This is a genomic window from Microbispora sp. CSR-4 (assembly GCF_008033685.1).
Lineage (GTDB): Bacteria > Actinomycetota > Actinomycetes > Streptosporangiales > Streptosporangiaceae > Microbispora.
Window position 1 is genome coordinate 1 of the sequence record NZ_VJVX01000021.1, and the last position, 115,343, is coordinate 115,343.

92 protein-coding genes, 1 tRNA gene and 2 pseudogenes (1 of these 95 running past the window's edge) are annotated in these 115,343 nt (G+C 72.7%); 51 read left to right on the top strand and 44 right to left on the bottom strand.

The window, feature by feature from the left end; genetic code table 11:
- From FLV34_RS40500 to FLV34_RS17145, 4 genes are all read left to right on the top strand, one after another.
- On the top strand, positions 1-199 hold a 199-nt coding region (locus FLV34_RS40500), incomplete at its 5' end, for a hypothetical protein (protein WP_222709539.1).
- Between the two features lie 138 nt (positions 200-337).
- The gene (locus FLV34_RS17135; protein ID WP_142648592.1) at positions 338-682 is read left to right on the top strand and encodes an SPW repeat protein; all 345 of its coding nucleotides are present in this window, start codon (positions 338-340) and stop codon (positions 680-682) included.
- 305 nt (positions 683-987) lie between these two features.
- Positions 988-1,335, top strand: a complete 348-nt coding sequence (locus tag FLV34_RS17140; RefSeq protein ID WP_142648591.1) for a bifunctional 3-phenylpropionate/cinnamic acid dioxygenase ferredoxin subunit — start codon at positions 988-990, stop codon at positions 1,333-1,335.
- Between the two features lie 37 nt (positions 1,336-1,372).
- On the top strand, positions 1,373-2,539 hold the full coding sequence (locus FLV34_RS17145; protein WP_147943556.1) for an NAD(P)/FAD-dependent oxidoreductase: 1,167 nt from the start codon (positions 1,373-1,375) through the stop codon (positions 2,537-2,539).
- A gap of 6 nt (positions 2,540-2,545) precedes the next feature.
- On the opposite strand, the gene FLV34_RS17150 is transcribed toward FLV34_RS17145, so the two are convergent.
- On the bottom strand, positions 2,546-3,400 hold the full coding sequence (locus FLV34_RS17150) for an IclR family transcriptional regulator (protein ID WP_147943557.1): 855 nt from the start codon (positions 3,398-3,400) through the stop codon (positions 2,546-2,548).
- Between the two features lie 29 nt (positions 3,401-3,429).
- Between FLV34_RS17150 and betA the strand changes: the two genes are divergently transcribed.
- Both betA and FLV34_RS17160 read left to right on the top strand, forming a co-directional pair.
- A complete protein-coding gene (betA, locus tag FLV34_RS17155) occupies positions 3,430-5,064 on the top strand; it encodes a choline dehydrogenase (RefSeq protein ID WP_142648588.1) in 1,635 nt (544 codons plus the stop codon).
- 1 nt (position 5,065) lies between these two features.
- Positions 5,066-6,523, top strand: coding sequence for an aldehyde dehydrogenase family protein (locus tag FLV34_RS17160; RefSeq protein ID WP_147943558.1), 1,458 nt, complete (start codon positions 5,066-5,068; stop codon positions 6,521-6,523).
- A gap of 1 nt (position 6,524) precedes the next feature.
- Here the strand turns inward: FLV34_RS17160 and FLV34_RS17165 are convergent, their stop codons facing one another.
- Positions 6,525-7,394 carry an alpha/beta fold hydrolase gene (locus FLV34_RS17165; RefSeq protein ID WP_147943559.1) on the bottom strand — a complete coding sequence of 290 codons (870 nt, stop codon included), beginning with the start codon at positions 7,392-7,394 and terminating at the stop codon, positions 6,525-6,527.
- A gap of 63 nt (positions 7,395-7,457) precedes the next feature.
- Here FLV34_RS17165 and FLV34_RS17170 point away from each other — a divergent pair, with 63 nt between their 5' ends.
- The 4 genes from FLV34_RS17170 (at position 7,458) to FLV34_RS17185 (ending at position 10,800) form a co-directional block, all read left to right on the top strand.
- Positions 7,458-7,907 (top strand): MarR family winged helix-turn-helix transcriptional regulator, encoded by a 450-nt coding sequence (locus tag FLV34_RS17170; protein WP_142648585.1) that lies wholly within the window; start codon positions 7,458-7,460, stop codon positions 7,905-7,907.
- Positions 7,908-7,924: 17 nt separating this feature from the next.
- The gene (locus tag FLV34_RS17175; protein WP_147943560.1) at positions 7,925-8,644 is read left to right on the top strand and encodes a Mut7-C RNAse domain-containing protein; all 720 of its coding nucleotides are present in this window, start codon (positions 7,925-7,927) and stop codon (positions 8,642-8,644) included.
- A gap of 38 nt (positions 8,645-8,682) precedes the next feature.
- Positions 8,683-9,600, top strand: a complete 918-nt coding sequence (locus FLV34_RS17180) for a MerR family transcriptional regulator (protein ID WP_147943561.1) — start codon at positions 8,683-8,685, stop codon at positions 9,598-9,600.
- 66 nt (positions 9,601-9,666) lie between these two features.
- Positions 9,667-10,800 carry a DUF6461 domain-containing protein gene (locus FLV34_RS17185; RefSeq protein WP_147943562.1) on the top strand — a complete coding sequence of 378 codons (1,134 nt, stop codon included), beginning with the start codon at positions 9,667-9,669 and terminating at the stop codon, positions 10,798-10,800.
- Positions 10,801-11,096: 296 nt separating this feature from the next.
- On the opposite strand, the gene FLV34_RS17190 is transcribed toward FLV34_RS17185, so the two are convergent.
- From FLV34_RS17190 to FLV34_RS17240, 11 genes are all read right to left on the bottom strand, one after another.
- On the bottom strand, positions 11,097-12,227 hold the full coding sequence (locus FLV34_RS17190; protein WP_147943563.1) for a methyltransferase domain-containing protein: 1,131 nt from the start codon (positions 12,225-12,227) through the stop codon (positions 11,097-11,099).
- Between the two features lie 129 nt (positions 12,228-12,356).
- On the bottom strand, positions 12,357-13,526 hold the full coding sequence (locus FLV34_RS17195; protein ID WP_142648581.1) for an alpha-hydroxy-acid oxidizing protein: 1,170 nt from the start codon (positions 13,524-13,526) through the stop codon (positions 12,357-12,359).
- Between the two features lie 106 nt (positions 13,527-13,632).
- A complete protein-coding gene (locus FLV34_RS17200; RefSeq protein WP_142648580.1) occupies positions 13,633-14,592 on the bottom strand; it encodes a UDP-glucuronic acid decarboxylase family protein in 960 nt (319 codons plus the stop codon).
- The gene (locus tag FLV34_RS17205) at positions 14,589-15,536 is read right to left on the bottom strand and encodes a glycosyltransferase family 9 protein (RefSeq protein ID WP_147943564.1); all 948 of its coding nucleotides are present in this window, start codon (positions 15,534-15,536) and stop codon (positions 14,589-14,591) included. Before FLV34_RS17205 ends, FLV34_RS17200 begins: the two co-directional genes overlap by 4 nt.
- Positions 15,527-16,207 carry an SDR family oxidoreductase gene (locus FLV34_RS17210; RefSeq protein WP_142648578.1) on the bottom strand — a complete coding sequence of 227 codons (681 nt, stop codon included), beginning with the start codon at positions 16,205-16,207 and terminating at the stop codon, positions 15,527-15,529. Before FLV34_RS17210 ends, FLV34_RS17205 begins: the two co-directional genes overlap by 10 nt.
- A gap of 22 nt (positions 16,208-16,229) precedes the next feature.
- Positions 16,230-17,762: a PfkB family carbohydrate kinase gene (locus FLV34_RS42500; protein ID WP_147943565.1), complete on the bottom strand. Its 1,533-nt coding sequence runs from the start codon at positions 17,760-17,762 to the stop codon at positions 16,230-16,232.
- A complete protein-coding gene (locus tag FLV34_RS17220) occupies positions 17,759-18,310 on the bottom strand; it encodes an SIS domain-containing protein (RefSeq protein ID WP_142648576.1) in 552 nt (183 codons plus the stop codon). The genes FLV34_RS42500 and FLV34_RS17220 overlap by 4 nt, the downstream gene beginning before the upstream one ends.
- A 3-nt stretch (positions 18,311-18,313) precedes the next feature.
- Positions 18,314-19,507, bottom strand: a complete 1,194-nt coding sequence (locus FLV34_RS17225; protein WP_147943566.1) for a glycosyltransferase — start codon at positions 19,505-19,507, stop codon at positions 18,314-18,316.
- Complete coding sequence (locus FLV34_RS17230; protein WP_147943567.1) at positions 19,504-20,598, bottom strand: glycosyltransferase family 9 protein; 1,095 nt, start codon at positions 20,596-20,598, stop codon at positions 19,504-19,506. Before FLV34_RS17230 ends, FLV34_RS17225 begins: the two co-directional genes overlap by 4 nt.
- Positions 20,595-21,602: a glycosyltransferase family 2 protein gene (locus tag FLV34_RS17235; protein WP_147943568.1), complete on the bottom strand. Its 1,008-nt coding sequence runs from the start codon at positions 21,600-21,602 to the stop codon at positions 20,595-20,597. The genes FLV34_RS17230 and FLV34_RS17235 overlap by 4 nt, the downstream gene beginning before the upstream one ends.
- Entirely contained in the window at positions 21,599-23,239 is a 1,641-nt protein-coding gene (locus FLV34_RS17240) for a carbamoyltransferase C-terminal domain-containing protein (protein WP_147943569.1), read from the bottom strand. The genes FLV34_RS17235 and FLV34_RS17240 overlap by 4 nt, the downstream gene beginning before the upstream one ends.
- 186 nt (positions 23,240-23,425) lie before the next feature.
- On the opposite strand from FLV34_RS17240, the gene FLV34_RS17245 reads away from it, so the two are divergent.
- The 3 genes from FLV34_RS17245 to FLV34_RS17255 all read left to right on the top strand — a co-directional run bounded on the left by FLV34_RS17245 (position 23,426) and on the right by FLV34_RS17255 (position 26,771).
- On the top strand, positions 23,426-24,004 hold the full coding sequence (locus tag FLV34_RS17245) for an HAD family hydrolase (RefSeq protein WP_260617322.1): 579 nt from the start codon (positions 23,426-23,428) through the stop codon (positions 24,002-24,004).
- Between the two features lie 58 nt (positions 24,005-24,062).
- The gene (locus FLV34_RS17250) at positions 24,063-25,016 is read left to right on the top strand and encodes a glycosyltransferase (protein WP_147943570.1); all 954 of its coding nucleotides are present in this window, start codon (positions 24,063-24,065) and stop codon (positions 25,014-25,016) included.
- Between the two features lie 273 nt (positions 25,017-25,289).
- Positions 25,290-26,771: a helix-turn-helix domain-containing protein gene (locus tag FLV34_RS17255; RefSeq protein ID WP_142648570.1), complete on the top strand. Its 1,482-nt coding sequence runs from the start codon at positions 25,290-25,292 to the stop codon at positions 26,769-26,771.
- Positions 26,772-26,818: 47 nt separating this feature from the next.
- Here FLV34_RS17255 and FLV34_RS17260 read toward each other — a convergent pair whose 3' ends face one another.
- From FLV34_RS17260 to FLV34_RS17305, 10 genes are read right to left on the bottom strand one after another with little or no spacing between them, the layout of a single operon-like run.
- Positions 26,819-27,586 (bottom strand): ABC transporter permease, encoded by a 768-nt coding sequence (locus FLV34_RS17260; RefSeq protein ID WP_142648569.1) that lies wholly within the window; start codon positions 27,584-27,586, stop codon positions 26,819-26,821.
- Between the two features lie 40 nt (positions 27,587-27,626).
- Positions 27,627-28,583, bottom strand: a complete 957-nt coding sequence (locus FLV34_RS17265) for an ATP-binding cassette domain-containing protein (RefSeq protein WP_312845749.1) — start codon at positions 28,581-28,583, stop codon at positions 27,627-27,629.
- A 17-nt stretch (positions 28,584-28,600) separates the two neighbouring features.
- A complete protein-coding gene (locus FLV34_RS17270; protein ID WP_142648568.1) occupies positions 28,601-28,972 on the bottom strand; it encodes a holo-ACP synthase in 372 nt (123 codons plus the stop codon).
- Entirely contained in the window at positions 28,972-30,213 is a 1,242-nt protein-coding gene (locus FLV34_RS17275; RefSeq protein WP_142648567.1) for an acyl-CoA dehydrogenase family protein, read from the bottom strand. Before FLV34_RS17275 ends, FLV34_RS17270 begins: the two co-directional genes overlap by 1 nt.
- On the bottom strand, positions 30,206-30,787 hold the full coding sequence (locus FLV34_RS17280) for a hypothetical protein (RefSeq protein ID WP_147943571.1): 582 nt from the start codon (positions 30,785-30,787) through the stop codon (positions 30,206-30,208). Before FLV34_RS17280 ends, FLV34_RS17275 begins: the two co-directional genes overlap by 8 nt.
- The gene (locus FLV34_RS17285) at positions 30,784-31,644 is read right to left on the bottom strand and encodes a hypothetical protein (protein WP_147943572.1); all 861 of its coding nucleotides are present in this window, start codon (positions 31,642-31,644) and stop codon (positions 30,784-30,786) included. Before FLV34_RS17285 ends, FLV34_RS17280 begins: the two co-directional genes overlap by 4 nt.
- A 9-nt stretch (positions 31,645-31,653) precedes the next feature.
- Positions 31,654-31,926 carry an acyl carrier protein gene (locus FLV34_RS17290; protein ID WP_142648564.1) on the bottom strand — a complete coding sequence of 91 codons (273 nt, stop codon included), beginning with the start codon at positions 31,924-31,926 and terminating at the stop codon, positions 31,654-31,656.
- Positions 31,923-33,251, bottom strand: a complete 1,329-nt coding sequence (locus tag FLV34_RS17295; RefSeq protein ID WP_142648563.1) for a type III PLP-dependent enzyme — start codon at positions 33,249-33,251, stop codon at positions 31,923-31,925. The genes FLV34_RS17290 and FLV34_RS17295 overlap by 4 nt, the downstream gene beginning before the upstream one ends.
- Positions 33,248-34,633, bottom strand: coding sequence for an ATP-grasp domain-containing protein (locus FLV34_RS17300; protein ID WP_147943573.1), 1,386 nt, complete (start codon positions 34,631-34,633; stop codon positions 33,248-33,250). Before FLV34_RS17300 ends, FLV34_RS17295 begins: the two co-directional genes overlap by 4 nt.
- Before the next feature lie 12 nt (positions 34,634-34,645).
- Positions 34,646-35,593, bottom strand: a complete 948-nt coding sequence (locus FLV34_RS17305) for a ketoacyl-ACP synthase III family protein (RefSeq protein WP_142648561.1) — start codon at positions 35,591-35,593, stop codon at positions 34,646-34,648.
- Positions 35,594-35,806: 213 nt separating this feature from the next.
- Between FLV34_RS17305 and FLV34_RS17310 the strand changes: the two genes are divergently transcribed.
- Complete coding sequence (locus FLV34_RS17310) at positions 35,807-37,594, top strand: condensation domain-containing protein (protein WP_187280654.1); 1,788 nt, start codon at positions 35,807-35,809, stop codon at positions 37,592-37,594.
- On the top strand, positions 37,591-49,788 hold the full coding sequence (locus FLV34_RS42505) for a type I polyketide synthase (protein ID WP_187280655.1): 12,198 nt from the start codon (positions 37,591-37,593) through the stop codon (positions 49,786-49,788). Before FLV34_RS17310 ends, FLV34_RS42505 begins: the two co-directional genes overlap by 4 nt.
- A gap of 2 nt (positions 49,789-49,790) precedes the next feature.
- On the opposite strand, the gene FLV34_RS17320 is transcribed toward FLV34_RS42505, so the two are convergent.
- Complete coding sequence (locus FLV34_RS17320) at positions 49,791-50,939, bottom strand: LuxR family transcriptional regulator (RefSeq protein WP_205830423.1); 1,149 nt, start codon at positions 50,937-50,939, stop codon at positions 49,791-49,793.
- Between the two features lie 352 nt (positions 50,940-51,291).
- Here FLV34_RS17320 and FLV34_RS17325 point away from each other — a divergent pair, with 352 nt between their 5' ends.
- From FLV34_RS17325 to FLV34_RS17335, 3 genes are all read left to right on the top strand, one after another.
- Positions 51,292-54,264: a LuxR family transcriptional regulator gene (locus FLV34_RS17325; RefSeq protein WP_147943576.1), complete on the top strand. Its 2,973-nt coding sequence runs from the start codon at positions 51,292-51,294 to the stop codon at positions 54,262-54,264.
- 83 nt (positions 54,265-54,347) lie between these two features.
- Positions 54,348-54,872: a DUF6789 family protein gene (locus tag FLV34_RS17330; RefSeq protein WP_187280656.1), complete on the top strand. Its 525-nt coding sequence runs from the start codon at positions 54,348-54,350 to the stop codon at positions 54,870-54,872.
- A gap of 268 nt (positions 54,873-55,140) precedes the next feature.
- The gene (locus FLV34_RS17335; protein ID WP_147943577.1) at positions 55,141-55,770 is read left to right on the top strand and encodes a DedA family protein; all 630 of its coding nucleotides are present in this window, start codon (positions 55,141-55,143) and stop codon (positions 55,768-55,770) included.
- Here FLV34_RS17335 and FLV34_RS17340 read toward each other — a convergent pair.
- Positions 55,749-56,072 carry a hypothetical protein gene (locus FLV34_RS17340; RefSeq protein WP_147943578.1) on the bottom strand — a complete coding sequence of 108 codons (324 nt, stop codon included), beginning with the start codon at positions 56,070-56,072 and terminating at the stop codon, positions 55,749-55,751. The two genes, FLV34_RS17335 and FLV34_RS17340, sit on opposite strands and share 22 nt — an antisense overlap.
- A gap of 217 nt (positions 56,073-56,289) precedes the next feature.
- Here FLV34_RS17340 and FLV34_RS17345 point away from each other — a divergent pair, with 217 nt between their 5' ends.
- Positions 56,290-57,675, top strand: coding sequence for a HAMP domain-containing sensor histidine kinase (locus FLV34_RS17345; RefSeq protein ID WP_222709541.1), 1,386 nt, complete (start codon positions 56,290-56,292; stop codon positions 57,673-57,675).
- 3 nt (positions 57,676-57,678) lie between these two features.
- On the opposite strand, the gene egtD is transcribed toward FLV34_RS17345, so the two are convergent.
- From egtD to FLV34_RS17375, 6 genes are all read right to left on the bottom strand, one after another.
- Positions 57,679-58,656, bottom strand: a complete 978-nt coding sequence (egtD, locus tag FLV34_RS17350) for an L-histidine N(alpha)-methyltransferase (protein ID WP_142652626.1) — start codon at positions 58,654-58,656, stop codon at positions 57,679-57,681.
- Between the two features lie 9 nt (positions 58,657-58,665).
- Entirely contained in the window at positions 58,666-59,367 is a 702-nt protein-coding gene (egtC, locus tag FLV34_RS17355; RefSeq protein WP_142652627.1) for an ergothioneine biosynthesis protein EgtC, read from the bottom strand.
- A gap of 3 nt (positions 59,368-59,370) precedes the next feature.
- Positions 59,371-60,681, bottom strand: coding sequence for an ergothioneine biosynthesis protein EgtB (egtB, locus tag FLV34_RS17360; RefSeq protein WP_261985812.1), 1,311 nt, complete (start codon positions 60,679-60,681; stop codon positions 59,371-59,373).
- Entirely contained in the window at positions 60,678-61,814 is a 1,137-nt protein-coding gene (gene egtA / locus FLV34_RS17365; RefSeq protein ID WP_142652628.1) for an ergothioneine biosynthesis glutamate--cysteine ligase EgtA, read from the bottom strand. The genes egtB and egtA overlap by 4 nt, the downstream gene beginning before the upstream one ends.
- A gap of 374 nt (positions 61,815-62,188) precedes the next feature.
- Complete coding sequence (locus FLV34_RS17370; protein ID WP_142651049.1) at positions 62,189-62,464, bottom strand: hypothetical protein; 276 nt, start codon at positions 62,462-62,464, stop codon at positions 62,189-62,191.
- Positions 62,465-62,592: 128 nt separating this feature from the next.
- Entirely contained in the window at positions 62,593-62,811 is a 219-nt protein-coding gene (locus FLV34_RS17375; protein ID WP_142651050.1) for a hypothetical protein, read from the bottom strand.
- 229 nt (positions 62,812-63,040) lie between these two features.
- Here FLV34_RS17375 and FLV34_RS17380 point away from each other — a divergent pair, with 229 nt between their 5' ends.
- The 4 genes from FLV34_RS17380 to FLV34_RS40505 all read left to right on the top strand — a co-directional run bounded on the left by FLV34_RS17380 (position 63,041) and on the right by FLV34_RS40505 (position 65,486).
- A complete protein-coding gene (locus tag FLV34_RS17380) occupies positions 63,041-63,883 on the top strand; it encodes a helix-turn-helix transcriptional regulator (protein ID WP_205830954.1) in 843 nt (280 codons plus the stop codon).
- On the top strand, positions 63,870-64,076 hold the full coding sequence (locus FLV34_RS17385; RefSeq protein WP_147943580.1) for a DUF397 domain-containing protein: 207 nt from the start codon (positions 63,870-63,872) through the stop codon (positions 64,074-64,076). Before FLV34_RS17380 ends, FLV34_RS17385 begins: the two co-directional genes overlap by 14 nt.
- A gap of 159 nt (positions 64,077-64,235) precedes the next feature.
- Positions 64,236-65,204 (top strand): 2,3,4,5-tetrahydropyridine-2,6-dicarboxylate N-succinyltransferase, encoded by a 969-nt coding sequence (gene dapD / locus FLV34_RS17390; protein ID WP_147943581.1) that lies wholly within the window; start codon positions 64,236-64,238, stop codon positions 65,202-65,204.
- 105 nt (positions 65,205-65,309) lie between these two features.
- Complete coding sequence (locus FLV34_RS40505) at positions 65,310-65,486, top strand: hypothetical protein (protein ID WP_167530540.1); 177 nt, start codon at positions 65,310-65,312, stop codon at positions 65,484-65,486.
- 124 nt (positions 65,487-65,610) lie between these two features.
- Here the strand turns inward: FLV34_RS40505 and FLV34_RS17395 are convergent, their stop codons facing one another.
- On the bottom strand, positions 65,611-67,488 hold the full coding sequence (locus tag FLV34_RS17395; RefSeq protein WP_147943582.1) for a glycoside hydrolase family 6 protein: 1,878 nt from the start codon (positions 67,486-67,488) through the stop codon (positions 65,611-65,613).
- A 368-nt stretch (positions 67,489-67,856) separates the two neighbouring features.
- Between FLV34_RS17395 and FLV34_RS17400 the strand changes: the two genes are divergently transcribed.
- The gene (locus FLV34_RS17400) at positions 67,857-68,834 is read left to right on the top strand and encodes a malate dehydrogenase (RefSeq protein WP_142651054.1); all 978 of its coding nucleotides are present in this window, start codon (positions 67,857-67,859) and stop codon (positions 68,832-68,834) included.
- Between the two features lie 172 nt (positions 68,835-69,006).
- Positions 69,007-70,017, top strand: a complete 1,011-nt coding sequence (locus FLV34_RS42510; RefSeq protein WP_240971999.1) for a hypothetical protein — start codon at positions 69,007-69,009, stop codon at positions 70,015-70,017.
- Positions 70,018-70,101: 84 nt separating this feature from the next.
- Here FLV34_RS42510 and FLV34_RS43395 read toward each other — a convergent pair.
- The 5 genes and pseudogenes from FLV34_RS43395 to FLV34_RS17425 all read right to left on the bottom strand — a co-directional run.
- Positions 70,102-70,596 (bottom strand): annotated as a pseudogene (locus FLV34_RS43395) (DUF998 domain-containing protein); the annotation flags it as partial.
- Between the two features lie 72 nt (positions 70,597-70,668).
- On the bottom strand, positions 70,669-72,339 hold the full coding sequence (locus FLV34_RS17410; RefSeq protein ID WP_261985813.1) for an alpha-amylase family protein: 1,671 nt from the start codon (positions 72,337-72,339) through the stop codon (positions 70,669-70,671).
- Positions 72,340-72,476: 137 nt separating this feature from the next.
- Entirely contained in the window at positions 72,477-72,680 is a 204-nt protein-coding gene (locus FLV34_RS17415; RefSeq protein ID WP_079315906.1) for a cold-shock protein, read from the bottom strand.
- Between the two features lie 213 nt (positions 72,681-72,893).
- Positions 72,894-73,808, bottom strand: a complete 915-nt coding sequence (locus FLV34_RS17420) for a phosphotransferase enzyme family protein (protein WP_205830962.1) — start codon at positions 73,806-73,808, stop codon at positions 72,894-72,896.
- 16 nt (positions 73,809-73,824) lie between these two features.
- A complete protein-coding gene (locus FLV34_RS17425) occupies positions 73,825-75,288 on the bottom strand; it encodes an XRE family transcriptional regulator (RefSeq protein ID WP_142651059.1) in 1,464 nt (487 codons plus the stop codon).
- Positions 75,289-75,528: 240 nt separating this feature from the next.
- Here FLV34_RS17425 and FLV34_RS17430 point away from each other — a divergent pair, with 240 nt between their 5' ends.
- Positions 75,529-75,816: a hypothetical protein gene (locus tag FLV34_RS17430; protein WP_079315904.1), complete on the top strand. Its 288-nt coding sequence runs from the start codon at positions 75,529-75,531 to the stop codon at positions 75,814-75,816.
- 164 nt (positions 75,817-75,980) lie between these two features.
- Positions 75,981-76,103: a hypothetical protein gene (locus tag FLV34_RS42525; protein WP_261985814.1), complete on the top strand. Its 123-nt coding sequence runs from the start codon at positions 75,981-75,983 to the stop codon at positions 76,101-76,103.
- A gap of 15 nt (positions 76,104-76,118) precedes the next feature.
- Here the strand turns inward: FLV34_RS42525 and FLV34_RS17435 are convergent, their stop codons facing one another.
- Positions 76,119-76,862 (bottom strand): DUF427 domain-containing protein, encoded by a 744-nt coding sequence (locus FLV34_RS17435; RefSeq protein WP_142651060.1) that lies wholly within the window; start codon positions 76,860-76,862, stop codon positions 76,119-76,121.
- A 126-nt stretch (positions 76,863-76,988) separates the two neighbouring features.
- On the opposite strand from FLV34_RS17435, the gene cysS reads away from it, so the two are divergent.
- Entirely contained in the window at positions 76,989-78,344 is a 1,356-nt protein-coding gene (gene cysS / locus FLV34_RS17440) for a cysteine--tRNA ligase (protein WP_147943584.1), read from the top strand.
- Between the two features lie 453 nt (positions 78,345-78,797).
- Here the strand turns inward: cysS and FLV34_RS42530 are convergent, their stop codons facing one another.
- Positions 78,798-80,012 (bottom strand): glycosyltransferase family 4 protein, encoded by a 1,215-nt coding sequence (locus FLV34_RS42530; protein ID WP_147943585.1) that lies wholly within the window; start codon positions 80,010-80,012, stop codon positions 78,798-78,800.
- 161 nt (positions 80,013-80,173) lie between these two features.
- Here FLV34_RS42530 and FLV34_RS17450 point away from each other — a divergent pair, with 161 nt between their 5' ends.
- From FLV34_RS17450 to FLV34_RS17470, 5 genes are all read left to right on the top strand, one after another.
- Entirely contained in the window at positions 80,174-80,983 is an 810-nt protein-coding gene (locus FLV34_RS17450; protein WP_147943586.1) for a PIG-L deacetylase family protein, read from the top strand.
- Positions 80,984-81,072: 89 nt separating this feature from the next.
- Positions 81,073-82,158: a lysylphosphatidylglycerol synthase domain-containing protein gene (locus FLV34_RS17455; protein WP_142651064.1), complete on the top strand. Its 1,086-nt coding sequence runs from the start codon at positions 81,073-81,075 to the stop codon at positions 82,156-82,158.
- Between the two features lie 170 nt (positions 82,159-82,328).
- Positions 82,329-85,676 carry an AfsR/SARP family transcriptional regulator gene (locus tag FLV34_RS17460; protein WP_142651065.1) on the top strand — a complete coding sequence of 1,116 codons (3,348 nt, stop codon included), beginning with the start codon at positions 82,329-82,331 and terminating at the stop codon, positions 85,674-85,676.
- Positions 85,677-85,881: 205 nt separating this feature from the next.
- Positions 85,882-86,418: a DedA family protein gene (locus FLV34_RS17465; RefSeq protein ID WP_142651066.1), complete on the top strand. Its 537-nt coding sequence runs from the start codon at positions 85,882-85,884 to the stop codon at positions 86,416-86,418.
- Positions 86,411-87,400 carry a D-alanyl-D-alanine carboxypeptidase family protein gene (locus FLV34_RS17470; protein WP_147943587.1) on the top strand — a complete coding sequence of 330 codons (990 nt, stop codon included), beginning with the start codon at positions 86,411-86,413 and terminating at the stop codon, positions 87,398-87,400. Before FLV34_RS17465 ends, FLV34_RS17470 begins: the two co-directional genes overlap by 8 nt.
- Here the strand turns inward: FLV34_RS17470 and FLV34_RS17475 are convergent.
- Positions 87,387-88,196 (bottom strand): RNA methyltransferase, encoded by an 810-nt coding sequence (locus FLV34_RS17475; RefSeq protein WP_142651068.1) that lies wholly within the window; start codon positions 88,194-88,196, stop codon positions 87,387-87,389. The genes FLV34_RS17470 and FLV34_RS17475 overlap by 14 nt on opposite strands.
- A 141-nt stretch (positions 88,197-88,337) precedes the next feature.
- Between FLV34_RS17475 and FLV34_RS17480 the strand changes: the two genes are divergently transcribed.
- The 3 genes from FLV34_RS17480 (at position 88,338) to FLV34_RS17490 (ending at position 92,763) form a co-directional block, all read left to right on the top strand.
- A complete protein-coding gene (locus tag FLV34_RS17480) occupies positions 88,338-90,095 on the top strand; it encodes a substrate-binding and VWA domain-containing protein (RefSeq protein ID WP_147943588.1) in 1,758 nt (585 codons plus the stop codon).
- A 134-nt stretch (positions 90,096-90,229) separates the two neighbouring features.
- Positions 90,230-92,026 carry a sigma-70 family RNA polymerase sigma factor gene (locus FLV34_RS17485; protein ID WP_147943589.1) on the top strand — a complete coding sequence of 599 codons (1,797 nt, stop codon included), beginning with the start codon at positions 90,230-90,232 and terminating at the stop codon, positions 92,024-92,026.
- A gap of 197 nt (positions 92,027-92,223) precedes the next feature.
- Positions 92,224-92,763 carry a hypothetical protein gene (locus FLV34_RS17490; protein ID WP_185949075.1) on the top strand — a complete coding sequence of 180 codons (540 nt, stop codon included), beginning with the start codon at positions 92,224-92,226 and terminating at the stop codon, positions 92,761-92,763.
- Here FLV34_RS17490 and FLV34_RS17495 read toward each other — a convergent pair.
- On the bottom strand, positions 92,741-94,138 hold the full coding sequence (locus tag FLV34_RS17495; protein WP_147943590.1) for a PLP-dependent aminotransferase family protein: 1,398 nt from the start codon (positions 94,136-94,138) through the stop codon (positions 92,741-92,743). The genes FLV34_RS17490 and FLV34_RS17495 overlap by 23 nt on opposite strands.
- Positions 94,139-94,206: 68 nt before the next feature.
- On the opposite strand from FLV34_RS17495, the gene FLV34_RS17500 reads away from it, so the two are divergent.
- The 12 genes and pseudogenes from FLV34_RS17500 to FLV34_RS42535 all read left to right on the top strand — a co-directional run.
- The gene (locus FLV34_RS17500) at positions 94,207-94,854 is read left to right on the top strand and encodes a pyridoxamine 5'-phosphate oxidase family protein (RefSeq protein WP_142651073.1); all 648 of its coding nucleotides are present in this window, start codon (positions 94,207-94,209) and stop codon (positions 94,852-94,854) included.
- Positions 94,855-94,914: 60 nt separating this feature from the next.
- Entirely contained in the window at positions 94,915-97,329 is a 2,415-nt protein-coding gene (locus FLV34_RS17505; RefSeq protein ID WP_147943591.1) for a serine/threonine-protein kinase, read from the top strand.
- Between the two features lie 135 nt (positions 97,330-97,464).
- Positions 97,465-99,150 carry a serine/threonine-protein kinase gene (locus FLV34_RS17510; RefSeq protein WP_147943592.1) on the top strand — a complete coding sequence of 562 codons (1,686 nt, stop codon included), beginning with the start codon at positions 97,465-97,467 and terminating at the stop codon, positions 99,148-99,150.
- Positions 99,151-100,503, top strand: a complete 1,353-nt coding sequence (locus FLV34_RS17515) for a hypothetical protein (RefSeq protein ID WP_147943593.1) — start codon at positions 99,151-99,153, stop codon at positions 100,501-100,503.
- Between the two features lie 19 nt (positions 100,504-100,522).
- Positions 100,523-101,563, top strand: coding sequence for a DUF2510 domain-containing protein (locus FLV34_RS41650; RefSeq protein ID WP_222709542.1), 1,041 nt, complete (start codon positions 100,523-100,525; stop codon positions 101,561-101,563).
- A 35-nt stretch (positions 101,564-101,598) separates the two neighbouring features.
- Entirely contained in the window at positions 101,599-102,195 is a 597-nt protein-coding gene (gene orn / locus FLV34_RS17525; protein WP_147943594.1) for an oligoribonuclease, read from the top strand.
- Positions 102,196-102,277: 82 nt separating this feature from the next.
- A tRNA-His gene (locus FLV34_RS17530) sits at positions 102,278-102,353 on the top strand.
- Positions 102,354-102,459: 106 nt separating this feature from the next.
- Positions 102,460-102,984, top strand: coding sequence for a PadR family transcriptional regulator (locus FLV34_RS17535; RefSeq protein WP_142651077.1), 525 nt, complete (start codon positions 102,460-102,462; stop codon positions 102,982-102,984).
- The gene (locus FLV34_RS17540; RefSeq protein ID WP_147943595.1) at positions 102,981-103,661 is read left to right on the top strand and encodes an ABC transporter ATP-binding protein; all 681 of its coding nucleotides are present in this window, start codon (positions 102,981-102,983) and stop codon (positions 103,659-103,661) included. The genes FLV34_RS17535 and FLV34_RS17540 overlap by 4 nt, the downstream gene beginning before the upstream one ends.
- Positions 103,658-105,889, top strand: coding sequence for an FtsX-like permease family protein (locus FLV34_RS17545; protein ID WP_147943596.1), 2,232 nt, complete (start codon positions 103,658-103,660; stop codon positions 105,887-105,889). Before FLV34_RS17540 ends, FLV34_RS17545 begins: the two co-directional genes overlap by 4 nt.
- A 7-nt stretch (positions 105,890-105,896) precedes the next feature.
- Complete coding sequence (locus tag FLV34_RS17550; protein WP_147943597.1) at positions 105,897-108,170, top strand: penicillin acylase family protein; 2,274 nt, start codon at positions 105,897-105,899, stop codon at positions 108,168-108,170.
- 123 nt (positions 108,171-108,293) lie between these two features.
- Positions 108,294-108,461 (top strand): annotated as a pseudogene (locus tag FLV34_RS42535) (LuxR C-terminal-related transcriptional regulator); the annotation flags it as partial.
- Between the two features lie 42 nt (positions 108,462-108,503).
- On the opposite strand, the gene lat reads toward FLV34_RS42535, so the two are convergent.
- Positions 108,504-109,790 (bottom strand): L-lysine 6-transaminase, encoded by a 1,287-nt coding sequence (lat, locus tag FLV34_RS17560; RefSeq protein ID WP_142651082.1) that lies wholly within the window; start codon positions 109,788-109,790, stop codon positions 108,504-108,506.
- Positions 109,791-110,023: 233 nt separating this feature from the next.
- Between lat and FLV34_RS17565 the strand changes: the two genes are divergently transcribed.
- Together FLV34_RS17565 and FLV34_RS17570 are read left to right on the top strand one after the other, a co-directional pair.
- On the top strand, positions 110,024-111,379 hold the full coding sequence (locus FLV34_RS17565; RefSeq protein ID WP_222709543.1) for a transaminase: 1,356 nt from the start codon (positions 110,024-110,026) through the stop codon (positions 111,377-111,379).
- On the top strand, positions 111,376-111,822 hold the full coding sequence (locus FLV34_RS17570) for an Lrp/AsnC family transcriptional regulator (protein WP_142651084.1): 447 nt from the start codon (positions 111,376-111,378) through the stop codon (positions 111,820-111,822). The genes FLV34_RS17565 and FLV34_RS17570 overlap by 4 nt, the downstream gene beginning before the upstream one ends.
- 9 nt (positions 111,823-111,831) lie before the next feature.
- On the opposite strand, the gene FLV34_RS17575 is transcribed toward FLV34_RS17570, so the two are convergent.
- Complete coding sequence (locus FLV34_RS17575) at positions 111,832-113,499, bottom strand: penicillin-binding transpeptidase domain-containing protein (RefSeq protein WP_147943599.1); 1,668 nt, start codon at positions 113,497-113,499, stop codon at positions 111,832-111,834.
- Between the two features lie 32 nt (positions 113,500-113,531).
- On the opposite strand from FLV34_RS17575, the gene FLV34_RS17580 reads away from it, so the two are divergent.
- On the top strand, positions 113,532-114,374 hold the full coding sequence (locus FLV34_RS17580) for a spermidine synthase (RefSeq protein WP_260617486.1): 843 nt from the start codon (positions 113,532-113,534) through the stop codon (positions 114,372-114,374).
- 577 nt (positions 114,375-114,951) lie between these two features.
- Here FLV34_RS17580 and FLV34_RS17585 read toward each other — a convergent pair.
- Positions 114,952-115,343 carry part of the coding region annotated (locus FLV34_RS17585) for a DUF222 domain-containing protein (RefSeq protein ID WP_147943600.1) on the bottom strand (this coding region is incomplete at its 5' end). 1,643 nt of the annotated region lie beyond the right edge of the window, so 392 of the 2,035 annotated nt are shown.

A 115,343-nucleotide genomic window follows, 5' to 3' on the forward strand; every position in this document is an offset into this window, starting at 1 on the left:
CTCCAGCGCCATCTCCGACGGCACCGGCGCTCCCACGGTCGGTCTGCAGGGGCAGGAGCTGCTGGTCTCCACCGCCAACTCCGCCGACGAGATCGGCACTTCGGAGGTCAACGCCGATCTGGCCCTGCGCACCCCGGTCGACGTCGCCGCCGGCGAATACCACTCCACCATCACGCTGTCGCTGTTCAACCAGTCCTGACCGGGCGGGTCCGCACCAGTCCCGTCCAGGACGATGTGACGCAGGGTTAGGAAATCCTGACGTAGCGGATTGTTGACCGGGCGGTCAATCAGGCAGACCGTCAGATAACAGGTCACCTCTCCCCGTACGGAGGCACGGATGGATCTCACGAGATCGTTGTCCGACGTCGTCGCCCTCGTCGCCGGGCTGGTCGCGGTGCTCGCACCGTTCTTCTGGGCCGACGCCCAGGCGGCCACGCAACCACTGCTCATCCTCGGCGCCCTGCTCGTCGTCTCCGCCCTGTGGTCCATCCTGGGCGCGGGCGGCGCCAGCTCCTGGGTGACCGCGGCGTTCGGCGCTCTGCTGCTCGTCTCTCCCTGGGCGTTCGGCTTCGACGGCGACTCCGCCTCTGCGTGGACCGCCTGGATCACCGGCGGCGTCACCGTCATCGTCGGTCTGCTGACCGTCCTGCAGGTGCGCGGCCGCACGACCGTCGCCGCCTGACTCCCCTACCACCCCACCCACGCGTACGGCCCCGCCGCCCGTCGTCCCCCCGGCGACAGGCGGCGGGGCCGTACGTCTTTGCGTCCCTCCGGCTCGCACGGCCGGCACGGGGACGGCGTGCGACAGGGCGGTGGCGGTGCGACGACAGGGGATGGCGGAGACAGGGGGCCTCACCTGCGCGGGGACCAGAGTCGCGCTTATCACTCCACAGGCGGCATGTCGCCCCTTGACTTTGGCGCGATCTCCACTCAGTCTGTTGCGCATAGCGCTTCCTGTTCCACCTTACGAAACTGGGAAACCCTCGCATGATTCCTGCGTGCCCCCTCGCCGCCCTGCCCAGGGGTGAGGCCCTCCGAATCGAGACAGATCCCCCGATCGCCGTCTTCCACACAGAGGACGGTGAACTGTACGCGGTGGACGACACCTGTACGCACCAGGACGCGTCGCTCGCGGACGGGTGGCTGGAAGGGTGCGAGGTGGAGTGCCCCCTGCACGCGTCGCGCTTCGACCTGCGCACGGGCCAGGTGGACGCTCCTCCCGCGAAGCTGCCGGTGCGCACCCACCAGGTGGTGGTCCAGGACGAGACCGTCTACGTCGTGCCGTCGGACCTGCCGCCGAACCTGCCGCCCGGCGTCCGCACCGGTTCGGCCTGAGACGCCGTGAGGGTGTCGTGAAAGCCGTGAGGATGTCGTGAAATCGGTCGCTGTCGTCGGCGCGTCGCTCGCCGGGCTGTCGGCGGCCCGCGCGCTGCGCGCCCAGGGCTTCGAAGGGCGCCTGACGATCGTCGGGGCCGAGCCGCACCGCCCCTACGACCGTCCCCCGCTGTCCAAGGAGTTCCTCACCGGGCAGATGACGACGGCCGATCTCGCCCTGGAGGGCGACGACGAGGACCTCGGCGCCGAGTGGCGGCTGGGCGTCGCCGCCACCGGCCTCGACCGGGGGCGGTCGCTGCGCGTCGCGCTCGCCGACGGCTCCGCGGTCGAGGCCGACGGCGTGGTCATCGCCACCGGCGCGGTCGCCCGCACCCTCGGGGGTGGTCTCGCCGGCGTGCACACGCTGCGCACGATCGACGACGCGGCGGCCCTGCGGGCCGACCTCGGCGCCGCCCGGCGGCTCGTGGTGATCGGGGCCGGGTTCATCGGCGCGGAGGTCGCCTGCGTCGCCCGCACGCTCGGCCTCGACGTGACGATCGTCGAGGCCGCGCCCGCGCCGTTCGCCCGCGCGCTCGGGCCCGAGATGGGCACCGCGCTCGCCGGGCTGCACGAGGACAACGGCGTGCGCCTCATCTGCGGCGCCGCCGTACGCGGCCTGACGGGCGAGGGCCGCGTCGACGGCGTGCTGCTCGACGACGGACGCCGCCTGGACGCCGACGTGGTGCTCGTCGGCATCGGCGCGCGGCCGGTCGTGGAGTGGCTCGACGGCAGCGGGGTGCTGCTCGGCGACGGCGTCGTCTGCGACGCGGGCGGCGCGACGAACGTGCCGGGAGTCGTCGCGGTCGGCGACTGCGCCGCCTGGTTCGACCCCGCTCTCGGCGTCCACCTGCGCGTGGAGCACTGGACCGGCGCCGCCCGGCGTCCCGCGACGGCCGCGCGGACGCTGCTGTCCGGCGGCGCGTCCGTGCCGGACACGCTCGCGCCGCCCTACCTGTGGTCCGACCAGTACGGCATGCGGGTGCAGTTCGCCGGGCACACGCTGCCGGGAGACGAGGTGAGCGTCGAGGAGGGCGACCTCGCGTCCCGGCGTTTCCTGGCCGTCTACCGGCGGGAGGGCCGCACGGTCGCGGTGCTCGGCGTCGACCAGCCGCGCTCGTTCCCCCGGTGGCGGCGCCGCGTGAACGAGCCCGCCGGGGCGCGATGAGCGCCGTCACCCACCGTGGCCGAGACGGTGGCTGATGTCGGCGGCGCCCGCGACGAGCACGGGCGCGAGCTCGTGCATGCGCTCCTCGCTGAACCGGTAGGCCGGGCCGGAGGCGCTGACGGCGGCCACCACCTCGCCCTCGTGGGAGCGGATGGGCGCGGCGATGGCGTTCAGCCCGATCTCGTACTCCTCCACGGTGACCGCGTAGCCCTGCCGCAGCGCCTCGGCGAGCTGCCGGCGCAGCTCGCCCGCGTCGGTCACCGTGGCCGGGGTGAAGCGCTCCAGCCCGGCGGCGGCGATGAGCCGTTCGCGGCGCCGCTCGTCGAGGTGGGCGAGCAGGACCTTGCCGCTCGACGTGGCGTGCAGGGGGGTGGGCTGGCCCACCCAGTTGTGGGCGGTGACGGCCGCCTGGCCGCGCACCTGGTCGAGGTTGATGGCGTAGTGGGACCGCGCGACGGCGATGTTGACGGTCTCGCCGATCTCCTCGGCGAGACGCCGGCACACCGGGCGGCTCTGCTGGACGAGGTCGAGCCGCGCGGCCACCCCGGCGGCGAGCCGGACGATGCCGAAGCCGAGGCGATATTTGCCGCGGTCTTCGGCCTGCTCGGCCAGGCCGCGCGACTCAAGGGCGCCGAGAAGCCGGAACGCGGTGGACTTGTGGACGCCGATCTCCGCCGCGACCTCGCTCACGCCGGCCTCGCCGCGCTGGGAGAGGATCTCCAGGATCGTGACGGCCCGGTCCACCGACTGGACGCCGCCGCTCCCCTCGGACCTCGCGTCGGACCTCGCGGCGGTCTCGTCGCCCCCCGTGAGATCGGGGTCCGGCGCGTGACGTTGCGAATGCTGCACTCTATTGCGCATATCAATATCATCCTGCCCGGGAGGCGGACATGTATGACTTTGTCATCGTCGGTGGTGGATCAGCGGGGAGCGCGCTCGCGAACCGGCTGTCGGCCGACCCCTCGAACCGCGTGCTCGTGCTGGAGGCGGGCCGTCCCGACTACCTGTGGGACGTGTTCATCCACATGCCCGCGGCGCTGATGTTCCCCATCGGCAGCCGGTTCTACGACTGGAAGTACGAGTCCGAGCCCGAGCCCTACATGCACGGCCGGCGGATCTACCACGCCCGCGGGAAGGTCCTCGGCGGGTCGAGCAGCATCAACGGCATGATCTTCCAGCGCGGCAACCCGATGGACTACGAGCGCTGGGGCGCCGATCCGGGCATGGAGACCTGGGACTTCGCGCACTGCCTGCCGTACTTCAAGCGGATGGAGAACTGCCTGGCCGCCGACCCGTCCGACCCGATGCGCGGGCACGACGGGCCGCTGGTGCTGGAGCGCGGCCCGGCGAAGAACCCGCTGTTCAAGGCGTTCTTCGAGGCCGTGCAGCAGGCGGGCTACCCGCTGACCGACGACGTGAACGGCTACCGCCAGGAGGGCTTCGCGCCGTTCGACCGCAACCTGCGCCGCGGGCGCCGCCTGTCGGCCGCCCGGGCCTACCTCCACCCCGTGATGGACCGCCCGAACCTCACGGTCAAGACCCGGGCGTTCGTCACGAAGATCCTGTTCGAGGGCAAGCGCGCGGTCGGCGTCGAGTTCGACGGCAAGCGGGTGCGGGCCGGGGAGGTCATCCTCTGCGGCGGCGCGATCAACTCCCCGCAGCTCCTGCAGCTGTCCGGCGTGGGCGACGCCGACCACCTGAAGGCGCACGGCATCGACGTGGTCCACGACCTGCCCGGCGTGGGCGAGAACCTCCAGGACCACCTGGAGGTCTACATCCAGTACGCCTGCAAGCAGCCGGTGTCGATGCAGCCCGCGATGAAGTGGCGCAACCGGCCGATGGTCGGCGCCCAGTGGCTGTTCCTGCGCAAGGGCCCCGGCGCGACCAACCACTTCGAGGCCGGCGGCTTCGTGCGCGGCAACGAGGACGTCGACTACCCCAACCTGATGTTCCACTTCCTGCCCGTCGCCGTACGGTACGACGGCAGCGCGCCGGCCGGCGGGCACGGCTACCAGGTGCACATCGGGCCGATGTACTCCGACGCCCGCGGCTCCGTGAAGATCAAGAGCGCCGACCCCCGGGTGAAGCCCGCGCTGCGGTTCAACTACCTGTCCACCGACCAGGACCGCCGCGAGTGGGTCGAGGCCGTACGAGTGGCCCGCGACATCCTCAACCAGCCCGCCATGGACGCGTTCAACGGCGGCGAGCTGTCGCCCGGCCTTGAGGTCGAGACCGACGAGCAGATCCTCGACTGGGTGGCCAAGGACGGCGAGACCGCGCTGCACCCCTCCTGCACGGCCAAGATGGGCGTGGACGAGATGTCCGTGGTCGACCCGCTGACGATGCGAGTGCACGGCCTGGAGGGCCTGCGGGTCGTGGACGCCTCGGTCATGCCGTACGTGACGAACGGCAACATCTACGCGCCCGTGATGATGGTCGCGGAGAAGGCGGCCGACCTGATCCTCGGTAACACTCCCCTGGCCCCCGAGCCGGTGGAGTTCTACCGGCACAGGAAGGACGCCTGAGATGAAGGACCTGCACATCGGCGGGGAGTGGCGCGACGCTGCCGAGGGCGGCCGGCGCGAGATCCACTGCCCGGCCGACGGGCGGCACGTGGCCACGGTCGCGGAGGCCACCCGCGCCGACACCGAGGCCGCGATCGCGGCGGCCCGGCGGGCGTTCGACGATGGCCCGTGGCCGCGTACGCCGGAGCGGGAGCGCGGGGCGCTGCTGCTGCGGGTGGCCGCTCTGCTGGAGCGCGACAAGGCCGAGATCGCGCGGGCGGAGTCGCTGGACACCGGCAAGCGCCTGGTGGAAAGCGAGTATGACGTCGACGACGTGATCGCGTGTTTCCGCTACTTCGGCGGGATCGCGGGCACGGACGCGGGCCGGGTGGTCGACACCGGGCGCGCCGACGCGATCAGCCGGGTGGTGTACGAGCCGGTCGGCGTCTGCGGCCTGATCACGCCGTGGAACTACCCGCTGCTGCAGACCTCCTGGAAGGTGGCGCCCGCGCTGGTGGCCGGGAACACCTTCGTGCTCAAGCCGAGCGAGCTGACCCCGTCGACCGCGATCCTGCTGATGCGGCTGCTGGAGGAGGCGGGCCTGCCCCCGGGCGTGGGCAACCTCGTGCTCGGGGCCGGCGCGGAGGCGGGCGCGCCGCTGGCCGAGCACCCGGACGTCGACCTGGTCTCGTTCACCGGCGGGCCGGCGACGGGCCGGTGGATCATGGCCGCCGCCGCGCGGACGGTCAAGCGGGTCGCCCTGGAGCTGGGCGGCAAGAACCCCAACATCGTCTTCGCCGACGCGGACTTCGACACCGCGGTCGACTTCGCCGTGACCGCCGTCTTCCTGCACTCGGGGCAGGTCTGCTCGGCCGGTGCGCGGCTGCTGGTGGAGGACTCCATCCACGAGAAGTTCGTGGACGCGGTGGTGCGCCGGGCCGAGCGGATCAGGCTGGGCGGGCCGTTCGACCCCGAGGCCGAGACCGGGCCGCTGATCTCTGCCGCGCATCTGGCCAAGGTCGAGGCGTACGTCGAGGCGGGGATCGCCGAGGGCGCGAAACTGCGCTGCGGCGGGCGGCGGCTGGAGGGCGAGGGCTACTTCTTCCCGCCGACCGTGCTGGACGGCTGCCACCGCGACATGCGGGTCGTCCGGGAGGAGTCGTTCGGGCCGGTGCTGACGGTGGAGCGGTTCTCCGGTGAGGACGAGGCCGTCGCGCTGGGCAACGACACCGACTATGGCCTCGCCGGGGCCGTGTGGACGACCGACGCGGGCAAGGCGCAGCGGGTGGCCGCCCGGCTGCGGCACGGCACCGTGTGGATCAACGACTATCACCCCTATGTGCCGCAGGCGGAGTGGGGCGGGTTCAAGCAGTCGGGCGTCGGCCGGGAGCTCGGCCCGACCGGCCTGAACGAATACCGCGAGATCAAGCACATCTGGCAGAACACCGGTCCCCGCCCCCAGCACTGGTTCCGCCCCTGAGTCAGGCGCCGTACGCGGCGAGGAACTCCCCGATGCGCGCGTCCATCTCGGGCGGGGCCGCGAGGGGCAGGGTGTGATGGGTGGCCCCGGGCAGCACGGCCGTCTCCACCTGCGGCAGCAGCGCCGCGGCGGAGGCGGCCACCCGGCCGATGTCGTGCGCCCTGCTGCGCTCGGCCGGCAGGAGCAGCACCGGAAGCCGTAGCGCCCGCAGCGCCTCCGGGCCGGGACGCGGCCCGGTCAGCGGCCGGGCGGCCGGGAAGGCGGCGGCCAGGTCGTAGAGGCGCAGCCACGTCCCGTCGAGCGCCGCGTGCCCCGTCTCCCAGCCGAGGAACGCGCGGCGCCGCCGTACGGTCGGGTGGAGCAGCATCGGCAGGGCGCGCAGCAGGTAGCGGCGGGAGAACCCGGCGAAGCAGTTGGTCGGATCGACCAGCACCAGGGCCCGCACCCTGCCGGGCGCGTGCCCCGCGTGATGGAGCGCGTAGTGGAGTGCGCTCCACGCGCCGTAGGAATGGCCGCACAGAAACACCCGTGAGGCGCCGAGCCCGTCGAGCACGGCGTCGAGCCAGGCCATCTGGTCGCCGAGTTTCCGGATCGGCCGCTCGCCGGCGACGCTGCGGCCCGCGTCGCCGACGGTGTCGACCGCGTGCACGCGGTAGGCCGTGCCGAGCGCCGTCGCCGTACCGGACCAGACGGTCGAGGTGGTCCCGCCTCCGTGCAGGAGGACCACCGGCGGCGCGCCCGCGGGGCCGACGGAGTTGACGTGGGTCGTGCCGTACGGCGTGCGGATCTCCGCCTGCTCGGTGGAGGCGGGCCAGCGCGCCGCCAGGACGGCGTCGTAGGCCGCGAGAAACCCGTCGTCGGCGCTCGTCATGCCTGCCCCTCACAATGTCTCGCTAAGCAATAATCTCGTTGAACGAGATAATAGGAGTGGGTCATGTCGGGTGGGCACGAGGGTCCGGAGATGGAGATCTTCCATCTGCTGCGGGCGGTCACGGTGGAATACGGCCTGCGGCAGGCGGAGTTCGCGGCCGAGCACGGCATGCACGTCACCGACGTGCGGGCGCTCATCTGCCTGCTCGACGCGGAGCGGGCCGGGATCGACGCCACGGCAGGCTTCCTCGGCGCCGGGCTTGGCCTCAACTCGGCGGGCACTACGGGGGTCGTCGACCGGCTCGAACGGCTCGGCCTGGTCAGCCGGGTCCGCGACGTCAAGGACCGGCGGCGGGTCCTGCTGAGAGTCGAAGACCGCGCCAAGGAACTGGGGTGGCGCCACTTCGGGCCGCTCATCGACACGGCGGTCACGGTCCTGTCCGGTTTCGACGAACGGGAGACGGCCGCAGTGCGCCACTTCCTCCGTACGACGCTCGACGCGTTGCGGACGTGAAGGCGCATGCTGGGGGCATGGACGTGTCCGTACGCTTCTCGCCCGAGCTGTGGATCTTCCTCGCGCCGCGCAACCGGCGGCCCGAGGTGGCCGTGCCGTACGACGGGACGTCCTCGCTCGGCCACCTGATCGAGTCGGCGGGCGTGCCGCTGACCGAGGCCGGCACATTCCTGGCGGGTGGCCGCCCGGTCGAGCGGTCATATCGGCCGGGCCCGGACGAGGTGGTGGAGGTGCCGCCCGTGCCCAGGCCGCAGGCCGTGCCCTGCTGCCGGTTCGTCCTCGACGTCCACCTGGGGACGCTGGCGCGGCGGCTGCGCCTGGTCGGCCTGGACACCGCCTATCGCAACGACATGGACGACGACGCCCTGATCGAGCAGGCAAACGCCGAAGACCGGGTGCTGCTCACGCAGGACCGGGGCATCCTGCGGCGCCGGTCGCTGCGGCACGGCGCGTACGTGCGCGGGGCCAGGCCGGACGACCAGTTCCTCGACGTGCTCGACCGCTTCCGGCCGCCGCTGGCCCCGTGGACCCGATGCACGGCCTGCAACGGGCGGCTCGCCCCGGTCGGCAAGGCCGAGGTGGAGGACGCGCTTGAGCCCGGCACGCGGCGCAGCTATGACGAGTTCGCCCGCTGCCTCGACTGCGGCCGGATCTACTGGCGGGGCGCCCACGGCGGCGACCTCGCGGCCGTCGTCGGCCGCGCCCTCCACGCCGTACGTGCCGGTCAGCGGTCATGAGTTGCGTCTCCCGTAAGGGGAGACGCGAGGGGGGGGGCATGGACGGCGACACGCTCTATTCGATCGGTGAGCTGGCACGGCGGACCGGGCTGACGGTCAAGGCCGTCCGGTTCTACGCCGACCGCGGGATCGTGCCGCCCACCGGCCGCAGCCCGGCCGGCCACCGCCTCTACGACGCCGACGCCGCCGCCCGGCTCGAGCTCGTACGGACCCTGCGCGACCTGGGGATCGACCTGCCCACGATCCGGCGGGTCCTCGACCGGGAGCTGTCCCTGGCCCAGGTCGCGGCGGCGCACGCCGAGGCGCTGGCGACGCAGATCCGGGTGCTGCGCCTGCGGCGCGCGGTGGCGACGGCGGTGGCACGGCGCGGCTCCACCCCAGAGGAGATGGATCTCATGCACAGACTCGCCAGGCTTTCCGCAGACGAACGGCGACGCCTGATCGACGGCTTCCTCGACGCCGCGTTCGGCGGCCTGGACGCGGACCTGACCGGAGTCAGGCGCACGATGACCCCCGAGCTGCCCGACGACCCCGAGGACGAGCAGGTCGAGGCGTGGATCGAGCTGGCCGGGCTGGCCCGCGACCCGGAGTTCGGCGCGCTCATGCGACGCCTGGCCGAACAGATCGTGGCCGACCAGGGCCGGGGGAACGTCCCACGCCCGGACGCGGTGGCGATCGTGCGCGACCACGTCGCCCCCGCGTTGGCCGCCGGCGCCGACCCCGCCTCACCGCAGGCCGCCGCGATCGTCGCCGCCGCGACCGCGCGGTACGCCTCCCTCGTCGGCCGGCCGGACGACGCCGCCCTCCGGCACCGGCTCCTGGCTCTGGTCGACACCGCCCGGGACCCGCGTCGCCAGACGTACGTCCGGCTGCTCGCCGTGGTCAACGGCTGGCCGCCCCCGGACGACCCGACCCGCGCCCTCACCTGGTTCGCCGACGCCCTGCGCGCTTCGTGAGACACGCCCCGGCCCCTCCTGCGAAGATCACTCCGATATGTCGCCGCGCGCTCCGGAGTGTCCGCCATGACCGATGGCCGCCCAGCCTTCACCGAGGTGTTCGCCCACTACCGCGAGCTGCTGCGGAAGGAGCCGTGGCTGGAGACGGCCATCTGCTGGACGGTCGTCGTCCCGCACGAGCCCAGGCCGTTCTCCATCACCGGCATCGGAGCGCTGGTCAGCGGCGGAACCCCGCACGAGGTGCACGAGGCCGCCCCGCTGGAGGCCCTCCCCTTCCTCGACGGGGTCCATCCGATGTCGGTGGCGCCCGTGGGCCCGGCCGTGATGCTGTTCGAGAACAACGGAATCCTGGGCACCCAGCCCCACGTGCTGCGGCGGCTCAGCCGCGACGCACGGGTGTGCGGCGTCTACTGGAACGTGGAGGGCGACAACAGGCTGAACTACGCGGCCGGCGGTCGAGTGCTGGCCTCCCTCGACGCGATGTTCTGGGACGAGTGGACCGGCGACGACATCGCGGTGCTCGAACCCGAGCTGCGCGCCATGACCGAGCTGCCGGCCGGGGACGAGGACGACTGGCAGGCCGCCGCGATGGCCGTGGTCGAGCTGGTGACGGGGGTGCGGCTCACCGCCGAATGGCTGTCAGGGACGCATCCCTACCTCACCTTCCAGTGGCCCCTCGCGACGGAGCCGCCCGCGCCCGAGGAGCTCGCCGAACATCGCAACGACCCGGAGGTGCGGCTGAGGGACGCGGTCGAGGCCGCGCCGGAGTCGCGGCAGTTCGCCGCGCTCGCGCACCTGGCCGAGCTGCTCGCCGACCGGTTCCGCCTGGGCGGGTTCCCCGTCGTACGGGACGTATTGGCCGACCTCGCGTCGGGGCGGCGTGCCGGGGCGCAGCGAGTCGGAGAACTGGCCGAACGGCTCGTGGCGCCGCTGGCCCAGGAAGTCTTCCACGACGACGAGGAGGACGGGGAGGAGAACAGCGCGGACGACCTGTCGTTCGAGCAGGACCCGGCATGGCAGCGGATGCAGGCGGGGATCGCCCTGCAGATCGCCGCCCGCGGCCCGAAGGGCGCCGCCCTGACGGCCGTCGACATTCCGATGGTGTTCGACGCCTACCATCACGCCGGTCTGGCCCTGGGCGACGACTGGCCGGCGGCCCGCGAGACCCTCCGCCAGATCCTGTCCGCCACGGACGCCTGAACACCGCAGCCTCACGATCCGTTTGCCTTCGCCGGGTCGGCGACCAGCCCACCGATGACCGCGAACACCGCACCGATCGCCGCCATGTACAGCCCAGGGCCGACGCTGCTGCCATGAACGCCGACGACGACGCCGGAAGCTGCCGACCCCACCTGTCGTCATCGACCAACTGTGCCAACGTTCCAATTCAGGGGGTAGGCGCGGACGAGTGCCAGGCCCGGCGCACCGTGGCCTCATCCGGCCGACGTCGGCTGTGGGCGACCAGGCCGGCCGGCAGGGCGTACATGGCAGGGGGATCAGGCGATGGTGGCCTTCCAGCGGCCGCGCTGTAGGTGGATCGTCCCGTCTGGGCTGATGCGCACCTGAGCGCCGTACAAAGGCAGCGCGCCGTGCTGGAGCCAGTAGTCGCGGACTCGGTCCAGCTCGTCCCACAGGCGACGGGGACCCGCCTGGTGCACCACAGGCGGCTCCTGGCCCGCCTGCTCGGCCCGCGCCCACGACCCGTCAGCGTGCACCATCACCGCCGTCCGCACGCCGCCGTCCTCGGCGAAGTCGTGCTCGATGCTCGGCGCCAGGATCTCCAGCATCGACCGCACCTCCCACGACTCCTTGACGTCGAGCACAGGGAAGCGTGCCCGGGACACCTGCTCGCCCTCGGCGGTCCGCGCGACCTCGATGAGTTCGGTAAGGCCGGGCGGGTAGTCCGCCCCGGACCTGGTCGTCATGAACATCGCCCAGTCACGGGCGACCTGCCCGGCGGCTCCGCCGTCGTCGGTCTTGTCGGCCACCACGATGAGCGAGGTTTTCGCGACCGTGGTGACCAGCCGGCCGCCCGGCCGCAGCGCTTTCAGCCAGCCGGCCGGGATCGGGCGTACGGACACCATGGCGACGATCCGGTCGAACGTCCCGGGCAGCGGGCCGGTGGCGTCGACCGTGGCGATCGTCGGGTGGAGACCGGCGGCGTCCAGCCGCTCGGCGGCCGTCTTCGTGAGGTAGCCGTCGACGTCCACGCTCGTGACCCGAGGGTCGCCGAGCAGGGCGGTGAGGAGCCCGGCTCCGTACCCGGTGCCGGTGCCGACGTCGAGCACGTCGAGTCCGGGATGGATGCGGGCGTGGCCGAACATGCTCAGCACGAGGCTGGGGAGGGTCGAGGACGACGTCGGCAGCCCGCGCGGCCGGTCCTCCGGCGCAGCGTGGTCGGCGTGCAGAGGCCCGATCCGCGTGATCAGTGTGCGGTTGGAGTATGCCGCGCGCATCCACTGCTCGGGGTCGGCCGGGCCGTTCTGGAGCGTCATGCCGCCCGGGCCGGGCGCCCACCAGCGGGGCACGAGCAGATGCCGCGGCACCTCGCTGACCGGGGCACGCCACCGCGAGGCGGGATGCGTGACCCGGTCGGCCAGGGCTCGCGCGTGCGGGATCCAGTCCATGCCGTTCATTCTCCGCCGGAGGCGGGGTTGCACTCCGGCGCGTGACGTGCGGGGCTGGGTCGTGTCCAGGCCGGTCTCGCCGTCGTTGATGGTCGGACAGGCGACCAGGCCGTCGTACGCGGCCCGGCATCACGAGGTCGTGACGCCGCCCACGCGGCGCAGTGCCTCGGGTGTCAGGTCCTTGAGGGTGGGGTAGCCGTCGACGGCCATGATGAGGTCCGCTTCGGCCAGGATGGAGCGCAGCACGTGCACGACGCCGCCGACGCCGCCGATCGCGAGCGCGTACGCGTAGGGGCGGCCGATCCCCACCGCCGTGGCGCCCAGCGCCAGCGCCTTGACGACGTCGGCGCCGCTGCGCACACCCGAGTCGAACAGGACCGGCAGCCCGTCGGCGGCCTCGACCACGCCGGGCAGGCAGTCCAGGGCGGGCAGTCCTCCGTTGGCCTGCCGTCCGCCGTGGTTGGAACAGTAGATCGCGTCCACGCCGTGGTCCTTGGCGCGGCGGACGTCCTCGGGATGGCAGATGCCCTTGAGCATCAGCGGCAGCCGGGTCCGCGCGCGCAGCCAGTCGAGGTCGTCCCATCTGAACGGTCCGCCGAAGATCGGCATTGTGCGTACGAACGCCTCGGTGGCGTCCTCGCCGGGACGCAGTCCCCGCCGGAACACGGGGTCGCTGGTGTAGTTGCTCAGGCATCCGCCGGGCACCTGCGGATAGTTCGATCCGCGCAGGTCGCGGGGCCGCCAGCCGGTGACCCAGGTGTCCAGGGTGACGGCGATGCCCTTGAACCCCGCCTCCTCGGCCCGGTGCACCAGGCTCTCGGCGAGATCCCGATCGGGCGGCGTGTAGAGCTGGAAGAAGCCGGGTGTGCCGCCGAGCTCCGCGGCGACGTCCTCCATCGGGTCGGCGGACAGCGTCGCCGCGAAGAACGGGACGTGCGTGCGAGCGGAGGCCCGTGCGCAGGCGAGGTCGCCGTGGCCGTCCTGGGCGCACACCCCGATCACCCCGATGGGCGCCATGAACACCGGCGAGGGCAGCCGTGTCCCGCACAACTCGATCGACATGTCGCGCTCGGCGGGCGCGACGAGCATGCGCGGATACAGGCCCCAGTGTGTGAACGCCTCGCGGTTGGCCCGCTGGGTGTGCTCGTCACCGGCGCCGCCCGCCACGTACGCCCAGATCTTCGGCGGCATCGCGGCCGACGCCCGTTTTTCCAGCTCCGCGAAGGTCATCGGATAGGGCGGCTGATGGCCGGTCTGCCCCTGGGCGTACAGCTCGTCCTGATACTTCGCGAAGCTCATACGGGCGCGTTACCCCCGGCAGGGTGCGCTACCCGAGCCGGGCGGCAAGCGACGGCCAACTATGCGGAAAAGAGCCGAAGAGCGGAACCGCCCAGGCCCGTCCCGGTCAGGAGGCGCGGGGGTAGGTGGTGAGCGCCTTCGCGAACCAGTCGATCGTGCGGCGCAGGCCGGCGACGGGATCGATCCGCGGACGCCAGCCGAGCCGCTCCTCCGCGAGCGAGGTGTCGGGACGGCGGACGGCGGGGTCGTCCACCGGCCGCTCGACATATCGGATCGGGGAGGACGAGCCCGTCAGGTCGCGGATCGTCTCCGCCAGCTCCGTCATCGACATCTCGGCCGGGTTGCCGATGTTCACCGGCCCGGCGAAGTCACTGTCCGCCAGCGCGAGCACGCCGTCGATCGTGTCGTCCACGTAGCAGATCGACCGCGTCTGGCTGCCGTCACCGGTCACGGTGATCGGCTCGCCGAGCAGCGCCTGCCGGATGAACGTGGGGATCGCCCGGCCGTCGTGGGGCCGCATCCGCGGGCCGTACGTGTTGAAGATCCGCACGATCCCGGTGTCGGCGCCCCGCGAGTTGCGGTAGGCCGTGGTCAGCGACTCGGCGAACCGCTTGGCCTCGTCGTACACGCTGCGCGGCCCGACCGGATTGACGTTGCCCCAGTATGTCTCCTTCTGTGGGTGTTCCAGCGGGTCGCCGTACACCTCGCTGGTGGAGGCGAGGACGAACCGCGCGCCCTTCTCGGCGGCGAGGCCGAGGGCGTGCAGCGTCCCCATGCTGCCGACCTTCAGCGTCTCGATCGGATGGCGCAGATAGTCGGCGGGCGACGCGGCCGAGGCGAAGTGCAGCACCAGGTCGACCTGGCCCGGCACGTGGACGAAGCCGGTGAGGTCGCACTCCACGAGCCGGAACGCCGGCCGCCCGATGAGGTGCTCCACGTTGCGCGGCGACCCGGTGAGGAAGTTGTCCAGGCAGACGACCGCGGCACCGCGCTCCAGCAGGCGTTCGCACAGGTAGGAGCCGAGAAACCCGGCTCCCCCGGTGACCACGACACGGGAATCGTTCACCGCACCCCCACTCCTCGCAACTTCCCGACCGCGTCGAGCACCTCGGGCACCCCGATTTCGAGCAGTCCCTCCGACGGCCGGTCGCCGTGCGGGTCGCCCCTGCGTCCCGCCCACAGCGCGATGTACGGGCCGTCCGGCGGCGGCCCCCACAAGGCGGGCGGCACCGGGCCGTACAGGATGACCGCGGGCGTGCCGACGGCGACGGCCAGGTGCGACACGCCCGTGTCGCCGCAGACGACGAGCGCCGCGTGCGCCGTCAGCGCGGCGAGCTCGGGCAGGCTCGTACGGCCGGCCAGCACGCACTCCTCCGGCAGGCCGGCGAGCTGGGCGACGTGCCGGGCGAGCGCGGCCTCGGTCACGCCGCCGGTGACGACGACCCGGTGGTCCTGACCGGCCAGTTCGGCCGCCACCTGGGCGAAGCGGTCCGGCGGCCACTGCCGCGCCCGGAACGCCGCCCCCGGGTGGATGACCACCACGCCGCCGGCGAGGGGGCTCGGCCCGGGGTCGCCCAGCGCGAGGTCTTCCGGGTCGGCCGCGATGCCGTGCCACTCCAGCAGGGAGCACCACCGCCGCCTCTCGTGCGTCTCCGGCTCCCAGGGCGGCCCGTCCGTGCCCGGCACCAGGTGGTGGGCGTGCGTGAGCAGGCGGCCCGGCCGGGTGCGGCGCAGCGCCTGGATGCTCTCCGGGCCGCTGCCGTGCAGGTTGACCGCGACGTCCGGGGATCCGTACGGCACCGGCCCGGGGCCGGACACGTCGAGCAGCTCGTCGACGCCGCCGATCAGCGGCAGCAGCCCGCCGAGGTAGGCCGGGGCGGCCAGCACGAAGCGGTGCTCGGGGTGGGCCCGGCGCAGCGCGCGCAGGGCGGGCACCGAGGCGAGCAGGTCGCCGAGGCCGAGCCCGCGCAGGGCGAGCAGGACCGGTCTTCGCGCGTGTTCTAGGGCCATGACGTCTCCGTCGAGGCGCACACGACCATCTCCCTGACCTCGCAGCCCTGCGGCTGGCCGAGCGCGAACAGGATCGCCGAGGCGACGTCCTCCGGCTGGTTGAGCCGGGCGTCGGGGCCGGGTTTGTACTGGTCGGGGCGGTCGTCGAAGAAGTTCGTCCGCATGCCGCCGGGGATCAGCAGGGTCACCCCCACCTGCCCGGCCAGTTCGGCCGCCAGGGCCCGGGTGAAGCCCACGACGCCGAACTTCGAGGCGCAGTAGGCCGTCGCGTCGCTGAGCGCCCGCACTCCGAGCGTGGAGGCGACGGTGACGACCTTTCCTCCCGACCGGCGCAGGTGGGGCAGGGCCGCCCGGACCACCGCGGCGGTCCCGAGCAGGTTGACCGCGATCACGCGTTCCCACTGCTCGGCGGCCACGTCCTCAAGCCGTCCGCAGGCGTCGACGCCTGCCGCCGTCACGACGCCGTCGAGCCCGCCCGCCCGCTCGGCGAGCTCGTGCACGGCACGCTCGGCCTGCTCACGGTCGGCCAGGTCGGCCCGCACGTGGTCGAACCCGCCGTCCGGCTCGTTGACGTCCACGATCAGCGGCCGTCCGCCGGCCTTGGCGACCGCCATGACGGTGGCCCGGCCCAGGCCGGACGCACCACCGGTGATCAACACGTTTCCCACCATCAGGGTCCCTTTCGGTAAGAGGTCACGAGGCGGCCCGGGCGGCGGCGATCAGGTCCGTGGTGGAGTAGCCGGGCACGGTCGGCAGGATGACGATTTCCCCGCCGGTCCGGCGCACGGCCTCGGCCTCCGGCATCGACCGCTCGTCGTAGTCGCCGCCCTTCACCCACACGTCCGGGCACAGGCGCTCGATGACCTGCGACGGCGTGTCCTCGTCGAAGACCGTCACCGCGTCCACGCAGCCGAGCGCGCGCAGCACCTCGACCCGGTCGCGCTCGCTCACCAGCGGCCTGCCCGGCCCCTTGAGCCGCCGGATCGAGTCGTCGGAGTTCACGCAGACCACCAGGGCGTCTCCTAAGGCCCGGGCCCGCCGCAGCAGGCTCACGTGCCCGGCGTGCAGCAGGTCGAAGCAGCCACCGGTGGCGATCAGGCGGCCCCCCGCGGCGCGTACGGCACCGGCAACGTCGAAGGCGGACGCGCCGGGCCCGAACGGCACCGGCGGCTCCGTCGCAGGACAGTGCCGCCCGGAGCGGTACTGCCCGGAGTGATCCTGGCCGGAGTGATCCTGGCCGGAGTGATCCTGGCCGGAGTGATCCTGGCCGGAGTGATCCTGGCCGGAGTGATCCTGGCCGGACCGATACCGGCCCGACCGATACCGGCCGGAGTGGTGCAGGCGCAGCGCGGCGGCCCCGCCCTCCTCCACGAACCTGGTGGCCTCGCCGACCGCGCGGGCGACGGCGTCCTCGGATGACGCGCCGTCCGCGAGAGCGAGCGCCGCCGCCGCGGCGAAGCGGTCGCCCGCGCCGCAGGCGTCCGTGCCCGACGCGACGTGCGGGGCGGGGACCGGCCCGAACCTGCCGCCGCGGCGGGCCAGCATCGCCCCGCGCTCCCCCAGGGTGATCGCCACGGCCTCGGCACCGAGGTCGCGCACCAGCCTGCGGGCGGTGCGTTCCGGCGAGACGTACGGCTCCTCGCACATGCCGCGGGCCTCGGCCTCACTGGGCGTGACCAGAGCGCATCCCGGCACGGGCAGCGACCCCCGGGGATGGGGGTCCCAGACGAGCGGCACGTCGAGCCCGCGCAGCGGCTCACGCAGCAGGTCGGCCACGCCGCGCCCGTAGTCGGCGACCAGCACCGCGCTCGCCGCCGCAAGGGCTCCGGCCGCGCGGGCGAACGCGGAGGCGGAGGCGACCTGGCCCGGCCGGCCCATCGCCCGCCCGTCGCCGGTGTCGATCCTGACCAGCGTCTGCCCGCGGGCGCGCACCCGCGACTTGCGCACGGTCGTGCCGCGCAGCGGCAGCCGTACGATCTCGACCATGGGCGACAGCAGGTCCTCCAGGCAGCGGCCGGAGGGGTCGTCGCCCAATGCGGTGATCAGCACCACGCGCGTGCCGTCGCGGGCGGCCAGCAGCGCCGCGAGCCCCGCGCCGCCCGGCCGGTGGTGCTCCGCCTGCCCCTCCACGACGGGGACGGGGGCGTCGGGGCACAGCCGGTCGGCGGTGCCCTCGACGTCGACGTCGAGCAGGGAGTCGCCGACGATGACGAGTGGTCCGCTCACGTGACCGCCTTCTCGATCACGTCACAGAGCATGTGGATCACCGTGAGATGCACCTCCTGGATGGTCGCGGTGTCGCCCGCGGGCACGGTCAGGGCCTCGTCGCACAGCTCGGCGAGCGGGTTCGGCCCGGGGCCGGTCAGCGCCCAGGTCGTCAGGCCGCACTCGCGGCCGGCCTCGGCCGCCTCGGTCACGTTGCGGCTCGTCCCGCTGGTCGACAGGCACATCAGCACGTCGCCGGGGCGGCCGTGCGCCCGCACCTGCCGCGCGTACAGCTCGGCCATGCCGAAGTCGTTGCCGATGGCGGTCAGCGACGAGGTGTCGCCGTGCAGGGGGATGGCGGCGTACGGCCGCCGGTCGGCGCGGTAGCGCCCGACCAGTTCGGCGGTCAGGTGCTGCGCCTCGGCGGCCGAGCCGCCGTTGCCGCAGGCGAGCAGCCGCCCGCCGCCGCTCAGCACCGCCGCGAGCTTGTAGCCCCACGCGTGGATCTTGGGCGTCTCCGGGTCCACCGCCGTCAGCGCGGTGCTCAGCCGGGCCAGATGAGGATGCATCGCTCAGCCTCCCGCGGCGGCGAGGGTGCCCAGGCACCCGCCGGCCAGGTTTCGGTAGACGGACTCGGTCTGCTCGGCGATCCTCGGCCAGCCAAAGCGGGCGGCGGCCCGCCGGGCCCCGGCGGCCGACAGCGCCGCCCGCAGCCGCGGCCGGGTCAGCAGGTCGCAGAGCGCGCGGGACAGCGCACGCGGCCGCCGTGGCGGCACGAGCACGCCGCATCCCGCGACGGTGTCGAGATGGCCGCCGACCGCCGAGGCGATCACCGGCACCCCGCAGGCCAGGGCCTCCAGGGGCACCATGCCGAACGGCTCGTACCACGGGACGGTCACCAGGACGTCCGCGGAGCGCATGAGGGCGGGGACGCCTGCCCGGCTCACGCTGCCGATCAGCCGCACCCGGTCGCCGACGCCGAGGCCGTCGGCGAGCGTGCGCAGCCGCGCGCTCTCGTCATCGCCCGGGTCGCCGCCCGCGATGACGAGCTCGGCGCCGGGCACGTGGCGCATGGCCCGCACGACGGTGTCCACTCCCTTGCGGGGCACCATGCGGCCGATGCTCAGCACCCGGGGCCGGTCGCCGCGCGGGGCGGCCGGGCCGTCCGGGCGGAACACGCCGAGGTCGACGCCGCACGGCACGACCGCGATCCGGTCACGCGGCACGCCCATCGCGACGAGTTCGCGCACCTCGTCGGAGCAGGTCGCGATGACCGCGACCGCCCGGCGGCCGATGTCGCGCTCGATCGCGGGCCGGCTCGGCGGGCTGGGGTCGGCCTCGCCCTGCCAGCGCCGCTTCACGGTGCCGAGCGCGTGGTAGGTCTGCACGACCGGGATCCCGAGAGGCTCCGCCGCCGCCAGCGTGGCCAGCCCGCTCATCCAGAAGTGCGCGTGCGCCACGTCGGGCGGCTCGGCCTTCCACCGGCGGGCCAGGTGCGCGCCGAACTCGGGCATGTGCGGCAGCAGCTCGTCCTTGGGCAGCGGCTCCGCCGGCCCGGCCGGCACATGCTCGACGGTGACGCCGGGCGCCATGGGGACGGCGTCCGGCTGGCCGGGGGAGGTGCGCCGGGTGTGCACGACGACCTCGTTGCCGCGTTCGGCCAGGGCCAGGGCCAGGGCGGCGACATGCACGTTCTGCCCGCCGGCGTCCACCCCGCCGAGGGTCGCCAGCGGGCTGGCGTGCTCCGACACCAGGGCGATCCTCATGGCACCCTCTCCTTCACCGCCTCTTCGGGCGGCATGACCTCCCCGGCCGGCATGAGGCGGCGCACCGCTCGGGCCACCTGCTCGCCACCGACCGAGGCCAGGCACGGATGGCCGGGCACGGGGCAGATCCGCGCCCTGCTCCCCCGGCAGGGGGCGTCCTGGTCGCCGAGCACCACCGTGGGCACGCCGTACGGCGCCCAGCGGGCGGCGGGCACGACCGGCGCGAACAGGCTGACCACGGGCGTGCCGACGGCCGCCGCGAGATGGGCGGGGCCGGTGTTGGCGGCGACCACCGCCGACGCCCCCGCCAGCACGGCGGCGAGTTCCGCGAACGTGGTCGCCCCGCCCAGATCGATCGCGGAGCCGGTGCCGATCACGGACCCAGAGACGAGGGCGGATCCGGAGACGAGCGCGGTCAGCGCCCGCTCGCCGGGGCTGCCGGTGACGACGACCCGCTCGCCCGCGGCCAGCAGCGCCTCGACCGCCTCCGCCCAGCGCTCGGCGGGCCACGCCCTCGCCGGCGCGGTCGTGCCGGGATGCACCACCACATAACCGGGCGGGCCGGTGAGGTGCTGCACATCCGGCAGCGGACCGCGCACGGCGAGCCGCCCGTCGTCGCCCGGCGGGAGGTCGAAGCCGGCGGCGCGGGCGAGGCCGAGCATCCGCTCGGGCTCGGGGACGTGCACGCTCTCGTCCACGACGTGCCGCACGTCGAGCAGGGAACCGGGATAGTCCTCGCTGATCGCGGCGATCCGCGGCACTCCGGCCAGCCGGAGCAGCAGGGCCGTGGGCAGCGCCGACTGGTGGAAGGACGTGAAGACGACGGCCACGTCCGGGCCGACCGCACGGACCTGCTCCACCAGGCGAGCCGCGTGCTCGGAGGTCATCGGCACCGGGTCGGCGTCGATCCACGGGGCCCGCCATTCCAGCACGCGGCCGACGCCGGGCAGCAGTTCGGCCGCGGCCCTGCCGTACGGACCGGCGAGCAGCACGACCTCCCGCGCCCCGGCGGCGATCGCGCGCACGGCGGGCCCCGCGAGCAGCACGTCGCCCGCGTTGTCGGGCCGCACCACCAGAGCGGTCCCGATCACGAGCGCCTCCCCGTCCGGACCGCGATCTCGCCCCTGATCCGGTGCGCGCAGGCCACCGGAGGGATGACCACGCTGGTCACGGCCATGCGCGCGATCTCCTCCGGCGTACGCGGCCCGGGGGCGATGCGCACCCGGGCGAACTCGGCGGTGAGGCCGAGCCAGGCCAGCCCCGCGACGGCGGCCAGGCGCCTGCGACGCCCCCCGGCGGCGGCGAGCGCGAGCAGGCCCATGCCGGTGGTGAGGGCGTGCCGCCCGAGCCTGCCGCCGTGGCCGCCGATGGCCGCCCGCCAGCCGGGGCCGTGCAGGTGCCGCATGAGCGCGTCCGAGGCGTTGCCGCGCTGGAAACGCACGCTGGACCAGAAGCCGTCGTCACGCACGGGGTGACGGGTCAGCCGCTCCCCCTTGACCAGGGAGAATCCCGCCCGCTCGACGCGCAGCGCGAGGTCGGCGTCCTCCCGGTAGGCCCCGGGGAAACGCTCGTCGAAGCCGCCGGCCGCCTCCAGGGCGGTTCTGCGGTAGGCCATGTCGGCGGTGATCCAGTCGGCGCCGGCCAGCCCGGCGGTGTTGCGTTCCGCGTCGGTCGGACGACGGCCAGGCGGCAGCGGCACCTCCAGCCGCCCCTGGCTCCCGCCGACGTCCTGGGGCAGGCGGGCGAGGTCCTCCGTCAGCGTGCGGACCCACCCGGGGCCCGGCACCACGTCGTCGTCCAGGAACACCACCCACGGCGTCGCTGCGGCCCGCCATCCCACGTTGCGCGCGGCGGCCGGGCCCCGCCCGCCCGACCTGAGCACGCGTACGCGGCCGGGCACCGGCAGCGGCTCCAGGCCATCCCCCGGCCGGTCGTCCACGACGACGATCTCGGGGCCGGGGCCGACGGCCGCGAGCGTGGCGGCCAGGCTCTCACGCCCGATCGTCGGGATCACGACCGTGACGGCCGGTCCCGCCTCTTGGCGCGGCTCCTTGGTGGAAGCCGGGTTCGTCTCCCGGGTCAGCTCGGTCGTCATCCGGCGAACACCGCCCCCCTGCGCACGACGTACGGACCGAGGACGAGCACGTCCACCGGGGCAGAGCCGAAGCACTCCAGCGCGTCGCGGGGGTCGTCCGCCATCGGGCGGCCGACCGTGTTGAGGCTCGTGTTGACCACCACGGGCAGCCCGGTGCGCGCCTCGAACTCCTCCAGCAGCCGGGCCAGCAGCGGGTCTCGGCCGCGCTCGACCGTCTGGATCCGGGCCGTGCCGTCGACGTGCACGACGGCGGGGATGCGGTCGCGCCACTCCGGCCGCACGTCGTGGACGAACAGCATGTGCGGGCTCGGCACCGGGCCCCTGCCGAAGATCATCGAGGCGCGTTCCGCCAGCACCATCGGGGCGATGGGGCGGAACTGCTCGCGGCCCTTCACGTCGTTGAGCCGCTCGGTGTTGCGGGGGTTGCCCGGGTGGGCGAGCAGCGATCGGCGGCCGAGCGCGCGCGGGCCATACTCGGCACGCCCCTGGAACCAGGCGATCACGCGGTCGGCCGCGAGCTCGGCGGCGACGGTCGCGGCGAGGTCGGCGGGCCGCTCGTACGGCACCCGCGCGACGTCGAGCCACGCCCCCAGCTCCTCGTCCGTCCAGCTCCGCCCGAGGTCGGCGCCGGGCATCGGCCTGACGGGGTCGCCGCCGGCCTGAGCGAGGTGCAGCGCTCCCCCGAGCGCGGTGCCCGAGTCGCCCGCGGCGGGCTGCACCCACACCTCCTCGAACGGGCCCTCGGCGAACAGGCGGGTGTTGGCCACGCAGTTGAGCGCCACACCCCCGGCCATCGTGAGACAGCGGTCTCCGGTGCGCTCGTGCAGCCATCTCGCCAGGTCGAGCAGCACTTCTTCGAGCCGGATCTGCACGCTCGCGGCGAGGTCGGCGTGGTCGGCCGTCCACTTCTCGCCCTTGCCGAGCGCCTTGGCGTACACGCTCCAGTCGATCCGCTCGACCCGGAAGCCGCCGTCGCCCGTGGCGTAGATGAGGTCGCGCATCTCGCGCAGGAAGCGCGGCTCGCCGTATGAGGCGAGGGCCATCACCTTGTATTCGTCGCTGGAGCGCAGGAAACCGAGGTGCTGGGTGAGGTCCTCGTACATCAGCCCGAGGGAGTGCGGCAGCGCCTGGCTCGCCAGGACGGTCAGCTCGCCGTCCCGGTAGTGCCCGGCCAGGTGCGAGACGGCCTCGCCGCGGCCGTCGCAGACCAGCACCGCCGACTCACGATGGGGCGCGGCCAGCCCGGCCGAAGCCGCGTGCGCGATGTGGTGGGGGACGAACCGCACCTGGGCGGCGTCGAGACCGGGCAGCGCGGTGGCGAGAAAGGTGGGGGCGCGGCGTGCGTAGGCGGTGCGCAGGTCCTCCCAGTGCCCGTCCTGCCCCGGTCCGCCGGGCACCACGAGCTCGGGGTCGTAGGAGTAGGCGACGCCGTCGAGGTCCTCGGGCCGCAGACCGGCCTGTTCGAGACACCAGGCGGCGGCCAGCTCCGGCAGCTCCCAGGCGGAGAACGGCACCGGGCGCTTGCCGTGCTTGCGCCGGCTGAAGCGCTCTTCCTCTGCGGCGGCGATCACCTCGCCATCCACGACCAGCGCGGCGGCTGGATCATGGAATATCGCGTTTATCCCCAAGAACCGCATCGGTTTCCCTCCGTTGCGCAGTGGGGGTCTGGTTACCGAGAGAAGCGCTCCCAAACACTGTTTTGTAGAGAAGTCGACGTGAGTGGGTGATGCACTCAACAACTGTCACTCTGCGTAGTTATCGACCGGTGTTTGCCGACCCATCCCCCGGGTAGCCAGGCGGGCGATTCGCGCAGGAGGTGGCCCGTGTCCCAGCCCGCCCGTCCACCCGCCGCGGTGCTCTTCGACCGTGACGGAACGCTCATCCACGACGTTCCTTACAACACCGATCCTGAGCGGGTGGAGCCCGTCGCCGGGGCCCGGGAGGTGCTCGACCGGCTGCGCGCGGAAGGCGTCAAGGTCGGGATCGTGACCAACCAGTCGGGAGTCGCCAGGGGCCTGATCGCCCCGGAGGCCCTGCGCGCCGTGAACGACCGGGTGGACGCGCTGCTCGGCCCCTTCGACGTGTGGGAGATCTGCCCGCACGACGACGGCGACCGCTGCGACTGCCGCAAGCCCGCGCCCGGTCTCGTGCTGCGCGCGGCCCGGCGGCTCGGCGTACGCCCGGAGGACTGCGTGGTCATCGGCGACATCGGCCGCGACATGGAGGCGGCCCGCGCCGCCGGGGCCCGGGGCGTCCTCGTGCCGACCCCGGTGACGCTGGCGGAGGAGGTGGCGGCCGCCCCCGAGGTGGCGCCCGACCTCGCGGCGGCCGTCGATCTGCTGCTCGGGGGAGTTCCGCTCACGGCTGAGGATGGTGCGGGCATGACCAGGGCAGATGGGTGAGGCGCCCGCGGGCGGAGGGCGCGGTGTTCCGGCACGACGACGGACGGGGAGCGACGCGATGAAGATCATGGTCTGGCACGTCCACGGCTCGTGGACCACCTCTTTCGTGCACGGGCGGCACGACTATCTGGTGCCGCTCACCCCCGATCGAGGTCCCGACGGGCGGGGCCGGGCCGACACCTATCCCTGGCCCGGCAGCGTACGCGAGGTGCCGTACGACCGGCTGGCCGGCGAGGACGTCGACGTGGTCGTCTACCAGCGGCCGCACGAGCTGCGCCTGGCCCGCGAGTGGCTGGGCCGCGACGCGCCGGGCGTCTACGTCGAGCACAACACGCCCGCGGGGGACGTGCCCAAGACCCGTCATGTGCTGGCCGACCGCGACGACATCCCGATCGTCCACGTCACCCACTTCAACGACCTGTTCTGGGACTCCGGCCGCGCCCCCACCCACGTGATCGAGCACGGCGTCGTCGATCCCGGCCACCTCTACACCGGCGAGCTGGCCCGGGCCGGCGTGGTCGTCAACGAGCCGATCAGGCGCTGGCGGGTGGCGGGCACCGATCTGCTGCCCACGTTCGCCGCGACGGCCCCGCTCGACGTGTTCGGCATGAAGGTCACGAACCTGCCCGCCAAGCTCGGCCTGGCCGGGGAGATGGAGGCGTTCGAGGACCTGCCGCAGGCCGCCATGCACGCCGAGCTGGCCCGGCGCAGGGTCTACCTGCACCCCTACCGCTGGACCTCGCTCGGCCTGTCGCTCATCGAGGCCATGATGATCGGCATGCCGGTCGTCGCGCTCGCCACCACCGAAGCCGTGGAGGCGGTGCCGCCGGAGGCCGGGGTCGTCTCCACCAAACTGCCCACGCTGCTGCGGGCACTCCACCGGTTCGCCGCCGAGCCCGAGCTCGCCGTACAGGCGGGCAAGGCCGCCCGCTCGGCCGCCCTGGCCCGCTACAACCTCGACCGCTTCCTCACCGACTGGGACCGCCTCCTCGGCGAGCTCGTCCCCGGATGAGCCGGCCGTGAGGCACACGCCAACGGAAAACCCGAAATCAAGAAAGCTACAGTCCGTAATATGGTACAAACGGATATCAATATGTCCATTGAGGCGATCAGTGCTTAAATAGTCGATAGATCGCGGGATTGCCTTCTCCTGCACCATCAGGCGGGACGCGGCCTGAGGCAACACGATTGCTTGGGCGAGGTGTGCCGAGAGGAGGTCCAGTGGGCGAAACCCCTGGGCACCGCGCGTGACGACGGTCCGGAATTCGCCGAGTCTGGGGTTTCGATGGAGAACGCGTCGTTTGGGACCGCACTCCGGAATCTACGCAGGGAACGCGGCCTTTCCCTGGCATCGCTGTCGGCGTTGACCCACTACAGCAAGGGCTACCTGAGCAGGATCGAGACGGGCGAACGCCCGCCCACGCCGCTGGTGGCCAGGCGCTGCGACGAGGTGCTCCGGGCCGAGGGCGCCCTTGCCGGGCTCGTCCCGGCGCGGCACCGGCAGCCCGGAGGTTTCCTTCGTCCGGCACAGCTTCCGGCGGCCCCCCGCGCCTTCGCCGGCCGCTCGGCCGCGCTCGCCGAAATCGACGACACGCAGCAGGGCCACCAGGTGGTGATCGTTTCCGGCCCCGCCGGTGTGGGCAAGACGGCGACGGCGCTCCACTGGTCGCATCGCGCCGCCCACCGGTTCCCGGACGGATGCCTGTTCGTGGACCTGCGCGGCTTCGACCCGACCGGCGTGCCGGCCGAGCCGGCCGACGTGCTCGCCCGGTTCCTCCGTGATCTCGGGTGCTCCCCCGCGTCCATACCGGCCGGGCTGGAGCCGCGGTCCGTCCTGCTGCGCACCCTTCTGGACGGCAGGCGTACGTTGATCGTCGTGGACAACGCGGCCACGTCCGGCCAGGTGCGTCCGCTGATCCCCGGCTCGGCCGGATGCCGGCTGGTGGTGACCAGCCGGAGCCGGCTGTCCGGCCTGGTCGTCAGGGATGGCGCCGCGCGCGTCGTGCTCGCGCCGCTGCCGGAGCACGAGGCGCTGGACCAGCTCGGCCGCGCCATCGGCGGCCGGCGTGTCGCGGAGGAGCCCGAGGCCGCGGCGGAGATCGCCAGGAGGTGCGGCTATCTGCCGCTGGCGCTGCGGATCGCGGCGGAACGGGCGCAGGCACGCCCGTCGCTGCGGCTGACGACGCTCGCCGCCGAGCTCGCGGCCACCCGCGGGGTGCTGGATCTGCTGGCCACCACGGAAGACGAGGCGACCACCGTGCGATCGGTGCTCTCCTGGTCCTACCGCGCGCTCGCGCCGGACGCCGCCCGCATGTTCCGGCTGCTCGGCCTGCATCACGGAGGCGATCTCGGTGTTCCGGCGGCCGCCGCGCTGGCCGGGACCGGTCACCGGCAGGCGCGGCGGCTGCTCGACGCGCTGGCCGCCGTCCACCTGCTGGAGGAGACCGGCGGTGGCCGCTACCGCTTCCACGACCTGGTCCGGCTGTACGCTGCCGACTGCGCCGAGGCCGACGAATCGCCCGAGGACCGGTCGGCCGCGGTGCACCGGCTGCTCACGTGGTGTCTGGACGCCGCAGGCCGGCAGCCGGCGCGTGACGACGCCCCCGGCCGGCTCGACACCGAGGGCGGGAACCCGGCCACGGCGCACGGCGACCCGGACGATCTCGACGAGGCGCTGGAACGTTGCGAACAGGCCCTGGCGATCCTGCGCCGCGCCGGCGACCGGGCGTCCGGATGCGCCTGTCTGAACGACTCCGGCGACGTCTGACCCGCGCCGGACGATCGCTTGTGCGTCGCCGTCTCCGGCCGGTGTCCTCAGGCGTTCCTCCTGGCGAAAAGGCGGGCGCCGAGCGCCAGGCAGCACGCGGCGGTGGCGAGGGCGACCCCGGCGCCCACCGCGACGGCCGAACTGCCGTAATCGCCGTACAAGGCGCTGCGCATGCCGTCGATGACGTAACGGAACGGAGTGAGCCGGGAGAGGATGTCGAGCCATTGGGGCGCGAGCGTCATCGGGAGCAGGACCCCCGACAGGAGCAGCAGCGGGATGGCCGCCGCGTTGAGCAGGGGCGTGAACGACTCCTCCTGGCGCACGAGCAGGCCGAGCCCGTGAGACAGGGCGGACAGCCCGACCGCGATGGCCGCGACGAAGAGGAACATCAGGAGGAGACCGGCGACGGGGGCGCGCAGGCCGAACGCGTACGCCACCGCGAGCAGGACCGCCGTCTGTACGAGCAGGACCACCGTGTCCCTCATGACTCGGCCGGCGAGCAGGGCGAACCGGCTCACCGGAGTGACCCGCATCCGCTCGAACACCCCCGATCGCAGGTCGGCGATGATCGACAGGCCCGCGAACAAGGGGCCGAACAGGCCGAGCTGGATCAGCAGACCGGGCACGAAGAAGCGCCACGCCGCCCCGGCGGGCAGGCCGTCGACGCCCGCCCCGGCGACCCTGACCAGGAGCGGGCCGAGGAACGCCAGATAGAGCGCCGGCTGGAACAGCCCGATGATCGGCCACGCCGGGGAGCGCAGCGACAGCCGCATCTGGCGTGTGAAGATCAGCAGGCTCGCAGGGATGAGGGACACGCAAGCTCCTCCACGGTCGGGGACCGCCGCAGCGCCACGGTCACGAGGGGTTCTCCTTGAGCGAGGAACCGGTCAGGGCAAGGAAGACGTCGTCCAGCGTCGGCCGGGCGATGTTGACGGAGCGCAGGTCGAGGTCCGCCTGGTCCGCCGTCCGCAGCAGCCAGACGAGCGCCTGCTCGCCGCCGCGCGCCGTGAGCCGTACGGTCTGCCCGGACACGGCGATCTCGTCCAGGCCGGGGCACTCGGCGAGCACCGCCTTCGCCCGGTCGGCGTCGCCGCCGAGGGTCAGGCTGATCACGTCGCCGGAGATCCGGCGCTTGAGGGCGTCGGGGGTGCCCTCCGCGATGATCCGCCCATGGTTCATCACCAGGATCCGGTCGCAGAGCGTGTCGGCCTCGTCGAGGTAGTGCGTGCTGAGGAAGACCGTCGTGTCGAGGTCGTCCCGCAGGCGGCGGATGTGCGCCCACAGGTCGCTGCGGCTCTGCGGGTCCAGGCCGACGGACGGCTCGTCCAGGAAGACCAGCGGCGGTTGGTGGACGAGCCCGAGGGCGATGTCGGTGCGCCGCCGCTGCCCGCCCGACAGCGTCCTGATCGGCCGGTCCGCGAGCCCGGTCAGGTCGAGGCGCTCGCACAGGTCGGCGGCGCGGCGCACCGCGTCCTGCTTCGCGATGCCGTACAGCCGCGCCTGGGTGACCAGCTCCTCGGCCACCCGGCAGTTTCCGTCGGTGCCGCCGGACTGCGCCACGTAGCCGATACGCCGTCGGACGGCGCCGGGGTCGGCGCCCACGTCGGCGCCGACGACGACCGCCCGGCCCGCGGTGGGCTTGAGCAGCGTGGTGAGGATGCGCATCGTCGTGGTCTTCCCTGCGCCGTTCGGCCCCAGGAACCCGATGATCTCGCCGGGGCGCACCTCGAAGTCGACGCCCCGGACCGCCTCGACCTGCCGGCCGCCGACCCTGAAGGTATGGGCCAGCCCTGTGGCCTCGATGATGGGCACGGCCGCTCCCGATGCGCTCATGACCAGCCCGCCGCCACCGCGACGACCAGGTCGCCCTTGTGTGTGATCGAGACGTCGAGATGGCGCACCCCGGCGGCGTCGGCGGCCGTGCGGGCGGCGCCGTGCAGCGTGACCTCGGGGGCTCCGGAAGAGGCGCGGGCGACCACGATCTCGCGTGGCGCCACGCCCTGGAACAGTCCCATCCGGAACGCCTTGAGCACGGCCTCCTTGGCGGCGAACCGCCCGGCCAGGAACTCTCTGGCGCGCGCGTCCGACAGACCCGCGGCCTCCGAGAGCTCCGCCGGGGCGAACGCGTAGCCGTCGAACCAGCGGCGCGCGCGCAGCCGCTCCAGCTCGCCGACGGACATCAGGTCGACACCGACACGCATCAGATCACCCCTTCGACGGCACGTCCGGGACGGACGTCCCGGTCTCGCGGCGTGAAATAGTCGTCCCTCAACAGCCCCTGGAAGACGCCGCGGCGGTGGACGTTCCCGGTGCCCTCCATGAACTCGAACGCGCGCACGTCCCGGTAGAGCTTGTCCAGCCACGGATGCTCGACCAGCGACGCCGGGCCGAGCAGCCGGGCGGCCAGCATCGTGGCGTCCTCCGCGAGGTGCGCGGCGCGCATCTTGACGCCGCTGACCCGGAACGTGTTGGGCGAACCGGCGTCGATCTCCGCCGCCACCTCGTGGAGGAGGCGGCGCAGCCGCCGCAGCCGGTCGGCCAGGCCGTCGACCTGGGCGCGGTCCGCACCGGCGAGCGCGGGGCGCTGCTCCAGCACGTAGTCGCAGGCCGCCCGCCCGGCACCCAGGGCGAACGCCGCCACACTCGGCCGGAACCACAGCATGGCCTGCAGCGCTCCCTGCAGCCCGCGCCGGCTGCGCGGCCGGTCGCGGCCGAGTATCCGCTCGGGCGGAATGTACATGCCGTCGAACCTCAACCGGCTGATCCGCGCGCCGCGCAACCCGGTCATCGGGAGCATCTCGGCGTGGAAGCCGGGATCGCCGGTGTCCACCATGACGGCCTCGATGCCCCACGGTCCCGGAGCCCGCCGGCAGAACACCACACCGGCCCGCGCGTGCGCGCCGTTGCCGATGTACATCTTCTCTCCGGTCAGCACCCAGCCGTCGCCGCCGGGGGCGGGATCGAGACGGGCCGTGAGCTCGGTCGCCGCCGAGCCCTTCCCGGGTTCGGTCAGCGCGAAGAAGGACCACGAGGGCCAGTCGGAGGTCCTGGTGAAGAACCAGTCGCGCTGCGCCTCGTCGGCCAGTGCCCGCAGGACCGCGGTCGACAGGGCCGGACCCGGGCTGGCCAGCGTCATGCCCGGATCGCCGTACGCGAGCCACTCCGCCGCGAGCACCCACTCCGCGCACGAGGCCTCGGCGGGCACGAAACGCGGCAGGAGATCCCGGTCGCGGGCATACCGGGCCGGGGTGAGCATGTGCTGCTGGATCCGCACCGCGGGCAGGTGCAGGAACCGGGAGACGGCACCCGGATCGGCGTCGAGCTCCTCGCCCGGTCCGCGCAGGTCCCGCGCGACCTCCCGGAGGAAGTGTTCGAGCTCGCCCGCCCGTCCGCCGTACGTGTCCGGGAGATACGCCGAGGCCGTCCGGCCGGGCTCAGACATCGCCGTCACCCTCCTCGGGCTGGAGGTAGACGTTCCCCGTCACCTCGGCCAGGTACAGATCGATCCCGGGCCCCTCGGCGAGCATGCTGGAGCCGCCGAGGAGGCGCAGCAGGACCCGCCCCGCGCGGGTCAGGCGCATGTGGCGAGCCCAGCGGAGGTCGCGGCCGGTCTCCTCGGCCGGTTCCACCGCCGCCTCCCGCAGCTCCATCGCGACATCGGCCAGGTCGGCCTGGAGCTGAGGCCGCGTCAGCAGGCTGGTGCCCTCGCTCGTCCGCTCGCCCAGGCGCGCGATCGTGTGCGTCAGCGTCCGGTGGACGACCGTGCGCTGCAGCGTGAGCAGCCCCTCGGCGAACCGGCCGGCCGTCACGTCGTCCCGGGCGCTGCCGCCGGGTGCGGGCACGCACACGAGCCCGAAGCGCGTGAACCTCCGCGTCCCGTCCTCGCCGAGCGCCTGCGCCGACGCGAGGACGCGCCCGGAGGGCGAGGCGACGAGACGACCGGGCGCCACGTCGGCGTGCAGGGCGTCGAGCAGGGCCGGATAGTCTCCGAACGTCGCCGATACGTCTGTCGTCATGGGTGCCCTCTCCGCTCGTTCCCGGCGGCGCGCTCGCGGCGGGTGAACGTCGCCACATGGCCGGCGCCGGTGCGCGGATCGACGTCGCCGAACACGATCGTCCGGTAGGCGTCGCGCCACTCCTCGTGGTGCCGGGCGAACTCCAGCCAGACACCGGTGCAGTAGGAGCCGGGAGGCGCCTGGTGCGCCTTCGGCCCGGCCGGCCCCAGGTCGGGGGAGTCACCCCACGAACCGGTCACCACCAGCCGCTCGCCGGGCCGCTCGTCCCGCGGCAGTCCCGGCGGGTTGCCGAGCAGATCCGCGAGGTCGCAGTGCGGGCCCGCGGAGCCGACCCCGGCCAGTTCCCAGCCGCCGCCGGGTCCGAGCGCCAGCAGCACCGCCGAATCCACCAGGCCGCCGTCCTGGGCGAACGGCTCCGGGTAGGGGAACGACGTCTGTTCGAGGATCAGCAGGACGACGCTGCGGCAGCGGCCGGAGCGCAGGTAGGCGTCGGCGATCCGCAGTGCCGTGAACGGAGCGCCGAGTCCCTGCTCGGAGACCGCGAAACTCATGGGACGGCCGTCGAACACGCGGGTGAGGTGCGCCGCCAGCGTCTTCTCCGGCGCGTGCGGGTCGGGCAGCGCGTAGGCGACGATCAGCAGGTCAGGGGCGGGCAGCGGGCCGAGGGCCGCCCGCAGCACCCCCTCCGCGAGTTCGAGGAAGGTCGTGTTGCTCCCGCCCGCCGCGTACGACGGATCGAACCGCATCCCGTACGGCGCGAGCACGCCCTCGTTGAACTCGAGGATGTCGGGTTCGAAGTGGCACGGACGGGTGACCCGCGGCACGTAGGCGACCGCGGTCTCCAATGACAGGGCCATGGCCGTGCGTCAGCCCGCGTTTCCGGTGGCGACGAGGTCCACGAGCCCCTGGAGGTAGTCGACCAGGGTGCCGACAGTGCGGAAGCTGTCCATGTCCAGGCCCTCGGGGTCGATCTCGACGTCCATTGTGTCCTCCACGGCCATGAGCAGTTCGAGGATCGACGTGGAGTCCAGCTGGAGGTCGTCGAACAGCCGGGTGTCCTCCGTCACGTCGGAGATCTCCCGCTGGAGGACCTCACCGATGGACCGGACGACGGCTGCGACGATCTCGGGTCGGGTCATTGCCGGGTTTCCCTTCTCACGGTGGAACTATTCGCTGTGCTCGTCTCCTGGCCGCCGGCCGCCGGCACCGGCTGGTCGATGAGGACCTGCCGTCCCAGCAGGTCCTCGACGGTGTCGCGGTGCCGCACGAGGTGGGCGGTCGCGCCCGAGACGAGGACCTCGGCGGGATAGCCGTGGCTGAGGAACAGCACCGGCGACGAGGTGGGTCCGTAGGCGCCCGAGCGTTCGACGCCGATCAGGTCGCCCGGCCGTATCTCCGGCAGGGCCACCCGGCGGCCGAGCACGTCGTCGGGGGTGCACAGCGGCCCGGTGACGGTGTAGCGGCGGTCGGCGAGGGCGTCGTGGTGGTCGATCGAGCGAATGGGGAAGTTGCGCTTGACGAAACTGCCCACCCCCACGGCGGCCATGTGATGGTTCATCCCGCCGTCGGTGACGACGAACCACTCCCCCTTGGAGCACTTCACATACCTGGCCCGCACGACGTAGAGGCCGCAGCGGCCCGCCAGATAGCGGCCGAGTTCCATGATCACCCGGCAGTCCGGGTGCTCGGCCGTGAAGTCCGCGACGACCGCGTTGACCCCCTTGGTCAACTGGTCGAGATCGAGGTCCTTCTCGTTCTCGAAGTACGCGATGCCGAGGCCTCCGCCGATGTCGACGGTCTCGAGCGGGAAACCGAGCTCGGCGCTCAGCTCACGCGCGGCGGCGAGAATGCCGGCGGTGTTCTGGACGACGCCGTCGGCGTCGAGGATGCGGGTGCCCATGTACGCGTGAATCCCGACGACGCGGACGTTGCGCAGGGCGCGCAGCGACGGCCCGCTCTGCAGCAGCAGCTCGTGGTCGATGCCGAACTGCCGGGGTTTGCCGCCCATGGACAGCCGGGCGCCCTTGGTGCTGAACGCCGGGTTGACCCGCAGCAGGGCCCGGGTCCCCGGAGGGCTGAGCCGGTCGAGCGCGGCCAGCTCGTCGAGCGACTCGCAGACGACGGCCGCGATCCCATACTCCAGACAGGCCCGCAGCTCCTCTTCGGACTTGCCCGGCCCGAGGAAGATGACGTCGGACGGCCGCGCGCCGGCCCATCGCGCCGTGGCGAGCTCCGCCAGGGAGGACACCTCGAGACCGGCGCCGAGTGATCGCATGACGGCGCAGACGCTCACGTTCGGGTTGGCCTTGGCCGAATAGAAGACGTCGACGGCCGGGTGGAGGCGTCGCCGGAGCGCGGTGTAGGACTCGGCCAGCACGTCGGCGTCGTAGATGTACAAGGGGGTGCCGAACCGGTCGGCGAGATCCGCGACCGGGATGCCCTGGACGGCGTACGCATCGGTCATGAGCCCTCCCTGGGCTGGAGCACACCGGCCAGGGCGGCCCGAGCGGCTTCGTCGAGCGCCGCCAGCCGGTCGTGGTCGGGAGCGGTGAGCAGGGTGTAGAGCCGGCCCTGGTGTGGCGGGCCGTCACCGGTGCCGGCGTTGACGGTGCCGGCATTGACGGTGCCGAAGCAGGTGACGACGACCCGGCCGCCCGGCGCCGGGGACAGCAACGGGCCGAGCACCCGGCGCAGGTCGTCGAAGACGATCGGCGCCGCCGACCGCACCGGGTAGTGCCGGGCCAAGGCCACGTGACCCGGCTGGTGGAACAGCTCGGTCATCCCGCCCTGGTAGGTCGACATGTTGAGCCTGGCGTTGATCTCCAGGACCGGGTAGACCCGCTCGTCTTCCGCGACGATCGCGTCGATGCCCGCCACCCCGGAGAACCCGTCGGCGGCCAGCCGGCCGCCCACCTCCGCGGCGGCGCGGCGCAGCAGCGCGTGCTGGTCCGCGCCGAGCTCGGGAGGCATGAGATGCCCCTGGTGGACGCCGCGCTCGGTCAACGCCTGCTTGACGAAGTCGAACCGCACGTCGCCACGGCGGTCGACGGTGATCTGGTAGTTCAGGTCGGCGCGTTTGGGGATCCAGCGCTCGACCACCACCGCGAGACGGTCGTCACCGGTGCGGGCCGCGCGCCGCTCCACGATGCGCAGCAGCCGGTCGGCCTTGGCCGGGGTGTCGAGCACGACCAGGCCCTTGCCGGAGACGCCGTACGCGTCCTTGACCACCACCGGCTTCGAGGCGCCGGCCGCCTCGGCGAGCGCGTCCCGCAGCTCACCGAGCGACTCGCAGCACCATCCGGGCACGGCGGGCAGCCCGAGCTCCTCGGTGATCCTGCGGCTGTAGATCTTGCTGTTGACCCGCTCGAAAGTCGCCGCGTCCGGCACGGCCAGCGGCACCTGGGCGGAGACCGCCAGTTTCTCCTCGTGCTCCGAGGTCCCCATCGGCATGAGCTGCGCCCCGCGTCGGCCGAGAAGGCTCAGCCGGTCGAGCGCGCGCGGCGAGTTCAGCAGATCCTCCGCGGTCGATCTGTCCGGCGTGGTGCTCTCCGGCACGAGCACCTCCGGGAGGCCGACCCCGAGGTCCTCCTCCAGGTAGCGGAGGTAGCCCTCGTCCGGCGCGTGTTTGACGACGAGGACGTCGCCGGGCCCGGCGAGCAGGATGCCGAGCTCCTCCATCCGCTGGACGATCGCCGTGGGCGCCGCCGCCGGCGCGGGCAGGCCGACGTGATGCCGGGCCCACTGGGCCTCCACCTCGAAGTTGCACAGGAACGCCAGAGGCGTGGCCGGGTCTCCGGTCAGCGCGGTCTTCAGCCGCCGGAGGTAGTCCGTGCTCTCGCGTGTCACAGCGTGTTCCCCCTATCCGCCGATCACCATCGCGGCGTACGTGGCGCCCAGGCCGACGGCGGCGAGCAGATAGACGCCGTCGTCGCGCAGCCTGCCCTCGTCACGCATGGAGGCGAGATTGATGAACGGATCCGATCCGAAACAATGGCCATATCGGGGCACGTTGTCGAGATATATTCGCTCGACCCCGAAACCCAGCTCGCGAATCACGCCCCGCCATGACGAGTTGTTCACGTTGTGCGGCACGATCATCGTTATTTCCTGCGGACTCAGCCCGGCCTCGTGAACGGCCTGGCGAATGATCTCGACGACGGCCGGCGTATAGGAGGTGAAGAATTCCGCGAGCACCTCGGGCCGCGGGCGATACAACTGCGCGTATTCACCGCGGGTCCGCACCGCGTACGACCGGATACGCCGGCCGGCGCCCGCCACGCCGACCAGGCAGGCGGCCGACCCCTCCCCCATCACCGTCGTGTTGGGGATCACCGAGAAGATCCGCGACGACGCCTTCTCCCCGGTCACGACGAGGGCGCGCCCGCCGGGGTCTCCGTCCGCCAGCAGCAGTCGCACCGCGATGTCGACGGCGGCCAGCCCGCTGGCGCAGTTCTGCTGCGTGACCGCGAACGCCGTGGCCCTGGGCAGGTCCAGCCTGCGGCACAGCTCCTGCGCCGCGCTGACGTGCGCGGGCGCGACGTCAGGGGCGGTGTGCGCGTAGACCAGGTAGCGGATCCGCTCCCGGTCGGCCGCCGACGGGACGAGCGCCCGCGCCGGCGCGACGAGCAGGTCGATCAGGTCGAGGTCCGGATCCATGGGCAGCCGCGCCAGGCCGTGGACGCGCTGGAACACCCGTAGCTGGTGCCGGTTGATCCCCAGTCGATCGGCCACCTCCTCGATGGCGACCGACCGGCTCGGGACGAAACCCTGCACCGCCTCTATGGCCGGGACGAGGGCGGTGGGCATGAGACGTGCCTCCACATGGGTCACTTCGTCGAAACGATGCACAGGCTAGGCCCGACCACCCCCGGAGCAATATTGGGGTTTTCCCTACCCTTGCCCGCCGGACGGCGGGACGGGAGATATAGGGGTTTCCCCAATATGCCGCCGGTCCGCCGGAAAATTACTCTCCGCATCAAATTCGTAAAACGCCCGGGTGCTGAGTTCTCAGGAGGCGGCATGGGTGACCTGACTTTCACCGAGCGCATGCTTGTTGAATACGCCGGAGAACGCGCGGTGGAGGGGCCGTTGACGCTCGGGCAGATCAACACCCTCGAATGGCTCGGCGACGACACGCGAGCCGGGCTCTACCGGATGATGGAGTGGGCCGTCACGGTGCCGGACGGGACCACGCTCGACGACGTGGCCGAGACGCTCGCGGCCCTGGTCGAGCGCCACGAGTCGCTGCGGACGTCCTGCGTCACCGGCGATTCGGCACGCCAGCGCGTGTCGGGATCGGGCCGGGTGGCCGTCGACGTGTACGAGACCAAGGCCGACGCCGGGTCGCCCGTCGACCCGGAGGAGGTCACCGATCTCATCGCGGCGCTCCAGGCCAGGCCCGTGGACGAGATGGGGAACCCGATGCTCCGCGCGGCGGTCGCCGTGCACGACGGCGCCATCCGGCTGGTCCTCATCGCGTGCAACCACCTGGCGGTCGACTGCGAGAGCCTGGCCGTGGTCGTGCGGCAGTTCGACCACATGATCCGCCATCCCGCCGAGCGCCGCGCCGGGCCGCGTACGCACCAGCCGGTCGACCAGGCGGCCGTCGAGCACTCCCCGCGCGGCCGGCGCCGCGCCGAGGCGTCGCTCCGATACTGGGGGCAGCACATGTCGCGGATGCCGCAGAGCGTGTACGCGATGCCCCGGCCGGCCGGCGGCGCCGAACGCGACGTGCGCCACGCCTACGCGGTGCCGGGCTCCGCCTCCGGCGAGGGCGCCCCGCTCGGCTGCTGGCTCGACTCGCCCGCGCTGCGGCTCGCGCTGCCGCACGTCGCGGCGCGCACCCAGACCACCCTCCCCATGGTGCTCTCGGCCGCGTTCTGCGCGGTGCTCGCCTGGCGCACCGGCAACACCGACCTGGTGTTCGCCTCGCTGGCGAACAACCGGATCGGCCGCGACCTGCACGACTACGTCGGCACCCTGGCGCAGGACACTCTGCTCGCGGTCGATGCCGACACCACCAGCTTCGACCAGCTGATCCGGCGGGCCGGCAGCGGGACGCTCCGGGCGGCAATGCACGGGCTGTACGACGTCAAACTGCTCCAGAATCTGCAGGCCGAGATAGGCGATCGCCGCGGCGTGCTGTTCCAGCGGGACTGCGCCTGCAACATCAACCTCTTCGAGAGCGAGGTCCGGCCGGCCGGGCCGCCGGAGGAGGCGCAGGCCGCGCTCGACCGGACCACCCTCCGCTGGCATGTGCCGCCGTACTTCCGGGTGCTGCTCCTGCTGCGGGTCATCGACTCCGACGGCGAGCCGCTGCTCGGCCTCACCACCGGTCACGCCGATCTGGTGCCCGCGGCCGAGATCGAGTCGCTGCTGCTCGGGATCGACCGGCTGCTGGCCGAGGCGGCCACCGGAGATGTGGATCTCCGCCGCATGACCGAGATCACCGGCCTGACACCGGTCGTCCGCGGCCCGGAGTGGCAGCGGGTGGACGGCTGCTGGATCGAGCTGCCGGAGGTGCAGCGACTGGTCGACGACGCCGTCCGGGTGCCGGCCCGGGTGTTCGCCGCCCCGGACGACCACGGCCGCACCGTCCTGACCGCCTACGTCACCGCCGGCGGCCCCGTACGTACCCCCCGGGAGGCTCACGAGGCCTGCATGAGCATGCTGACGGGCCGATACACCGCGATGGCTCCCGGCCGGTACGTGATCTGTGCCGGGCCTCCCGAGGATCCGGACGACCCGGCGGCCTGGCGCCGCAGACCCGTCCTCGCCGAAGGCGACGGCCGGAAGGAGCAGCGGTGAGCCACGTCGAACCGATCGCCGTGATCGGCCTGGCCTGCAGGCTCCCCCAGGCACCCGACCCGGACGCGTTCTGGCGGCTGCTGCGGTCGGGCACGGACGCGATCACCGATCCGCCTCCCGGCCGGCCGGAGGCCGCACCGGAACACCGGCGAGGCGGGTTCCTCGAAGGGATCGACGAGTTCGACGCCGAGTTCTTCGGGATCCCGCCGGTCGAGGCCGCCGCCATGGACCCGCAGCACCGGCTCATGCTGGAGCTCGCCTGGGAGTCCCTGGAGAACGCTCGGATCGCGCCGACCTCGATCAAGGATCACCCGGTCGGCGTGTTCGTCGGCACGATGTCCGCCGACTACGACACGGTGCTCCACCGCGACGGGCCGTCCGGGATCAGCCACCACACCCTGACCGGCTCCAACCGCGGCCTCATCGCCAACCGGATCTCCCACCACCTCGGCCTGCGCGGCCCGAGCTTCGCCGTGGACAGCGGCCAGTGCTCGTCGCTGCTGGCCGTCCACCTCGCCTGCGAGAGCCTGCGCGGCGGGGAGGCGGAGCTGGCGATCGTCGGCGGGGTCAACCTGACCATCGTGCCCGAGAGCACGGTCGGCGCGGAGCGGTTCGGCGCGCTGTCGCCCGACGGACGCTGCTTCACCTTCGACTCCCGCGCCAACGGGTACGTCCGCGGCGAGGGCGCCGCGGCCGTCGTCCTCAAGCCGCTGCGCCTCGCCGAGGCCGACGGCGACCGCGTGCACTGCGTGATCCTCGGCAGCGCCGTGAACCACGACGGGAGCGCCGGCGCGCTGACCGTCCCGAACCGCGAGGCACAGGAGCGGGTGATCGACCTGGCGACGCGCCGCGCGGGCGTCGGCCGGCACGAGGTCCAGTACGTCGAGCTGCACGGCACCGGCACGCGGGTCGGCGATCCGATCGAGGCGGCCGCGCTCGGCGCGGTCCTGGGGACGGGGCGGCCGGACGGCGACCGGCTGGCCGTCGGATCCGTCAAGACCAACGTGGGGCATCTGGAAGGCGCCGCGGGAATCGTGGGGTTGCTCAAGGTGGCCCTCAGCCTCGCACACCGGGAGCTCCCACCGAGCCTCAACTTCGTCACGCCGAATCCCGCGATCCCGCTGGAGCGGCTGGGCCTGCGGGTCCAGACCACGCTGTCCCCCTGGCCGAAGCCCGACCGTCCGCTGGTGGCGGGCGTCTCCGCGTTCGGCATGGGCGGCGCCAACTGCCACGTCGTGCTGGGCGAGGCTCCGCCGCGCCGTCCGGTGGCGCGCGCCGCCGCCGACGGCCTGCTTCTCCCGTGGGTGCTGTCGGCGGCGACCGGGCAGGCCCTGCGTGCCCAGGCCGGACGGCTCCGGAAGTTCGCCGAGGCGGACCCGCGGCTCGCACCGGCGGACGTGGCGCGCTCGCTCGCCATGACCCGGGCGCCGCTGCGGGAGCGCGCCGTCATCCTGGGCACCGATCCCGCGGAGTTCCTGACGGGCCTCGCGGCGGCGGCGCAGGGCGCGCCGGCCGGGAATCTCATCCGGGGGGACGCCGGTGAGGAGGCCAAGCTGGTCCTCGTGTTCTCCGGGACGTCATCCGGCGACGTCCTCGACCGGCTCACCGCCCCGGGCGGTCTGATGGACGCGGCCACGCCCCTCGGGCGGACGTTCCGCCGCCACCTGGACGAGTGCGCCGAGGCGCTCGCGCGGTTCACCGGCTGGTCGCCGCGCGACGTGGTGCGGAACGCGCCCGGAGCGCCCCCCGCCGAGACGCCGGAGGTCGCCCGGTCCCTGTCGTGGGCCGTCGCGGTGGCGTTCGCCGCGACGCTGCGGTCGTCCGGCGTCCGCCCCGACGCGGTCGTCGGCCACCGCGACGGAGAGATCGCGGCCGCCTGCGCGGCCGGTCTGCTGAGCCTCGGCGAGGGCGCCGAGCTGATCGCCGGGGGCGCGGGGCGCGGACCGGGCGCGCTCTCCCCGGGCCTGCCAGGCGGCATCCCCTGCTACTCGACGCGTACGGCCGGCCGGCTCGACCGGGCCGACGTCGGCTCCGCATCCGAGGACGCCCCCGATGGGCTCAGCGCTCTGATCGGCGCCCTGGTCCGCGAGGGGCACCGGGTCTTCATCGAGGCCGCGGCGCACCCCCTGCTGAGCGGCGCGATACAGGCCGCGCTCGACGCGTCCCGCGAGGACGACGGCAGGGAGGCCGGCAGGGAGGCCGGCACGGTTCTCGCCGCCGGGCCCGACCGCGCCGGTGTGCTGCGTTCGATCGCCCTGGCCCACGTGCACGGGGCGGACGTCGACTGGTCCGCCGTCTTCGGAGACGAGACGGCCCTGGTCGACCTGCCGACCTACGCCTTCCAGCGCACGTCGCACTGGATCGCGCCGGCCGCCGCCGTCACGTCGCCGACCCGGGCCGACGACGCCGACGGGTGGAGGCACGTGATGTCCGGCCTGCCGGAGGCGCAACGGCGCGAGGCGGCGATCGGGCTCGTCCGCGCGCAGGTCGCCGACGTCCTCGGGCACTCGGCGCCGGAGGCCGTCGACGTGCGGCGCGCCTTCGGCGACCTCGGCCTCGACTCCGTCACCGGCGTCGAGCTGAGCCACCGCCTGAGCACCGCGACCGGGCTGCGCCTGCCGGAGACGCTGATCTTCGACCATCCCACGCCGATGGCGATCGGCGAACATCTGGCGGGGCGCCTGGCCGAGACGACGCCGGGCGCGGCGGCTCCGACGACTACGACGACCACCGCGACCACCACCACCGCGGCCACCACCACCGCGGCCAAGGCCGAGGCCGAGGCCGGCGAGCCGATCGCCATAGTGGCGATGGCCTGCCGGTTCCCCGGCGGCGTACGCTCCCCCGAGGATCTGTGGCGTCTGGTGGAGTCCGGCGTCTGCGCCGTCTCCGGCGTACCCGCCGACCGTGGCTGGCGGATCCCCGCCGTGGGCGGATTCCTGGCGGACGCGGCCGGCTTCGACGCCGCTTTCTTCGGCATCTCGCCGCGCGAGGCGCTGGCGATGGACCCGCAGCAACGGCTGATGCTCGAAGTCACCTGGGAGGCCCTGGAACGGGCCGGGATCCCCGCCGGGACGCTCGCGGGCAGCGACACCGGCGTCTACGTGGGCGCCATCCCGCAGGAGTACGGCCCGCGCGGGCACGAGGGGCCCGACGAGCTCAAGGGCTACCTCATGACCGGTGGCACCGGCAGCGTCATCTCCGGCCGCATCGCCTACACGCTCGGCCTCGGCGGCCCGGCGGTGACCGTCGACACGGCCTGCTCGTCGTCGCTGGTCGCGGTGCACATGGCCTGCCAGGCGCTGCGGCTGGGCGAAACCGGCCTGGCCCTGGCCGGCGGCGTGACCGTCATGGCCTCTCCCACGATGTACACCGAGTTCGGACGGCAACGCGGGCTCGCGGCCGACGGCCGGTGCAAACCGTTCGCCGCCGCGGCGGACGGCACGAGCTGGGGCGAGGGCGCGGCGCTGCTGGTGCTCGAACGGCTGTCGGACGCGCGGCGGAACGGCCATCCGGTCCTGGCGCTGATCCGCGGCAGCGCCGTCAACCAGGACGGCGCCAGCAACGGGCTGACCGCGCCCAGCGGCCCCGCCCAGCGGCGGGTGATCCGCGCGGCCCTGGCCGCCGCCGGGCTCGGACCCGCGGACGTGGACGCCGTCGAGGCGCACGGCACCGGCACCTCGCTCGGCGACCCGATCGAGGCCGAGGCCCTGCTGGCCACCTACGGCCAGGGCCGGCGGGCCGACCGGCCGCTGCTGCTCGGCTCGGTGAAGTCCAACATCGCGCACTCCCAGGCCGCCGCGGGCGCCGCCGGAGTCATCAAGATGGTCATGGCCATGCGCGCGGGGCTCCTGCCCATGACCCTGCACGTCGACAAGCCCACCCCCCGTGTGGACTGGTCCTCCGGCGCCGTCCGGCTCCTGACCGAGCCGGCCGCCTGGCCGGACACCGGCCGCCCCCGCCGCGCGGCGGTCTCGTCCTTCGGCATCAGCGGCACCAACGCGCACCTCATCGTCGAGCAGGCCCCGGCCGCCCCGGCCGCCCCGGAAACCGCGCACGCGGACGACGGCCCGCCCGCGGCCTGGCTGGTCTCGGCCAAGACCGAGCCGGCCCTCCGGGCGCAGGCGCAGCAGCTCAGGGACTACGTGGCCGCCCGCCCCGGGCTCGACACCGACGCCGTCGCGCACGCCCTCGCGTCGGGCCGCACCGTCTTCGAGCACCGTGCCGTGATCACGGCGGCCGGCCGATCGGGCCTGCTGGCCGGCCTCGGCGCGCTCGCCGCCGGTGAGACCGCTCCCGGCGTGCTCCGCGCCGCCGGCCCGGCAGGCAAGACCGCCTTCCTGTTCGCCGGGCAGGGCAGCCAGCGGCCCGGCATGGGCCGTGAGCTCTATGAGGCGTCCGCGGTCTTCGCGGCCGCGCTCGACGAGGCGTGCGCACACCTGGACGCGCATCTGGACCTGCCGCTGCGCGACGTCATGTGGGCGCCCGCCGGATCGGCCGGCGCGGAGCTGCTCGGCCAGACCCGCTACACCCAACCCGCGCTGTTCGCCCTGGAGACCGCGCTGTACGCGATGGCCCGGGAGCACGGCATCACCCCGGACTATCTCATCGGCCACTCGATCGGCGAGCTCGCCGCCGCTCACGTCGCGGGCGTGCTCTCCCTGGCCGACGCCGCCACGCTGGTGGCCACGCGCGGGCGGCTGATGCAGGAGCTGCCGCAGGGCGGCGCGATGGTGTCGATCCGGGCCTCGGAGGACGCCGTGCTCGGGCTGCTCGCCGGCCAGGAGGACAGGGTCGGCGTCGCGGCCGTCAACGGCCCGGCCTCGGTCGTCGTCTCCGGCGACACCGACGCCGTGCTCGCCGTCGCCCGGCGCTGCGCGGAGCTGGGCTGGGCGACCCGGCGGCTGGACGTCAGCCACGCCTTCCACTCGCCGCACATGGACGGCATGCTCGACGACCTCATCGCGGTCGCGTCCGGCCTGGCCTTCCGGCCGCCCGCCATCCCCGTCGTCTCCAACCTCACCGGCCGGATCGCCACCCCGGAGGAGCTGCGCTCGCCCGCCTACTGGGCCCGGCACGCGCGCCAGGCGGTGCGTTTCCTCGACGGCGTCCGCCGGCTCGCCGAACAGGGCGTCACCTCTTATCTGGAGCTGAGCCCCGACGCCGTGCTCGCCCCGCTCGCGCGGGTCACTCTCGCCGCCCCGGCGGCCGAGCCCGGCCCCGCCGCCGAGCCCGGCGCGGCGCCGGAGTTCATGTCCGTCCTGCAGCGCGGGCGCCCCGAGGCCGAGACCGCCGACCGGGCCCTCGGCTGGGCGCGCGCCCGCACCGCCGGCGTCACCCTGCCCCCGGGCCGCCCAGGACGGCCCGGACGGCCCGGACGGCCCGGACGGCCCGGACGGCCCGGGCGGCCGGACGCCTGCGTTGACCTGCCGACCTACCCCTTCCAGCACCGGCGGTTCTGGCTGACCGCCACGTCCGGATCGCAACCGTCCCCGGCCGTCCGCGACGGGTCGCGCTACCGCATCGTCTGGCGGCCGATCCCCATGACGGTGGCTCCCGCTCCGCGCGGCACCTGGCTCGTGGTGGTTCCGGCCGGGTACACCGGCCACGAGTGGGTGACCGCGTGTGCGAGCGTCCTCGGCGACGGAGGCGCGGACGTCCGCGTGATCGCCGACGACGGCGGCGAGACCGGCCCGGAGGCGCTCGCGTCGCGGCTGCGCGCCGCGCTCGGCGGCGGCGCCGCGCCGGGCGGGGTGCTGTCGCTGCTGGCGCTCGACGACCGCCCGGACCCGCGTCACCCGGAGATCTCCCGCGGCCTGTCCGCGTCGCTGACGCTGGTGCGGGCCCTGGCCGTCGCCGCGCTCGGCGTCCCGCTGTGGATGCTCACGCGCGGGGCGGTCGGCACCGGCCCCACGGATCCGGTGGAGAATCCCGCCCAGGCGCAGATCTGGGCGCTCGGCCGATCCGTCGCCCTGGAACACCCGCGGATGTGGGGCGGCCTGGTCGACCTCCCGGCCGACACCCGGTGCGCGCATCTGGTGCGTACGGCGCTGACCGCACCGGGGCACGAAGAGGAGATCGCGATACGCCCCGCCGGGCTGTTCGGACGCCGCCTGGCGACCGCGCCGCGGCCCACGTCCGCGGCCGAGCCCTGGCGTCCCCGCGGGACCGTCCTGATCACCGGCGGCACCGGCGGTCTTGGCACGCACGTCGCCCGATGGCTGGCCGCCGCGGGCGCCGAACACCTGGTGCTGGTCAGTCGCCGGGGCCGGTCCGCGCCCGGCGCCGAGGCACTCGAAAAGGAGCTCACCGGGCACGGCGCCGCCGTCACCATCGCCTCCTGCGACGTGGCCGACCGCGCCGCGCTGGCCGATCTGATCGCCACCGTCAACGCCGGACACGGCCCCATCACATCGGTGTTCCACACGGCGGGAGTCGGTCGGCGCGTCCCGATCGCGGAGCTCACGGCGGACGAGCTTGCGGCGGCCTGCTCCAAGGCGGCCGGTGCCGCCAACCTGGACGACCTGCTCGGCGCGACCGCGCTCGACGCCTTCGTGCTGTTCTCCTCGATCGCCGGCACCGGCCTGTGGGCCACCACCGGCCAGGCCGCGTACGCGGCGGCCAACGTCTTCCTCGACGCCCTGGCCGAGCGGCGCCGCGCGCTGGGCCGCTCCGCGACCTCGCTCGCCTGGGGACTGTGGGAGGGCCCGGGAATGGGTGAAGACCCCGCGTTCGCCCGGCACCTCGCACGGCACGGCATCGAGGCGATGCCGCCTGAGAAGGCGATCGCCGCCCTCCAGGCCGCCCTCGACGACGACGAGACCTGCCTGACCGTCGCCGACATCGCCTGGGAGCGGTTCGTGCCGCCGTTCACCGCAGGGCGCACCCGTCCGCTGCTGGACGACCTCGCGGCGGCGCGGGAGGCCCAAAGCAGGGAGACGCCGCGCGCTCCGGCGGACGCGCCGGACCGGACGCCCGGCCCGGGGCTGCGAGAGGAGCTCGCGGCCCTGCCCGCCGCCAGACGGCGCCCGCGGATCCTGCAGGTGGTGCTGGGCCACACGGCGGCGATCTGCGGCGACTCCGCCGACGAGACCGACCCGAACCGGCCGTTCCGCGACCTCGGGTTCGACTCGCTGATGACCGTCGAGCTGCCGGAACGGCTCACCGCCGCCACAGGCTTGGCGCTTCCCCCCACGCTCGCGTACGACCACCCGACGCCGGCCGCGGTCGCCGATCACCTGTACGCCGAGCTCACCGGCGAGCGCGCCCCCGTCACGGGCCCGGCCGGCGCCGCGCCGCCCGTGTCCGAGGACCCCATCGCGATCGTCGCCATGTCCTGCCGCTATCCGGGCGGCGTGCGCTCCCCGGAGGACCTGTGGGACCTGCTCATGGTCGGCGCCGACGCGGTGTCGGAGTTTCCCGCCGACCGCGGATGGGACCTCGACGGCCTGTACGACCCGGAGAGCGCACGGCCCGGCACGTCGTACACGAACCTCGGCGGCTTCCTCCACGACGCCGGGGAGTTCGATCCCGCCTTCTTCGACATCAGCCCGCGCGAGGCCCTCGCGATGGACCCGCAGCAGCGGCTGCTGCTCACGCTCGCCTGGGAGGCCCTGGAGCGCGCCGGGATCGACCCCGCCACCCTGCGCGACAGCGACACCGGCGTCTTCGTCGGAGCCTCGTCACACCAGTACGGCGGCGACGGCGGGCACGTTCCCGAGGACGTCGCCGGCCACCTGCTGACCGGTACGGCGGCGAGCGTGAACTCCGGCCGCATCGCCTACACCCTCGGCCTGCGCGGACCGGCGCTGACGGTGGACACCGCGTGTTCGTCGTCCCTGGTCGCCCTGCACCTCGCCGTCCGGGCCCTCCGTTCCGGGGAGTGCGGCATGGCGCTGGCCGGCGCGGCCACCGTGATGGCCACCCCCATGGTCTTCACCGAGTTCAGCAGGCAGCGCGGGCTGGCCGCCGACGGCCGGTGCAAGCCGTTCGCCGCCGCCGCCGACGGGACGGCGTGGGGTGAGGGGGCCGCGGTGCTCCTGCTCGAACGGCTGTCCGACGCCACCCGCAACGGCCACCGGATCGTCGGCCTCATCCGCGGCAGCGCCGTCAACCAGGACGGCGCGAGCAACGGGCTGACCGCGCCCAACGGGCCGGCGCAGGAACAGGTGATCGGGCAGGCGCTCGCCGCCGCCGGGCTCGAACCGGCCGAGGTGGACGTCGTGGAGGCGCACGGCACCGGCACCACGCTCGGCGACCCCATCGAGGCCGGGGCGCTGCTCGCCGCGTACGGCCGGGGCCGGGACGCGCGGACGCCGCTGCTGCTGGGATCGGTGAAGTCCAACATCGGGCACACGCAGGCGGCGGCCGGAATGGCCGGCGTCATCAAGCTGGTCATGGCGATGCGGCACGGCACGGTGCCGAAGACCCTGCACATCGACCGGCCCACCCCGCACGTCGACTGGTCCTCGGGGGCGCTCCGCCTGGTGACCGAGCCGACCGCCTGGCCCGGCACGGGCCGGCCGCGCCGCGGCGCGGTGTCGTCGTTCGGCATCAGCGGCACCAACGCCCACGTCGTCATCGAGCAGGCTCCGCAGGAAGGGACGTCCGAGCACGCGTCCGGGACTCGACCCGGCGAACCGGCGCCGATGCCGGTCCCGGTCCCGATTCCTGTGCCGTGGCTCGTCTCGGCGCGGTCCGAGACGGCGTTGCGGGCGCAGGCCGCCCGGCTCCGGGACTTCGCCCGGCGTCACCCGGAGCTGTCCCCCGATGACATCGCCCACGCGCTCGTCACCACCCGGCACGCGTTCGAGCACCGCGCCGCCGTCAGCGGCCGGACCCACACGGAGCGCGTCGAGGCGCTCGACCGTCTCGCCGCCGGCGAGGAGCATCCCGGCGTCGTGCGCGGGGTCGCGAAGACGGCGCCGACGGGCTTCCTCTACTCCGGCGAGAGCGCCGGGGAGACCGGTGCCGCGCTCGACCTGCACGACGCGTTCCCCGTGTTCGCCGCCGAGTTCGACGCCGCCTGCGCCGCGCTGGACGTCCATCTGGACGAGCCCCTGCGCGACGTGCTACGCGACGCCCCGGACACGCTCAAGGACGGCCGCTCCGCCCACGCGTACGCCGCGCGGTTCGCGTTCGACGTCGCGCTCACCCGGCTGCTCGGCCACCTCGGACCGGTGCCCGAGTGCGTGCTCGGCATCGGGTGCGGCGCGCCCGCCGCCGCGTACGTCGCCGGAGCCCTGTCCCTTTCCGACGCCGCGGCTCTGGTCACCGCCCTCGGCCGGCTCAGCCGATGGCCCGGCGAGGAGGCGGCGCTCCGCGAGTTCCGCGCGGTCGTGGACGGCATCCGGTTCGGCGAGCCCGCCATATCGATGGTCTCCCCCTCGACCGGCCGGCTCGTCACCGCCGGAGACCTGGCCCTCTCCGAGCACTGGATCCGCGGGGAGGCGACCACGCCCTCCGACGGCGTCCGGCTGCTCACCGAGGCCGGGACCGGCCATGTCATGGTGCTCGGCCCCGCACACGACGCGGTGCGGGGCCTGACCGCCGCGCTGGCGGAGGCGTACTGCCAGGGCCAGGCCGTCGAGTGGCGGAACCTCCTTCCCAGCGGGACGGGCACGCCCGTCGACCTCCCCACGTATGCCTTCGACGATCGCCGGTTCTGGCTGCCGGCCTCCGGCCGCGGCCGCGCCGGCGACGAACCGCCGGCGGCCGAGCGCCACCCCCTGGCCGGCCAGGCCATCGAACTCGACGACGGCGGCATGCTGTTCACCGGCGGCATCTCGGCGCGTACGCAGCCGTGGCTCGCGGACCACGAGGTGCATGGTCACGTCGTCGTGCCGGGTGTGACGTTCCTGGAGCTCGCCGCGTGGGCGGCCCGGCAGACCGGCTGCGCCGAGGTCGTCGAGCTGACCCACAAGGCACCGCTGATCGTCCCGCCGGACGGCAGGATCGAGCTCCAGCTGCGGACCGGGCCCGCCGACCCGGCCGGGCGGCGGGAGTTCTCCCTGCGGTGCAGAAGCGCGACCGCCTCACGCGGGCGTCCCTGGTCGCAACTGGCCACCGGCGTCCTCGGGCCTGCCCGGACCTCCGGCGTCCCGGCACGGCGCGCCAAGGACGCGGCGACGGGTCGGGGCGGCGTCCCCGACGGCGCGATCCCGATCGAGGTCGGCGACTTCTACCAGCGGTTCAACGCCCGCGGCCACTACGGCTGGGGTCCGGTGTTCCAGAACCTGCGCGCCGCCTTCCGGCACGGCGACGATCTCTACGCGGAGCTCCGGCTGCCGGAGGACCCGCGCCTTCGCTCCGGCCTGTTCGACCTGCATCCGGCCCTCCTGGACGCGGTGATGCACGGGCTGGGCCTCGACGGCGCGCCGGAGCCGCTCATCGACCTGATCACCGACGGCGGAGACGGCACCCCGAGGCCGCGCATCCCATTCATCTGGAACGGGGTCGCCATATCCGGGAACGGCGCGCGCGAGCTGCTGGTGCGCGTCTCGCCCGCCGGCCCGGGCGCGGTGTCGATCACCGCGTGGGACGAGACCGGCCGCCCGGCGGTCGTCGTCGAGTCGCTGGTCATGCTGCCCGTCTCGCCGAAGCAGCTCGGAAGCTCGTCCGGCCGCCGAGCGGCGTTGCACCGCATCGCCTGGCAGGCCGCCGAGCCGCCGCGCGGCCGATCGCGCCCTGTCGTCACGGTGCCCGGTGGCGACCCGTCCGCCGCGCGGGCGGCGATCGCGGCGCAGGCGGAGCCGCCGGCCGGCGTGGTCGTACCGCTGCCGCCGGACGACATGACGCCCGCCGCCGCCCGCCGCGCCACCCGCCGCACGCTGGAAATCGCCCAGCGGTGGCTCTCCGACGACACCGTCGCCGGCGTCCGGCTGGTCTTCGTCACGCGGCACGCGGTCGCCGCCCTCCCCACCGACCCGGTCGAGGACCTCGCCAACGCCGCGTCCTGGGGCCTGATCCGCTCGGCCCAGGCCGAGCATCCGGGCCGGTTCACGCTCGTCGACGTCGACGGGGCGCCCGAGTCGGAGGACGCGATCGCGGAGGCGGTGGCCACCGGTGCGCCGCAGGTCGCCGTACGCAACGGAATCCTCCACCTGCCGGAGCCGGCACAGGTGTCGCTCATCACGGGCCGGACCGGCCGGCACCTCGATCCGGGCGGCACCGTGCTCGTCTCCGGGGGCACCGGCGGCCTTGGCGCGCTGTTCGCCCGGCACCTCGTCACCGAGCACGGCGTGCGCCACCTGATCCTGGCGAGCCGCCGGGGTGACGCCGCGAAGGGTGCCGGCGCGCTCGTCGCCGAACTGGCCGCCCACGGCGCCGAGGTCAGGGTCGTCGCCTGCGACGTCGCCGACCGCGCCGCCGTGGAGGCCCTGCTCGCCGCGGTCCCGGAGGATCACCCGCTCACCGCGGTCGTCCACGCCGCCGGCGTGCTCGACGACGCCGTGGTCACCGCGCTCTCCTCGGAGCAGGTCGACGCCGTCATGCGGCCGAAGGCCGACGGCGCGTGGCATCTCCACGAGCTCACCCGCACACTCGACCTGGACGCCTTCGTGCTGTTCTCCTCCGTGGCGGGCGTGCTCGGCACCGCGGGTCAGGCGAACTACGCGGCGGCCAACGGTTTTCTCGACGCCCTCGCCCACCACCGCCGCTCCCTCGGGCTGCCCGCGACGTCACTCGCGTGGGGGCTGTGGGACGCCGACGGCATGGGCGGCGGCCTCGGGCAGGCCGATCTCGAACGGATGCGGCGCGCCGGGATCAGGCCGATGCCGGCCGAAGACGGGCTGGGCCTGTTCGACGACGCCCTCACGGTGGCCGAGCCGCTGCTCATGCCGGCCGATCTGGACCTCGCGGCGGCACGCGCCGGAGGGGAGGCCACGCGGGACGCCGCGGCCTCGCCGATGCCGTCCGGCCTGTCGCCGGACGAACGCGACGCGTTCCTCCTCGACCTGGTCGTCGGGCACGTCGCCGAGGTCAGCGGCCATTCCGCCGAAGCGATCGAGCCGGACGCCACCCTGTTCGAGCTCGGCCTCGACTCGCTCATGATCGTGGAATTGCGCAACCGCCTGGCGTCCGCCAGCGGGCTGGCCCTGCCGGCGAACGTCGCGTTCGACCATCCGACACCTGCGGCTCTGGTCGATCACCTGCGCGACCGGCTGCCCGGGGAGCGCCGGCCGGTGGACGCGTGACGTCACGACAACGGCGCGTCCAGGCACACGTCGGTTTCGGGCACGGGGTAGTGGAACCAGCCGCGTTCCGCCGCCTGTGCCCCGGCCTGGAACCGGCTGCGGGCGCCCAGCCGGTTCATCAGGTCGGCCGTGATCCGGCGGCACGTCCTGATGGAGATCCCGAGTTTGCGCGCGACCACCTCGTCGGTGTGCCCCTCGTACAGGAACCTCAGCAGTTCGCGCTCCTGGCCGGTGAGGCCGTGGCGGTCGCGCGCCCGGGGCGCGCCGAAGTCCCGGCCGCGTTCCCACAGCAGGTCGAACAGCGTGCGCATCGCCACGACGATGCCCGCGCCGCGGACCAGGACCGCGCCCAGCGCGGTGCGCTCCGAGTCGACCGGGACCATCGCCACCTCCCGGTCCACGATGATCATCCGGATGGGCAGCACCGGAACGGTGCGCACCCGGGCGCCGAGCCGGATGAGCCGGTGAGCGTACCCCGACGTGGCCGGATCCCGATCGATCGTGTCGAGGCAGAGGGTGCGCACGTCCACTCCGCGTTCCAGCATCTGCGTGTCCGCCGACCGGCTCGCCGTCATGCCCTCGGCGGACTGCGCGCCGATCGGCATCAGGGACAGGAACTCGTGGCGCGCGTCACGCGCCAGTTGCACCGACCGCTCACGGACCGCGTCGATGTCCGCGAGGCGTTCGAGGACGTCGCCGGACGCGTGCCGCGTGATCGCATACTCGGCCGCCAGCACGGCGATCGCCGCCCGGCTCTCCGCGATCTGGTTCTGCTGCCGGACCAGCTCGGCCTCTTGGTGTTTGACGAGGGCTTCCAAGGCGATTTCCGGGCTCACCGGGCACAACGCCCCCGGGCTATCCCGCGACGGCCGCAACAGCGAGAGCCGTCGCAGACAGTCCAGCGCGGCCCGGACGTCATCCTCGTCCAGGTCCAGCCGCAGCGCCAGGTCGGCGACCGTGCTGTCGGGCTCGGCCAGGATGGTGAGGTAAACCGATTCGCTGGTCGCGTCCAAACCGAAACCCTGCAACACGCTATTACGGCAATGCCTGCGAATCCACATGCCATTTCCCTCGTACACCGCCGGCAGATCGCTGTACCGCGTCACATGGCAGTTATCCGGCACAGAAGGCCGCGGCAGCCTGCCGGACACCCGTCATATTAAGGCTGGCCCGCCGACCCGTCTCCGCGGCTCCGGTTGCCATCTGCTTTGGCAACCGGAGCATGTCGGCGGACTTGTGGACCGGTCCCACACCACGTCGCCGCACCCTTACGGAGCGTGGACGCGCGGGCGGCGGCGCCACTTTCACGACGCAGGCCAAAGCAGGCGGCTGACAACAACCTGCCAGGACATTTCTTGCCACTCAGCGGCCACTGACATTCCGCGGACAATTCTGTAAACATTGTGGGAGCGCTCCCACAACCCCTCCGATCGTTTCACAACCGTGCCCGAAATCCGGTTAGCAAGCACCGCGACAAGAGTGCGAGGCCATTGAGTGACAGAAATGAGTGCGCTGTCAGGGTGGTATCCGGCACCCGAAAACACGACCGCTGCGGCGCCGAATCGATGTCGGTCGGCGGGTCCGCTCATCGGACGGGAGGCACAACACCGGGAGATCGAAGCGGCCGTTTCCCGCTTGTCGGAGGGCCGCTCCGCTCTCGTCGAAATCAGCGGAGATCCCGGAATCGGCAAGACCGCGGTGCTCGCCGAGGTGACCCGCATCGCACAGGCGGCGGGAGCCGCCGTGTTCACCGGACGGCCGCACCCGGCCGACGGCGATCTGGCGTTCGGAGCGATCGTCGACGCTCTGGACGGTCCGCTCTCCGCCACCATGCGGAGCGTACGGCCAGAGGGGCTGACGACGGTCCACGGGGACGTGCTGGCGGCTGTCTTTCCCTCCCTTGCCGCGGGCGGCTGCGCGCCGCCGGAGGCCGCCGCGCCCCGCCGCGCCGGCCACGCCGTACGCATGCTCCTGGAGACTCTCGCCGCGTCGCGGCCGATCGCCCTCGTCCTCGACGATCTGCATCACGCCGACGCGGGCACCATCGACGTGGTGTCGCGGCTGCTGTCCACGCCGCCGCGCGCCCCTGTGCTCCTGGCCTTCGCGCACCGGCCCCGGCAGGCGTCCCCGCGGCTGCGCGCCGCCGCGGACACGGCGCGGGAGCTCACCCGTCTGCACCTGGAACCGCTGGCGGAGAGCGACGCCCTCGCGCTGATCGACGAGGACCTGCCCGTGCGATGGCGCAGGGATCTGTACCGCGCGAGCGAGGGCAATCCGGGTTATCTCGCGGCCCTGACCGATCTGCTGGACGGCGGCCCGCCCGGCATCGACGAGGCCGACATCGCCCCGGTGCCGCCGTGGTTCGCCTCGGGCGTGACCGCCGAGGTCGCCCGCCTGTCGGACACGAGCAGGCTGGTCGTCGCCGCGTGTTCGGTGCTCGGCGATCCTCTCACCGTGCCGTTGGTGGCCGCGGTCGCCGAGCTCGACGAGGACGACGCCTATCCTGCCATCGACGAGATCGCCTCCCACGACCTCATCCGTCTCGTGGCGGGCACCGGACGTTTCGGGTTCCGGCACCCACTGGTGCGCCGCGCCGTCTACCACGGCGTGAGCCCCGGCTGGCGGCTCGCCGCGCACGCACGGGTGGCCCGCCTGCTGACCGGCGGCCGGACGCCCGCCGTCGCCACCGGGATGCCCGTCGAGAGGGCGGTCGAGAGGGCGGTCGAGAGGGCGGTCGAGAGGGCGGTCGAGAGGGCGCCGCACGTCACGCGAATCGCCACCTCGCGCGACCGCACGGCGGTCGCGCTGCTCGCCGTGGCCGCCGACGAGATCGAGGCGACATGTCCCCGGCGGGCGGCCCAATGGCGGCGGGCGGCCCTCGACCTGCTTCCCGGCGATGACGACGATCATCCCGACGGCCGCGTCGGCCTGCTGCTCGCGCTCGGCAGAGCCTGCGTGTCGGCGGGGCAGCCGGAACCGGCGTCCGACGCCTTGGGCGAGGCCCTGCGGTCGCTCCCGCCCGGCGTCTCCGGCCTGCGCACCACGGTGGTCGCGGAGCGTGCCCATCTTCTGCACGCTGTGGGCCGATCCGGCGAAGCGCGCGTCCTCGTACGCGCCGAGCTCGCGCACCCCCGGCACGAGGCCGATCGCGCGATCCTGTCGTACGAGCAGGCGTGGCTCGAAACGGCGAGCGGAGACCCCGCCGTGGCGTGCGACGACGCCGCACGCGCCTGCCGCATGGCCGATCGGCTCGGCCTTCGCCTGCTGGGCTGCGCGGCCCGGGGGACGCTCGCCGTCGCGGCCGTGCTCTCGGCGACGCCGTCGGCGGGAGGACTCGGCGAACTCCCCCGGGCCGCCGCGGTCCTCGGCGCCCTCACCGACGACGAGCTCGCCGCGCGGCCCGACGCGCCGCTCTGGATCGGCTGGGCCGCGCTTCTCCTCGAACGCCCCCACGACGCGATTCGGCATCTCGATCGTGCCGTGGCCGTCAGCCGGTCGACGGGCCGGTGGGCCGTCGAATGCCAGGCGCTGGTGGCGCGTGTCATGGCGCTGTGCGCCGGCGACCGGCTCGCGGCGGCCCAGGAGAGCGCCGACGAGGCCGCGCAGGCGGCCTGGCTGTCGGGGAGCACCGCCCTCCGCTCCTACGCGCAGGCGGCGCGCTGCCTGGTCGCGGCCCGCGTGGGCGACCTCGACACCCTGCGACGCCGCCTGGCGGCGTCCGGCCCGCCGGTCGTGCGAGGCTGGCCCGGGGCACTGGCCACCGAGATGGTCGCGGAGGCGAGGCTGGCCGCGGGCGATCCCGACGGCTGCCGGAGTCTGCTCGATATCGCCGGCGACGACCGCGCGGCGGGTCCGACGGTGCGGCGATACGAACTGCTCGCCCGCGCGGCGCTCGACGCCGGGCGGCCCGACGTGGCCTCCCGATGGGCCACCGCGGCCGAGGCTCTCGCCGCGCGGTTCGACTCCCCCGTGCCCGCGGCCGTCGCGCTGCTCGCCCGGGCACAGGTCCTCGCCGCCACCGATGCGGCGGCCGAGGCGGTGGCCGGGGCGAAGGCCGCGTTCGAAGCCGCCGCGACGCTGGACGCCGCCGGGCTGGCGTGGGACGCGGCGCGGGCCAGAGGCGTCGCGGAGGCGGCGAACAGGTGCGGCCGGGAACAGCCTGTGCTCACCGGTCCGGCCGCACGACCGACGAGCGCCACAGACATGACCGCAGCGGTGACCGAGCACGTCGTCACGGAGTCGCTGATGCCCTCCGGCCCGCCCGGCGGCCTGCCCGGCGCCGCCCTCCTCACCGAACGCGAACGGCAGATCGCCCGGCTGGTCAGCGAAGGGCTGAAGAACCGGGAGATCGCCGATCGGCTCTACGTCACCCAGAAGACCGTGGAGATGCACCTGTCGCGGATCTTCGCCAAGCTCGGCGTGTCCAATCGTGTCGGGGTCGCCCGCGCGCTCTACGCGACGTCCGCGAAATCGTGACCGCGCCGCTGGGCCTTGATTGTTTACCGAGAACGGGGCACCGCGAGGGCAGGCGATCCGGCCCGGGTGGGAAAAGCCTCCTCATGATGCGCAACCTGGTGAACGGCGCCGTCGGCGGCGCGCTCGCGACGGCGGTGTACAGCGCGATGCTGATGGCGGCGGACAGGGCCGGCCTGCTGGAGGAGCCGCCGCCGCGGCGGTTCGCACGGCTGTCCCTTTCCGGGCGGGACAAGCCCAGGAGGGGCGAGAACGTGCTGGGCACGATCGCGCACTTCGCGTTCGGCTCCTCCTGTGGTTCTGTGCTCGGCCTGCTGTCGGCCGGGCAGCGGGTGCCCGTCCCGATCGGCACGGCGTACGGGTTGCTGGTGTGGTATTTCGGCTATCAGGGCATGGCGCCGAGCATCGGCGCGTACCCGCCCGTCCCGAAGGACCGCCCCGGCCGCCAGGCCGCGCTGCTGGCGGGACACCTGCTGTGGGGCACCGCGCTCGCCTTCGCGCTCAACCGGCTGCGCACCGAGAAGGGGCAGATGGCGGCCGAGCTCGCGCCCGGCATGCGCGAGCAGGTCCGGCGCGTCATGCCCACCCCCGAGCCGGCCGCCGCACGCTGATCCCGGCCGCTCGTCCGGTTACCAGAAGCCGACTTCGGGATACCTCGCCGACGGCCCGTCCGGCAGGGCCGCCGCCCGCCCTTCAGGTGGATGCAGGCGGTGACGTGCAGTCCGATGTGCCGTGACCTGCGGCGTTCCCAGCTTCACGGGGTGCCGGCCCTGATCCCGGTTGCGGGATGGGCCCGCGTCCGATCCGGGATCTCCCGGATGTCTCCGATGCCCCCAGGCCGACACGGTTTACGGGTGTCCAACGATCGGAGTCACGCCCATGACGCACGCCATCCTCGACCTGGTCCACCAGGTGATGTCATCGCCCTGGCTGTACGTGGCGCTGTTCGCCCTGGCGCTGCTCGACGGGTTCTTCCCGGTCGTTCCGGCCGAGACCTCGGTGATCACCGCCGCGGTGTTCGCCGCGTCGGGCGAGACCAACCTGGCCCTGGTCATCGTTGTCGCGGCTCTCGGTGCGTGCGCGGGTGACCACGTCTCCTATCTGATCGGCAGCAGGTCGGCGGGCAGGCTGCGGAACACGAAGCCGTTCGTCTGGGCGCGCGACACGCTGGCCGAGCGGGGCGGTCTCGTCCTGGTCGTGGCCAGGTACATCCCCGGCGGGCGCACCGCGACCACGCTCACCATGGGCGCCGTACGGCATCCGCTGCGCTCGTTCACGTTCTTCGACGCGATCGCGGCGGGCTCGTGGGCGGTGTACTCCGGGCTGATCGGCTTCTTCGGCGGGATGGCGTTCGAGAACGACCCGATCAAGGGCCTGCTCCTCGGCCTCGGCATCGCGCTGTCGATCACCGCGGTCGCCGAGCTGGTGAGATGGCTCAGGAAGCGGCGCGCCGCCCGGCGTCTGCCCGCGCCGTCCCCGGAACCCGCTCAGACGGCGGCGCGCAGGTAGGCGAGCACGGCGAGCACCCGGCGGTGGTCGTCGGCGTGGTGGATCACGGGCGCCGTGTCGGTCGCGGGCGGCCTGGCCATGGCGGTGGCGGCCGAGGCGGTGGCGGCCGAGGCGGCGCTCGTCACCGCGATCGGCACCGTGCTCGGTCTCGTCGTGGCCGTTCCCGCGCTGCTCGGAATGCGCGCCGGGCTGGCGCAGAAGGCGGGCGCGCAGTTCCCCTGGTCGTCGTCCTCTGGCCGGCGATCGCGGCCGTGGTCGCCGCCTGTCTCGTCCTCGCTCGCCGGAGCGAGCACGATTTTCACACGAAAACCATCCGTCACATTTGGAAAAGCATCTGCCAAGCCGTCTACCAGCGCAAATGGTTGATCAGGCAAAGACGACGTCGATCCTTCGCCTTGTTCTCGCAAGGGTTTCCATTTGACACGTTCAGGAGTCGTCGTTCCCGGATATCCCTTATTAAGATTTTTTCCTAGCCATTGCATTGCGTACACGGATGGAGGGGTCATGGCGGGCCGGCACATGCCTTTGCCTTTACGCCCGCGCTCGATCCAGGCGCAGACCGCCCTGATGAGCGCGGTCCTGTCCCTCATCGTCCTCACGGTGATCGGGTTCGGCCTCGACCTCGCCATCCGCAGCCGGATCCACAGCCATCTCTTCATCGATACCCAGCGGGTCGCGACCGACTGGATCGCCGGGATGGGCCCCAACGGCGTCCCCGAGCCGCCGGCCGGCCACGCGGACCTGGTGCAGCTCGTCGACTCCCGCAACCGGGTGATCACCGCGAGCCGGGCGGCGAGCGGCCAGGCCCCGCTGACGTCCCCCTTCCCCGGGGGCGAGGACCGGCTGCAGTACCGCATCGAGTGCCCCGACGGCGACCGGTGCATCGTGCTCACCGCCGTACGGGTCCTGCCGGTGCAGTCCCGGCTGTTCTGGGGCGGCGAGCCCCACGCCGTGTACGCGGGGAGGGCCGAGCCCGGCCTCCTGGCCACGCATCGGCTGGAACTGTTCATCGCGATCGGAGTTTTGATGATGACCGCCGGATGGACCTGGGCGAGCTGGCGTGCCACAGGCCGCACGCTGCGTCCGGTCAGAGAGATCCGCGAGAAGGTGACCGAGATCAGCGTGCGCGACCTCAGCCTGCGCGTTCCCCAGCCGCCCGGGCGCGACGAGATCGCCGAGCTCGCGCGGGCCTCCAACAGCTTCCTCGACCGCCTCGACGTCTCGGTGCGTCAGCAGCGGCACTTCGCCTCGATGGTCTCCCACGAGCTGCGGACCCCGCTCGCCGGGCTGCGCACGCAACTTGAGGAGGCTCTGCTCTACCGTGAGGACACCGACCCCTACGAGACGATCCGTACGGCGGTGCGGACCACCGAGCGGTGCCAGGCGATCATCGACGAGATGCTCACGGTCGCCCGGGTCCGCACGTCCGCGGCGGCGGAACACGAGCCGGTGGACCTCGCGGCGATCGCACGCGAGGAGGCCGCCGCCCGCACGAACGGCGTGCCCGTGCACGTGCACGTCGAGGCCGAAGACGAGGTGACCGTCCTCGGCAACCGGGTCCAGCTGTGCGGCGTGCTGACCAACCTGCTGGTCAACGCGCAGCGCCACGCCTGCAGCAAGGTCGACGTCATCGTCGGGCGGGCCGGGGACGACGCGGTCGTCACCGTGCTCGACGACGGCGACGGCATCGCGCCGGAGGACCGCGAGCGGGTCTTCGAGCCGTTCGTCCGCCTGAAGGACGGCCGCCGCCGCGACCCCAAGGGCACCGGGCTCGGCCTCGCCCTGTGCCGCCTCACGGCGGACGCGCACCATGGGACGCTGCGGATCGAGGACTCCCCGCGCGGGGCCCGCTTCGTCCTGCGCCTGCCGCTGCTCGCGAGCGCCAGGGCGCAGCTCACCCGGTGACGCTCAGGTGACGCCCACGGCGGTCCCGGCCGCGGCCAGGGTCAACGCGAAGTCGCCGGAACTGTCGGTGTACCAGCGGCAGACCGCGAACCCGGCCCGGGACAGCTCGTCGAGCACGCCCTCCCTGCGGAACTTGGCGCTGATCTCCGTACGCGTCTCCTCGCCCTCGGCGAACGGGATCGTGAGGCCGAGCGCCCTGATCGGCACCTCCATGGGCCGAGTGGCCCGCAGCCGCATCTCGATCCACTCGTTGTCGTCGTCCCACAGCGCGACGTGCTCGAACGCCTCCGGCTCGAACCCGGCGTCCAGCTCCCGGTTGAGCACGCGCAGCACGTTGCGGTTGAAGGCGGCCGTCACCCCCTGCGGGTCGTCGTACGCCCTGACCAGGCGGGCGGGATCCTTCACCAGGTCGGCGCCGAGCAGCAGGGTGTCGCCCGGCCGCAGCGTGGCCCGCAGCTCCTTGAGGAACACCTCCCGCGCGGCGGGCGGGAGGTTGCCGATCGTGCCGCCGAGGAACGCCACCAGCCGCCTGCCGGTCCTCGGCAGCAGCGCCAGGTGCTGTTCGAAGTCGGCACGCACCGGCCGCACGTCCAGGCCGGGATAGCGTACGGCGAGCCGCCCGGCCGCCGCCTCCAGCGTGACGGCGTCCACGTCGACCGGCGTGTAGGCCCGCAGCGTGCCCGCGTTGGCCAGCGCGTCGAGCAGCAGCACGGTCTTCTCGCTCGTGCCCGAGCCCAGCTCGACGAGCGTGTCGGCCCGGCTGAGGCCGGCGACGTCGACGGCGCGGCGGCGCAGGATCTCCAGCTCGCACCGGGTGGGGTAATACTCCGCCAGCCGGGTGATGCGGGAGAACAGCTCGCTGCCCGCGGCGTCGTAGAACCACTTGGGGGGCAGCCACTTGGGCGACGAGGTGAGCCCGGCGCGCACGTCGTTCTCCAGAGCCTGGCGCAGATAGTCGCCGCCGAGATGATCGGTAACCATGGTCGCCTCTCAATCGATCGGTGTCACCGAAACGCCGTCGGGGGACGCGAGCAGCAGGCTCCGGTCGGGCACCGCCCGCCAGCCCGGCCGGTCGTCCAGGGGCTCGCTCGCGACCAGCACCCCCTCCTCCAGGTGCGTGAACAACGTGTCGCCCCACGCGACGGCGGCCAGGTGGGAACCTCCCGTGACGAGCAGGTTGAGCCGGGCCTCCGGGTCCTCCTCGGACGCCGCCCGGACCACGGCGGGCAGGACGCCGGCGAGCGGCAGGCCGTCACGCAACCGGGCGAACACGGCCGCGGCGAGCCACGCCGAGTCGCACACGCTCTCCGCGTCGGGCGCGAGTGGCCGCACGGCCTCGCGCCCGACCCTGCCGTTGTGGCTGAGCAGCCAGGGCCCGTCGGCGAACGGCGCGGTGGCCGTCTCCTCGATCGGCATCCCGGCCGTGGCCGACCGCACCGCCGCGATCATGCAGTGCGAGCGGGCCGCCCCGGCCAGGCCGGGCACGTTGGCGTCCGCCCAGATCGGCACGGTACGGCGGTAGCGCACGGGCCGCGAGCCGTCATACCAGCCGAAGCCGAACCCGTCGGCGTTCACCGTGCCGTACTTCTGCAGGCGCGGCGCGTACGCCTGGTGCAGCAGGCCGTGCGAGGAGTCGCTGATGAGCGTGGTCAGGGACCGCACCGGGCCCAGCCACGCCGCGTGGCGGCACATCCCTCACTCCTCGGAGCGGGCGCAGCGGAAGCCGGCGAAGATCTGCCGTCTGATGGGGTAGTCCCAGTTGCGGAAGGTCGTGCGGACGGCGGACGGATGGGTGGCCCACGACCCGCCGCGCAGCACCCGGTAGGTCTCCCCGAAGAAGACCTTGCTGTACTCCTCGTAGGGGAAGCACCGATAGCCGGGATAGGGCTGGAACCACGAGTCGGTCCACTCCCACACGTCCCCGATGAGCTGCTCCACGCCGTACGGGCTCGCGCCGTCCGGGAACGCCCCGGCGGGCGCGGGCCGGGCCGCGCGGGGGCCGAGGTTGGCCCAGCGCCCGAGATGGCCGGGGTCGGCCTCGCCCCAGGGGTACGTGCGGCCGCCGCACGCCTTCTCCCACTCGGCCTCGGTCGGCAGGCGCTTGCCCGCCCACCGGGCGTACGCGTCTGCCTCGTACCAGGAGACGTGCTGCACCGGCTCGTCCGGCGGCACCGGCTCCTCCCTGCCGAACCGGACCCGCCACCAGGTGCCGCCGTCGCGCGTCCAGAACAGCGGGGCCTCCACGCCGTTGCGCTCGGCCCACTCCCACCCCTGGGGCAGCCACCAGCGCGGGTCGCGGTAGCCGCCGTCCTCGATGAACTCCATGTACGCCCCGTTGGTGACGGGGTGGCGGTCGATCAGGTAGCCCGGCAGGTAGAGCCGGTGGGCCGGCCGCTCGTTGTCGTACGCCCAGCCGATGGTGTCGGTGCCCATCCTGAAGACGCCGCCGGGGATGTGGACCTCGGGGTCGGCGGCGGGCCTGCCCGGCGGCAGCTCCCCGTCGCGGACCAGGCCGGGCCGCCGGGACAGCTGGATCGTGGCGAGCATGGTCTCGTCGTGCTGGTGCTCGTGCTGCAGCACCAGCCCGAAGACGTAGCCGCCGGACCGCAGCGGATCGGGGTCGGTCAGGTCCACCTGGTCGAGGACGTCGAGCACCCGGCCGCGTACGCCGGAGACGTACTTCCTGGCCTCGGCCGGGCCGAGCAGCGGGAGCGACGGCCGGTCCTTGCGCGGGTGTCTGAACGCGTCGTAGAGCTGGTCGATCTCCGGGCGCAGCGGCTCGATGCCGCCCACCTCGCGCAGCACCCACAGCTCCTCGTAGTTGCCGACGTGGGCGAGGTCCCAGACCAGCGGCGACATCAGCGGCGAGTGCTGGCGCACGAGCAGGTCGTCGTCGGCGTCGGTGTAGGCCAGCGACCGCTCGCGTACGGCGGCGAGCTCGGCCGCGATCCGCTCCTTCAGGCCGGTCGGGCCGGCGTTGCCGAGAACGGCGTCGAGATCGGTCACGCGAGTATCTCCTCCATCTGATCGGCGGCCGGCGATCGGCCGGACTCGATGTGCCGAGAGGCGAACGCGCGGACCCGGGCGACCAGCGCGGGCTCGGCCCCGAGGCGGGGCAGGGCCTCGGCGGCGGCGCGGAAGCAGGCCGAGGCCGACCGGCGCAGGCCGGGGTCGGCGAGACCGAGACGGGCGGCGTCCGCCCATCGGTGGGCGACCGGCCGGGCCGCCTCCATGGCGATCGCGGCGGCCCTGTCGTCGGTGACGAGCGCGTGGACGACGGCCACGCACACGGGCCACTCGGCGGCCCCCTGCGCGTCGAGGTAGCGCACCTCCAGCCAGCCCCGGGGCCGTACGGGCGGGAAGAGCGTGGTGGCGTGGTAGGCGAGGTCGGCCTCGCCGGGAGGCCGCCCGGCCACGCGCGCGAAGTCGCGGAACGCCGAGCCGTCGAGCACCGGCCGGAGCCCGCCGGACCCCCGGACCAGCATCAGCCGGGCGTCGAGGAGGTAGCGCGCCCAGTCGCCCACCGGGTCGCCGCGCCCGTCGAAGTCCCGGGCGACCGGCGCGGTCCTGCTCGGGTCGAGCCTGCCCCACACGGCCTGGCGGCCGGAGGCCCACCCGTCGAAGGGCGAGTTGGCGAAGGCCGCCACCAGCACCGGGCCGAGCGCGTGGGCGCGTTCCCAGCGGGCCCGGGGGTCGGCGCCGAAGTCCAGGTTGACCTGGATCGACGCCGTCGAGCACATCATCGTCAGGCCGTGCGGCCGTTCCAGGAACGCGGCCATCGCCTCATACCTGGGCTCTCGTAACTGCCGCACGGCCGGGCGCAGGGTGTCCAGGCCGCGGCCGCCCAGCCGCAGCCCGGCCCGGGCGAGCGCGAGCCGTACGGCGTCGACGTCGGCGGTGAGCCTGGCGACGGCGACAGGCAGGACGTCGGGCGGGGCGGACAGTTCGAGCTGCCCGCCCGGCTCGAACGTCACCCGGCTGCCACCCGTGAGCACGGGGAGCGCCCCCGCGATCCGAGCGATGGGGACAGGAAGCACGGGGTTGTCCGCGTCGAAGACCAGGAACTCCAGCTCGACGCCCAACCGGTCGGAGGTGACCCCGCGGAAGCAGTCCCTGGCGTACCTCTGCACGTCGGTCATTCGCCCCCCATCGGGCCGAGGTCTGCCGACTATGTCGTGCCGAGTCAGCTTTCCCCGTAATTGCCCCATTCAACCTGAAACCCATCCAAACAGGTAGCTATCGGGCGTCACACCCCGCCGATCAGCCCTCGTCACGCATCCGGATCACCGAGGGCCGCACCCACGCCCGCCACCTTGGCGAGCACCACGCCCTTCCGCCGTACGAGGCGGGCGAGGCCGATCACGCCGGGGACCCACAGAACCCCCGGCGTAGCGGAGGAGCGTCACACCGACGCCCACGGCGCCCGGATTGTGCGCGTAGACCGCCCGAGCCTGCCGGTCGCGGGCGGCAACGACCGGCAGGCTTGAGAGGGGATGTACGTTGCGTACGAGGATCAGACGGGCGACGTCGGCGGGATCTCCATCACACCGAGAGCGGCCAGGCCGATCAGATGCGTTCCGACGCTCCGCGCCTCACCTATCGTCAGCTCTACAAAGGAGCGATCCTCGATGCTCAGGTGGACGCGGGGCTCGGCGTCACCCGGCCCGAGGCTGAGATCGATCCACATCCACTGTGGCTGCCCGGCCAGGGGGATCGCGTTCAGCTCGATGGACCGCAGCCAGGCGTTGTGAATGCGCTCACCAGGAGGCTCATCGATGTGGGGCTCCACGCACCAGGGCGGGCACGACCGGCGCGAACGCTCAGCCGTACGGCCCGGTCGGAAAGGCATGCCCCACGTAGCTGGTCCCTTCCGATTGCGGAGGCCGACTCCGGCGGACGTCGTGATGCGGTTTCCGATCATCGGAGCACCGCCATCTCGGCCAGGCTCTCCTGTTCCGCGATGGCCTGACACAGTTCGCGCAGGTTGTCGGCGTCGACGGTACGGCAAGCACCCGCCTGCTCGGCCTCCGATGGGAACGGCCGTTCACGGCTCGCCCAGAAGCGGCCGGCGTCGCTCCTCATGATCCGCCACCCGGCGAACTCCGTGCCGGGCGCAGCGGCCCTATCTTGGGTCATGGGTCAGGAACCTCGCTTCCTGATCAAGGACCCGTCCGATCGTGCCCGCGACGGGCGGGTCCGTCCTTGTATCGCCTCTGATGGCGATGACTTTGCTTAGCCGCTCCCCTCTGTCATCATTCTTTTACTGTTCGTGTCCGCTCTGCGACATCATGGCTCGCACAGTGCGAGATGGCAAGGAACTGTGCGGGCAATCTTCACGCGATCATGACTATCCAAGGGCTTGGTGATGAGAAGTCCCACTGTGAGACACCGCCGATTGGGTCGCGAACTGCGGCGACTCCGTGAGCAGACGGGTCTCTCACCCGAGGTGGCAGCCCACCAGCTTGGGTGGAGCCGTTCGAAGCTCAATCGCGTCGAGAACGCGCGGCTGCTGCCGAGCGCGGAGGACATCGGCAACGCCTGCGATCTGTACGGCGTGGACAGCAGCGGGAAGGCTGGCCTGATCCAGCTCGGCAAGGACGCCGGCAAACGAGGCTGGTGGACCGCCTACAGCGACGTCTTCACCGGCTCCTACATCGCGCTGGAAAGCGAGGCGACGGCCATCCGAATGTGGGAACCTACGCTGGTTCCCGGCCTGCTCCAAAGCGAGGATTACGCCCGCGAGATCATCTGCGCTACAAGACCCGAACTTGCTTCGCCGGACATCGACCGGCGCGTGGACGCCCGCATGGCACGCAAGATCAACCTTCTCGGCTCTCACGCCCCTACTGTGCACGCTCTGCTCGACGAGGGCATCCTGCACAAGCCCGTCGGATCACCGGGCCTCACGGCACGCCAGCTTGATCACATCCTCCAAGTCGCGGCTTGGCCGAACGTCACTATCCAGGTCCTTCCGCTGGCGGCCGGCGCCCACGGCGGCATGGAGGGAGGCTTCTCCGTGCTGAGTTTCGACGACGAGGATCCTGACGTCGGATACGTCGAAGGGCCAGCCGGCGACGTGTACGTAGAGGCGACCGATCAAGTACGGCGGCTTATGCTGACATTCGAACGCATCCTCAACATATGCCTGTCCCCCGAGAAGTCAGCAGAGCTCATAACTGCGGCGAGGAGTGAACATGATCTCCCCTGATCTGTCCGGTGCCGAGTTCCGTAAATCCAGCTACAGCGGTGGCGGGAACAACTGTGTCGAGGTGGCGACGAACCTGCCGGGGGTGGTGGCCGTACGGGACAGCAAGGACCGCACGGGCCCGGTCCTGGCCTTCACCCCGAGCGAGTGGAGCGCCTTCATCGCGGGTGTCAAGAACGGCGAGTTCGGCAGCTGATCACCCGGCGACCGACCAGGTGCGGCGTGCCCCTTCTGTCACGTGACGGGCGTCGATCCCTGACCGAGTGGCCCGAGCACCTGTTCGCGGCGATCGGCAGCGCCGCCCGCGTCGTCCGTCCTGGGGATCTTTCGCCGTGAGCCGGTAGCGTTGGTGCACATGACAGCTATCGACTCCACCACCTCGGGTGCGTACGGCATCGGCCTTGCCACGATCGCCGCGGACGGCACCGTGCTGGACACCTGGTTCCCCTCCCCGGCGCTGGGCGAGCCCCCGGCCGTGGGCACCGAGCGGATCGCGGGCGACGAGCTCGACCCGGCCATGGCGGCCCTCGTCGGCCCCGACGCCGCCCGGGGCGTCGAGGTCGTGGCCGTGCGCACCGGCATCGCCGACCTGTCTGCCCCGCCGGCCGACACGCATGACGTGTACCTGCGTCTGCACCTGCTGTCCCACCGCCTGGTCCGGCCGCGCGCGCTCAACCTCGACGGGATCTTCGGGCTGCTGTCCAACGTCGTGTGGACCAACCACGGCCCGTGCAAGGTGGAGGGGTTCGAGGAGGTACGGCTGCGCCTGCGGGCCCGGGGCCCGGTGACCGTGTACGGCGTGGACAAGTTCCCCCGCATGGTCGACTATGTGCTGCCCTCCGGGGTGCGGATCGCCGACGCCGACCGCGTACGGCTCGGCGCCCACCTGGCGAGCGGCACCACCGTCATGCACGAGGGCTTCGTCAACTACAACGCCGGCACGCTCGGCGCGTCCATGGTCGAGGGCCGCATCTCGGCCGGGGTGATCGTGGGCGACGGGTCCGACGTGGGCGGCGGCGCCTCGATCATGGGGACGCTGTCCGGCGGCGGCAAGGAGGTCATCTCGATCGGCGAGCGCTGCCTGCTCGGGGCCAACTCCGGCATCGGCATCTCGCTCGGCGACGACTGCGTCGTGGAGGCCGGGCTGTACGTCACGGCGGGCACCAAGGTCACGCTGCCGGACGGGGCGGGCGTGAAGGCGCGGGAGCTGTCGGGCAAGTCGGGCCTGCTGCTGCGCCGCAACTCGACGACCGGGGCGGTCGAGGCGGTGTCCCGCGACAGCAGGGGCATCGAGCTCAACGCGGCGCTGCACGCCAACGACTGACGCCGGAGCGGGCCCCCTCCCCCCACCCTGAGATGACCCTGAGTCTGCCCTGAACTTGGCCTTCGGCCCTGTGACCGGCGGGAGGGCGGCCCGTACCGTGAAGGCATGGGACGCATTCTCCTCATCGCCGCAGCCGTGGTCGTCGGCTTCTTCCTTCTCGGCTCCGTCATCGGGCTCATCTTCGGCGCGCTGAAGTGGGTTCTCATCATCGGCGCGATCGCGCTGATCGTGTCGGTCGTGCTCAAGCTCACCCGGAGCAGCAGGTCGAGCCACTACTCCTGACCCGGCGACATGACCGGGCGCGCAAAGACCGGGCGCGCAAAGACCGGGCGCACAAAGACCGGGCGCACAAAGGGGCGGGCCCCGCCGCGGGTGCGGCGGGGCCCGCTGTCACTCGCGCCTCGTGTTACGAGAGGGGCGGGTAGGCGTTCTGCATGAGCTGCTGGAACTGAGCGGAGAACCAGTGGCCGGAAACCGGGGCGTTCGCGAGAGCGCCGCTCGGGTTGTTGCCGTTCAGGCTGTTACCGCCGTAGGTCGGGTCGCACATGCGGTCGAAGCCCTTGCCCTCGTCGTTGTCGATGGCGGAGCTGGAGCCGTCCGACTCACCCGGGGGCTTGATCCAGACGTAGGCGTCGAGACCGGTGGCGGGGTTCGCCCTCGGACGCTCACCGAGACCGGCACCGGACTGGTTGCACCAGTTGCCGGCGTGGATGCGGCGGTCGACGCGGGACTCGTTGACGAACGTGTCCACGTTGGTGGACGTGCTCGGACCGGTCGGCCGGGCCGAACCGCCCCAGCCGTTGCGGGAGGTGTCGATCAGCATGCCCAGCGTGTTCGGGAAGCCCTTCGCCACCAGAGCGTTGCGGAGAGCGATCGCGAAGGACTGCTCGTCCACGTACCAGTTCCAGTCCACCCAGTGGGACTGACGCACCGACTGGCCGTTCACCGAGGTGTTGATGGTGAAGTACGGCTCGACCGTCGCGCCGAAGTTGGCGGTGTTGACGATGAACCCGTCGATGCTGTTCACGCCGGCGGTGGTGCCGCTGGCGACCTGGTAGAAGAGGTTCACCATCGGCTGGAAGTTGTTGTCCCAGCCGAGCCAGGCGTGGTGCGCCGCGTCCACGTAGGTGTAGACGTTCTTGATCGCGTGCAGCTTGTTCAGCGCGTACTGCACACCCTGGACGTAGGCGCCCGAGGACTGGGCCTCCTGACACGCCTGGAACGAGCTCACGTTGGTGATCAGGTTCGGCAGCGAGTCGGGCTCGATGATCGTCACGATGCGGAGGTTCGAGTACTTCGAGTCCGACATGATGTCGGCGATCACGTCGATGTACTCGCTCTTGTACCGTGCGAGGCCGTTCTGCGCGATCTTCAGCTCACCGTTGGAGGCGAGCGCCGAGCAGTCGCGGTTCGGCAGGTCGTAGATGACGACCTGGATCGTGAGAGGCGTGCTGCCGTTGGCCGCGTCCTGCCTGACCGCCTCGTCGAGGTGGTCGCGCAGGCCCATGCTGTTGTTGCCGGCCGAGCCGGAGCTGATCGCCGCGATGCGGTCCAGCCAGACCGCCGTGGACATGTTGGCCACGCGCGAGCCGCCCGGCTCGGAGGCGGCGCTCGCCGACCAGTCCGGGTTCACGTAGCCCGTCGCGCCGGAGTACGGGTTGTCCACGTGGGTCCCGGGCGGCGGCGGCGAGGTCGACGGGGAGGGCGACGGCGAGGGGGAGATCGACGGCGAGACCCGCGGGGAGGGCGAGGCCGACGGGGACACGCTCGGGGAGGCCGAGGGAGAAGCCGAGGGAGAGGCCGAGGGCGAGACGGACGGCGACGGCGAGGGCGACGGCGACTGCGGGGTGCCGTTGCAGGAGACGCCGTTGATCTTGAAGTCGGTCGGCGTCGGGTTGCTCCCGGACCAGGTGCCGTTGAAGCCGATGTTCGTCGAGGAGCCGGTGGGCATGGACTTGTTCCAGTCCATGGCGGTCACGGTCACGTTGCTGCCCGACTGGCTCCAGTTGCCCGACCAGCCCTGGGTGACCTTCTGGCTGCTGTTCGGGAACGTGAACGCGAGGGTCCAGCCGTTGATGGCGTCGCCCAGGTTCTGAATGGTCAGGTTGACGGACATGCCGCCCTGCCACTCACTGGCGGAGTAGGTGACTTTGCAGGAGACCGCGGCACTCGCCGAGGTGGCGGTGGCGACGGCCGCCGTGGAACCGAGCGCGAGCACGGCCGCCGCGACCAGGCCGCGGCGCACCGTGGAGCTCACGGCTCCCGGTCGGGGGGTGGATCTCATTGGGAAGGTCCTCCTGGCGATGAATTCTGCGCTTGGGAGCGCTCCCACGAACCATAGGCACCGCCTCCGGCGCCGTACAGGGACCCGTCAAGGGCGGATGAACGGCGAAGTCGCGGCGCGGCGTTCACTTCGCGTCCGAGCAGGGATTCCGTCACGCTGTTACGTCTGAAGTCACCTACGTGTTTCGTGAAAGTTTCACCCTTCCGCAGGCGAAACGCGTGGCCAGGGGGCCGGATGTCTCCTCCGGCCCCCGACACGCGGAAGCGGGGAACCCGCGCGACGCGGGAACACGGCGCCACCTGGTCACGGGAGGAACCCGCCCGGCGGGTAGCATCCGTGAGTCACACATATCGCGAATGGGGATCGTCATGACCGTCAAAGTGACCGTCACCGGCGCGGCCGGCCAGATCGGTTACGCGCTGCTCTTCCGCGTCGCCTCGGGTCAGCTCCTCGGGGCGGACACTCCGGTGAAGCTGAGCCTTCTGGAGATCCCGCAGGCCGTCAAGGCGGCCGAGGGCACCGCGATGGAGCTCGAAGACTGCGCGTTCCCGCTGCTGCGGGGCATCGAGATCTCCGACGACCCGGCCAAGGCCTTCGACGGCGCCAACATCGCGCTGCTCGTCGGCGCCCGCCCGCGTACGAAGGGCATGGAGCGCGGCGACCTCCTTGAGGCCAACGGCGGCATCTTCGGCCCGCAGGGCAGGGCCATCAACGACCACGCGGCCGACGACATCCGCGTGCTCGTGGTGGGCAACCCCGCCAACACCAACGCGCTCATCGCGCAGTCCGCGGCTCCGGACGTTCCGGCCGAGCGGTTCACCGCCATGACCCGCCTCGACCACAACCGCGCGCTCTCGCAGCTCGCGGCCAAGCTGAACGTGCCGGTGACCGAGATCAAGAAGATGACGATCTGGGGCAACCACTCCGCGACGCAGTACCCCGACCTCTTCCACGCCGAGGTCGGCGGCAAGATCGCGGCCGAGCTGGTCGAGCAGGAGTGGCTGCGCGACACCTTCATCCCGACCGTCGCCAAGCGCGGCGCCGCCATCATCGAGGCGCGCGGCGCGTCCTCGGCGGCGTCCGCGGCGAACGCGGCGATCGACCACGTGTACGACTGGGTGAACGGCACGCCCGAGGGCGACTGGACCTCGGCGGCCATCCCGTCCGACGGCTCCTACGGCGTGCCCGAGGGCCTCATCTCGTCCTTCCCCGTGGTGTCCAGGAACGGCCGCTGGGAGATCGTCCAGGGCCTGGACATCGACCCGTTCTCCCGTGAGCGGATCGACGCCTCGGTGAACGAGCTGGTCGAGGAGCGCGACGCCGTGCGGGCTCTCGGTCTCATCTGACGACCGCCTCGTCTGACGACCGCGCACGAAGGGGCGGGCCCGCCGCGGGCCCGCCCCTTCGTGCCGTCCGGGGTCCGTCACCCGGTACGGCGAGGCGTACGCAACAGAGATGTGACGAACCGGCGACGCCCGGGGCTGGTCCAATTGCATGGCCTCCCAGAAAGGAGAAGTCATGCGCCACCCCGCCCTGCCGGTCGTCTCGGGTCTGGCCGGCCTCGCCCTGTCCACGCTCACGATCTTCACGACGGCCGCGCCCGCCACGGCCCAGACCACGCACCACTCGATCCGCTACGCCTCGGTGGACGCCTGCCGGATCAAGGACGGCACCGAGGTGCCGTGTCACACCTGGCGGCTGGACCTGCTCGACGGCAGGCGGGTCGCGCTCAAGGACGCCATGCTGTGGCCGATCGACGCCAAGGGAAAGGTCGACAAGAGCACCAGCGCGCCCCTCACCGTCAGTGGCGACGGCGAGTCGGTGGCCTACTTCCGCAAGTCCGATCACCGCCTGGTGGTGCGCGAGTTCCACGGCGGGGTCCTCAAGGGGGTCCGCGTGATGCCGAAGACGCCGCTACCGCGCGGCGTCGGCATGGACTCGGTCTGGCTGGACATGTCCCAGGACGGCGGCCGCCTGGCCCTCCTCTACACCGACGAGCACGGCGCGACGCACGGCCGCCTGTTCGACGTCGCGCGGGCGGCCGCGACCGGCACGATCCCGAAGTCGGACGGGTTCTCCGGCTTCAGCGCGGACGGCTCGGCCGTCCTCCTGCCGCGGGACGCCGGCGCCAACACCACCGGGCTGTCCGTCCACGACCTCACGGGCGCCGAGCTGACCGGCGCGGTCCCACCCCAGATCGTGGCCAACAACGGCCCGTGGGCGCTGGCCGCCGACGGCCGCACGGTCGCCTTCGTCACCGGCAGCGGCAAGAAGGCCGCGCTGCGCTTCTACGACGTCAGGACCGACCAGACGGGAGGCTCCGTGCCCATCGCGCTGCCGAAGGACGTTTCGCCCGACACCGTCGACTGGACCGGCGAGCACGAGGTGACCGTCCACGTCTCCGATTACGAGCGCGCCCGCGACGTGGTGACCGTCCTCACGATCGACACCCGGACGGGCACGACCCGGGTCCGCGACCGATACAAGGTCCGGCCCGGCGTCTACACCTACCAGAGCTGCGGCGGCTGACCTCGGCGCCGCCAGGGACGCGGATATCGACATGGCCACCAGCGCCGCCATCTCGGTCACGACGGTGAGGCGCTGGGTGAGCCCGGCCGGCACCGTCCCGGGGTCGAGGCCCAGCATCCGGAACACGTACGGCACGACCACGAGGACCAGCGAGCCGAGCGCGACGGCGCACAGCACACGCACCAGACGCGAACGGGTGGCCCGGGCGACGCGCAGCCCGGCCACCGGCAGGCTGGCGAAGGCGACGAAGGCCGCATAGCGGTGGATGTTGCCGGAGAGCGACAGCGGCGCGCCCAGCGGATCGGTCGGGAACCCGGCCACCAGCAGCAGGCAGGCGCTCCACAGGCCCACCAGCAGCGCTGCGCGCCGGTCGAGCCGCCCCAGCCGGTCGAGCCGTACGGCGAGCACGGCCGAGCCCACGGCGATCGACGTCAGCGAGAGGGGTAACAGCCAGCCGTCCGGCGCGTAGAAATACTGGCTGATCGTCGCCGTGAGCGGGTCGAGCCCTCCCACCAGGTGCAGCGCGAACATCGCGGTGGCGCCGGCCGCGACCAGCGCGTATCCCAAGACCATTCCCATGGCTCTTCACTCTGGCCGCGGGAAGGGCACCGGCCCATCGGAGATCCACCCGAGCCGTCCCTGAGGGATCCCCTAGGAGACGTCGGCGGAATCGGCCGGGGCAGTCTCGGGGGTGGAGGCGCGGAACCAGCGGCAGCCGTACCTGCCCATGGGGAAGCGGGCCCTGCCGTCGCCGGAGATCTCCACCGTGCCGTCCACCAGCAGGTCGGTCAGCACCGTGGACGAGCCGAGCCCGTCCAGGGTGATCTCCACCTCGACCTCGGTCTCACCGAGGTTGTGCACGGCCACGACCGTCTCGCCGTCGCGATCGGCCCGGTGGGCGAACACGGCGTCAACACCGGTGTCCAGCACCGCGTACTCGCCCCAGGCCAGCTCGGGGCAGTCGCGGTAGTGCCGGATCAACCGGGTGATCCACGACAGCAGCGAGCCGGGGTCGCGCTCCTGCGCGCTGACGTTGACCTTCTCGGGGCCGTAGTCCCCGGCGGGCATGGGGATGCGCACTTTCGAGGGATCGGCGTCGCTGAAGCCGCCGTTGCGGTGCGGGGTCCACTGCATGGGCGTGCGGACGGCCTGGCGGCCCTCCAGCTCCAGGTTCTCCCCCATGCCGATCTCCTCGCCGTAGAAGAGCACCGGGGTGCCCGGCAGCGAGAACAGCAGGCTGTAGACCATTTTGATCCGGTCGAGGTCGCCGCCCAGCATCGTCGGCACGCGCCGGCGCAGGCCCCGGCCGAACAACTGCATGTCCTTGTCCGGGCCGAAGGCCGCGAAGACCTCCTCACGCTCGGCCTCGCTCAGCTTGTCGAGCGTGAGCTCGTCGTGGTTGCGGACGAACGTCGCCCACTGGGAGTCCTTGGGCGCCTTGGGGCGCTCCCGCAGGGCCGCGGCCAGCGGACCGGCGTCCTGGCGGGCCAGCGACAGGTAGCTCCGCTGCATGGTGATGAAGTCGAAGCACATGGTGATCTCGTCGCCGAGATCGTTGCCGAAATACCGCACCAGGTCGTCGTACGGCAGGTTGACCTCGCCGAGGAGGATGGCGCTGCCGTCGCGGCGGCTGAGGAAGGCCCGCAGGCAGGAGAAGAACTCGTGCGGGTCGGGCAGCTCGTCGCTGTCGGTGACCTGCTCGACGAGGAACGGCACGGCGTCCACCCGGAAGCCCGACAGGCCCAGCTCCATCCAGAAGCCGAGGATCCGGGCGATCTCGTCCCGCACCTCGGGGTTGGTGGTGTTCAGGTCGGGCTGGAACCGGTAGAAGCGGTGGAAGTAATACTGCTCGGTCTTCTCGTCGTACTCCCAGAGGCTGTCCTCCTGATCGGGGAACACGATGCCCTTGGGATCGTCGGGCTCCGGCTTGTCCGACCAGATGTACCAGTCCCGATAGCGGGAGTCGCGGCCGGAGCGGGCGTCCTTGAACCAGGGATGCTGGTCGGAGGTGTGGTTGACCACGAGATCGGCGATGACCCGCATGCCGCGATCCCTGGCCACCCGCATGAACTCGACGAAGTCGCCGAGCGTGCCGAGGCGGGGATCGACGCGGTAGAAGTCGGTGATGTCGTAGCCGTCGTCCCTGTCGGGCGTCGGGAAGAACGGCATGAGCCAGATGCACGTCACACCCATCCGGTCCAGATGGTCGATGCGCTGGATCGCCCCCCTGAAGTCACCGATCCCGTCGCCGTCGCCGTCGGCGAAGGTCTCGATGTCGAGGCAGTAGACGACCGCGTTCTTCCACCACAGATCGGAGGTCATGCTCAGTCTCATGACCGTTGCCGCTGCCCGGCAAAGGAACGGCAAAACATCGGGCCCGCGCCGCCGCAGCGGCGCGGGCCGACGTGGTACCGCGGGCGCGGCCGGTCACGACCGCGATGTCACCGTGAGTCACGTCTTCAGAGCGGCGTGACCTGTTCGGCCTGCGGTCCCTTGTTTCCCTGAACGGTCACGTAGCTGACTCTCTGGTTCTGGTCCAGCGTCCGATAACCGTTCGAATTGATCGCCGAATAATGAACGAACACGTCAGCGGTGCCGTCGTCCGGAGCGATGAACCCGAAGCCCTTTTCGGCGTTGAACCACTTGACAGTGCCTTCAGACAACTGCTTCTCCTTCTTGGAAGCCACACCATGTTCCCAGGTCAGGAACACGAGGCTGCACAGCGGATTCGTCGCGCGACCCGCGTGGGACGCTGGAAGTGCGCGCATATCCGCCGCCGGATGTAACCCGGGTGCGCTTTTTACAAACCATGTTTTCAGGAATTGTCTACTGCGACACTCGCAGCCTGTACGGAGAGTACCCGCGATTACCCGAGGCTATGCCGGTGCCGCCATGTACCAGCGCGCGTGCCCGTCACCGCGCGTGAGCGAGTCGAGCCGCCGGGGCAGCTCCTGCCGGGAGAACGGGTCGCCGGAGGCGTTCCGGATATGGATGCCCACGGCGTACATGTCCCGCACCTCCATCAGCGTGCTGTAACCGGGCCACAGCCGCAGGTCCGAGCCGTACGCGCGGGCGAACTCGTCCACGTCGGCCGCCGACAGGCCGAAGCGGCGCTGCCCGTGATAGGTGTGCACCAGGTCCCACTGGCGCGGGCCGACTGCCACGCCGTCCCAGTCGCACAGCACCACGTGCCCGTCCTGGCAGCGCAGCAGGTTGTCGATCCAGGCGTCGCCGTGCAGCAGCACCGGCGAGCCGGTGTCGAGGTCGTGCCAGCGCCCGGTGAGCTCCTCGATGCGGTCGCTCAGCCACGACCGCTGGGTGGCGGTGAGCACCTCGGCCCGGTGCTCCACCGCGTGCCGCACCTCGGCGAGCGGGTCGGTGAGCGTCCGCAGCCCCACCGGCGGCAGCGGCTCGCGGTGCAGGCTGCGCAGCACCCGGCCGAGCTGCCGGGTCGTCGGGCGGCCGCGGGAGGGGACGTAACGCCAGAAGGTGACCGCCCGGCCGTCGTGCACGATCGGCTGGTCGGCGATCTCGTCGGCGGGCCGCACCGTCGGGAAGCCCCGGTCGGCGAGCCAGCGGGCGACCGCCACGACCACCGGCAGCCGGGTCAGCGCGTCCGGCGCGGTCGCGATCCGCACCACCAGCTCCCCGCCCGCCACGTCCCCCTGCAGTTTGAAGACCGCGTTGCTGCGCAGCCGCAGGAGCCGCGCCCCGCGCGCGTCCACCCCGATGCTCGCGCAGACCTCGCGCAGGACCCCGAACGCCTCCTCGGCCAGCGGTGCCGGCTCCATCGTCCTCATCGCGGTTTCAGGCACCCTCGGCCGCCGGGTACAGCCCGCTCATGGCGAGTGTGGGCGTCGACTCCGCCAGCACCCGTCGCAGGCGCCGTACGGCGGGCAGCGCGGGGTCGGCGTCCGCCAGCAGAGCCCTGGCCCGGGTGACGACGATCGAGGTGCGGTGCTCGGCGGGCACCTGGCGCAGCGCGTCCGCGGCGATCCTGCACGCCTCCTCGTGGTCGCCGTTCCTGGCCAGGTGGCTCGCCTGGTCGAGCAGGATCAGCGCCGGGTCGATGGTCTGGAAGCCCGGGGGGAACCCGTCGATGCCCTGCACCTGCTGGGCGTCCCCCAGCTCGATCAGGGTGCCGGTGCGGTAGAACTTCATCCGCTTTTCCGTGAAGACGAAGGCCAGGTCGTCCTGGCTGATGCCGCGCATGCGGGCGAAGATCTGCTCCGCCTCGGCGAGCGCGGTCCTGGCGGCCTTGCCGTCGCCCATCCTGGCCAGCGCGCGGGCCTCGGCCGCCGCCGCCAGCGCCGCGGGCGAGCTGGGGGCCGAGCCGGCCAGCGTCCGCGCCTCGCGGGCCAGCCGCACGGTCTCGTTCAGGTCGCCGTAGTAGTAGAGAAGCATCGTCTGCTGTGCCCGCACGAGCGCCCGCAGCCGCAGATCGCCCACGTCGTCGGAGGCGGCGCGGGCGGTGCCGTACCAGGCGTGGGCCTGGCGGGTGTCGCCCAGCTTCATCAGCGCGTCGGCGGCGAGCAGGGTGAGCATCGTGGTCGCGGTGAGCAGGCGGCGCTGCACCGACGACGGCTGGCGGACCGCGCTCAGCCGGCGCACGTCGGAGATCTCCAGCATGACCCGGCAGAGCATCGGCGTCGGCGGGGTCGTCATGTACTCCCTGCGGTAGCGCAGCACCTGCTCGTCGAGCCGGTCGAGCTGGTCCTCGCTCACCGTGCCCGCGGCCAGCGTGCGGTCGAGGTCGTGGCGCAGGCTCTCGATCTCCGCGAAGAACCGGCCGCTCGGCGTGCCCATGAGCATCGCCTGGTGGAACATCGCCCGGCGCTCCGCGTCGTCGGCGGCCGGGTCCTCGGCGCGGGTCTGCTCACCGGTCTGGCCCGGCCCCACCACGACGATCTTCTGCCCGCCCGTGTCCTCGCAGTAGTCGGCGGCCAGGCCGAGCCGTACGGCGTTGGCCCGGTAGAGCCGGGCCAGCAGGTCGATGGTCTGGGGGCGCGGGCGGGCCCGGTTGTTCTCCCAGGCGTTCAGCAGGTCGATGCTCGCTCGCGGGTGGCCGAGATTCTGCTGCTCGCAGAGCTGCTCCAGCTCCTCGATCGCCTGCCGGGCCGACCATCCGCGGCCGAGCCGGTGCGCCTTCAGCAGGCTGACGCCGCAGCATCCGTGGATCGCCTGGACGGTCTGCCACAGCGTCCACTGCCGTGCCTGTGCCTGTTCGCGCCAACGACGCGCGCAAGCGGGTGAGTGCTCTCCGCGGGCCATGTGCACGCCCTCCACTGGTGAAGCGGTCCCCGTTTACGGTTGTTTCCCCAAGGTAAACACGCAGGCACCCAACCCCCCGGGACTGTTATCCCTTCGTGTTCCCGAACCCGCGGGTGTTCCACGGAAACCGGGCGAATTCCCTGGTTGTTGCACGGTTTCGGCGAATCGGCGCGATTGCCGGTGGGTCGTTGCGGGTTCACCCTTTCCGGTGATAGGTCCTGACGTTCCCGGAGGCTGACCATGACGACGGTAGACCGCAGCGAGGCGATGGACCACCTGGAGCGGCTCGCCGCGCAGCTCGAGGCCCACTCCTTCCAGGTGCGCCTGACGGCGCCGGCCGGTCTCTATCCACGTCTGCGCGTCATCAACCCCATGGAGCCCACGATGGCCGAGGACGTGCTCGCGTCCAACGCCAGCGACGGCGAGTGGTGGTACTGGCTGTCGTGGGCCGGCCGGATCGGGCACGCCTCCGACGTGGTCACCGCCGCCGAGCGCATCGCCAGCGTCCTCCACGTCATCCGCCGCTGATCCGCCGCTGATCCGCCGCTGATCCGCCGCTGATCCGCCGCTGATCCGCCGCTGATCCGCCGCTGGGCCATCCGGGCCACAGCACCGGATCGCCCGCACCGCCGCCTGACGGCCGCCTACAGTTCCGTCAGGACAGGCCGGACAGGCTGGACAGGCGCACCGCTGTGACCGAGTGGCACGAAGACGCCCCCGGCTTCGTCCGCTTCCTCCTCGCGGACCCCGACTGGGACGACGACGTCGAGTTCCCCCGGCACAAGGACCTCCCACGAGAGGTGGACCTCGGCTGACCGGTGGCGAGGCGGTCAGGCGAACTTCGACTTCGGGCGGTCCTGGAGAACGCCGTCGACGTACACGTCCACCTTCTCGTCGTAGAAGGCGACGAGCCCGGCGATCTTCTGCGACTCCGGGAGCGGCGTGGGATACGACCAGACGAGGTCCCTGCCGGACTCCTCCTCGCCGACCGACCAGTACACCGCGCGGCCCTTGTACGGGCAGTGCGTCACGGTCTCGGACGGGCGCAGCAGGTCCAGCCGCACATCGGTCTTCGGCAGGTAGTAACGCGGGGGCAGACCGGTCTCGAACAGGATGCGCGGGTTGTGCGAGTCGGCCACGGTCACGCCGCCCACCTCCACCCGGACGTGGCGCGAGCTGGGCAGGATGTCCACCCGCGTGTACGGGTCGCGGGGGTGGACGAAGACCTCCTCGTCCTCCTCGAACCAGTTGTCCATCGCGTCCCAGTCGAAGCGGACGTGGCCCCGGATCTGATCGAGCGGCGCGTCGTCCCCGTACACGAGGGCGGCGCCCGCCCGGCCGGCCACGTCGTGGACCACCGCGTCGCCCCTGCTCGGCGAGTGCCGCGTCTCCCCGGTGGCCTTCAGCTCCTCCATGCGGACGTCGTCCGCCGGGAAGTAGTACGTCGGGTAGTAGGGAACCTCCCAGACCAGCAGGGCCCTGGTGGTGTCGGCCACCGCCCTGCCCTCGACGTAGACGCGCACGCGCTTGGCCGTCGTCTCCACCCGGACACGGCCCCGTTTCGTCGGCTCCATGCCCGCACCAACCAGCGGGCGGATCGTCCTTATTCCCCGGCCTCACAATCGCCATTTCCCGGTGTGCGGCGCGGGGTCGCTCCGCGCTATCGACAGCGAGCGGATAAGTCGCTTACCCTCGGCTAGGTGGGTCTTCGCCTATACGATACGCATCGCCGCGCCGTCCGCGATTTCGTCCCCCGAATTCCCGGAACTGTGTCGATTTATCTCTGCGGTCCCACCGTCGTCGTTCCGCCGCACGTGGGGCAACTCAGATCGCAGGTGAATTTCGACATCCTGCACCGCTGGCTGAAAAACAGCGGATATGAGGTCCTGCTCTGCCGGAACGTCACCGACATCGAGGACAAGATAATCCACAGGGCCATTTCCGAGGGGGTTCCCTGGTGGCGGATCACCGATCCCGTCCACCGCGCCTTCGTCCGCACCTACACCGCCCTGGGCTGCCTTCCGCCCAGCGTGGAGCCGCGGGCGACGGGGCACATCCCGGAGATGATCGAGATGGTCGAGCAGCTCGTCGCCTCCGGGCACGCGTACGAGTCCGACGGCAACGTCTATTTCTCGGTCGGCACCTACCCGCATTACGGATCCCTTTCCCGGCAGCAGGCGAGGCATCTGCGGGCGACCGAGGAGAACGAGCACGGAAAACGCGATCCACGCGATTTCGCGTTGTGGAAGAGCGCCAAACCCGGCGAGCCGGTGTGGAACTCACCCTGGGGCGAGGGGCGCCCGGGGTGGCATCTGGAGTGTTCCGCGATGGCCCGCAGATATCTGGGCACGGAATTCGACATCCACGGCGGCGGGGCAAATCTCATATTTCCGCACCATGAAAACGAAATGGCGCAGTCACGGGCCGCAGGGGACTCGTTCGCGCGATTCTGGCTGCACAACGGGCCGGTGACGCACCGGGGCGAGAAGATACGTAAACACCAGCGCAACCCGCTGGCCGTCCCCGCCCTGCTCGACCGGGTGCGGCCGGCCGAACTCCGTTATTACCTGGCGGCGGCCCATTACCGGTCGCCGGTGGAATTCAGCCCCGACGCCCTGGACGAGGCGGCGGCGGCCTACCGGCGGATCGAGAGGTTCGTGCTGCGGGTGGCCTCCGACGCCGCCGCGCCCCTTCCCCCGCAGTTCAGCGAGGCCATGGACAACGACCTGAACGTGCCGCAGGCCCTCGCGGCCGTCCACGGCGCGGTGGCCGAAGGCAACGCCGCGCTGGCGTCCGGAGATCGCGAACGGGCGGCCGGGAAATGCCGATCGGTGCGGGCCATGCTGAATGTGCTCGGCCTCGATCCGCTCAGCGATACCTGGCATCGGGAAACGCATCTGCAGGAAGTGGCGGGGGCCGTACTCCGGGTGGTCCGTAATCTCGCCGCCGCCAGCGCCCGGCAGGGAGATCACGAACGTGCGCGGATCATGGAGCAGCACATCGAGAGGGCGCTCGCTAAACGCCACCAAATCGAGCACGCCGCGCTTATCAGATAGATCTTGATCGCACGGTGCGGCGTCGGTGCGGCGTCGGCACAGAGCCGGCACAGAGCCGGCACAGAGCCGGCACACAGCCGACGCGGCGTCGGCGCGGGCCCAAGCACACACGCGGCGCACACGCGGCGCACACGCGACGCACACGCGACGCACACGCGACGCGGACCCGGCGCGGGACCCCGCCGGCGCGCGGGCCGCCGCCGCCGGGCCGTCCGCGGCGCGCGGATGACCGGGCGGCGAATGTTACAAGAACAAGAACTGGCGACCGGAGGATAATCTCGGCCGATTCATGGGAATCATGAAGGCACCAGCTGACGGACCCCGCCGAAAGGAGGGCCCCGATGAAGAAGGTGCAGATCGTGCCGCGACCGCGGCCGCCGAGAGTTCCCGCCCCGATCGACCTGCGCACCCCCTCGGGAAGGGTCCTCCCCTACTAACCCCGATGGCTCCGGATCAGCGTCCGGCCAGCTCGTAGCAGTGGGCGAAGCCCTCGAGCACGGCGGGCCAGGAGCACCGGACCGGCTCCGTCTCCCTGTTGTGCTCGGCGATCGACCGGCGCAGGGCGGAGTCGCGGGCCAGCCGTACGACCGAGGCGACGAGGTCGTCGAACGTGCGGCCCAGCAGGCCCTCCTTGCCCGGCCTGACGAAGTCGGCCACGCCGCTCTGCGCCCGCGCGACCACCGGCACGCCGGCCGCGCGGGCCTCCAGCGCGGCCAGGCCGAACGACTCGCGCGGCGCCGGGGCCACGAACACGTCGGCCACGGCCAGCAGGTCCTTGATCTGCTCCCGGCTGTACCTGCCCGGCAGCGACACCCAGCTCATCCGGCGCGCCCGCAGGTAGCGCTCCATGCGCCCGCGGGCCGGTCCGTCGCCCACGATCGTCGCGCGCATCGCGATGTCCCTCGGCACCCTGTCGCGGGCCGTCTCCAGCAGCTTGAGCAGGCGCAACGGCTGCTTGCGCGGCGCCAGCCTGCCGACCGCCACCACGTGCACCGCCGCGTCCCCGGCGTCCTGCACACCGTCCCGTACGGAACCGAGCCGAGCCGAGCCGGACTGTGCCGTGCCCGACTGTGACGTGCCCGACTGTGACGTGCCCGACTGTGACGGGCCGGACTGCGCCGGGCCGGGCTGTGACGGGCCGGGCTCGGGCCGCCATGAGGTCACGTCCAGGCCGTTCGACACCACCTGCACGGGCACGCGGGGCCCGGCCACGGCGCGGATCGGTCGCGCGGCGGCCTCGCTGACGGCGGTGAGGACCAGGCCCCAGCGCCGCCACCCGAAGGCCGCCTGGAGCGCCCGGTAGACGCCGCGGGTGACCGGATCCCACATGCTGTGGACGGTCGCGACCACCGGCAGCCCGGACCGGACCGCCGCCTGCACGCCCATCCACGCGAACGGCGAGACGGCCCCCGTGTGGACGTGTACCACGTCGAACCGGCCGCTCCTCATGATCCGGAGAAGGTGGGCCGTGCCGCGCGGATGGACCGGCAGGTCGAACGGGAGGTTCGCGACCACCCGGTGCACCCCCGGCAGCCGCTCCCCCGGCGTCGCCGTCACCACCTCGACCGTGTGGCCCGCCTCGCGCTGAGCCCTGACGAGGTCGGCGACCTGCACCTCGATCCCCCCGAGCCGCGGCAGATAGCAGTCGCTGACGTGAAGAATCCTCACCGGGTCAGCCTGACAGAGCCCGCCACGCCCATCAAACCGCGTGCCTATTCGGACTGCTCAGGGGGAGGGCGACGTCACGCGACCCGGGCCACGTGGGATCATGGGCGGAACCGGCGGCGCAGACGAGTGGAGCACGCGATGACGACGTTCCGTGGGGCGCGATGAGGACGGCGGTGTTCTTCCACGCCCATCCCGACGACGAGGCGCTGCTGACCGCCGGGACCATGGCAATGCTGGCCAACGAGGGGCACCGCGTGGTGCTCGTCGTCGCGACGGCCGGTGAGCGCGGCCTCGCCGACCTCCCGCACGGCGAGGAGCTCGGCAGGGCCCGCATGGACGAGCTGCACCGCTCGGCGGCGGCCCTGGGCTGCGCCCGGGTCGTGCTGCTCGGCTACGGCGACTCCGGCCTGGCGATCGACGGCGGCGTGGCCGACGACCGGCCGGACAACGCGTTCATCGACGCCGACGTCGAGGAGGCGGCGCAGCGGCTGGCCTCGGTGCTCAAGGAGGAGACGGCCGACCTGCTCACGATCTACGACCCGGCCGGCGGCTACGGCCACCCCGACCACGTGCAGGTCTACCGGGTCGGCAGCCGGGCCGCCGAGATCGCCGGGACGCCCATCGTGCTGGAGGCGACGGTCGACCGCGACCTCCTGCTCAAGGGTGTGCGGCTGGCCTCCCGGTTCTACCCGGCGATCGACGTGCGGAGCTTCGAACGGGCCTACTCGCCCCGCGACGCGATCACCCACCGCGTCAACGTGCGCAAGTACGCCAAGGCCAAGCGGGCGGCGATGGCGGCCCACGCCACCCAGGCCACCGGCGGCGACGGCGACCGCACGCTGGGCGCGATGCTGAAGATCCCCGGGCCCGCCTACCGGTTCGTCTTCGGCACCGAGTGGTACGTGCGCCGCGGCCTGCCCCGCGGCACCCGCCTGCGGCACCCCTTCGACGGCGGCCCGCACATCCCTTAAGGGCTTACTCCTCCCCCAGGAGGAGCCCGGCACCTCCGGGGACCGGCAGACTGGAGGGGACCGGCAACCGGACTTGGGGGCGTACGCGGGTGAACAGGAAGTGGCTGCAGATCGCGCTGTCCGTGGTGTCGCTCGGGCTGGCCACAGCACTGGTGATCTATCTCCCGCAGATCGTGCACACCCTGACCGGCGCCACCGTGAGCTGGACGGAGATCGGCCACGAGTTCGGCGGCCTCGGCTGGCAGACGATCGCGCTGATGACGATCCTGTGGCTGGCGAGCCTGTACGCGTACACGTTCGTGATGACCTCCGCACTGCCCGGGCTCACGCACATGCAGGCGCTCACGCTCAATGCGGCGGGCAGCGCGGTCAGCAACCTGCTGCCGTTCGGCGGCGCGGCGGGCGTGGCCCTGACGTTCGGCATGACCCGCGGCTGGGGCTTCGCCAACCGGCCGATCGTCGTCTACACGCTGGTCACCGGCATCTGGAACTCGCTGTTCCGGTTCATCCTGCCCGCCGTGGGGATCGTGTGCCTGCTCATGGCGGGCAAGGCCACCAATCCCACGGTCGCCAAGGCGGGCTGGGTCGGGGCCGTCTCGATCCTCGTGCTCGTCGCCGTCGTCGCCACGGCGCTCTACTGGGACCGCGCCGCCGCCGTCCTCGGCCGCGTCCTCGACGGGATCGTACGGCTCGCGCCCCGGCGGTTCCGCCCGGCGGAGCACGCGGCGTCGGCGGCCATCGAACGGCTGCGCAGGGACACGGCCGAGATCATCCACAGCCGGTGGGCGGGCCTGTCGCTCGGGATGGTCGCCTTCCTCGCGTTGCAGTGCCTGATCATGGCCGCCTGCCTGGTCGCCACGGGCTCCTACCCGGGGCCGGCCGAGACCGTCGCCGTCTTCGCGCTCAGCCGTGTCCTCACCACCGCCCTCGTCACGCCGAGCGGAGCGGGGATCATGGAAGGGGGCGTCGCGACGCTGCTGATCGGGGCGTTCGGCCAGCCCGCGGGCGGGGCCACCGCGGCCGCCGTGCTGTTCGGATTCTGGACCTACACCATCGAGATCCCCTGGGGCGGGCTGGCGCTCGGCGGCTGGTCCCTGCTGCGCAGGCGGGAGGCCCGCGCCGCCTCCGCCGAGGCGGAACCGGCCGTCTCCCCGGACCCCACCCGGGTCCGCTGATCAACTGCGGGTCACCCTGCCGATCTCCTACACTCGCGGGGCGAGAAGGTGAGGGTGTCCGGGTTGGTGAATGCCTTGTGCCCCTTCGCGGGCGCGCATACGGTGACGCCTGAGACAGGACGACGAGCGGCGGCCGGCAGGCACGACGTGCGAGAGCGGAGGAACGCCCGATGAGCCCCCCGACGAGCCCGGTGACGTTCCGGGTCCTCGGACCGGTGGGGGCGCACGACGGCACCCACGAGCTCGATCTCGGCGGGCTGCGGCAGCGCGCGGTGCTGGCCCGCCTGCTCGTGGCGCGCGGCCAGGTCGTGCCCGTCGACACCCTGCTGTTCGACCTGTGGGACGACGACGCCGCGAAGGGCGCCCAGTCGGGGTTACAGGTCTACATCTCCCGGCTGCGCCGCGTGCTGGAGCCCAACCGGCCGCGCGGCGGGCCCAACCGCCTGCTCGTGACCGTCGCGTCGGGATACGCCCTGCGCGCCGCGCCGGAGCAGGTGGACGCGCTGCGCTTCGAGGCGATGGTCCGCTCGGCCGGGGAGCGGATGGACGACAGCCCCCAGGCCGCCCGGGCACGGCTCGACACCGCGCTCGCGCTGTGGGAGGGCACGCCTTACTCGGACTTCGCCGATCAGCCCTGGGCGGAGGCTGAGGTGGCGCGGCTCAGCGAGCTGCGCCTGGTGGCCAGGGAGCGGCACGCCGACGCCGGGCTGCGCATGGGCCTGCACGCCGAGACCGTGCCCGACCTCGAGGCGCTGACCACCCAGCACCCCCTGCGTGAGGAGGGCTGGCGGCTGCTCGCGCTCGGGCTCTACCGGTGCGGGCGGCAGGGCGACGCGCTCGCCGCGCTGCGCCGGGCCCGCACGATCCTGTCCGACGAGCTGGGCATCGACCCCGGGCCGGCGCTGCGGAAGCTGGAGTCGGACATCCTGTCGCAGGACCCCGGGCTCGACCTCGTGCTTCCCGCGCCCCGGCGGCCCGTGGAGATCTCCGCGACCTGGCCGCCCCGGCCGGTCGCCACCGGCGACGCCCCGCCGCTGGAGCCCGAGCCGTTCGTGGGCCGTGACGCCGAGCTGGCCGCGCTCACCGCCGCCGCGCCCCGCGCCCAGGCTGGCCGGTTCACCGTCGCGGTGGTCAGCGGCGACCCCGGTGCGGGAAAGACGACGCTGGTGCGGCGGCTGTTCGAACGCCTGGAGGGCGACGGCTGGATCGGGGCGACCGGAGGCTGCCCCGACAGCACGGCGACCCCGCCCGGCTGGGCCTGGGTCGAGGTGCTGCGCGGCCTGGTCGCGCGCAGGGGCGCGGGCGAGTACGCCGCGCTGCTGGCGCCGCTGCTCGACGACACCGCCCCCGACATCGCCGACGACGAGGCGGCGGGCAGTTTCCGGCTGCACCGGGCCGTCGGCGGCTACCTGTCGGCCGTGGCGCGCGAGGCCCCGCTACTGATCCTCCTGGAAGACCTGCACTGGGCCGACGACCAGACGCTCGCGCTGCTGCGCGCGCTGCCCAGCCTGCTCGCGGCCAGCCGCGTGCTCGTCGTGGTGACCTGCCGCGACGGCGAGCTGAACGACCAGCAGCAGGACGTGCTGGCCGCGCTGGCCCGGCTCGATCCCGTACGCGTCGGGCTCGGCGGCCTCGACGACGCCGCGGTCGCGGAGCTCGTGCGGGCGACCTGCGTGCACGAGGTGGACGACGAGGTCGTCAGCACGATCGTCGAGCGGGCCGGGGGCAACCCGTTCTTCGTCAAGGAGACGGCCCGGCTGTTCGAGGCCGAGGCCGACATCTCCGAGGTGCCGTCGGGCGTGCGCGACGTGCTGCGGCGGCGGATCGCCCGGCTGCCCGAGCGGGCCCAGCAGGTGTTGCTGCAGGCCGCCGTGATCGGCCGCGACGTGGACGTGGACGTCCTGGTCGACGTCTCGGGCGACGAGGACGCCGTGGTGGACGCGGTCGAGGCGGCCCTGCTCGCCGGGCTGGTGACCGAGCCGGGCCCCGGCCTGCTCAGGTTCGACCACGACCTGGTCAGGGACACGATCTATTCGGACGCCTCCCGGCTGCGCCGTTCGCGGCTGCACGCCGCGGTCGCCTCGGTGATCGAGCAGCGCAGCCCGAACGACGTGGCGGCGCTGGCCCACCACTACGACGCGGCGGGCACGGTGGAGACGGCCGCGAAGGCCGTACGGTATGCCGGTCTGGCGGCCGAGCAGGCCGAGCGCAGGTTCGCCCACCGGGAGGCCGCGACGCTCTGGCAGCAGGCCATCGCCGCCTTCGACCGTGCTCACGCGGGCCGGGGACCGGCGCGTGACCGGCTGGAGCTGCAGCTGCGGCTGATCAGGGCGCTGGCGCTGTGCGGGGACATGACCGCCGCCCGTGCGCATCGGGGTGAGGCGATGTCGGTCGCGCTGCCCCTCGGCGATCTGGAGCTGACCGCCCGGGTCGCGGCGGCGCTCGCGGTGCCGCACAAGGGCATCGCCCGCGACTTCACCCGTACGGCCTGGGAGATCGTCGACGTCACCGAGAAGGCGCTCGTCGAGCTGCCGGAGGGCGAGCAGTCGCTGCGGGCCAGCCTGCTCGCGACGCTGGCCCTGGAGCTGGAGGGATCGGCCACCGAGCGCGGCTACCAGGCGTCGCTGGAGGCCGAGGAGCTGGCCAGGTCGAGCGGCGACCCCGCGCTGCTGGCGATGGCGCTGAGCGGGCGGCTGCGGCAGTCCTACACGCTGACGCAGGTGGACGAGCGCGAGACCATCGGCCGTGAGCTGCTGCGGGTCGGGGCCGAGTCGGGCCAGATCGCGGTGCAGACGCTGGCGCACCTCGTGTTGCTGGAGTGCGCGGCGGCCCGGGGCGACTTCGCCGAGGCCGACGAGCACCTCGCGCAGGCCGAGCGCCTCGGGCGGCAGTACGCCCTGCCCGCCCCGGCGGCGGTCGGCGCGTGGTACGCCGGGCAGCGGCTGATGATCACCGGTGACTACGCCGGGGCCGAGCGGGCCTACCGCAACGCGGCGCGGCTGACCGCGCGGGCCGGCATGCTCGAAGGCCGCCAGGACCTGCCGCTGATCGCCACGTTCTGCCTCCACCTGGTGGACGGGCGGGCCGCCGAGATGGCCGAGCCGCTGGGCGAGGCGCACCAGCGCGGCGCGAAGTGGACGCTCGACGCCTACGCCGTGGCGCTCGCCTCGGCCGGGCACATCAGGGACGCACAGGTGGTGGCCGCGAGCCGGGAACCGGTCCGCACCGACTTCCTCTACGAGCTCGCGCTCATCTGGCGGGCCCTCGCCGGGATGCTGCTGGACGACGAGGGCCGGATGCGGGAGGCGTACGAGAAGCTCGCGCCGTTCCGCGACCGCATCGCCGGGGCCGGCACCGGTGTGGTCGCCCTGTGGCCGGTGGCGAAGACGCTCGGCGACCTCGCCGTACGGCTCGGCCTGCCGGCCCGCGACCACTACGAGAAGGCGCTGGCCGTGGCCGAGCGGGTGGGCGTGCCCCGCTGGGTCGCCGAGGCCCGCGGGGCGCTCGCGAACAGGTGAGCGGGCGGGCGAGCGGGCGGGCAGGGAGCAGAGGGGCGGAGTTCGCAAAGGCCCCTGTCGCATCACGAACCCGTCGCCTCTCGTGCCCTCAGGTGTACATAGGACGAATTGATCGCCGGTTGACATTCGCTTGCAATCGGCGCGAGCCGGGACGCTAAGGTGAGGCTGGCCTGATGACTGCCCCCATGACCGGCGGTGAGAGCACGTGAGGATCCCTGACCCCACGGCCGCCTCCGTGTTCGGCCTTCCTCTGTGGCTGGTCGTCGCGGTCGGCGCGGTCGCCCTTTTCGGCGCGTTCCAGGTGTACTACTGGGTCGGCCGCCGGCTCGGCGAGGCGCTCTACCGCTCCCGGGTGGGCCGCAGGATCGGCCGGGAGCGGATCGAACGCGTGGAGAACGTCGTGCGCCGGTGGGGCGCGCTCGCCGTCTACGGCTGCTTCTGGGTGCCCGGCCTGCGGCACACGCTGCCGTGGGTCGCGGGGGCTCTTCGGGTGGACTACCGCTGGTATGTGACGGCCAGCGCGCTCGGCTGCCTGACCTGGGTGCCGGTGACCTCCTTCGGCCTCTATTCGCTCCTGTGGGCCTGGCTGTCGCTGGCGGCCCGCTCCCCCGTGCTGGCCGCCGCCGTCGTCGCCGTCATCGCCGTGGCCGTCGCCCTCCTCGTACGGCGCCGCAGGAGGAGGGGCCGCGGCGGGGACGCGCCCGCCGCGCCCGAGGCCGTGCGATCATGTCGGGATGCGTAACGGGGTACTCATCGCGCTGGCCGCCGCCCTCGTCACGGCGGGGGCCGCGACAGGGCTCACGGCGGCGCCCGCTCAGGCAGGGCCCGCTCAGGCAGGGCCCGCTCAGGCAGGGCCCGCTCAGGCCGCGGAGAAGCCGTCGGTCACCGCCAGGGAGGCCTACCTGGTGGACATCACGGACGGAGCGCACGGAGCACACGGAGCGCACGGAGCGCACGGAACGGTCCAGTTCGCCAAGCGCGAGACGCGCCGGGTGCCGATAGCGAGCCTGACCAAGGTCATGACCGCCTACGTGGTGCGGCGGCAGGCCCGCCTCGACGATGTGGTGACCATCAAGCAGGCCGACGTACGGCACGCGGTGGCCGGCGGGGCCACGACGGCGGGCCTGCGGGCGGGCGAGCGGCTCACCGTGCGCGACCTGCTCTACGGGCTCATGCTCCCCTCGGGAGCCGACGCCGCGCACGCCCTGGCCGAGAAGTACGGCCCGGGGACGGCGAAGTTCGTCGCCAAGATGAACGCCGCGGCCCGGCGTCTCGGGCTGCGCGACACCCGCTACGCCAACCCCGACGGGCTGCCCTCGAAGGCGTACTCCACCGCCCGCGACCAGGCGACGCTGGCCGCCGCGGTGCTGCGCGACCCCGTGATCGCGACCGTCGCCAAGACGCCCAAGCGGGTGGTCGGGAAGTCGGCCCACCACCGGGTGCACGTGTGGCGCAACACCAACGACCTGCTGCGCGACGGCGCGGTGGGGCTGAAGACCGGCTTCACCAACCAGGCCGGCTACTGCCTGTCGTTCGCCGCCGTCCGCGACGGGCGCACGTACGTCGGGGTCGTGCTGGGCGAGCGCAGCGACAGGGCCAGGTTCGCGACGGCGCGCAGGCTGCTCGACTGGGCCACTGAAGGGGTCGCTGAAGGGGCTGGCGGAGGGGCTGCGGGAGGGCCTGGCGGAGAGGTCATGGAAGGGGCCGGGGTCATTCTCTCCTGAGCAGGCCGTGGCAGGCGATGGCCGCGGCGGCCACCACGTTCAGGGAGTCGACGCCGAGGTCCATCGCCCGTGCGCTCATCGGGATGCAGACGGGCTCGTCGGCCTCGTGCAGCCAGTGGGACGACAGCCCGTCGCCTTCCGAGCCGAGCATCAGCGCGACCCGGCCGGACAGCGGGGCCTTGTCCAGCGGCACGGCCGACTGGTCGGGCGTGAGCGCGAGCAGGCGGAAACCGGCCGCCCTGAGCTCCGCCAGGCCGCCGTGCCAGTCGGTCATCCGGGCGTACGGGATGGCGAACACCGCCCCCATCGACACCTTGACGGCGCGGCGATAGAGGGGGTCGGCGCAGCGCGGCGACAGCACGATCCCGCCGACGCCGAGCGCCGCCGCGCAGCGGAAGATCGCCCCCACGTTGCCGTGGTCGACCAGGTCCTCCAGCACGAGGATCCTCGCCCCCGCGTCCGCGAGGAGCTCGCCGACCGAGGGAAGCGGGGTGCGCTCCATCGCGGCGAGCGCGCCGCGATGCACCTGGAAGCCGGTGATGCCCTCCATCACCCGGTCGGAGACCACATAGACGGTGGCGTCGCCGACGACGTCGGCCAGCGCGTCGAGCCACTTGGCCGTGGTCAGCACGGAACGCACCGGGTGGCCCGCGCCGATCGCCCGCCTGATGACCTTCTCGCCCTCGGCGACGAACAGCCCGCGCTCGCTCTCGACGCTCTTGCGCAGATCGACGTCGCGCAGCCGGACGTAGTCCGACAGGCGCGGATCCGCCGCGTCCTCCACCGGGATGACCACGGCCCTCAGCGTACGGCCAGGCCGAACGCTCCCGCACACCCGCTCCGTACACCCAGTCTGTGCACCCTGGCACAAGATGTGCCTTTTGCCAGTATCGTTCCGTAAACCTGTTACGGCCCGTCGATATCCGGAGAGAGCACCGTGGGCGGACGACACCGCACAGACGAACTCGATGGCGGCTTCGACCCCCGGTACGAGCCCCCGCCGCCACGGCGGCGCGCCGGGCGGGGGACGGTGTTCGTCCCGCTGGCCGGAGCGGTCGCCCTCGCCGTCCTCCTCGGCGTCGCCGCCTACGTGGTGGTGAACAAGAGCCCGGGCTGCGCCGGAGAGAAGGTCGAACTCTCGGTCGTCGCCGCGCCCGACATCGAGCCCGCCGTCCAGAAGATCGCCACGAAGTTCGGCAAGTCGGGCAGGACCGTCGACGGCAGGTGCGTCGCCGTCACGGTCAAGGCCGCCGACTCGTCCGACGTCGCCAACGCGATGGCGGGCACCGGTCCCACCAACGGCAAGATCGACCCCGACCTGTGGATCCCCGACTCCAGCCTGTGGCTGAGCGGCGTCAAGAACGCGCCCGAACCCGCCGGGTACGCCGCGAGCACCCCCGTCGTGCTGGCCGCGTCCAAGACCGGCGCGGACAAGCTCCAGTCGGCCTTCAGCCCGAGCTGGACCGGCCTGATGAGCGCGGCCAACGCCGCCAACCCCGACGGCCTGGCGCGGAAGGTGCGCGTGCTCGCGCTCGACCCCACGCAGAACGCCGCCGGTCTCGGCGCGCTGCTGGCCGGGGCCGCCGTGCTCAAGCAGGGAGGCGGCAGCGAGGAGACGCTCGTCGGCGTGCTGCGCCAGTTGTCGGAGTCCACCGTCTCGACCCCCGACAGCATGTTCGCCACGCTGACCAAGGCCGCGGCCCGCATCCCCGTCGGCGTGACGTCCGAGCAGGCCGTGTGGTCCTACAACACGACGACGACCCCATCGAACCCGGCGGTCGCGCTCTATCCGGCCGAGGGCACGATCAGCCTCGACTACCCGATCATCGTCACGACGAAGGACGCCGCGACGCGCAAGGCCGCGCAGGCCCTCGCGACCGAGGTGACCTCGCCCAGCGGCAGGAAGACCGTGCAGGACTTCGGCTTCCGTGCACCGGACGGCAAGGGCGGCAGCCTGCTGAAGCCCGACAACGGCGTCAGCGCGAAGAAGCCGGCCGCGATCCCGCTGCCCGACTCCGCGACCGTCACCCGCCTCGCGCAGGCGTGGCAGCAGATCAAGCTCGGCACCCGGCTGCTCGCCCTCATCGACATCTCCGGGACCATGGCGCTGCCCGCCGACAAGAGCGGCGTCAGCCGGATGCGCGCGATCACCGACCTCACCGTCGAGGGCCTGAAGCTGTTCCCCGACAAGGCCGAGATCGGCATCTGGGCCTTCTCCGACACCCTCCGCGGCCCGGGCGTCGACTGGAAGCCCGTCGTGCAGATCGGGCCGCTGGCCCAGCAGATCAACGGGGTGACCCGCCGCGACGTGATCATGAAGGCCCTGCGTCAGGCGAAGGCCATCCCCACGGGCAACACCGGCCTGAACGACACCCTGTGGGCCGCGTACCAGAAGATGACCAAGGAGTACGAGCCCGACAAGGTGAACACGATCCTGCTGTTCACCGACGGCGTCGGAAACGACGACCCGAACGGCGGCATCTCCAACACCGAGATCCTGCGCAAGCTGAAGGACGCCTACGACCCCAAGCGGCCGGTGAGCATCCTGATCATCTCGTTCAACACCCAGAAGGACGAGGACCGCACGCAGATGACCTCCATCGCCAAGGCGACCGGCGGCGCGGCCTACTTCCCGCAGACGATCCTGGAGATCCGGAACATCTTCCTCAAGGGGATCGCCCGCAGACTCCAGTAACAGCAGTCGCTGTTTTCGCAGGTCATACCCGTTGGGCATGGCCCCGCGACCCGTAAACGACGCCAGAGGGGACGGCGTCCCACTCGTGTGGGGACCGGCGAGACCAGGTTCCGTCACACGGGGAGGAATGTTCGTTGCCCGAATGGCCCGGCGTCGGGCGAGCCGACGACCACCGACTGCTGGAGGCGCTGCGCCGCGGGGGCGGCGCGGACGCCCAGGCCACGGCCGCGCTGTACGACGCCTACGCCGACCGGCTGAGCGACTACGCGTACGAGCTGGTGCGCGACCTCGACACGGCCGAGCGCGCGGTGCACGACGCGCTCGTGGCGGCGTCCTGCTGCGCCGGCCGGTTGAAGGAGCCGGCCCGGCTGCGGGCGTGGCTGTACGCGCTGACCCGGTTCCACAGCGCCACCCGTTCTACCCGGAAGGGCGCGGCGCAGGTCACCGGGCCCGTCATGGAGATGACGGAGTCCGCGGACCCGCCGCTCGCCGCGCTGGTGCGGGAGGCGCTCGGGGAGATCGCCGACCATGAGCGCGAGGTGCTCCAGCTCGCCGTACGGCACGGCCTGACGGCGGCCGAGGTCGGGTCGGTTCTCGGGCTCTCCTCCCGGCAGGTGTCGGCGCGGCTCACCCGGGCCCGCGACCACCTGGAGAACGCCGCCGCGGCCCTCGTGCTGGCCAGGGTCGGCCGGGCGCACTGCCCGGAGCTGTCGGCCCTGGTCGACCACGGCGTGGGCGCCGCCTGGCAGGACGGCCCTCTCGCCGCTCCGCTGCGCAAGCGGCTGAGCAAGCACATCGCGGGCTGTGAGATCTGCCGCGAGGGCCGGGGCAGGCACGTGTCGGCCGGGCGGCTGCTCGACATGATCCCCGTCGCCTTCCCGCCGCTGTCGCTGCGCCGCCGGGTGATCGAATCGGCGCTCCACGCCGACCGGCGTGACGACGTCACCACCGCCGCGTTCGACCAGCGCGGTTTCCCCGCGACCACCGGCAGACGGGCGGAACACCGGCGCACAGAACCCGCGCGCACAGCACACTCCCGAACAGGGCACCCCCAAACAGGGCACCCCCAAACAGGGCACGCGCGAACAGAACCCGGGCGGAACGAGCGCAGACGGGTCCGCTCCCGCCCGCTGCGGACCGCCCCCGTCATGTTCGCCGCCGTCTGCGTGTTCGGCGCGGCCGGCGGGCTCGCGCTGGTCTCCGGTCAGGCCCCGGCCGAGCGGCTCGAAGCGATACGCGTCTCCCCGACGGCGGCCCCGCAGGACCCGGGACAGCCCGAGGAGCCCGAAGCGTCCGAAGAGCCCGTGCTGGGCCGGGAGGGGAACGGCCCGCCGGAGGCGACGCCCGCCGCCCCCGGAGACGAGACACCCCCACCGAACGACTCCCCCCAATCGGCCGCGACCGCCCCACCCCACACCGCACCCTCGGGGCGGTCGCGGCCGTCTTCCCCCTCCACGCGGCGTACGCCCGAGCCGGCACTGACGGCGCTGTGCCCCGGAGACCTGGGCACGGCCACGGGCGCGTCGATCACGCTGGCCGCCCGCAACGCCGTGATCGAGTGGACGGCCGTCGCCTCGGGCGGGATCACGGTCTCGCCCCGGCACGGCAGGCTCCGCGCGGGCGCGAGCGGCCGGGTCACGCTCTCCGTCGTCGATCCGGGCGTCGCGGGCAAAGGGATCGTGACCTTCACGTCCTCGGCCGGCCGGCCCTCGTGCCGGATGACCTGGGACGGCCGGGAGGGGAACGGTGACACCGACCCGCTGCCCGACCGGAGCTCCGAGCCCACGACGGCCCCCACCCGCCCCACGCGTCCCCCCGGCGGCGGCTCCTCCTCCCAGCCACCGGATGAGCCGGGCGAGTCCGGCGGGTCCGGCGAGACGGGTGACGGCCCGTCCGCGGCCGGCGAGGCCGCCGCCACGCCCTCTGCCTGACGCATCCGCCACACAATCACCATTTGTTACACCCTTGTTGGAACTTTGGCACTCGCCAGTAACAATCAGGATTCGCGAGGTGTCAGCGGAAGTTTGAAAGGGGAAAAACGACGCGACCGAGGATTTGAGGGGGCATTGTGGCCCAAGCATGGCTGCCCGGCGCAAGCCGACTTCCCTCCCCCGGGGACTCCGGATCAATGCTCGGAGGAGCCCCGAGGACCGTCTGGTTCATCTGGCCCGCCGACCCCCAAGGGGTCTCCGCCAGGTCCGTCGCCCAGCGGCTGGTCCAGCTCCACCGGCCCTCCCACCTGGTGTGGAATCCGGTGACCGGAGAGATCGTCCAGTTGCTCCCGCCCACCAGGGCGGGCGGCGGGCTCGCCGCGGACCGCGGCAGGAACGGACGGATCTGCGTGCAGATCCAAGTCATCGGCTCGGCGAGGGAACCGTTCACCGACACCAAACTCGACGGCCTGGACGACATCCTGGCCTGGCTCGACTCGTGGGAGGTGCCGCGCCGATGGCCGGCCGGCCCTCCACTGCCCTATCCGCACTCCCTGACCGCCGAACGCAGCAAACGGCTGTGGGCACGGGGCGGCCACTTCGGCCACTCCCAGGTGCCCGGCACAAGGGAAGGCGACCCGGGATCGATCGACATCGCCCGCATCATCGGCGAGGAGGCGCCCAACCTGGAGGTCCCCGTGCCCCGAAGCGAGCTCAGGCTTCTGCAGGAGGTATGAGCTCCCTGATCACCATGCACCCGCGCCGTACGTCGGCCCGGGACGCCGAGCCGTAGCCCAGCACGAGGCCGTGCACCCGAGGCGGCCCGATGTGGTGGGGTTCGGCCGTGTCCAGGAGCACGCCACGTTCCCCGGCCCGCCGCACCAGGCCGGGGACCACTTCGGCGGGCAGGGGGACCATGACGTGGAGCCCGGCCGTGTCGCCTCGCACGTACGGCCCGAGCACCTCGACGATGGTCTCCCTCCTGCGGGCGTACTCCAGCCGCATCCTGCGCAGGTGCCGGTCGAGGTCACCGCGTTCCAGCAGGGTCGTCACGGCTCGCTGGACCGGCCCCGACGTGCGGTCGGCGAGCTGCGTCCTGCGCTCGGCCACGGCGTCGAGCAGGCCGGCGGGGGCGACCAGCCAGCCGAGCCCGACGTCGGGACCGAGCGACTTCGACAGCGTGCCGAGCAGCACCACCCGCCCGGGGTCGAGCCCGTAGAGCGCGGGCAGCGGCGCGACGTCGTAGCGGAACTCGGCGTCGTAGTCGTCCTCGACGACGATCGCGCCGGTCCTGCGCGCCCAGGCGAGCAGCTTCTCCCTGCGCGGGATCGGCAGCCTGCCGCCGAGTGGGAACTGGTGTGCGGGCGTCGTGTAGAGCACCCGCAGGTCGTCGGGGAGCGCCTCGACGATCACGCCCTGCTCGTCCACCGGGCAGGGCACGACCTCCGCCCCCCGGGAGGCGAAGATCCGCCGGGCGGCCCGCCAGCCGGGCTCCTCCACGCCCGCCCGGGTGCCCGGCCCGAGCAGCGTGGCCGCGATCAGGTCGAGACCGTTGCCGGTGCCCCTGGTGACCATGACGTTGCCCGCGCCCACCGGCACGGCCCTGGCCCTGCGCAGGTGGTCCGCCAGCAGCTCGCGCAGCTCCGGGTGGCCGTAGGGGTCGGGGAACGCGTTCAGCGCGAGCTCGCCGGCCGAACGCCAGGCCCGCCGCCAGGCCGCAGTGTCATAACCGAACACCCACGGCCGTCCCGCCCGCAGGTCCACCACCCCCGGGGGCGGCGGCTCGCGACGCTCGGCCCGGCGGGCCTCGGCCGGCTTCTCGGCGGACCTCTCGGCAGGCTTCTCGTACGGCAGCGCCTCGTCGGCCACGTAGGTGCCCGAGCCGTGCCGCCCGTCCAGCCACCCCTCGGCGTACAACTGCTGGTAGGCGTCGGTCGCGACGGTCCTGCTGACCCGGAGCAGGGCGGCGAGGGCCCGCGTGGACGGCAGCCGCTCCCCCGCCCTGAGCCGGCCGGTGCGCATGGCCTCGCGTAACTGATCGGCCACCTGGACGGCGAGCGGCACCGGGCACTCGCGGTCCACGGCCAGCGGCAGGTCTATGGTCACGCGCAAAGTGGTCTCCCCATATGGCCCGCAAGTGGACGTCCTCCACCGGTCCACTTCGGCCTAACTTAACGGACATGCTCTCCCCAACCTCCCGCACCACCCTTCGACGGGCGAAAGACCGCGCCCGCACCGACCGCGCCGACCTCTACGCGATCCTCGACGCCGGGCTCATCTGTCATCTCGGCGTGGTGGCCGACGGGTCGCCCATGGTGATCCCCACCGGATATGGACGGATCGGCGACACCCTCTATCTGCACGGCTCCACCGGCGCGACCTCGCTGCGCGCCGCGCTCGGCGGCCCGGTCTGCGTCACCGTGACCCACCTCGACGGGATCGTGCTGGCGCGCTCCGCCTTCCACCACTCCGTGAACTACCGGTCCGCCATGGTCTATGGCCTCGCCCGGGTGGTGGACGACCCCGAGGAACAGCTCACCGGTCTGCGGGCCATCACCGAGCAGCTCGCCCCCGGGCAGTGGGACGTCGTACGTCCGCCGGGCCGCAAGGAGACGGCCGCGACGGCCGTGGTCGCCCTGTCCTTGGAGGAGGCGTCGGTGAAGGTCCGGCAGGGACCGCCGAAAGACGACGAGGAGGACTACGACCTGCCCGTCTGGGCGGGTGTGCTGCCCCTCACCGTGGCGTGGGGCGCACCCGAGCCCGACCCGCGCCTCACGCCCGGCATCCCGGTTCCCCCGCACATCGGGAACCGGCAGCCGCGGCTGTAAGCGGTTTGCAAGCGGTTTCGCCGAAACTGCGACCGACCTTTCATCGACCAGGGAGGCCGCATGAGTTCCGCCGAGCACTGGAATGTGCCCGGTTACACGGTCACGCGTGAACTGGGCGCCGGAGGCGGGGGCCGCGTCGTCCTCGCCGTCCACGAGCGCTCCGGCGCTCCGGTCGCGATCAAGTATCTGTCGGAGGACCTGCGCCGGGACGAGGCGTTCGTCGCCCGTTTCCGGGAGGAGGCCCGCCTGCTCGTCGAGCTGAGCGACCCCCACGTGGTGCGGCTCTACGAATACCTGGAGACCGAGCAGGGCGCCGCGATCGTCATGGAACTGGTCGACGGCCCCACCCTGCGGGCGCTGCTGCGCAGGCAGGGCCCGACGGGCGCCGAGGCCGCGCTCGCCGTCCTCAAGGGCTCGCTGCTCGGCCTGGCCGCGGCGCACGCGACCGGCGTCGTCCACCGTGACTACAAGCCCGAGAACGTGCTGGTCACCACCGACGGGGCGAGCAAGCTCGCCGACTTCGGCATCGCCGTACGGGCCGGAGGAGCCCCCGGTTCCCCGGCCGGCACCCCGCCGTACATGGCCCCCGAGCAGTGGACGGGCGCGGCCGCCTCGCCGGCGTCCGACGTGTACGCCGCGACCGCGGTCTTCTTCGAGTGCCTGACCGGGCGTCGGCCGTACCGGGCGACCGAGCACTCCGTCCTCCGGCACATGCACCAGACGGCGCCCGTGCCGGTCGAGGAGGTCCCCGAGCCGCTGCGGCCCCTGGTCGCGCGCGGCATGGCGAAGGATCCCGCGCTGCGGTCGGCGAGCGCCGCCGCGTTCGTCTACGAGCTGGAGCGGACCGCCGTGGCGGCGTACGGGCAGGACTGGGAGGAGCGGGGCCGTCGCAGGCTGGCCGCGCTCGCCGCCGCCCTCGCCGCGACGTTCCCGCTGAACCCGACGCGCCCCTCCGAGACCGGCTCCTCGCTGTTCACCACGACGCTGCGGTCACTGCGGGCGCTGCGGAGCAAGGGCGTCCTGCTCACCGCCGGGGCCGCGCTGGTGGTGGTCGCGGGCGGCGGCATCGGGGCGTACGCCCTCGGCTCGGCCGGGACGCGCACCGCCGCGACGTCGCCGGCCACCCGGATCACAGACCCGGGGAGCACGGACGCGGGGAACACGGTGCCCGTCACGGCGTCCGCGTCGCCGGTCGTCCCCGAGGAGACCCCAAGCGCGACCCCGAGCCCGACACCGAGCGAGACACCTGACGAGACGCCCACGGGGACGCCGGACGAGACGCCCGAGGCGACATCGGAGGCGACGCCCGAAGCGACGCCGTCGGAGACACCCGTGGTGACCTATCCGGAATCTCCCATGCCGTCCCCCATGCCGTCTCCCGTGTCTTCCCCCAAGCCGTCGCCCTCGGTGAAGCCATCGCCCTCGGCGTCCCCCACGCCCTCGCCCTCGCCATCCCCCTCGCCCTCGGCCTCCCCCTCGCCCTCGCCATCCCCCTCGCCCTCGCCCTCGCCCTCGCTCACGACGGTCGCCGAGCTGGACGTCGGCGGGCTGTCGTACCGGACAGGAAGGGGTGCGCACGGCGCGACCGGCACCGGCACCGGCACGGTCACCGTCAGGACGAGCGGGCCGGGCAAGGTGACCCTGACCGTGCGCTTCACCGCGAACGGCACGGTGACCGCCACCCGCACGCTCCCCCTCAGCGGCGCGACGACCTACACGCGCACCGTCTCCGGCGGTCTCGGCCGCGTCTGCTCGGGCACCTGGGGCATGAGCGTGACCACCAGCCCCGCCTGGCCCGGCGGCACCCGGACCGCCACGGCCAAGGTGCCGGCGTGCCCGACCTCCGTCACCTCGGTGAAGGTCGGCGCACCGGTCGTGTCCTCTGCCGCGTCCTTTGCCCGGGCTGCGGGGGCCGCGACGGCGACCGTGACGGCCACCGTCACGGTGACCACCGACGGCACCGGCCCGGTCGACCTCACCGGGCGGTTCTCCGCGCCCTCCGCGGGCGGCGGCACGAAGACGGTCCGCCTGTCCGGAGCGACGACCTACACGCGGACGCTGTCGCACACCTTCTCCCGCCGCCCCTGCGGCGAGAAGGTCACGTTCGAGGCATCGACCGACCCCGCGGCCCCGGGCGGCACGGCGACGAGTGCGGCCACGGTGACCTGCCCCGCCTCCGTCGGCCAGGTGCGTGTGCAGAGCCTGACCATCAGCGGGACGACGGCCACGACCACCATCGCCGTCACCGCGGGAAACACCTCCGCGGTGCGGCTGAACCTCGCCTGGGCGTCCGGCGGCTCCACGGTGTCCACCCGGACCCTCAGCCTGTCGGGAAAGACCGCCTACACCGTCACGGCCACGTACACCTACTCCACCTGGCCCTGCGGCTCCTACGGCGTGACCGCGTCCACCTCGCCGGCCGCGGCGGGCGGCGCCTCCACGGTCACCCGGCAAACGGATTCGTGCATCAAATAGCACCGGACGCGACCAGACGATTACTGACAACCCGGTCTGACTAAATCGTGACTTCTCGGCGCATCACCCGGCGTGTCACTAAGCTACGGTCTCGTCATTCGGCGGGGGCCCCAGGCGATGAGGAGACAGACCGTTATGCACGGCCAGACGGGCGCCTGGCGCGTCCCCGGCTATACGGAGATTCGTGAACTCGGGACCGGGGGCGCCGGGCGAGTGGTGCTCGCACGGCACGACGGCGACGACACCCCGGTGGCGATCAAGTACCTGTCCGACGAGATGATGGCGGACCTCCACTTCGTCGCCCGGTTCCGGCACGAGGCCCGCCTGCTCGCCTCCATGGACCCGAGCCCCCACGCGGCGCGCTTCTACGAGTACCTCGAGACCGCGCGCGGCGCCGCCATCGTCATGGAGCTGATCGACGGCGTCTCGCTGCGCGCGATGCTCCGCTCGGAGGGCCCGACCGGTCCCGAGGCCGCGCTCACCGTGCTCAAGGGCTCGCTGCTCGGCCTGGCCGCGGCGCACTCCATCGGCGTGGTCCACCGCGACTACAAGCCCGAGAACGTCATGATCGAGGCCGACGGCACGAGCAAGCTCGTCGACTTCGGCATCGCGGCGCAGGCCGGCGAGGGGGTCAGGGCGGCCGGGACGCCGCCGTACATGGCACCGGAGCAGTGGCAGGGCGGCAAGGCCGGGCCGGCGAGCGACGTCTACGCCGCCACGGTCGTGTTCTTCGAGTGCCTCACCGGCGGACGGCCGTTCCGGGCGCAGAACATGGCCGCGCTGGCCCGCCAGCACCAGGCGACCCCTCCTCCGGTCGACGAGGTGCCGCCCCCGCTGCGCGACCTCGTGCAGCGCGGCATGGCCAAGCGGCCCGAGGACCGGTTCGCGTCGGCCGAGGAGTTCCTGCAGGCGCTCGAAACGGTCGCCTCCGACGTGTACGGCCCGGCCTGGGAGGACCGCGGACGGCGCCGCCTCGCGGCGCTCGCCGGGCTGCTCGTGCCGTTCTTCCCGCTGAAGGAGAACGTCCCCGAGGCCGGCACCGCGCTGGCCGAGACGAGCCTCGGCGGGCTGCTGAGCCGGACCCGCATGAAGATCGGCCTGACCCTGGCAGGCATGGTCGTGATCGCGGCCGGCACGGTGGCGCTGGTGCAGACCATGAACGGCGACGCCACCCTGCAGGCCGGGTCGTCGATCGAGACGTCGAGCACGCCCGCGATCGATCCCTCGTCCATCGAGGTGGAGGACGAGTCCAGCGTCGGCTCCGGTGACGACTCGGGCGACGAGTCCGGCGGCGAGCCGACCCAGGATCCCGAGGACGCCACCCCCACACCCGCGATCACCAGCCCCGAGCCGAACACCCTGCCGACGGCGCCGACCACGCGGCCCAGCACGACCACCCGGCCGACCCCCAGGCCCAGCCTCTCGAAGACCGCGAGGCCGAGGCCCACGCCGACGCTCAGGCGCACGCCGAAGCCGAGGCCGTCGCCCGCGCCCGTGCCCTCGGACGGCTCGGTCACGGTGGACCCGGGCGGCAACACGCCGGCGAACCCGCGGCCCAGCACCACCACCCGGCCGCCCACGACACGGCCCACCCAGCCCTCGACCCAGCCCACCCGGCCGACGACCCAGCCCACTCAGCCCTCGACCCAGCCGACGACGCCCGGCACCCCCAGCGATCCGCCGCCCGTGCTGACGTTCTCGCCCACTCCATCTTCGGAGACTCCGGCGGTCGGACTTGCCGCCGCCCTGGTGACGACCGGCCTCGTTCCCGCCACACTGGCCATGGGGCGCATGCGCGGACGGCACCGAAGGCGGCGGTAGATGCGAGAAGGCGCGACGGTCGCGGGGCACCGGCTCACCGGCCGGACCCGGCGCAGCGAGGTCGGCACCTGGGCGGACGCGGTGTCCCCCGACGGACGGCCGTCCGGCGCGCTGCTATTCGATCCACCGGCCGTCGCCACGGCCGGGGCACGCGAACGACTCGTCGCGACGGTCGGCGCCGACCTGCGTCTCCAGTCGGGCGGGCCGATCGGGCTGCTGCCCGTGATCGACCTGGTGGCCGCGCGTGACGAGGTCTGGCTGATCACCACACGGGCCACGCCGTCCGTCGCCGGCCTGATGGCCGCCGGCCGCCTCGACCCGGGCGGCGCGGCGACCGTGCTCCTGGAGACCGCGCAGGCGCTGCTCGCCGTACACGCCGCCGGGGCGGCCCACGGCGCGTTGCACGCCGGGACCGTCGTCATCGGGGAGGACGGCTCGGCGCTGCTGGCCGAGCGCGGCCTGCTCCGGGCGCTGCGGGGCGAATACGCGTCCGCGGAACAGGACGTGGCGGCCTGGGCCGCGCTCGCCGGTGCCCTGGCGGCGGACTGCCGTGACGGACACGCCGCGACGGCACTGCGGCGCGCGTCCGCCGCCGCGGCCCACGGGCTGGCCGCCGCACGAGACACCCTGCTCGCCGAGCGCGGCGCGTTCCCCGGCATGGGAAGGGAGGGGCTCGCTCACGCGGCTCAGGGCCTGTCCGCGCCCGCGTTCTCCGCGTCCCCGGCGTTCCCCGAACCTTCCACCGTCGCGGCGGCCGGTTCTTCCGGCGGGGAGGCGGGGACCCTGCTCGACCTGCCGGACGCCACCGAGGGCTCCGGCAACGTGATGATGCGGTTCGGGCCCGGGGTTCCGACCGAGACCACGGCCGCGCAGATCTGGCGGGCCGGGCAGACCTCCGCCGCCGTCACGGCCACCCACACCGGCCGTCCGGCGCCCCGGCGGCGCCGGAGGCGCTCGACGGCGTGGGCGGGGACGCTGCTGCTGGCGATCCTGATCGCGGCGGCGATCCTCTGGCTGCGCCAGACACCCGCCGCGCCGCTCGCGGTGACCGACGTCGATGTCAAGGCGCCCTCGAAGACGGTGCGCTGCGACGGCACCGCCGACTTCGTGGGCATCGTCACGACCAACGGCGAGGCGGGGACCATCCGCTATCGCTGGCTGCGCAGCGACGGCCGCAAGCCGGGGGGAGGGGGGCAGCAGGTCTCCTCGGGGAACACGTCGGTGGATCTCCCCCTGCACTGGAACGTGACCGGATCGGGAACGTTCAAGGGCACGGCCACGCTCCGCATCCTGTCCCCCACGACGTCCGGAAAGCCGATCCAGGACAAAGCAAGTTTCGCCTACAAATGCTGATTTCATTAGTCTGGCGCGCATGACGACGACCCCCGCCGGCTGGTATCCGGACCCGTACGGCTCCTCTCTCCTGCGTTGGTGGGACGGCACTCAGTGGACCGACGCCACCCACGCTCCCGGACAGGAGGCCGGAGCCCCGCAAGCGCCGCAACAGGCGCCTCAGCAGGCCCCTCAGCAGGCCCCTCAGCAGGCCCAGCAGCAGGCTCCGCAGTGGGGGCCCATGAACCAGACGGCGCAGTGGGGGCCGATCAACCAGACGGCGCAGCTTCCGGTGCCCGAGTTCGGCGCGCCGCGGCGTACGGCGCCGGTCTGGCCGTGGGTCGTGGGCGGCATCGCGGCCGTCGTGGTGCTCGCGCTGGTCATCGGCGGCGCGGTCATCGTCCTGCGCGATCGCGCCTACACGGCGAGCGCGCGGCCGGACGTCAACACGACAGCCCCGCAGCTCGACCAGACCGTGCCGCCCGAGCAGGAGCCGCAGCAGTCCGTCCCGCCGCTGCCGCAGCTCCCCCAGCCGTCCGGCGGCCGCATCTCCGACCCTGTGACCGGCCTGTCGTACGCGTACCCGGGCGACAAGTGTCAGGTGCCGGAGTCGAAGAACATCAACAACCCGGCCGACCAGCAGAGGCCGCTGTGGACGAGCGGCTGCACGGAGACGTCCCAGGCGAACTACGACGGCAGGGGCAACGACTGGGTCGCCAGCGTCTACACCGCCGAGGTGCCCCAGATCTTCCCCTACAGCGGCCCGCAGAGTCTGGGGCAGCTGTCCCAGGCGGTGCTGCTCACCTACGAGAACGACTTCTACGGCATCCCGCACGAGCGCAAGGTCCTGCGCAACGAGGCGCTGACCGTGAGCGGCAAGCAGGGCTGGATCTTCGAGTTCGAGATGGACTTCACCAAGGTCTCCGAGGCCAACGGCCTGAAGTGGAAGAAGGAGAAGGGCGCGATCGTCCTGGTGGACCGTGGTCTGAACGCCCGTCCCGCGATGCTGTACGTCTCGGTGCCGGACAACCTGGACCAGTCGATCCTCAAGCGCGTGGAGGACTCGCTTCAGTCTCAGTGACGTCCCCATTTACCCTTCAGCATTACTCTTGAGCCATGACTGACCCGCTGGTCTGGATCGACTGTGAGATGACCGGGCTCGACCTCGGCCGTGACGCGCTGATCGAGGTGGCCTGTGTCGTCACCGACAGCGAGCTGAACCAGTTGGATGAGGGCGTGGACGTCGTCATCAAGCCCCCCGCCGAGACGCTGGAGCAGATGTCCGATGTCGTGCGCGAGATGCACACGGCCTCGGGGCTGCTCCAGGCGCTCTCGACGGGGGTGACCCTGGCGGAGGCCGAGGCCGTCGTGCTCGACTACATCCGCTCCCACGTGGCCGAGCCCAAGAAGGCGCCGCTGTGCGGCAACTCCATCGCGACCGACCGCGCCTTCATCGCCCGGGACATGCCGCAGGTGGACACGTTCCTGCACTACCGGATGGTCGACGTCTCGTCGATCAAGGAGCTGGCCCGCCGCTGGTATCCCCGGGTCTACTTCGCCTCCCCGGAGAAGCAGGGCGGGCACCGCGCGCTGGCCGACATCACCGAGAGCATCCGCGAGCTGCGTTACTACCGCGCCGCGGTCTTCGTGCCCCAGCCCGGCCCCGACTCCGCCACCGCCCGCGAGGTCGCGGAGGCCGTCTCCGGTCCCTGACCTCCGCAGGCGGCGGTATTGGGGCGCGAACAACTCCCAAATGCCGCTACACTTTCTTCGTACGCCTCGAACGGCGGACATGGTGGGTGTAGCTCAGCTGGCAGAGCGCCAGGTTGTGGTCCTGGATGTCGTGGGTTCAAGTCCCATCACTCACCCCAACGGCGAACGGCCGGTCCTCACGGACCGGCCGTTCGCTTTTTCATCGGCCCTTTTTCATGAGTGACTATGCGCCGCGTGTATACACTCGGGATATAGTCTGCGGGCATGACCGTACCCCTCGCGTTGCTCGGCCTGCTGGAGCGGGAGCCGAGCCACGGATACGACCTGAAACGCGACTACGACACCTTCTTCGGCCGGGGCAAGCCGCTGCCCTTCGGGCAGGTGTACTCCACGCTCGGCCGCCTCGCCAGGGACGGCAAGGTCACCGGGCAGAGCGAGCCGGGCGACGGGCCGGACCGCAAGCGCTACGCGATCACCCCCCTGGGCAGGCAGGAGGTCGCCACATGGCTGGCCGAGCCGGTCGCGGCCGAGCCCTACCTGCAGACGGTGCTGTTCACCAAGGTCGTGCTGGCGCTGATGCTGGGCCGTGACGCGGCGGGCTATCTGGACGCGCAGCGGGCCACGCACATGCGGCGCATGCGGGAGCTCACCGAGGTCAAGCGCAGCGGCCCCCTGACCGACGCCCTGCTGGCCGACCACGCCATGTTCCACCTGGAGGCGGACCTGCGGTGGATCGACGTCACCCAGGCCCGGCTGGGGGCGCTGGCCGAGATGGTGCGTACGTCATGATCATCGAGGCGCGGGAGGTCAGCCGCTCCTACGGCAGCACGGTCGCGCTGCGCGAGGCGAACCTGTCGGTGGCCGCCGGCGAGGTCGTGGCGATCATGGGGCCCAGCGGGTCGGGCAAGTCGACGCTGCTGCACTGCCTGGCCGGCATCTTCACGCCCGACAGCGGCGAGGTGTGGTTCGACGGGCGCCGCCTCGACACCCTCGACGACGGCCGCCGCAGCGAGCTGCGGCGCACCGCCTTCGGCTTCGTCTTCCAGTTCGGCCAGCTCGTGCCGGAGCTGACCGCGGCCGACAACGTGATGCTGCCGCTGCTGCTGGGCCGTACGCGGAGGAAGGACGCCGAGCGGCGCGCCGCCGAATGGCTGGAACGGCTGGAGCTGACCGACCTGGGCGGCCGGCGCACCGGGGAGCTGTCCGGCGGGCAGGCGCAGCGCGTGGCGATCGCCAGGGCGCTGGTCACACGGCCGCGGATCGTGTTCGCCGACGAGCCGACCGGCGCGCTCGACACGCTCACCGGTGAGCACGTGATGGACCTGCTGGTGGGCCTGGCCCGCGAGAAGGGCGCCACCGTAATCCTGGTGACCCACGACGCCCGGGTGGCCGCCTGCGCCGACCGGGAGGTCGTGGTGCGCGACGGCCGGGTCAGCGACCCGTACGCGACCGGGGCGGTCCGATGATCCGGCTGGGCCTGCGGCTGTCGCTGAGCAGCGGCAGGGAGGCGGTGGCGCGGCTGGCGCTGGTCGTCGTCGGGGTGGCGGCCGGCGTCGCGGTGCTGCTGTCCACGCTGTCGCTGTTCAACGCGTTCCAGGCCACCAACGGCCGTCCCTGCTGGGAGTGCACGACCGGCTCGGCGCCCAGCGGCTGGGCCCTCGACGCGACGGCCGACGGCGCGCTGTGGAGCTACCGCGAGGACTTCTACGCGGGCCGGACGATCAAGCGGCTCGACGCCGCCGCGCTCGGCACGCGGGCGCCGGTCATCCCCGGCCTGTCCCGCATGCCCGGCCCCGGGCGGTATTACGCCTCGCCCGCGCTGGCCGGGCTGCTGGACTCCGCGCCGCGCGAGGAGCTCGCCGCCCGCTTCCCCGGCACGCGCGCCGGGCTGATCGGCGACGCGGCGCTGTCCGGGCCCGACGAGCTGGTCGTCGTGGTGGGACGGACGCCGGACGAGGTCGCCGCCCTGCCCGGCGCGCGGCAGGTCGACGCGGTATCCACGGTACCTACGGCGTCCACCGGGCCCGCGGCCGGCGCCGACGCGGACGTCTACCGCTTCGCCTTCGGCGTCGCCGCCGTCGGGCTGATCGTCCCGCTGCTGGTGCTCGTCGGCACCGCCACCCGGCTGGCCGCGGCCCGCCGCGAGAGCCGCTTCGCCGCGATCCGGCTGGTCGGCGCCACCACGCGGCAGATCAACGTGCTCGCCACGGTGGACGCGGCACTGGGCGCGCTCGCCGGCGCGCTGACGGGCCTCGCGATCTTCCAGCTCGTACGGCCGGCCGTGGCCGGGGTGCGGGTCACCGGCGCGCGGTTCTTCCCCGGCCTGGTCGCCCCGCACGCCTGGCAGTACGCGGCCGTGCTGGCCGGAGTGCCGGTGGTGGCGGCCGGCGCCGCCCTGTGGTCGCTGCGCCGGGTGCGGATCTCACCGCTCGGCGTGGCCCGGAAGACCACCGCCTCCCCGCCCCGGGCGTGGCGGGTGATCCCGCTGCTGGCGGGGCTGGGGATGTTCGCGGGCCCGGTGTATCGCAACGGCAAGCCCGACGAGCTGCTCGCCGTCGTCGCACTCGCACTGATCATGGTCGGGCTGATGCTGGCCGGGCCCTGGCTGACCATGGTCGCCGCGCGCCTGGCCGCTCGGCTGACCCGGGGCGGGGCGACGCTGCTGGCCACGCGGCGCCTGGCCGCCGATCCGAAGACCGCCTTCAGGTCGGTGAGCGGGCTGGTGCTGGCGGTGTTCATCGGGACGACGATCGCGGCCCTCGTGCCGGCGGTGGTCGCCGGGCAGCAGAAGGTGGCCGGGGGCACCCTCAACGACGTCCTGGGCGCCAGGTTCGAGCGGCCGGGCGTCTCCGGCCTGTCACAGCGGGCGGGGACGGAGCTGCTCGCCCGGCTGCGCGCCCACCCGGGCGTGGAGGTGCTGCCGATCTACGGCAGGGTGGACGCGGAGAAGGCGCCTCCGCGGCCCGACGGCCCGCCGCCCAGGCCGTACGTCGTGGAGTGCGCGGGCCTGGCCCTCTTCCCCGTGCTGGGCCGCTGCCCCGAAGGTACGCGCGCCGTGGCGGGCAACTTCGCCCGCATCATCGGCGCCGACAACCCCCTCACCGTCGACAGGCTCCTTCCGCTGGCGGGCCCCGACAGCCCGGCCGCCTCCACCGACGGGCTCGACCTGGCGGCCGTCATGATCACCACGTCCGACACGGGGACGCTGGAGCGGCTGCGCACCCTGCTGGCCGGTTACACCGTCGAAGCGCCGATGACCTTCGCCGAGGTCGCCGAGGTCAGGGCCGACCTGTACACCCGGGCGGAGAACATCGCGCTGGCCATGGTCGGGCTCACCCTGGTCGCCGGCGCCTGCGGCCTCGTGGTCGCGGCCGGCGGCGGGCTGGTGGAGCGCAGGCAGCCCTTCACCCTGCTGCGGCTGGCGGGCACGCCCACGCGCACCCTGGCCGCGGTGGTGCTGCTGGAGTCGGCGCTGCCGCTCGTGCTGGCCGCCGTGCTCGCCGCGGCCGCCGGTTTCGGCGTGGCCGAGCCGCTCATCGACGCTCTCCGGATGAAGGGCACGTCGCTCGCGATGCCGGGGCCCGTCTACTTCGCCTCGCTCGGCGGCGGCCTGGCCGCGTCCCTGCTGGTGATCCTCACCACGCTGCCGCTGCTGCGGCGCATGACCACGCCCGACAACGCGCGTTTCGAATAGGAGACCGATGAAGCTCCGACCCCTCGTGGTCGCGCTGGCCCTGCTCGCCCCCGCCGTCCCGGCAGCGCCCGCGACGGCGGCGGCCGGCGGGGGTTACTCGGCCACGATCCGGCGCACCGAATACGGCATCCCGCACATCACCGCCAAGGACTACGGCGGCCTCGGGTTCGGGTACGGCTACGCCTTCGCCCAGGACAACCTGTGCACGCTGGCCTCCTGGGTGGTGACGCTGCGCGGCGAACGCTCGCGTTATTTCGGCCCGGAGGCCGAGTCCGACGACCCCGCCAAGCCGGTCGCCGACCTCGCCAGCGACGTCTACTACAAGAGCATCGCCGGCTCCGGCGTCGTACCGCGGCTGCTTGCCCGGCCCGCGCCGGTCGGCCCGAGCGCCGAGCTGCGCCGCCTGGTGGACGGCTACGTCGCCGGATACAACCGCTACCTGGAGGACACCGGGGTGGCGAACCTGCCCGATCCCCGGTGCCGGGGCAAGGCGTGGGTCGGCCCGATCAGCGCCACCGACATGTGGACCAACCTGCTCGACCTCAGCCGGATGGCCTCCGGCTCCAGCCTGAAGGAGGCCATCACCGGCATGGCCGGACCCGGGAAACCACGGCCCATGCCCGCGGCGGGCAGCAACGCCTGGGCGCTCGGCCGTACGGCCACCCGGGACGGCGGCGGCATGGTGCTGGCCGACCCGCACTTCCCCTGGCAGGGAATCCGCCGCTTCTACCAGGTCCAGCTCACGATCCCCGGCGTGCTCGACGTCTCGGGCGGCAGCCTGTACGGCACCCCGGTCGTCCAGATCGGCCACAACGCCAAGGTCGCCTGGACCCACACCGTCACCCACGCGCAGCACTTCACCGTCTATCGGCTGGCGCTCGCGGGCGGCCACAGCTACACGGTCGACGGCCGGGTGGAGCCGATGGGCGAGCAGGAGGTGGAGGTCACGCTGCCGGACGGCACCGTCTCCCAGCACACCCTCCTCACCTCCCGTTATGGCCCGGTGCTCGCCGTCGGGCAGAGCGACGAGGCCGCGTACGCGCTGGCCGACGCGAACGCCGCCAACCTGCGGGCGGCCGACGAATGGCTGGCGATGGCCAGGGCGGGCAGCCTCGACGAGCTGCGCGCGGCCCAGCGGACCTACCAGGGGATGCCGTTCGTCCACACCCTCGCCACCGACGTGAGCGGCACCGCCTATTTCGCCGACACCTCGGTCGTCCCCCACGTCACCGACGCCGAGGCCGAGCGCTGCGCCAAGCCCTCGCCCGTTCCCGGCCTCGACGCGTACGTCCTGGACGGCTCGACCTCGGCGTGCCTGTGGGGCAGGGACGGCGACGCCGTCGTGCCGGGCATCTTCGGGCCCGCCAAGCAGCCGGCGCTGATCCGCGCCGACTACGTCGCCAACTCCAACAACACCTACTGGATGACCAACCCGGCGAAGCCGCTCACCGGCTATCCCACGGCGTACGGCAAGACGGGCACCGACCTGCAGCCGCGCCCCCGGGTCAGCCTCGACATGATCGCCCAGCGGCTGTCCGGGGCCGACGGGCTCGGCGCGCCCGGCTTCACGCTGGGCACCTTGCAGGCGACGGTGCGCGGCAAGCGCGACCTCACCTTCGAGCTGATGCGCGACGACCTGCTCAAGATGTGCGACACCGACTCCCGGAACGACGTACGCGAGGGCTGCCGGACGCTGGAGAAGTGGGACGGGCGGGCCACCCTGGACGGCGCGGGCGCGATCCTCTGGCGCGAGTTCTTCACGCGGCTCGGCCGTCCCGTCAAGGCCGGAGATCCCCCCTACAGCCCGTGGCGGGTGCCGTTCGACCCCGCGCACCCGCTGACCACCCCGCGCGGTCTCAAGGACGTCCCGGCCGTACGGCAGGCCCTCGCCGACGCCGTGGGGTTCTTCCGCTCGAACGGGATCCCGCTGACGCTCACTCCCGGGCAGGCGCAGAGCTACGCCTCGATCCCGATTCCCGGCTGCACCGAAGGGGAGGGCTGCTTCGACCGGGTGCGCACGGGCGGGCCGCTGGGCACCGACGGGCGCTACCCGGAGGTGGACACCGGATCGAGCTTCATGATGGCCGTCGAGCTCACCCCCGCCGGCCCGCGCACGCGTACCGTCCTCACCTACTCGCTGTCCGCCAACCCCGCGTCGCCCCACCACGCCGACCAGACCGCCCTGTTCTCGCGGGGCGGGTGGGTGACCGAGCGCTTCACCGCGGCCGAGATCGCCGCCGATCCGCATCTCGAAACCGTCACGGTCCACGAGAGGCGTTGACCCGGGCAAGTCAGTGCACTTTTCCCCAAAGGTGGACGATGCGGGTTATGCTGCCTCACAACCGCCGTGCGGGGGCCTCGGCGATCTCTGATCGTCTTCTACGGAGGCCGGATGAGAATCGACGGGCTGAGCAAGCGAGAAGCCGAGGTCATGGAGCTGATCGCGACCGGTCACTCCAACGGTGAGATAGCGCGGCTGCTGTTCCTGAGCGAGAAGACCGTGAAAAACCACGTCAACCGCATCTACGCGAAACTGGGCGTGGATTCACGCATGACGGCCATTTGCCGGTGGCGTGCCGAGACCACGCCACCGGCGCCGTCAACCCCTGTGTCGTCAGCGCCCGGCCAGGTCCCCGGTGAGGACGGCGCGCAGCCCGGCCAGGCCGTACTCAAGCTCGTCCGGCTGGACGGACAGGGCCGGGCGTAGCCGTACGGACCGCTCGCCGCAGCGCAGGACCAGGATCGCGCGCTCCTCCCGGAGCCGGGTGACCAGGCCGGCGGGGTCGGGAACGTCGAAGGCGCACATCAGCCCGCGTCCGCGCGCGTTGGCGACCAGGCCCTCGGCCTCCAGGCTCTGGAGCGCGCCCAGCAGCTTCTCACCCAGGATGGCCGCCCTCGGGATGAGACCGTCCCGCTCGATGATCTCCAGCATCCGGCGGGAGCGCACCATGTCGACCAGGCCGCCGCCCCAGGTGGAGTTGATCCTGCCGCTGACGTTGAACACGTTGTCGGGCACGAGATCCACCCTGCGGCCCGCCATGATGCCGCCGACCTGCACCTTCTTCGCGAAGGCCACGATGTCGGGGGCCAGGCCGAGCTGCTGGTACGCCCAGGGGGTGCCGGTCAGGCCGACGCCGGTCTGCACCTCGTCCACGACGAACAGTGCCTCGTACTCGTGGCAGAGCGCCTGCATCGCCTGGAGGAACTCGGGACGCATGTGGTTGTCGCCGCCCTCGCCCTGGATCGGCTCGGCGATGAAGCAGGCGATGTCGTGGCGGAACCGCTCGAACGCCTCCCTGGCCTGCGCGAGCGCCCGTTCCTCCGCCTGCTCGACGTCCCCGAAGTGGATGGCGGGGACGTCGATGCGCGGCCAGCAGAACCGCGGGAACCTGTCGGTCTTGACCGGGTCGGTGTTGGTGAGCGAGAGCGTGTAGCCGCCGCGGCCGTGGAACGCCCGGGTGAGGTGGAGGACGCGCGTGCCGAGCCCGGGGTGGCGGCCGTGGGCCTCATTCCAGCGGCTCTTCCAGTCGAAGGCGCACTTGAGCGCGTTCTCCACCGCCGCCGACCCGCCCTCGACGAAGAACAGGTGCGGCAGCTCGGGGTCGCCCAGCACCCGCCGGAACGTCTCCACGAACTCGGCGAGGTGGACGGTGTACATGTCGGAGTTGGCCGGCTTGTTGGCGGCCACCCTGCCGAGCAGCGCCACGAACTCCGGGTCGTCGGCGAACGGGTTCATCCCGAGCGGCGACGACGCGAAGAACGTGTAGAAGTCGAGGTATCTCCGGCCGTCCCGGGCGTCGACCAGCCAGGAGCCGGCGCTCCTGTCCAGGTCGAGCACGAGGCGGTAACCGTCCACGAGCAGGTGCCGTGCGAGGGCGTCGTGCACAGTGGTGGGGTCCATTTCGCCTCCGCGTCATGCTGGGATACGAGATGATTCCCTCATATCTGGCCTTCTATGTGAAGGGTTTCCGCTTAGATAGCACCTTAAGAGGACATTTTTCAGGCCGTGAGGGTAGATCCGCGCCCGATACCCCACCACGGGCCGCATGCTGACAATTCGAACGCGATTGTGTACCTTTACTTCAGATTCCGTGGTTTAACCCGGATGTCGCGATCTTTTCTGAGGCAGGGATGATGATCGACCGCACTCGCCTGGCCCGGCTGCTCGACCGCGAACGCGACGCGTTCCGGGAGCGCAACCCACGCTCGGCCGCCGCGTACGAGCAGGCGAGAGGCCACCTCTTCGGCGGCGTGCCGATGACGTGGATGAACAAGACGGCCGCCGGCTTCCCGCTCTACCTGGCCGAGGCCCGCGGTGCCCGCGTCACCGACCTGGACGGCCACGAGTACGTCGATTTCTGCCTCGGCGACACCGGCGCGATGGCCGGGCACTCCCCTCAGGCGACCGTGGAGGCCGTCGCCGACCGGTTCGGCCGCCGGGGCGGCGCGACCGTGATGATGCCGACCGAGGACGCCGCCTGGGTCGGCGCCGAGCTGGGCCGCCGGTTCGGGGTGCCCTACTGGAGCTTCTCGCTCACGGCCACGGACGCCAACCGATGGGCGATCCGGCTGGCCAGGGCGGTCACCGGCAGGCCCAAGATCCTCGTGAACAGCTACTGCTACCACGGCAGCGTCGACGAGGTGCTGCTCGTGGTCGGCCCGGACGGCCGGCAGGTGTCCCGCGAGGGCAACGTCGGCGCTCCGGTCGATCCCACCGTCACCTCGCGCGTCGTCGAGTTCAACGACCTGCCCGCGCTGGAGCGCGAGCTCGCGTACGGCGACGTCGCGGCGGTCCTCATGGAGCCCGCTCTCACCAACATCGGCATCGTGCTGCCCGAGCCGAGCTACCTGGAGGGCGTGCGCGAGCTGACCCGGCGGTACGGCAGCCTGCTGATCAACGACGAGACGCACACCTTCTCGGCGGGCCCGGGCGGCTGCACGAAGGCGTGGGGCCTGCGCCCCGACATCGTCACGATCGGCAAGGCGATCGGCGGCGGCATCCCCAGCGGCGGCTACGGCCTGTCCGCCGACGTCGCCGCGCGCGTCGAGGCGATGGACGGGCTCGACCTGGTCGACATGGGCGGCGTCGGCGGCACACTGGCCGGCAACGCCCTGTCGGTCGCGGCGATGCGCGCCACGCTGGAGCACGTGCTCACCGACGACGCGTTCGCCGCCATGACCGAGCTGGCGACCCGTTTCACCAAGGGCGTCCAGGAGGTGATCGACGCGCACGGCCTGCCGTGGTCGGTCACCCAGCTCGGGGCGCGCGCCGAGTATCGCTTCACCCGCCCCGCCCCGCGCAACGGCGGCGAGTCGAACGCGGCCGGCGACCCCGGCCTGGACGACTACCTGCACGTCTATCTGGCCAACCGGGGCGTGCTGCTCACGCCGTTCCACAACATGGCGCTGATGTCCCCCGCCACCACCGAGGCCGACGTACACCTGCACCACGAGGTGTTCGCCGCGGCCGTCGCGGAGCTGGTCGCATGACGCTCGACGACACCGACCGGATCCTGCTGCGCGAGCTGCAGCGGGACGGCCGGGCCTCCTACACCGCGCTCGCCGAGGCCACCGGCCTGTCGGCGCCCGCCGTACGGCAACGGGTGCAGCGGCTCCGCGACGAGGGAGTCGTGCAGATCGTCGGCGTCACCGACCCGATGGCGCTGGGCCTGCCGGTCATGGCGCTGATCGGCGTCCGCGTCGACAGCGACGTGCACGAGGTCGCCGACCGGATCAGCGAGCTGTCCGGCGTGATCTACGTGGTGCTCACGGCGGGCTCGTTCGACCTGTTCGCCGAGGTGGTGTGCCGGGAGCCGGCCGAGCTGCTCACCGTGCTCAACGACCACATCAAGCGGGTGCCGGGCGTCACCAGGGCCGAGGCGTTCACCTACTTCGGCATCCACACCCACCGGTTCGCCTGGCCCGGCGTGTGAAGCTGGGGTTCAGAGGGCCTTCAGGAAGCGGGCCGCGATCGGGACGGCGGCACCACGTCCGGTGCCGCCGTGCTCGACGAACACGGCGAAGGCGAGGTCGCCCCGATAGCCGATGAACCAGGCGTGGTCCTGCCCGCCGTGCCAGTCCTCGGCGGTGCCGGTCTTACCCGCCGTCCCCTGCGGCAGCCCCGAACCGGCCGCGGTCCCGTCGGCCGTGACCGCGCTCATCATCGAACGCAGCCCCTCCGCCACGTTGGACGGCAGCGGCACGCTCTGCGGCAGCTCCCCCTGCGGCGCCTCGTCCGCCAGCGGGCGGGCCGGCCGCCACTCGCCGCTCTCCACCGCGGCGGCGACCAGCGCCATGCACAGCGGGGTCGCCTCCACCGTGCCCTGCCCGAAGGAGTCCTCGGCGAGCGCGTCCGGGTTCTCCGGCCGCCGCAGGCTGCCGCACGTGCTCGTGCCGGGGTTCTCCCCCGGCACCCCGAAGCCGAACGCCCTGGCCTGGTCGACCAGCGTGTCGGCGTTCAGCCGCTCGATCGTCAGCCGGGCGAACGTGGTGTTGCACGACAGCGCGAACGCCTGGCGCAGCGTGATCGTCCCGTGGTCCTCGTTCTGGTAGTTCGGGATCGACCGATTGAAGGGGATCTGGTAGGACGCCGGGCACTCCACCGAACTGTCCGGGGACAGCCCGTTCGCGAGCAGCGCCGCCGCCGTGATCGTCTTGAACGTCGAGCCGGGGGCGTACTTCCGCTCGAACGCCCCCCGGCCGCCCAGCCGGTCGGCCACCGCGAGGATCTCCCCCGTGGACGGCCGTACGGCCACGAGGGCGCCCCGCTGCACGCCGTCCAGCGCCCGTGCCGCCGCGACCTGCGTCGCATAGTCGATGGTGGTGCGTACGCCGACGGGCCGCTTTTCCGGCTTGTACGACAGAATGGTCTTCGCCGGCATGCCCGGGTTCTCGACCTCAAGCGCCCATCCCACGGCCACCCCCGTCGTGGGCGCCACCCCCTGGTTCATCAGGTTGTCGATGTACGCCTCGGCGCCCGAGTTCTGCGGGAACTCCCGCCCTCCCCTCGTCACCGGCCGCAGCGGCCCCGCCTCGGGCTCGGTCCTGACGAGGCTGCCGCCGGGCTGGATGTCCGGATGCAGGACGGCCGGCGTCCAGACGACCTTCCAGGTGAGATCGCGTACGGCCAGATGGAGACTGGAGTCGAAGCGCCAGGTGCCGGCGTCCTGCTCGTCCCGCTCCTGGGTGAAGGGGATCTCCGCCGTGTCGTTCCCGGTGCGTACGAGATTGCCCACCGTGATCCGCAGCGACTTGGAGAGGGCGGCGTCCTCGAACTCGCGGTGCTGGTCCGCGAAGTCGTCCGGGGGCTCGTCGACCAGCTCGCGCATGGCGTCGTAGTCGCTCTTGACCCAGGCCTGGAAGTAGGCGGCGGCCGTCTGGTCCGGGGAGCCCTCCGGCGAGCTCTCGGGAGACGGCTCTGGAGACGGCTCGGGGGACGAGTCGGGGCGGAGCTGGAGCGTCTGCGGGCCCCCTCCCGCGGGCGTCCCCCGCGGCGCGGCGACGAAGTCCGAACTCGCTTCCTGCCTGCCGGACACAATGAGTCCGGCAACGCCGAAGACGAAGATGCCCGCGGCGACCACGACGAGGGCGAGCAGGGCCCTGTTCCGCATACGGTTCTCATATCACGCGAAAGGAGTCATAGGTGGCGAGGAGCAAAGAACCGTTGCCAGGCCGCTATCCGGTGTCCTTCGGCGAGGTGGAGCTCCTGCGCGACCTCGACCGGCCCGACGGGTGGATGCTGATCAGGGACGGCGTGCCTCAGTCGTACGTCGATCTGACCGATCCCACCTACCTGGACTTCTCGTACACGCAGCTCATGGCCAGCGTGATCGACTGCCTGCCCGAAGGCCCGCTCGACGCCGTCCACATCGGCGGCGGGGCCTGCACGATCCCGCGCTACATCTCCGCGCGGCGGCCCGGCTCCCGGCACATCGTCGTGGAACCCGACGCCGCACTCGTCCAGCTCGTACGCGACCAGCTCAACCTCAAGTCGGTGCCGCGGTTGAAGGTCCGGGTGACGGACGGCCGCGCGGCCACGACGGCCCTCGGCGACGACTCGGCCGACCTGTTCGTGCTCGACGCGTTCTCGGGCGCGACGATGCCGGTCGAGCTGGCGACCGTCCAATACATGGCGGAGATCGCCCGCGTGCTGCGCCCCTCCGGCATGGCACTGATCAACGTCGCGGACGGCAAGGGCCTGCCGTTCGTCAAGCGGGTCGCCTCCTCGGTGAGCCGGGTCTTCCCGCATGCCGCGCTGCTGGCCGAGCCCGGCATCCTGCGCGGGCGCAGGTTCGGCAACGTCATCCTGGCCGCCTCGTCCGGCGACCTGCCGATCGAGGCGCTCACCAGGAAGGCCGCGGGCGGCCTCACCCAGGCGCGATGCGTGGCCGACGACGACCTGACCCGCCTGGTCGCAGGTGCCGCCCCCATTTCCGACGGCGACGCCGTCCTCGCCCCCGTTCCCCCGCCCGGCCTGTTCGACTAGCCGGGCTTCTACTGGCTAGGGGGTTGTCCACGGCCCCATAGCCGGGTCGGTCGGGTCGGCACGGTCCTCGCGAAGCCCGCTCCGCTGGGCCTTCGCTGCGGTCCTCGCTCCCTTCCGCTCCGCTCCCTCGATCCCACCGGGGCAATCCCGACGAAGCACTGTGAAGCCCCACGCAGCACTACGACGCAGATCAAGCCCCAGGGAGCATGTTGGCCCTAGGGAACAGCGTGAAGCCCCGACGGGCACCGTGAGGCCTCATGTGCGGAGCACTATGACGCCCAACGGACAGCGCACCGGCGATCCTCGTCGTGCCTCGTGCCTCGCGTCGGGCCTCGCTCCTCGGTCCTGATGGTCATGCACGCAGCCGCCGAACTTGTCCGCGCGTCCGCCCGGGCCTGCCCTGTGCGTCGTCCGGGCCTCCCTGCCCGCGCGTCCCCCCGCCCGGTGCTTCCCGCCTCACTCCCCGCGCCTGGCCTGCCTGCGCGTCGCCCTCTGTGCCTCCCGCCTCACTCGCGCAGCCGTCCGGGCCGGTCCGCGCGTCGCTCGGTGCCGCGTCGCGCTCCCTGTGTGCCCCGTCTTACTCGTGTAGTCGTCGGGCTCGTCCGAGGCGCTGGTAGGTGAAGGCCCAGCGGTCTTCGCCTACTTGGCGGCGGGTGTAGCGGTCGGGGTGCTGGTAGCGGTCGCGGTTGTGGAACTGGCAGGCCGGACCGAGGAGTTTCAGGTCCGTGAGGCCGCCGGTGCTCCAGTTGTCGGCGTGGTCGATCTGGCACATGGTCGCCGGGAGCGGGCAGCCGTCGACCCAGCACGTGGCATATCGGGCGAAGATGGCCCGCCGCTGGGCAGGAGTCGCCAGACGGACCTTGCGCCCCATGTCGAGCACCTGCCCGTCGGCGTTCATGACGATCCGCACCAGAGTCGAGGTGCGGGCGAGGCGGTGCACGCTGGAGACGGGCAGCACCTGCCCCGTCG

Coding starts and splice junctions, on each gene's coding strand:
- FLV34_RS17135 (WP_142648592.1), top strand. CDS start 338: ATGGATCTCACGAGATCGTTGTCCGACGTCGTCGCCCTCGTCGCCGGG.
- FLV34_RS17140 (WP_142648591.1), top strand. CDS start 988: ATGATTCCTGCGTGCCCCCTCGCCGCCCTGCCCAGGGGTGAGGCCCTC.
- FLV34_RS17150 (WP_147943557.1), bottom strand. CDS start 3,400: ATGCGCAATAGAGTGCAGCATTCGCAACGTCACGCGCCGGACCCCGAT.
- betA (WP_142648588.1), top strand. CDS start 3,430: ATGTATGACTTTGTCATCGTCGGTGGTGGATCAGCGGGGAGCGCGCTC.
- FLV34_RS17160 (WP_147943558.1), top strand. CDS start 5,066: ATGAAGGACCTGCACATCGGCGGGGAGTGGCGCGACGCTGCCGAGGGC.
- FLV34_RS17165 (WP_147943559.1), bottom strand. CDS start 7,394: ATGACGAGCGCCGACGACGGGTTTCTCGCGGCCTACGACGCCGTCCTG.
- FLV34_RS17170 (WP_142648585.1), top strand. CDS start 7,458: ATGTCGGGTGGGCACGAGGGTCCGGAGATGGAGATCTTCCATCTGCTG.
- FLV34_RS17175 (WP_147943560.1), top strand. CDS start 7,925: ATGGACGTGTCCGTACGCTTCTCGCCCGAGCTGTGGATCTTCCTCGCG.
- FLV34_RS17180 (WP_147943561.1), top strand. CDS start 8,683: ATGGACGGCGACACGCTCTATTCGATCGGTGAGCTGGCACGGCGGACC.
- FLV34_RS17185 (WP_147943562.1), top strand. CDS start 9,667: ATGACCGATGGCCGCCCAGCCTTCACCGAGGTGTTCGCCCACTACCGC.
- FLV34_RS17190 (WP_147943563.1), bottom strand. CDS start 12,227: ATGGACTGGATCCCGCACGCGCGAGCCCTGGCCGACCGGGTCACGCAT.
- FLV34_RS17195 (WP_142648581.1), bottom strand. CDS start 13,526: ATGAGCTTCGCGAAGTATCAGGACGAGCTGTACGCCCAGGGGCAGACC.
- FLV34_RS17205 (WP_147943564.1), bottom strand. CDS start 15,536: ATGGCCCTAGAACACGCGCGAAGACCGGTCCTGCTCGCCCTGCGCGGG.
- FLV34_RS17210 (WP_142648578.1), bottom strand. CDS start 16,207: ATGGTGGGAAACGTGTTGATCACCGGTGGTGCGTCCGGCCTGGGCCGG.
- FLV34_RS17220 (WP_142648576.1), bottom strand. CDS start 18,310: ATGCATCCTCATCTGGCCCGGCTGAGCACCGCGCTGACGGCGGTGGAC.
- FLV34_RS17225 (WP_147943566.1), bottom strand. CDS start 19,507: ATGAGGATCGCCCTGGTGTCGGAGCACGCCAGCCCGCTGGCGACCCTC.
- FLV34_RS17235 (WP_147943568.1), bottom strand. CDS start 21,602: ATGACGACCGAGCTGACCCGGGAGACGAACCCGGCTTCCACCAAGGAG.
- FLV34_RS17240 (WP_147943569.1), bottom strand. CDS start 23,239: ATGCGGTTCTTGGGGATAAACGCGATATTCCATGATCCAGCCGCCGCG.
- FLV34_RS17250 (WP_147943570.1), top strand. CDS start 24,063: ATGAAGATCATGGTCTGGCACGTCCACGGCTCGTGGACCACCTCTTTC.
- FLV34_RS17255 (WP_142648570.1), top strand. CDS start 25,290: ATGGAGAACGCGTCGTTTGGGACCGCACTCCGGAATCTACGCAGGGAA.
- FLV34_RS17270 (WP_142648568.1), bottom strand. CDS start 28,972: ATGCGTGTCGGTGTCGACCTGATGTCCGTCGGCGAGCTGGAGCGGCTG.
- FLV34_RS17275 (WP_142648567.1), bottom strand. CDS start 30,213: ATGTCTGAGCCCGGCCGGACGGCCTCGGCGTATCTCCCGGACACGTAC.
- FLV34_RS17280 (WP_147943571.1), bottom strand. CDS start 30,787: ATGACGACAGACGTATCGGCGACGTTCGGAGACTATCCGGCCCTGCTC.
- FLV34_RS17285 (WP_147943572.1), bottom strand. CDS start 31,644: ATGGCCCTGTCATTGGAGACCGCGGTCGCCTACGTGCCGCGGGTCACC.
- FLV34_RS17290 (WP_142648564.1), bottom strand. CDS start 31,926: ATGACCCGACCCGAGATCGTCGCAGCCGTCGTCCGGTCCATCGGTGAG.
- FLV34_RS17295 (WP_142648563.1), bottom strand. CDS start 33,251: ATGACCGATGCGTACGCCGTCCAGGGCATCCCGGTCGCGGATCTCGCC.
- FLV34_RS17305 (WP_142648561.1), bottom strand. CDS start 35,593: ATGCCCACCGCCCTCGTCCCGGCCATAGAGGCGGTGCAGGGTTTCGTC.
- FLV34_RS17310 (WP_187280654.1), top strand. CDS start 35,807: ATGGGTGACCTGACTTTCACCGAGCGCATGCTTGTTGAATACGCCGGA.
- FLV34_RS17325 (WP_147943576.1), top strand. CDS start 51,292: ATGAGTGCGCTGTCAGGGTGGTATCCGGCACCCGAAAACACGACCGCT.
- FLV34_RS17330 (WP_187280656.1), top strand. CDS start 54,348: ATGATGCGCAACCTGGTGAACGGCGCCGTCGGCGGCGCGCTCGCGACG.
- FLV34_RS17335 (WP_147943577.1), top strand. CDS start 55,141: ATGACGCACGCCATCCTCGACCTGGTCCACCAGGTGATGTCATCGCCC.
- FLV34_RS17345 (WP_222709541.1), top strand. CDS start 56,290: ATGCCTTTGCCTTTACGCCCGCGCTCGATCCAGGCGCAGACCGCCCTG.
- egtD (WP_142652626.1), bottom strand. CDS start 58,656: ATGGTTACCGATCATCTCGGCGGCGACTATCTGCGCCAGGCTCTGGAG.
- egtC (WP_142652627.1), bottom strand. CDS start 59,367: ATGTGCCGCCACGCGGCGTGGCTGGGCCCGGTGCGGTCCCTGACCACG.
- egtA (WP_142652628.1), bottom strand. CDS start 61,814: ATGACCGACGTGCAGAGGTACGCCAGGGACTGCTTCCGCGGGGTCACC.
- FLV34_RS17375 (WP_142651050.1), bottom strand. CDS start 62,811: ATGACCCAAGATAGGGCCGCTGCGCCCGGCACGGAGTTCGCCGGGTGG.
- FLV34_RS17380 (WP_205830954.1), top strand. CDS start 63,041: ATGAGAAGTCCCACTGTGAGACACCGCCGATTGGGTCGCGAACTGCGG.
- FLV34_RS17385 (WP_147943580.1), top strand. CDS start 63,870: ATGATCTCCCCTGATCTGTCCGGTGCCGAGTTCCGTAAATCCAGCTAC.
- dapD (WP_147943581.1), top strand. CDS start 64,236: ATGACAGCTATCGACTCCACCACCTCGGGTGCGTACGGCATCGGCCTT.
- FLV34_RS40505 (WP_167530540.1), top strand. CDS start 65,310: ATGGGACGCATTCTCCTCATCGCCGCAGCCGTGGTCGTCGGCTTCTTC.
- FLV34_RS17395 (WP_147943582.1), bottom strand. CDS start 67,488: ATGAGATCCACCCCCCGACCGGGAGCCGTGAGCTCCACGGTGCGCCGC.
- FLV34_RS17400 (WP_142651054.1), top strand. CDS start 67,857: ATGACCGTCAAAGTGACCGTCACCGGCGCGGCCGGCCAGATCGGTTAC.
- FLV34_RS42510 (WP_240971999.1), top strand. CDS start 69,007: ATGCGCCACCCCGCCCTGCCGGTCGTCTCGGGTCTGGCCGGCCTCGCC.
- FLV34_RS17410 (WP_261985813.1), bottom strand. CDS start 72,339: ATGACCTCCGATCTGTGGTGGAAGAACGCGGTCGTCTACTGCCTCGAC.
- FLV34_RS17420 (WP_205830962.1), bottom strand. CDS start 73,808: ATGGAGCCGGCACCGCTGGCCGAGGAGGCGTTCGGGGTCCTGCGCGAG.
- FLV34_RS17425 (WP_142651059.1), bottom strand. CDS start 75,288: ATGGCCCGCGGAGAGCACTCACCCGCTTGCGCGCGTCGTTGGCGCGAA.
- FLV34_RS17430 (WP_079315904.1), top strand. CDS start 75,529: ATGACGACGGTAGACCGCAGCGAGGCGATGGACCACCTGGAGCGGCTC.
- FLV34_RS17435 (WP_142651060.1), bottom strand. CDS start 76,862: ATGGAGCCGACGAAACGGGGCCGTGTCCGGGTGGAGACGACGGCCAAG.
- FLV34_RS17450 (WP_147943586.1), top strand. CDS start 80,174: ATGAGGACGGCGGTGTTCTTCCACGCCCATCCCGACGACGAGGCGCTG.
- FLV34_RS17460 (WP_142651065.1), top strand. CDS start 82,329: ATGAGCCCCCCGACGAGCCCGGTGACGTTCCGGGTCCTCGGACCGGTG.
- FLV34_RS17470 (WP_147943587.1), top strand. CDS start 86,411: ATGCGTAACGGGGTACTCATCGCGCTGGCCGCCGCCCTCGTCACGGCG.
- FLV34_RS17490 (WP_185949075.1), top strand. CDS start 92,224: ATGCTCGGAGGAGCCCCGAGGACCGTCTGGTTCATCTGGCCCGCCGAC.
- FLV34_RS17500 (WP_142651073.1), top strand. CDS start 94,207: ATGCTCTCCCCAACCTCCCGCACCACCCTTCGACGGGCGAAAGACCGC.
- FLV34_RS17505 (WP_147943591.1), top strand. CDS start 94,915: ATGAGTTCCGCCGAGCACTGGAATGTGCCCGGTTACACGGTCACGCGT.
- FLV34_RS17510 (WP_147943592.1), top strand. CDS start 97,465: ATGCACGGCCAGACGGGCGCCTGGCGCGTCCCCGGCTATACGGAGATT.
- FLV34_RS17515 (WP_147943593.1), top strand. CDS start 99,151: ATGCGAGAAGGCGCGACGGTCGCGGGGCACCGGCTCACCGGCCGGACC.
- FLV34_RS41650 (WP_222709542.1), top strand. CDS start 100,523: ATGACGACGACCCCCGCCGGCTGGTATCCGGACCCGTACGGCTCCTCT.
- orn (WP_147943594.1), top strand. CDS start 101,599: ATGACTGACCCGCTGGTCTGGATCGACTGTGAGATGACCGGGCTCGAC.
- FLV34_RS17535 (WP_142651077.1), top strand. CDS start 102,460: ATGACCGTACCCCTCGCGTTGCTCGGCCTGCTGGAGCGGGAGCCGAGC.
- FLV34_RS17540 (WP_147943595.1), top strand. CDS start 102,981: ATGATCATCGAGGCGCGGGAGGTCAGCCGCTCCTACGGCAGCACGGTC.
- FLV34_RS17545 (WP_147943596.1), top strand. CDS start 103,658: ATGATCCGGCTGGGCCTGCGGCTGTCGCTGAGCAGCGGCAGGGAGGCG.
- FLV34_RS17550 (WP_147943597.1), top strand. CDS start 105,897: ATGAAGCTCCGACCCCTCGTGGTCGCGCTGGCCCTGCTCGCCCCCGCC.
- lat (WP_142651082.1), bottom strand. CDS start 109,790: ATGGACCCCACCACTGTGCACGACGCCCTCGCACGGCACCTGCTCGTG.
- FLV34_RS17565 (WP_222709543.1), top strand. CDS start 110,024: ATGATCGACCGCACTCGCCTGGCCCGGCTGCTCGACCGCGAACGCGAC.
- FLV34_RS17570 (WP_142651084.1), top strand. CDS start 111,376: ATGACGCTCGACGACACCGACCGGATCCTGCTGCGCGAGCTGCAGCGG.
- FLV34_RS17575 (WP_147943599.1), bottom strand. CDS start 113,499: ATGCGGAACAGGGCCCTGCTCGCCCTCGTCGTGGTCGCCGCGGGCATC.